Here is a 112,895-nt window from a genome sequence, read left to right as displayed (position 1 = left end):
CGAAAAATTGTAAGAGTTCTTTATGCGCCGCCTGCTCACCGGCTGTTTTGTCACGCTGCTGTTGCTGCTCAACACACTGGTCATGATCGGCCCGCTGCTGGTTTTTGCCCTGCTCAAACTGATCTTTCAGGGGCATATGCGCGATCACATGTCCGCCGCGGTGATGTGGATCGCCGAGACCTGGGCCGAGATCGACAAGCTGATTTTCGCCCTGTGCATACCGACGCGCTGGGAAGTGCGCGGCGATGAAAAGCTGCGTAACGACACGTCGTATCTGGTCATCGGCAACCATCAATCCTGGGTAGATATCCCGGCGTTGATTCAAGCGTTGAACCGCCGTACGCCGTTCTTCAAGTTCTTCCTGAAAAAGGAATTGATCTGGGTGCCGCTGCTGGGCCTGGCCTGGTGGGCGCTGGATTACCCGTTCATGAAGCGCTACAGCAAGGCGTTCGTGGCTAAACACCCGGAACTGAAAGGCCACGATCTGGACATCACGCGGCAGGCCTGCGAGCTGTTCAAGCTTCAGCCGGTCACGGTGGTCAACTATCTGGAAGGTACGCGCTTCACAGCGGCGAAACAGACGCAGCAAAACTCGCCTTATGTGCACTTGCTCAAACCCAAGGCTGGCGGCGTGGCATTCGTCCTTGCCGCCATGGGCGAACAGCTGGACGCGATTCTGGACGTGACCGTGGTTTACCCGAGCGAGCGGATTCCGGGCTTCTGGGATTTACTCTGCGGAGGCGTGCCGCGCGTGATCATCGATATCCAGACCCGGGAACTCGATCCCGCGTTGTGGCAAGGCGATTACGAAAACGATCCGCTGTTTCGCGAAAAAGTGCAGGGCTGGGTCAACCAGCTGTGGCTGGACAAAGATGCGCGCATCGCCCTGTTGCGGGGCGATGCGCTGGCAGACTGAATCAGCTGCCGCTGCCCCACAGGCTGCCCAAGCTTTGCAGCGCAGAGCCACCGGCACCTTGCTGACCGAGGTATTGCAGAATCAGCGGGGCAAACTGGCTGACCATCGAGCTGTCCATGCCCAGCGCGGAGAACGCCTTGTTCACGTCCGCCATGCTTTGCACGTTGCCCAACGCGCTATTCAGGATCGAGCTGCTGGCACTGTTGCCGGAACCGCCCAATACATTGCCCAGCCCATTGAGGCTGCCCAGACTGCTCAAGGCGCTGGTCCCGGCCAGTTGATCCAGGCCCGGCACCGATTTGGTCAGTTGGCTGTAATCGTTGCCGGCGAGTTTGTTCTTGGCCAGACCCAACAGCGCGCCAGTACCGCCGACGGCTTGTTCCGGAGTGACATTCAGATTGCTGCCCAGCAAGTTCAGCAGGCCAGCGGCTTCCGGCGCAGCGGTCGCTTTCTGATTGCCGTTGGTGGCGTTGGAGACAGCATTGGCTGCGTCGTTCAGGTTGAAGGCGAACACCGGACTTGCGGCCAGAGCCATCAACGATGCCAGTGCTACACCGCGTGAAATCTTCATTGAAACAACCCCTCAGACGGAAAAAATCCGGCAAGCCGGTAAAAACACGTGTTTGACAGGGTTGGGCGGGGGAATGTTCCTTGCGTTCGTCTGTTGGGGGGATGCACCGTTGGACGATTCCCCTCGGTCGTAGGACCGGCTTTAGCCGGGAGAGCGTCTTTTATGCTTTAGCCATGCGACGAATCTACAGACCTGCTCCCGGCTAAAGCCGGTCCTACAGCCGTAGGACCGACGTTTGCCGCCTGGACGAGCTACGCCGCGCTGAACAACTTGTGCGGATCAATCACAAACTTCTTCGGCACACCCGCATCGAACTCGCCGTAACCGCGTGGTGCGTCGTCGAGGCTGATGACTTCGACACCCACGATGTCTGCGATCTTGATGCGGTCCCACATGATGGCTTGCATCAGTTGGCGGTTGTACTTCATGACCGGGGTCTGGCCGGTGTGGAAACTGTGGGATTTTGCCCAGCCCAGGCCGAAGCGGATGCTCAGGCTGCCCATTTTTGCTGCGGCGTCCACTGCGCCCGGATCTTCCGTCACGTACAGGCCGGGAATACCGATCTTGCCTGCAACGCGCACCACGCCCATCAACGAGTTGAGGACGGTCGCCGGAGCTTCATGTTGCACGCCTGCGTGGCCATGGCCGCGGGCTTCAAAGCCTACGGCGTCAACCGCGCAATCCACTTCCGGTTCGCCCAGCAGCGCGGCGATCTGTTCGTGCAGCGGGGTGTCCAGCGACAGGTCGGCAATCTCGAAACCCTGAGCTTTGGCGTGGACCAGACGGGCCGGATTCACGTCACCGATGATCACCACTGCGGCGCCCAGCAGGCGCGCCGATGCCGCTGCGGCCAGACCGACCGGGCCTGCCCCCGCGATATACACCGTACTGCCTGGCCCAACGCCCGCAGTCACGGCACCGTGATAACCGGTCGGCAGAATGTCGGACAGGCAAGTCAGGTCACGAATTTTCTCCATGGCCCTGTCACGGTCAGGCAGCTTCAGCAGGTTGAAGTCGGCATACGGCACCAGCACGTATTCCGCCTGGCCACCGGTCCAGTCGCCCATATCGACGTAACCATAAGCGCCGCCGGGACGAGCCGGGTTGACCGACAGGCAGACACCGGTGTGTTGCTCCTTGCATGAACGGCACAGGCCGCACGCCACGTTGAAAGGAACCGACACCAGATCACCGATTTTCAGGTTCTCGACGCCGGTGCCTTTTTCGATCACTTCCCCCGTGATTTCATGCCCCAGCACCAGGCCGGTCTGTGCGGTTGTACGGCCGCGCACCATGTGTTGGTCCGAGCCGCAAATGTTAGTAGAGACCACGCGCAGGATGACGCCATGCTCGATCTTGCGACCGCGCGGATCCTGCATTTTTGGATAGTCAATTTTCTGTACTTCGACCTTGCCAGCGCCGAGATACACCACACCACGATTGCCAGACATGCTTTCACCTCGATTTTGTTGTTATGTCGCGGGGAAATGCGTTGCTTTGTCGGTGTAGCAGCAACGCACTGATTGCTCTGGGGTGCTTGCTTGATATTGATGTTTGCGATCCCGTAGGACCGGCTTTAGCCGGGAGGACGTCCTCCCGGCTAAAGCCGGTCCTACAGGGGATTGCGTTTACAGCACTACCGTTCTGTTGGCATTCAAAAACACGCGCCTTTCAATGTGATACCCCACGGCCCGAGCCAGGGTCAGGCCTTCGATATCCCGGCCCTTGGCGATCAGGTCTTCAGGGTAATGGCTGTGATCAACCGCTTCGACGCCCTGGGCAATGATCGGGCCTTCGTCCAGATCGTTGTTGATGTAATGCGCGGTGGCGCCGACCAGTTTCACGCCCTTGTTGTAGGCCTGATGGTACGGTTTGGCGCCCTTGAAGCCCGGCAGCAGCGAGTGATGAATGTTGATCGCCTTGCCGTCCAGCTTGCGGCACAGGTCCGGCGACAGCACTTGCATGTAGCGGGCGAGAATCACCAGTTCGGCGCCGGACTCTTCGATCACTTGCCAGACTTTGCTCTCCTGCGCCGGCTTGTCGTTCGGGTCCAGGGGGAAATGGTAGTACGGAATTTCGTGCCAGCGCGCCAACGGTTCGAGATCCGGATGGTTGGACACCACTGCGACCACGTCCATGGACAACTGGCCGATGCGTTGGCGGTAGAGCAGGTCGTTCAGGCAGTGGTCGGCCTTGGAGACCATGATCACCACTTTCGGGCGATAGTTCGGCGCGGTCAGCTCGAAGATCATGCCGAAGGCTTGCCCGCGTTCGGCCAGACCGTCGCGAAAGCCCTGCTCGTCAAAACCATCGGGCTGACGGAATTCCACGCGAATGAAGAAGCGGCTGGAGAGCCGGTCATCAAAAGAATGGTGCTCGGTGACGTAGCAGCCCTGCTCGAACAGATAGCGGGTCACCGCGTCCACCGTGCCCAGTACGCTTGGGCAGTCAGCAGTCAGAATCCATGTGTCGGGGGCGCGGCTCATTGGTTAATCCTTGTTGGAAATGTGTCGGCGCTGCTCGCGGCTGAAGCCGCTCCTACGGAGCCTGTATGTCGCCCGTAGGAGCGGCTTTAGCCGCGAGCAATATCAAGCCTGAATGCTCAAGCCATACTCGGCACTGGCATCCTGCAACCACATCCACCAGTAATCGGCGAAGCTGCGGCGGATCAGCAGTTCCCAGGTTTCCTCGCCCGTACGGCGGATGACCAGTTGCGACTTGGCGAACACCGTGCCAACCGCCTTGCCCACCGGGAAGTTGTCCGGGTGCACGTCGTAGCTGGTGGATTTCATCAGCACTTCGCGGACTTTCGAGCCGGTCAGTTCAAGGATCGACTGACCGCCGCTGACGTTGACGATGGCAATGTGCAAACCGGTCAGCGCTGCGCGCAGCTTCTGTTCGGCGGCAAACTCTTCACCGCTGGGCACGATCAGCAGCCATTCATCCGGGCCGAGCCATTGCAGCGAGCTTTCGCCGTTGATGACCACGGTCAAGGCCTTGGGCAGTTCCATGCCGGTGGCGGTCGCCATGCCAGCAGCGAACGCCGGATCGTGGGCATCGCCACGAATCGTCAGATGGCCGAGCAGTTTCTTCTCGCGCAGGAGCACGCCAGGGTTGGCGCGGCCTTTACCGACCAGCTTGTTGAGATCGGCATGAAACAGCGGTGACTCGGCTTTTTCGCCGGTCGTTGGCCGCTGCTGGTAAACGTTGGCTGTGGTCATAGAGCACCTGTTCCTGAATTCTGTTGTTTCATAGGGCTGAACATTTACGGCGCGGCTTTCGCGAGCAAGCTCGCTCCCACAACTGTGGGAGCGAGCTTGCTCGCGAATCGATCAAACGTTCTGCTGCTCGCCCTTCGGATCGAAGAACACCGAAGACACGATTTCGGCTTCGATGAAGCTGCCATCGGCCAACGGTGCGAACACGCGTTCGCCCATGCGCTTCAAGCCGCCTTTGACCACGCCCATGGCGAACGAATAACCCAGCGAAGACACCGCGTAGCTCGACGTCACGTGGCCGACCATCTGCATCGGGATCGCTTGTTTGGTATCGAACACCAGTTGCGCGCCTTCGGGTAGCCATTTGGTCGGATCAACCGGTTTCAGGCCAACCAGCTGCTTGCGTTGCTCACGCACGCAATCTTCGCGATTCATCCCGCGCCAGCCGATCCACGAGAACGGTTTGGTGCGACCGACACACCAGCCCATGTTCAGGTCGTCCGGGGTCATCGAGCCGTCAGTGTCCTGGCCAACGATGATGAAGCCCTTCTCGGCGCGCAGCACGTGCATGGTTTCGGTGCCGTACGGCGTCAGGTTGTACTTCTTGCCGGCTTCGACGATTTTTTCCAGCACGCCCATGGCGTAGTCGGCCTGGACGTTGACTTCGTACGACAGCTCGCCGGTAAACGAGATGCGGAACACCCGCGCCGGAACGCCGCCGACCAAGCCTTCCTTCCAGGTCATGAACGGGAACGCTTCACGGCCCAGATCGATGTCGGTCACTTCGGCGAGCAGCTTGCGGCTGTTCGGCCCGGACAGGGTCATGGTCGCCCAATGGTCGGTCACGGAAGTGAAGTACACCTTCAGGTCAGGCCATTCGGTCTGTTGATAGATTTCCAGCCATTGCAGCACGCGTGCCGCGCCGCCGGTGGTGGTGGTCATGATGAAATGGTTGTCGGCGACACAGGCGGTAACACCGTCGTCGAAAACCATGCCGTCTTCTTTACACATCAGGCCGTAGCGCGCCTTGCCCACGTCGAGCTTGGTCCAGGCGTTGCTGTAGATGCGGTTGAGAAACTCCCGGGCATCCGGGCCTTGAATGTCGATCTTGCCAAGGGTCGAGGCATCCAGCAGGCCGACGCTGTCGCGCACGGCTTTGCATTCGCGGCCAACGGCGGCATGGATGTCTTCACCTTTTTTCGGGAAATACCACGGACGTTTCCACTGGCCGACGTCTTCAAACTCGGCGCCGTTCCTGACGTGCCAGGCGTGCAGCGCGGTGAAGCGCACCGGCTCGAAGATGTGCCCGCAGTGACGACCGGCCACAGCGCCGAACGTCACCGGCGTGTAGTTCGGGCGGAACATGGTGGTGCCCATTTCCGGGATGGTCACGTTCAGCGAACGGGCGGCGATGGCCAGACCGTTGACGTTGCCCAGCTTGCCCTGATCGGTGCCGAAGCCCAGCGCGGTGTAGCGTTTGACGTGCTCGACCGACTCGAAGCCTTCGCGGGTTGCCAGTTCGATGGCGGCAGCGGTGACGTCGTTTTGCAGGTCGACGAATTGCTTCGGCGCGCGAGCGGTGGTTTTGTCGTGCGGCACCTGAAACAGCGCCAGCGTCGGCTCTTCCGCGCGGCTCAAGGCTTTTGGCAACACGCCTTCGACCGCTTTGAACCCGGCTTCGTTGGCGGCGCGTACGCCACCTTCGAAACCATCGGCCAGTGCGTCGCCGAGTGCATAAACGCCGTTCACGCCGCCGACGCAAACGCGTTTCTGCGGCGCTTCACCCGGTATGAAACCGAGGATATCTTCACGCCAGACCGGCTTGCCGCCCAAGTGCGAAGCGAGGTGAACGATTGGGCTGTAGCCGCCGGAGCTGCCGACCAGATCGCAATCGAGCCATTCGCCAGGGCTGGTGACGCGATGGCCTTTGACGTCGATAGCGGCAATGCGCGCTGCGGTCACGTGTTTGCTGCCGCGCGCTTCGATCACGGCGCTGCCGGTCAGGATGCGAATGCCTTTGGCGCGGGCTTCTTCAACCAGCGCGCCACGTGGGTTGTGACGGGCATCGGCAATCGCCACCACTTGCAGGCTGGCGTCGAGCCAGTCCAGCGCGACGCGGTAAGCGTGATCGTTGTTGGTGGACAGCACCAGTTTCTTGCCCGGTGCCACGCCGTAACGGCGAACGTAAGTGGAAACCGCGCCCGCCAGCATGTTGCCCGGCACGTCGTTGTTGCCGTAAACCAGCGGACGTTCGTGAGTACCGGACGCCAACACCACGCGCTTGGCACGCACACGGTGCATGCGCTGACGCACCTGGCCGATTGGCGCGCGGTCGCCGAGGTGATCGGTGAGGCGTTCGTGAATGGTCAGGAAATTATGGTCGTGGTAGCCATTGACCGTGGCGCGTGGCAGCAGCACCACGTTCTTCAGGCCTTTCAGTTCGGCGATAACCGTCGCGACCCATTCAGCGGCAGGCTTGCCGTCGAGGCTTTCGCGAGTGTCCAGCAGGCTGCCGCCGAACTCTTCCTGTTCATCGGCGAGAATCACCCGGGCGCCGCTGCGTGCAGCCGCCAGTGCCGCTGCCAGACCGGCGGGGCCAGCGCCGACGATCAGCACGTCGCAGTGCTGGTTCATCGCGTCGTAGGTGTCCGGATCGTTTTCAGTCGGCGAACGACCGAGGCCGGCGGCCTTACGAATGTACTTCTCGTAAGTCATCCAGAACGATTGCGGGTACATGAAGGTTTTGTAGTAGAAACCCGGCGGCATCAGCTTTCCGCCGACCTTGCCGAGAATCCCCATCACGTCATTGTTGACGCTCGGCCAGCCATTGGTGCTGGTCGCGACGAGGCCCGAATACAGCGCCTGTTGCGTGGCGCGCACGTTGGGGATTTGCGTGGCTTCGGTCGCGCCGATTTGCAGCACCGCGTTCGGCTCCTCGGAACCGGCGGCGAAGATGCCGCGTGGACGGGAATACTTGAAGCTGCGGCCGATGATGTCGACGCCGTTGGCCAGCAATGCAGCGGCCAGGGTGTCGCCTTCAAAGCCTTGGTAGGTCTGGCCGTTGAAGGTGAAATTCAGCACCTTGCTGCGGTCGATGCGGCCGCCGTTGGGCAGTCGATTATTCTGGCTCATACCTTGTCTCCCTCGCCGCTGGCTGCCTGGTTGCCGAATGCCTTGTTAGTGAACTGCGGCTTGGCGCCAATCGGGTAGGTCTCGAGAATTTCGTAAGTCACGGTGTCGCGGGTGGCGTTGAAGTATTGACGGCAACCGGCGGCGTGGATCCACAGTTCGTGATGCAGGCCGCGCGGGTTATCGCGGAAGAACATGTAGTCGCCCCATTGCTCGTCAGTGCAAGCGCCCGGATCCAGCGGACGCGGAATGTGCGCCTGGCCGGATGCGTGGAATTCCTCTTCGGAGCGCAGTTCGCCACAGTGAGGACAGAAGATATGCAACATAGGGATTTCTCCTGTTAGTGGGCGACAGCCGCTGCGCCGTGTTCGTCGATCAACGCACCGTTGTGGAAACGGTCGATGGAGAAAGGTTTTGCCAGCGGGTGCATTTCGCCCTTGGCGAGACTGGCGGCAAACACGTTGCCCGAGCCCGGCGTGGCCTTGAAGCCACCGGTGCCCCAACCGCAGTTGAAGAACATGTTCGGCACTGGCGTCTTGGAAATGATCGGGCAAGCGTCCGGCGTAGTGTCGACGATGCCGCCCCACTGACGGTTCATGCGTACCCGGGACAGCACCGGGAACATCTCGACGATGGCCTGCACGGTGTGTTCGATCACCGGATAAGAGCCGCGCTGGCCATAGCCGTTGTAGCCGTCGATACCGGCACCGATCACCAGGTCGCCCTTGTCGGACTGGCTGATGTAACCGTGTACGGCGTTGGACATGATCACGCTGTCGATAATCGGCTTGATCGGCTCGGACACCAGCGCTTGCAGCGGGTGGGATTCGATCGGCAAACGGAAGCCGGCCAGTTTCGCCATATGCCCGGAGTTACCGGCCGTTACCACGCCGACGCGCTTGGCGCCGATGAAGCCTTTATTGGTTTCCACGCCGACACACACGCCGTTTTCCTTACGGAAGCCGATCACTTCGGTCTGCTGGATCAAGTCCACGCCCAAGGCATCGGCGGCACGGGCAAAGCCCCAGGCCACGGCGTCGTGACGGGCCACGCCGCCGCGCCGCTGCACGGTTGCGCCGATGATCGGGTAACGGGTGTTTTTCGAGCAGTCCAGGTACGGGATTTCGTCCGCGACCTGTTTGCCGTTGAGCAATTCGCCGTCCACGCCATTGAGGCGGTTGGCGCTGACCCGACGCTCGGAATCACGCATGTCCTGCAAGGTGTGGCACAGGTTGTAAACGCCACGCTGGGAAAACATCACGTTGTAGTTCAGGTCCTGAGACAGGCCTTCCCACAGTTTCATCGCGTGTTCGTACAGATGCGCCGATTCGTCCCACAGATAGTTGGAACGCACGATAGTTGTGTTGCGCGCCGTGTTGCCGCCGCCCAGCCAGCCTTTCTCGACCACGGCCACGTTAGTGATGCCGTGCTCTTTAGCCAGGTAATAAGCCGTGGCCAGACCGTGCCCGCCGCCGCCGACGATAACCACGTCGTAGACCTTTTTCGGGGTCGGCGTGCGCCACATGCGCTGCCAGTTTTCGTGGTGGCTGAGGGAGTGTTTCAGAAGGCCGAAGCCTGAGTAATGCTGCATGAGTGACTACTCCTGACTCAGCGATAAACCGGGAAATCGGTGCACAGTGCTGCAACCTGACTGGCCACGTTGGCCTCGACATCGGCGTCGCCGAGGTTGTCTAGGATGTCGCAGATCCAGCCGGCCAGCTCGACGCACTGGGTCACTTTGAAGCCGCGCGTGGTGACCGCTGGCGTGCCGATACGCAGGCCCGAGGTCACAAACGGTGATTGTGGATCGTTAGGCACCGAGTTCTTGTTCACGGTGATGTGTGCACGACCGAGTGCCGCGTCGGCGTCTTTGCCGGTCAGGCCCTGACGAATCAGGCTGACCAGGAACAAATGGTTGTCGGTGCCACCGGAAACCACGTCAAAGCCACGGTCGATGAACACTTGCGCCATCGCCTGAGCGTTGTCGATCACTTGCTGTTGATAAGCCTTGAAACCAGGCTCCATGGCTTCCTTGAAGCACACGGCCTTGGCGGCGATCACGTGCATCAGCGGGCCGCCCTGGCCACCAGGGAAAACGGCGGAATTGAGTTTCTTCTCGATCTCTTCGTTGGCCTTGGCCAGGATCAAGCCGCCACGCGGACCGCGCAGGGTCTTGTGCGTGGTGGTGGTCACGACGTCGGCATACGGCAGCGGATTGGGGTACAGACCGGCAGCAACCAGACCGGCCACGTGGGCCATGTCGACGAACAGGTAAGCGCCCACTTTGTCGGCGATGGCGCGGAAACGCGGGAAATCCAGGGTTTTCGAATAGGCCGAGAAGCCGGCGATGATCATTTTTGGCTGACATTCAACGGCGATGCGCTCGACTTCGTCGTAATCGATCAGGCCGGTGGTGGTGTCGATGCCGTATTGCACCGCGTTATAGAGCTTGCCGGAAAAGCTGACTTTCGCGCCGTGGGTCAAGTGACCGCCGTGAGCCAGGCTCATGCCCAGCACAGTGTCGCCGGCTTGCAGCAGCGCCAGATAAACAGCAGCGTTGGCCGAACTGCCGGAATGCGGCTGGACGTTGGCGTAATCGGCACCGAACAGTTGCTTGGCGCGCTCGATGGCGAGCATTTCGACTTTATCGACGTGCTCGCAGCCACCGTAGTAGCGCTTGCCCGGATAACCTTCGGCGTATTTGTTGGTCAGGCCGCTGCCCTGGGCTTCCATGACGCGCTGGCTGGTGTAGTTCTCCGACGCGATCAGTTCGATGTGATCTTCCTGACGTTGCTCCTCGGCATTGATCGCCGCCAACAGTGCATCGTCATAGCCTTGGATTTGGTCATTCTTGCTGAACATCGCGGTTCTCCCAGCGGCGGCGTGGCGCCTGACTTATGAGGGTAGGGCCGCAGTCTGAAGACAGTGCCCTTTGATGCGATGGTAGGGCCGGACCAAAGACGCCAAATGCCTACGGACGCCACGCAAAGGTGCGTTTACGACATGGGTTGGCGGGGAGGGATAAATAGAGCTTGTAGGACCGGCTTCAGCCGGGAGCGCGCCCTCGCGGCTAAAGCCGCTCCTACGGAAATCGCATTCGCTCAGGCAAAAAAAATCCCCCGGGAACGCCGGGGGATTTTGGTCACATCATGTCGCAATCAGACAGACTTACCCGGCAACTGTCCATCTGCCCGAAACATCCCGCGAATCCCGCGTACCGCCTGGCGGATGCGGTCCTGGTTTTCGATCAGGGCGAAGCGCACGTGATCGTCGCCGTATTCACCAAAACCGACACCCGGCGACACGCAGACCTTGGCCTCGGCCAGCAGCTTCTTGGCGAATTCCAGCGAACCCATGTGGGCGTAAGCCGGAGGAATCTTGGCCCAGACATACATCGAGGCTTTCGGGTTTTCCACCATCCAGCCCAGTTCATGCAGGCCTTTGACCAGCACATTGCGGCGCTGGCGATACTGCTCGGCGATATCAAGCACGCATTGCTGATCGCCTTCCAGCGCAGCGATGGCCGCCACTTGCAGCGGGGTGAAGGTGCCGTAGTCGTGGTAACTCTTGATCCGCGCCAGGGCGTTGACCAGTTCCGGGTTGCCGACCATGAAACCGATCCGCCAGCCCGCCATGTTGTAGCTCTTGGACAGGGTGAAAAACTCCACCGCGATGTCCTTGGCGCCGGGCACCTGCATGATCGACGGGGCTTTCCAGCCGTCGTAGACGATGTCGGCGTAGGCCAGGTCGTGAACCACCAGCACGTCGTACTGCTTGGCCAGCGCCACCACGCGCTCGAAGAAATCCAGCTCGACGCACTGCGCGGTGGGGTTGGACGGGAAGCCGAGAATCATCATTTTCGGCTTGGGGATCGAGCCGCGAATGGCTTTTTCCAGCTCGGCAAAGAAGTCCACGCCCGGAATCAGCGGTACCGAACGGACCTGGGCGCCAGCAATTACGGCGCCGTAGATATGAATCGGATAGCTCGGATTCGGCACCAGCACCGTGTCGCCCTGATCCAGGGTCGCCAGCATCAAATGCGCCAGGCCCTCTTTCGAGCCGATGGTGACGATGGCTTCGTCTTCCGGATCGATATCGACGTCGTAGCGTTTTTTGTACCAGTTGGAAATCGCCCGACGCAGACGCGGAATGCCACGCGAAGTCGAGTAGCCGTGAGTGTCTTCACGTTGGGCAACGGTGACCAGTTTTTCGACGATATGCGGTGGGGTTGGCCCGTCCGGGTTGCCCATGCTCAAGTCGATGATGTCTTCACCACGACGGCGAGCGGCCATTTTCAGCTCGGCGGTGATGTTGAATACGTACGGGGGAAGTCGATCGATGCGCGCAAAACGGCGCGGCGAAGGTAAGTCTGCCATGGAGGCCTCTGAAGACGTAAGCGCCCGGAACCGTCCGAGCGACGTTGGCCACATGCGGTGGCCTGTGCGGAAGATAAAGGCGCTGATGGCGTTTTGTCTAGAGCAGATGCCAAATTCGACGCGAGACCGTAGGAGCGGCTTCAGCCGCGAGCAGCGTTCGCCGTCGAGTTGTGCGCGGGTGCCAATGACGGCCTCCCGGCTAAAGCCGGTCCTACGGGATGGATTCGAATTCAAAGCGCCAGCAATTCTCTCAACCCCAACAACAACAGAAAATGCAGCGGATAAATTGCATAGGCCCAGCGACGCATGGGTTTGACCGGAAAAGGTAATCGCCGACGCAGCAACGCCAGACCCAATAACGGCGCGATCAGACACGCAACCATCGACCCAATGGAAATCGGATCGCCCCAGGCCGCGCCCGCGAACATCTGCGGCCAGGCATTGCCCGCCAGGCAGACCGCGCCGGGCAGTGCCGCGAACCACAGCGGGCGGCGCAGCACCAGCAAAAAAGCCACCGGCAGCAGCACGCCGAAAAAGCCGAACATCAGTTGCTGCTGCAATACGGCCGCGACCAGCAGCGCAGCAATGGCCAGCACCCGGGTGATCGGCAGCGGATGGCGCCAGCCTTGGGCGACCAGCAAGCCGAGTATCAACGTCGGCAGCACGTTTAGCGTGTCGGCATCGTGCATGAACAGGCGATAAGGAATTTCGGAAAGCCCGGCGAACAACAGCAGCCAGCCCAGATAGCGCCACTGCACTTTCGGATCGGGGAACAGCGCAGTCTTGCGCCCCAGATTCACGGCAATCGCCAGGCAGAACCACGGAAAGGCGAAGCGCCCCGGCACGTACAGAACGTTTACCGACCAGCCGACATAGCGCAGGTGATCGAGCACCATGCTCAACATTGCCAGCCACTTGAGCAGGTCCAGCGCCTTGTCGCGTCCAGGCAGGTAAGGCGGGTTCGACAGATCCATAGCGCTCCTGTTTGGTTAAATTTTTCAAGCCCGTTGGAGCGAGGCTTGCCCGCGAATCAGTCGCCGCGGTGGGACAGGTATATCTCGTTATAGTTATTCGCGGGCACGCCTCGCTCCAACCGGTTTTGAAACCTCGCGATCTTCGCTACAGTGCGCACCATAATCAATGACAAGGAACCGGCCATGACCGATAAAAGCCAGCAGTTTGCCAGCGACAACTATTCGGGTATCTGTCCCGAGGCATGGGCTGCCATGGAACAGGCCAACCATGGCCACCAACGCGCGTATGGCGATGACCAATGGACCGCCCGCGCTTCGGATGATTTCCGCAAACTGTTCGAAACCGACTGTGAAGTGTTTTTCGCCTTCAACGGTACGGCGGCCAACTCCCTGGCACTTTCATCGTTGTGCCAGAGCTATCACAGCGTTATCTGTTCGGAAACCGCCCACGTCGAGACTGACGAATGCGGCGCGCCGGAGTTTTTCTCCAACGGCTCCAAGCTGCTGACCGCCCGCAGCGAAAACGGCAAGCTGACGCCGGAATCGATCCGCGAAGTCGCCCTCAAGCGTCAGGATATTCATTACCCCAAACCGCGTGTCGTGACGTTGACCCAGGCCACGGAAGTCGGCAGCGTCTATCAGCCTGAAGAACTCAAGGCGATCAGCGCCACCTGCAAAGAGCTGAACCTGAATCTGCACATGGACGGCGCGCGGTTTTCCAATGCCTGCGCTTTCCTGGATTGTTCGCCAGCCGAGCTGACCTGGAAATCCGGGGTCGACGTGTTGTGCTTTGGCGGCACCAAGAACGGTATGGCGGTGGGCGAGGCGATTCTGTTTTTCAACCATGACCTGGCTGAAGATTTCGACTATCGCTGCAAACAGGCCGGGCAACTGGCGTCGAAAATGCGCTTCCTGTCTGCGCCCTGGGTCGGCTTGCTGGAAAACGACGCCTGGCTCAAACACGCACGGCACGCCAACCACTGCGCGCAGTTGCTGGCTGAACTGGTCAAGGATATTCCCGGCGTGGAGCTGATGTTCCCGGTGCAGGCCAACGGCGTGTTTCTGCAATTGTCGGAACCGGCCATCGCGGCGCTTACCGCCAAGGGCTGGCGCTTCTACACCTTCATCGGCAACGGCGGCGCACGTTTCATGTGTTCGTGGGACACCGAAGAAGACCGCGTGCGCGAGCTGGCGGCAGATATTCGGTTGGTGATGGGGGCTTGAGATTGTTGGCGCGGTGTTGATCTTGTGGGAGCAAGCTTGCTTGCGAAGGCGTTATTCAGATTCCAAAAATGCTCTTTGGATGTACTGGCCTCTTCGCGAGCAAGCTCGCTCCCACACAGTCTGCACAGGTGGTATCGGTTGCTTCAGCTCTGCGCGATGGTCTTGGAAATCACTTCCACCGTCGCGTCGATCTGCTGCTGGCAGCGGTCGAGCTCGACCTGATGCTGCTTTTTCAGTTCGACCTGCTGCGAGCACAGGTTCAGCGCGGCCAGGACCAGCAGGCGGTCGCCGATCAGGCTTGGGTATTTACGCTTGGTGTCGATCAATGAGGCCTTGAGCATGGCCGTTGCCTGCAGCAGGGTTTGTTCTTCCCCGGCCGGCGCCTTGATCGAGTAGTCGTTACCCATGATCGAAACGACCGTCACCCCGTTTCCATGAGTACTCATGCGCTGACGGCGCTGGCGCTGGTGGCGCGGTCAACCAAAGCCTGGATGCGGGCGGCGGTGGCGCCTTGCTTTTCTTCCTGCTCCATCAGACTCAGTTGCAGACTGTCGTTGTCATCCTTGGCTTGAGCCAGTTCGGCGCTGAGCTGCGCGTTCGTGTTTTGCAGTTGCTGGTTCTGTTGCACCAGGTCTCCTACAAGTTGTTCCAATTGGCTCAGGGATGCTTCCAACATTTTGAATTCTCTAGCTGATTTCAACGGGCGCACACGATAAAGAAAAGTCACTGCGCATGCCAGACTTTATCAGGACCGTCGGCCCTTCAAATACCGGTACTTCAGCGCGCGAGCCTCCTCAACGAGGTAAACGCATAAGGACCCTTGTTGACTGCCGTTTGGCGATCTGGTTCCGGCTACTCGTCAGACCGGCACCTTTTGTCAGTCTTCCAGCGTGGTTGTGACCTAACGCCGCAGCTCCTTTTATCCGGGGCGCCTCAAGTCTTCGGCGCCGCGACCGATAGGCATGGCAATCCGCTGCATTTGCTCTTCCGCTCGCAAGGAATGCGCCGCCACTTCTGGAGATATTATGTCCCTACGTAACATGAACATTGCCCCGCGCGCATTCCTCGGGTTTTCTTTCATCGGTGCCTTGATGCTGATCCTCGGTATTTTCGCGCTGACGCAGATGAGCAAGATTCGCGATGCTGGTGATCAGGTCGCGCAAGACAACGTCCCCAGCATCCAGAGCCTGAACGGTCTCACTGTGGCGGGTATCCGCATGCGGGTTCTGTCCTATCGTCTGCTCACCAATCGTGAGGCGGATGTCCAGGAGAAGACCATCGGATTGTTTGCTGAGCGCAACCGTCAGATAAGCGATGCTCAGGTGATTTATGAAAAATTGATCTCGTCTCCTGAAGAGCGGACGGCCTACACCGAGTATGTGCAGCTGCTGGGTGAGTACCGCCAGATTGAAGCACGCATCATTGGCTTGAGCCGCGCGGGCAATGTCGAGGAGATGGCCAGGCTGCTCAATGGCGAATCCGCAGCCAACTCGGACAAGATGAATGTGGTCCTGGGCAAGCTGTCCGACCTCAACAGCAAGCAATTGACCGTCACCAACCATGCTGCTGCCAAGGAATATTCATCGGCGTTCAATCTGGTGGTCGCTCTGCTGATCGCCGCCACGATTCTGACCATGCTGTTCGCCTGGCTGCTGACCAAGAGCATCACTCAGCCAATCGCGGCGGCGCTGGAAGCTGCGGAAACTATCGCTGAAGGCAATCTGACTCGCCCGATCAAGGTCGACGGTACGGACGAAGCCGGTCGCTTGTTGGCGGCGATGCAGAAAATGCAGGAAAAACTGCGCGACACACTGATGCATATTTCCGGCTCGGCGACGCAACTGGCGTCTGCGGCTGAAGAACTCAACGCCGTCACCGATGAAAGCGCGCGCGGCCTGACCCAACAGAACAACGAAATCGAGCAGGCAGCCACTGCGGTCAATGAAATGACCAGCGCCGTGGAAGAAGTTGCGCGCAATGCGATCAGCACCTCTGACGCATCGAAAAGCGCGACCACGTCAGCGGGCGATGGTCGTGATCTGGTCATGGAAACGGTCAGCGCCATCGAGCGCATGAGCGGCGACGTGCAGAGCACTGCGGAGTTGATCGGCAACCTGGCCAATGAATCCCGGGATATTGGCAAGGTGCTGGACGTGATTCGCGGTCTTGCGGATCAGACCAACCTGCTGGCCCTCAACGCTGCCATCGAAGCTGCACGGGCCGGTGAAGCCGGGCGCGGGTTTGCGGTGGTTGCCGATGAAGTGCGGGCGCTTGCCCATCGCACGCAGCAGTCCACCAGCGAAATCGAACGCATGATCGGCAGCATTCAGGGCGGCACCGAACAAGCGGTCAACTCCATGCGCAACAGCACCGAACGGGCCGAGTCGACCTTGAACATCGCCAAAGGCGCTGGCCTGGCGCTGGACACCATCAATACCGCCATCGTCGAGATCAATGAGCGCAACCTGGTGATCGCCAGCGCGGCGGAAGAACAGGCGCAGGTTGCACGGGAAGTGGATCGCAATCTGGTCAACATCCGCGACCTGTCGGCGCAGTCCTCAGACGGCGCCAACCAGACCAGCGCGGCCAGCGGCGAGCTGACGCGCCTGGCGGTTGATCTGAACAGTATGGTTGCGCGGTTTAGTTTGTAGGGATACACCGCAATCCCGTAGGACCGGCTTTAGCCGGGAGATGACCATTCCATACGCCACATGTGCGTTGTTGGAGCGGCTGCCCTCCCGGCTAAAGCCGGTCCTACGAGCCGGTCCTACACCTCAGGCGATTAATACTCGATCCGCACATCACCCTTGGGCACGCTGCAGCACGACAGGATGTAGCCTTCTTCGACATCTTCGTCGGTGATGCCGCCGTTGTGTTCCATTTCCACTTCGCCGCTTAGTTTCATGACCTTGCAGGTGCCGCAGATGCCCATGCCGCAGGCTTTGGGGATCATCAGGCCGAGTTTGGCGGCTGCGGCGTGGACGGTTTCGCCCGGTGCCACGCGGATGCTCTTGCCGGTGTCGGTGAATTCCACCTGATGCAGCTCCGAGGCATCGACTTCTGGTGCGTCGGCGGCGATTTCCGCTTGTTCCACGGCGTCGGCGCGGGCTTCCGGCGGCGTCTGGCCGAAGGATTCCTCGTGGTACTGCGCCATATTGAAGCCGTTGCTCTCCAGCAGACGCTTGATTGCGTTCATGTACGGCGTCGGTCCGCAGCAGAACACTTCGCGCTCGAGGAAGTCCGGGGCCATCAGTTCCAGCATTTTCTGGTTCAGATAGCCGCGATAACCGGCCCAGGGCTCACCCAATCCGTGTTTTTCGCAGACCAGATGCAGGCTGAAGTTATCGATCCGCGACGCCATGTGTTCCAGCTCGCGGTGATAAATGATGTCCTTGGGCGAGCGCGCACTGTGCACGAAGACCATGTCGACGTTGGCGTTGGTGTCGTAGAACCAGCGCGCCATGGACATTACCGGCGTGATGCCGACGCCGCCGCTGAGGTAGAGAATCTTCGGGTTCGGGAAGTCGATGGCGTTGAACAGGCCCACCGGCCCGTGGACGGCCAGTTCCTGGCCTTCATGCAGCGTGTCGTGCAGCCAGTTGGAAACCTTGCCGCCCGGCACGCGCTTGATGGTGATCGAGAAGCTGTACGGCACCGAGGGCGAACTGGAAATGGTGTAAGAGCGCATTACCGGCACGCCGTCGATTTCCAGCTCCAGGGTCACGAACTGGCCGGGCTTGAAGAAGAACAGGATCGGCTGGTCGGCCATGAAGCAGAAGGTGCGCACGTCCCAGGTTTCCTGAATCACTTTGACGACGCGAACCAGGTGACGGCCGTTGGCCCATGTCTGGGTATTTACCGGGCTGAGGAAGCTTTGGGACATGCTGAATCTCCACGGCCGACTGTCGGCCTCATGATGCGAATTCTGCGTAAGGCGCAGACAGCCCACTTACCTATCAGCGACATCGGCGTACTTATCGCGACCAGCCCTTTGCTGCCGGGGTTCGCGCGTCGGGAACGGATTCGGCCATGTCGCCCATGGATAAGGCGAAGTTTGCGCCGAACTTCACACTCGCCACTCAATAGTTACCAAAAAAACTATTCTTGAGCATGAGCGATAAAACAATCGTCGCCTTGCGTGCAAACCGTTGCAAAGAACCGTATCAGCCACATTCGCCGACCGTTAGAAGACACGGTCATGAGGACTTCAACGATGGACGTCACCGCAACCTTGAGCTTGGGCGATCCGCTGGAACCTGCACGTAAGGCCACTGCCGAAATGCTGCAGAATCGCGAGCGCACGTATTCGCTGCCGCAGCCTTTCTACAGTGATGAGCGGCTGCATGAAATCGACATGCAGGAAATCTTTCACAAAGAGTGGCTGATTGCAGGCATGACCTGCGAGATCCCGGCCAAGGGCAACTACCTGACGTTGCAGATCGGCAAGAATCCAGTGCTGATCGTGCGCGGCTCCGATGGTGTGGTGAATGCGTTCCACAACGTCTGCCGCCATCGTGGCTCGCGGCTTTGCACCGGTGAGAAAGGCAAGGTCGCCAAGCTGGTTTGCCATTATCACCAGTGGACCTACGAGCTGGACGGCCGTCTGTTGTTCGCCGGCAGCGAGATGGGCAGCGATTTTGACATGAGCAAATTCGGCCTCAAGCCGATCAACGTCAAGACCGCTGGCGGCTACATCTTCATCTGCCTGGCGGAAAACCCTCCGGCCATCGATGAGTTCCTGCAGACGCTCAAGCACTACATGGAACCCTACGACATGGAAAACACCAAGGTGGCAGTGCAAAGCACCTTGATGGAAAAGGCCAACTGGAAGCTGGTGCTGGAAAACAACCGCGAGTGCTACCACTGCAACGCGTCGCACCCGGAACTGCTGAACACGTTGCTGGAATGGGATGACGTCACCGATCCGCGCGCCACCCAGTCGTTCAAGGACCACGTCGCCGAGTCGGCCGCTGCCTGGGATGCCGAACAGATTCCTTATGCCCACGCCAGCTTCGGCCTGCGTAACCGCATCGTGCGCATGCCGCTGCTCAAGGGCACCGTGTCCATGACCATGGACGGCAAGCAAGGCAGCAAGAAGCTCATGGGCCGGATCAAGAATCCGGATCTGGGTTCGATGCGCATCCTGCACCTGCCCCACGCCTGGAACCACTGCATGGGCGATCACGTCATCGTGTTCACCGTGTGGCCAATCAGCGCCCAGGAAACCATGGTCACCACCAAGTGGCTGGTGCACAAGGACGCCGTGGAAGGCGTTGACTACGACGTCGCGCGGCTGCGGCAAGTCTGGGACGCCACCAACGACCAGGACCGCCGTCTGGCCGAAGAAAACCAGCGCGGGATCAACTCCACCGCCTACCAGCCAGGCCCGTACTCCAAGACCTACGAGTTCGGCGTGGTCAACTTCATCGACTGGTACAGCGCCCGCATGCTGGAAAACCTCGGTGCTGAACCGGCGCCGTATCTGAAGGGTGTAGCGGTTAATCACGAGTGAGGTAAATCTGATAGGCCCAGTGTGGGAGCGAGCTCCCACACGTTATACGTAGATACCAACAACTTATCCACAGAGTCGCCCGCAGTCCTTGTGGGAAACCCGTCTGAAGCCCCAAAAAACCTAATAAAAAACCGTGACTTATCCAGATTGTCACTTCTGGACAGCTATTGCCTATTATTTGATCAATCCCCGAAAGGCCACGGTTTTAAAGGTGTGTAGAGGACCGCAAACACCTTATCCACAGAAGCGCCAACAGAGTTTGGGGGCAACTTTGCGGGGATCGGGTTTCATCTGTGGAAAACTACTGAAATGGCTGTATTTAGCGGTGGACAAACCGGGATGCTGCTTATTCGACAGCGATTGATTGTTTTTTGTACGATTGTCTGGAGGGCAAGTAATTAAAGGCGTGCAGCGGTTAGCGAACAACTTGTCCACAGAAGCGCCAACAGACTTTGTGGGCAACTATTGATGAGTGGCGGATGTTTATCCACAGCAGGAAGCTCGGTAATTCAAGGGTTTACGCTGGTCAGAATTCGATCAGTGGGCTGGAGAGGGCGGATTGTATGGGTTTTGGGGATGAGCGAACATGTTATCCACAGACTGGTTAACAAGGATTGTTAACAACTATGCCCGTTGGAGCGAGGCTCTCGCGCGAAGAACGATAACGCGGCAGGTCTGGTGCACCGAGGCGCCTGGTTCGCGGGCAAGCCTCGCTCCAACGGACCGCTGGACTGCTGGACCTGTGGGAGCCGAGCTTGCTCGCGAAGAGCGATAACGCGGTAGGTCTGGTGCACCGAGGCGCCGGGTTCGCGGGCAAGCCTCGCTCCAATGGACCGCTGGACCTGTGGGAGCCGAGCTTGCTCGCGAAGAGCGATAACGCGGCAGGTTAAAACGAATGACTCCGCTGCCGCCGACGCCACTGGCTCAAGCACTGCTCCAGCTGCGCGGGGCTGTCGATCTGTTGGCGGCGGGCGTGGCTGAAGAGGATCATCGCCAGTTCGGCGGTCACCAGGGCGTCGGCGCTGGCGTTGTGGCGTTCTTCGGCTTGCAGGCCAAAGAAGGCGGTCCAGTCATCCAGTCCGGCCTGGCGCAGATTCGCCTGGGGGAAGAGCATCGGAGCGATTTCCGCCACGTCGAAAAAACGCTGCTCCAGGCGGTAATCGAGGCTTTCCTTCAAGGCCCGGCCAAGCATGTGCTGATCGAATGGCGCGTGAAACGCCAGCAGCGGGCTGTTGCCGACGAACTCCATGAAATCCAGCAGCGCTTGCACCGGTTCACTGCCGGCAGCAATGGCGCTAGGCCCGAGCCCGTGAATCAATACCGCCGGGCTCAGCTTGTGGTCGACGCGCAACAAGGTGCGTTCGAACTGTTGGCTCAGGTCGATGGCGCCGTCTTCGATCACCACGGCACCGATGGATAGCACCTGATCGCGATTCATGTTCAGGCCACTGGTTTCCAGGTCGAACACCACCCAGCGTTGCTTGCGCAGCGAATCTTCGCTGAGCGCCGCGACGGGCGCAAGGTTGGCCAGACGCTGTTTGTCGCGGTGCTCCAGGGTCGGTTTTGGCGGACGCGGCCGCAGCCATTCAAACAGATTCATAGTTGATAGCGCAGGGTCAGGCTGGTTTGCAGACGTTGGGCCTGGCGCAGGGATTCGCGCAGGATGCGGCGGTCCAGATGATTGAGGGTGTCCGGATCGATCCGGTTGGAATACGGCAGGTTCTGGCGACTCTGCAATTGATGCTGCTGCATACGGGTCTGCTGGATGAAGTGGTAAGCCTCTTCGTACGCGGCGCCGTCCAGCCGGTCGATCACCTCGCGCTCCACCAGTTGGCGCAGGCGTTCCAGGGTGTTATTGGCTTCGATGCCATTGGCCAGCGCCAGCAAGCGGGCACCGTCGACAAATGGTGTCAGGCCTTGGGTCTTGAGATCCAGAGTGTCTTTGTCGCTGCCTTTGCGGGCCAGCACGAAATCCTTGAAGCGCCCCACTGGCGGGCGTTGGCGCAGGGCGTTCTCGGCCATCATGCGCTGGAACAACCGATTGTCGCCGACCTGTTCCAGCACGCTACGGCGCAACTGGTCGCAGCCGTGCTCGTCGCCCCAGACCACGCGCAAGTCGAAATAAATACTGGAGGCCAGCAGGTTCTCTGGTGTCGCTTCGCGGATGAATGCGGCGAAGCGCCGGGACCATTCAACGCGTGACAGGCACAGCTCCGGGTTGCCCGCCATGATATTGCCTTTGCACAGCGTGAACCCGCACTGCGCCAGGCTCTGATTGATGCGTTCGGCAATCGGCAGCAGCAGCGCCCGAATCTGCGTCGCTTCGGCAAAGTCCCGGGCTTCGAAAAGAATGCCGTTGTCCTGATCGGTGTGCAGCGTTTGCTCGCGGCGGCCTTCGCTGCCGAAACACAACCAGCTGAACGGAATGCCTGGGTCGCCTTTTTCTTCCAGGGTCAGCTCGATCACACGACACACCGTGTGATCGTTGAGCAGGGTGATGATCTGGGTGATCTGGGTCGAGGACGCGCCGTGGGCGAGCATGCGATCCACCAACTGCACGATGTCGCCGCGCAGGTTGCTCAGGCTTTCGATGCGTGGCGCGTTGCGGATGGTCCGCGCCAGATGCACCAGGTCGACCCGCTGCAAGGAAAACAGATCCCGCTCGGACACCACGCCGCACAGCCGCCCATCCTTGACCAGGCACACGTGGGCGATGTGCCGACCGGTCATGGCGATGGCGGCATCGAACGCGCTGGCGTCCGGGCTGAGGTGGAACGGCGCTTGGGTCATGTGCGACTGGATCGGCTGGCTGAAGTCGGTATCGATCTCGGCCACCGCCTCGCGCAAGTCGCGCAGAGTGAAAATCCCCAGCGGCGCTTGCTGCGCATCGACGATCACGATGCTGCCGACCTGTTGTTCATGCATGAGTTTCACGGCTTCACGCAGCGGCGTTTGCGGGCTGCACATGACCGGATGCCGCATGGCCAGCTCGCCAAGGCGGGTGTTCAGTGAGTACTGGGTGCCAAGGGTTTCCGCCGCGCGCTGCTGGACTTGCTGGTTCACCTGGTCGAGCAGGCTGCTGACGCCACGCAAGGCGAAGTCACGGAAGGTGGTCGACAGCGCGAACAGCTTGATGAACGCCTGTTTGTTCAGTTGCAGGCAGAAGGTGTCTTCGGCCGCCAGATGCTCGGTGCGCGTGGCGCGTTCGCCCAGCAATGCGGCCAGCGGGAAGCATTCGCCGGTGGTGATTTCGAAGGTGGTTTCGGTTCCGCCCTTGGCGGTGTGCGGCCGCTCGCCGACGACACGTCCTTGCTTGACGATATAAAAGTGCTCTACTGGACCATCAGCAGGCTTGATGATGCTTTCGTCCACCGCGTAAAAACGCAGCTGGCATTGTTCGACCAGATACGCGAGATGAGCGCTCTCCATCTGGTTGAATGGCGGGAATTTTTGCAGGAACTGCATGGTGCCGTGGATGTTCTGCAACACCGCTGTTTTGCCCGCCTGGGCGAATGCATCCGCTTTGCTCATGACCTGTACCGCGTCTTCTTATTGATGGTCATGGTCGTCCGCTTGTCGGACAGTGCCCATTGGACGTAAGTCTTACATTGACGAAAAGATTTCTAGCGACCAGCGGCATGGTGTAAAAAGCAGTTACGCGAAGGCTTTGGACAGCAAACAATCGCCGGCAGGACGCCGACCACAGCATGCAGACGTAACCGGCCAGGTGTCCGGTTGGCTGCCAGTCTCAGGGCAAGGGAATCAGGCGCAGATGTTCGATTACGATATTTTGAGCGATGAAGAGCGCGAAGCGCTAAACGAAGTGATGCTCGCCGCATTGCCCGATTCGCCGCAGCGGGTGTTGATCGTCGACGACGATCGCGATGCTCGTGAGTTGTTGGCCGAGATTCTCAGCCTCAATGACATCAGCTGTATGACCGCCGCTGGCGGCACCAGCGCCATGCACTTGATCGAAACGCGGGAGTCCATCGGACTGCTGATCACCGACCTGCGCATGGCCCCATGCAACGGCCTGGACCTGATCCGCAAGGTGCGTGAATCCGAACGCGCTTCGTTGCCGATCATCATCATTTCCGGCGACGCCAACGTGCGCGATGCCATCGATGCGATGCATTTGAGCGTGGTGGATTTCCTGCTCAAGCCGATCAACACCAAGCAGTTGCTGAAGTTGGTCAAGCGGGAGTTGGGGTTGGTGTGAAGGGGGTATACACCCCGGTAGGAGGGGACTTGTCCCCGAAGAGGACGGTGCAAACGCTGAAGATCTTTCTCGGCAGCCCCGACTGATACACGATTCGTAGGACCGGCTTTAGCCGGGAGATTGCCCTCCCGGCTAAAGCCGGTCCTACGGCGCGGTGCGTGTTTACAACCCGTTTTTAGCCTTGAACTCCCGACGCCGACGGTGCAAGACCGGCTCGGTGTAGCCGTTCGGCTGTTTGCTGCCTTCGATGACCAGCTCCACTGCAGCCTGGAATGCGATATTGCTATCGAAGTCCGGTGCCAAAGGGCGATACAGCGGATCATTGGCGTTCTGTCGGTCAACCACGGGCGCCATGCGCTTGAGGCTGTCCATCACCTGAGTCTGATCGACCACGCCGTGACGTAGCCAGTTGGCCATGTGCTGACTGGAGATACGCAGCGTCGCGCGGTCTTCCATCAGGCCGATGTCGTTGATGTCCGGCACCTTCGAGCAACCCACGCCCTGATCGATCCAGCGCACCACATACCCGAGGATGCCCTGGGCGTTGTTGTCCAGTTCGTTCTGGATCTCTTCCGGCGTCCAGTTGGCATTGGTGGCCAGCGGGATGGTCAGGATGTCGTCCACCGATGCGCGGGTTCGCTGCGCCAGTTCCGCCTGACGCGCGAACACGTCAACCTTGTGATAGTGCAACGCGTGCAGCGCAGCAGCGGTTGGCGATGGCACCCAGGCGGTGTTGGCACCGGCCAGCGGGTGAGCGATTTTCTGTTCGAGCATTGCTGCCATCAAGTCCGGCATGGCCCACATGCCCTTGCCAATCTGGGCCCGACCTTGCAGGCCGCAGCTCAGGCCGATATCGACGTTCCAGTTCTCGTAGGCACCGATCCACTTTTCCGCCTTCATCTGCGCCTTGCGCACGACCGGGCCAGCTTCCATGGACGTGTGGATTTCATCGCCCGTGCGGTCGAGGAAACCTGTGTTGATGAACACGACACGCTCGCTCGCTGCCTTGATGCAGGCCTTGAGATTGACCGTGGTGCGGCGCTCTTCGTCCATGATCCCGACCTTCAGCGTGTTGCGCGGCAGGTTGAGGACATCTTCGATGCGACCGAACAGTTCGTTGGTAAAGGCCGCTTCTTCCGGGCCGTGCATCTTTGGTTTGACGATGTAGACCGATCCGCTGCGGCTGTTGCGGCGGGTATTGTTGCCGTTGAGGCTGTGAATCGCGGCGAGGCTGGTCAACAAGCCATCAAGAATGCCCTCGGGGATTTCCTGGCCCTGTTGGTCGAGAATCGCGTCAATGGTCATCAAGTGACCGACGTTACGCACGAACAGCAGCGAGCGACCGTGCAGCGTGACTTGTTCGCCATTCGGTGCGGTGTAGACGCGGTCGGCGTTCATGGTGCGGGTAAAGGTTTCGCCGCCCTTGGCAACCTGTTCGGCGAGATCGCCTTTCATCAGGCCCAGCCAGTTGCGGTAGACCACGACTTTGTCGTCGGCATCGACGGCGGCGATGGAATCTTCGCAGTCCATGATGGTGGTCAGCGCGGCTTCCATCAGCACGTCTTTAACGCCGGCCGGATCAGTCTGACCCACCGGGCTGGTCGCATCGATCTGGATTTCGAAGTGCAGGCCGTTGTGCTTGAGCAGCACGGCGAACGGCGCGGGGGTGTCGCCCTGGAAGCCGATCAGCTGGGTGTCGTCCTTGAGGCCGGTATTGCTGCCGCCCTTGAGGCTGATCACCAGTTTGCCGTCGATCAATTTGTAACCGGTGGAATCCACGTGCGAGCCGGCAGCCAATGGCGCGGCTTCATCAAGAAAGGCCCGAGCAAAGGCGATGACCTTGTCGCCGCGTACCTTGTTGTAGCCTTTGCCTTTCTCGGCGCCGTCGGCTTCGCTGATGGCATCGGTGCCATAGAGTGCGTCATACAGCGAGCCCCAGCGGGCATTCGACGCGTTGAGGGCGAAGCGGGCATTCATCACCGGCACCACCAGTTGCGGGCCAGCCATGCGGGCAATTTCTTCGTCGACGTTTTGCGTCGTGATCTGGAAATCTGCGGCTTCTGGCAGCAGGTAACCGATTTCCTGAAGGAAACTTTTATAGGCCGCGGCGTCGTGAGCCTGTCCGGCATGGGATTGATGCCAGGCGTCGATTTGCGCCTGCAAGTCATCACGTTTGGCGAGCAGGGCTTCGTTCCTGGGTGCCAGCTCGTTGATGAGCTTGTCTGCACCGGCCCAGAACGCTTCAGTATTCAGACCGGTTCCGGGAATCGCTTCGTTGTTCACGAAGTCGAACAGCACCTTGGCGACCTGCAGGCCACCGACTTGAACGTGTTCAGTCATTGCACTTGCCTCACTCTGCTCAGCTTTTTACGCTCGAAGGGGAGCGCTCTTTTATTAGGGATCAACGTTGTGTAGTGCGCGACGCGGCATACTACATGAAGCGCCGTCGGGTGAAAACGAGACTAAATATGTCACCAAGCGACTGGATTTACATGGACGGTCACGATAAAGAGCAGGATGTTCTCAAAATCGTGCGCAGTTGTTCCAGTTAAATCTGGAAATCGTACACAGTCTGGTTATTCAAGCGTCGTGAGGTGCTCTTGTCAGCCTTGCCTATACTTGCTCGACGACTACCCGTCAGCAGAAGGAGTTACCTGTGGATCATTTTGTCGTCACTGTTGTTGCACCGGATAAACCAGGCCAGGTCGAGCGCATCGCCGATTGCATTGCGCAACATGGCGGCAACTGGCTGGAAAGCCGTATGTCGCGAATGGCCGGTCAATTCGCCGGGATCGTGCGTGTGCAGGTGCCGGCGGATAACCGGGAAGAATTGAAGAGCGCATTGCAGGCGCTGGCCGAGCAGGACATTCGTGTGTTGTTTGCTGAAAGCAGCACCGAACCTTTGGTGGGCTGGAAATCCATTGGCATGGAGCTGGTGGGCAATGATCGCCCCGGCATCGTCCGCGACATCACCGGGTTGCTGACCAAACTGGGCGTCAACGTCGAAAAGCTGGTTACCGAAGTCAATCCCGCGCCCATGAGCAGCGAGCCGCTGTTCCACGCTGAAGCGATACTTGGCGTACCGCTGACGCTTTCTCTGGATCTATTGCAGGAACGTCTGGAAACCCTGGCGGATGATTTGATGGTGGATCTGGTGCTGCGCACCGAGCTTTGATCTGTTTGGAGCTTTACCCGTTGGAGCGAGGCTTGCCCGCGAAGAACGATAACGCGGTGGATCTGGTCCAGCGAGGCGCCTGATTCGCGGGCAAGCCTCGCTCCAACGGGGTGTTTGTTTTTTGATCAGTCCCTGCGGCGCATGGTCAGCCAGGCATCAACGCTATAAATCGCCAGCCCGCTCCAGATGAATGCGAAGGTGATCAGCGTGGCGGTGGTCAGCTGTTCGCCGTACACCAGCACGGCCAGCGCCAACACCAGCGTGGGTGCGACGTATTGCAGGAAACCCAGCGTCGTATAAGGCAAGTGACGTGCCGCTGCGTTGAAACACACCAGGGGCACCAACGTCACCGGTCCGGCCGCTGCCAGCCAGATCGCCTGGGAGGTGGTCCAGAATTCCGGTTGCGCGCTGTGCGCCATGGGATTGAGCAGCAACCAGCCCGCCGCCAGCGGCACCAGCAACCAGGTTTCCACCACCAGACCCGGCAACGCCGCGACCGGCGCTTTTTTGCGGATCAGCCCGTAGCAGCCGAAGGTCAGCGCGAGCACCAGCGACACCCACGGCAGGCTGCCAAAATGCCAGACCTGTTGCGCAACGCCGGTTGCAGCCAGAATCACCGCCAGCCATTGCAGACGCCTGAGGCGCTCGCCGAGCAACACCATCCCCAGCAACACGTTAACTATCGGGTTGATGTAGTAGCCGAGGCTGGCTTCCACCATGCGCCCGTTATTCACCGCCCAGACATACACCAGCCAGTTGCCGGCGATCAAAGAGCCGCTGACGGCTAGCACCGCGAAGCGCTGTGGATTCTCGCGTAACTCGCGCCACCAGCCTGGATGCTTCCAGACCATCAGCAATAAAGAGCCGAACAACGCCGACCAAAGCACTCGGTTGACGATGATTTCCACCGATGGCACTTCGGCAATGGCTTTGAAATAAAGAGGGAACAGGCCCCAGATGGTGTAGGCGCTCAGGCCGAGAATATACCCGCGACGCGGGTTGGCAGCTTGCATAAGGGGTCCTGTTGGCAGGTTGTCGTTGTGTGCAAGATTGATTCTGTAAACGCAGTGTCCTTCACAGCGTTGCCGCGCCTTGGCAAGCGCGGCATGCCGGAAATCAGAACAGCTTCAGCGGTTCCTCATTGAGGGCCGACAATTGCTCGCGCAGGGCAAGCACCTGGTCGCCCCAATAACGCTCGGTGCCGAACCACGGGAAACTGTGCGGGAACGCCGGGTCATCCCAGCGCCGCGCCAGCCAGGCGCTGTAATGCATCAGACGCAGCGCACGCAAGGGTTCGATCAACGCCAGTTCGCGCGGATTGAAGTCGTGGAATTCGTTGTAGCCGTCCATCAATTCCGACAACTGCCCCAGACATTCCTGACGATCCCCCGCGAGCATCATCCAGATGTCCTGCACCGCAGGCCCCATCCGACAGTCATCGAGATCGACGATGTGGAACATCTCGTCGCGGGCCATCATGTTGCCAGGGTGGCAATCGCCATGCATGCGGATGTTCTGATGCGGCGTTGCGGCGTAGACATCTTCGACGCGCTTGAGCAGATCCTTGGCCACTGACTCGTAAGCCGGCAAGAGGCTGCGCGGGATGCAGTTGTTTTGCAACAGGAAATCCAGCGAGTCCTGACCGAAGTTTTTCACGCCCAGTGCTTCGCGATGCGCGAAGGGTTTGGTCGCGCCCACTGCATGAATCCGCCCCAGCAATTGGCCGAGACGATACAGCTGGTCAAGATTGCCCGGCTCCGGAGCCCGGCCGCCGCGACGCGGGAACAGGGTGAAGCGAAAGCCCGCGTGTTCAAACAGCGTTTCGCCGTTGTGCACCATGGGCGCGACGACCGGGATGTCCACTTCCGCCAGCTCGAAGGTGAAGCTGTGCTCTTCAAGGATCGCTTCGTTGGTCCAGCGCTGCGGTCGATAGAACTTGGCGATCAGCGGCTGGCCGTCTTCGATGCCAACCTGATAGACGCGGTTCTCGTAGCTGTTGAGCGCGAGAATGCGGGCGTCACTGAGAAACCCGATGCTTTCAACGGCATCAAGGACCAGGTCCGGCGTAAGTGTTGCAAACGGGTGAGCCATGCTTACTCCTGCGCGCAGCAGGCTGCCGCGTCGGGCCCGTGATGGTAGCGCAGACCGGGGTCGCATGGGTCGTCGGCTTTACAGCAAAGTCTTTCGCTGCAACCAAACTGTCATCGTTTGTTCGCCGTAACGCCATGTTGCAGCAGTAGTGTCGTCGCCAATGAGATCGATCTCAAAGGCGTGAACATGAGTGATTTGAAAGAGGTGGCGCGGCTGGCCGGGGTTTCCCGGGCGACTGCCGCGCGCGCCTTTGCTTCCCCCGACGTGGTACGTCCTGCGACACGCGACCAGGTGTTCGCCGCCGCCCGGCAACTGGGTTTCCGACCCAATCGTCTAGGCCGCCAGCTGCGTCTGCAAACCACCAATCTGATCGGCGTGATCGTGCCCAATCTGCTTAACCCGGTGTTCGCCGAGCAGTTCCAGGCGATGGAACGTGCTGCGCGGGCAAAGGGTTACAACTTGCTACTGGCAACCACCGACTACAGCAGCGAACGCGAGAGCGCGGTGGTCGAGGAATTGCTGCGCCAGCGGGTCGATGGCCTGGTGCTGACCGTCACCGATGCCGAGAGCAATCGGGTTCTGGAAAGCCTGGTCAGTGAAGACACGCCGTTCGTGCTGGCTTATCACCAGCCGGGCAATCCGCATTACAGCGCCGTGTCTGTGGATAACCGCGCCGGTATGGCGTTGGCGACACGCTACCTGCTCGATTGCGGCCATCGCCGGATCGGCATGGTGGCCGGTCCCGCGTTGCAGTCAGACCGCGCCCGCCTGCGCTACGCCGGTTATTGCGACGCCATGGCTGAGCGAGATTTGCCGAGCCTGCCGGTGATCGAAATGCCTGCGCATACACAAGCTGATTTCGCCGTGATCGAGGCGTCATTGCGCGGCCCGAACGCGCCGAGCGCCTTGGTCTGTTCCAACGATTTGCTGGCGATCAGCCTGATTGCCGAGCTGCGCCGCAACGGCTGGAGCGTTCCGGGCCAGCTTTCGGTCATCGGCTTTGACGGCATCGCCCTCGGCACTCAAATGCATCCGACGCTGTGCAGCGTCGTGCAACCCATTGCGACATTGGCCAGCACTGTGATCGATCAGTTGCTGGCCCAGATTGCTGGCGCTGCACCGATTTCCCATTGCCTGCCTTGCCATATCCGGCCGGGTGAAAGTACACAGCCCTACGAGGAGACGCTCCATGATCCGCTTCAGTAAAACTCTGGCAGCCCTGTTGTTGTGCGGCGTAGCCGGTCTGGCTCAGGCTGCCGAAACGGCCATTTGTTACAACTGCCCACCGGAATGGGCGGATTGGGGCGCGCAGCTCAAGGCAATCGCCGACACCACAGGTGTGCAGGTGCCGCTGGACAACAAGAATTCCGGCCAGTCGCTGGCACAAATCGTCGCGGAAAAAGCCGCGCCAGTGGCTGACGTGGTGTATTACGGCGTGACCTTCGGCTTGCAGGCGCAGAAGGCCGGCGTGGTCGGTACTTACAAACCCAAGGGCTGGGAGCAGATTCCGGTCGGTTTGAAAGACCCGGCAGGCCACTGGTTTGCCATTCACTCCGGGACCTTGGGCATCATGGTCAACGTCGATGCGCTGGGCGGTTTGCCGGTTCCGCAAAGCTGGGCCGATCTGCTCAAGCCTGAATACAAAGGTATGGTCGGCTACCTCGATCCGTCCAGCGCCTTTGTCGGTTACGTGTCCGCCGTGGCGATCAACCAGGCCATGGGCGGCACACTGGATAACTTCGGGCCGGCCATCAATTACTTCCAGAAACTGGCGAAAAACTCGCCCATCGTTCCCAAGCAGACGGCTTATGCCCGAGTGCTGTCCGGCGAGCTGCCGATTCTGGTGGATTACGATTTCAACGCCTATCGCGCTCGTTACAAGGACAAGGCCAACGTCGCCTTCGTAATCCCTCAGGAAGGCAGCATCAGCGTGCCGTACGTGATGAGCATCGTCGACAACGCGCCACATCGGGCCAATGCCGAGAAAGTGCTGGATTTCACCCTCTCCGATCAAGGTCAGGCGCTGTGGGCCAAGGCTTACCTGCGCCCGGTGCGTGACGTGAAAATCCCTGCCGATGTCGCCGCGCAATTTCTTCCGGACAATGATTACGCCCGCGCCGGAGTGGTGAATTACGAGCACATGGCCGCTGTTCAGGAAGCTTTCGCCGCGCGCTATCTGAGTGAGGTCAAATAAGTGACCGTTTCGGTTCTGAAGGTTCAGGCCGCTGGTTCGGGCAGACGCGCAGTTTTGCGTCTGCGTCCGACTGCGGCCTGGGCGCTGGCTCCGGCAATGGCCGTGCTGTTCGCCTTCTGGCTGCTGCCATTGGCGCATCTGGTTTTGCTGGGCGGCGAAAACCGCGACGGCAGCAGCGGTTACTGGCAAGTGTTGAGCAGCGCGCAATATCTGGGCAGCCTGGTGCAGACCTGCGTGCTCGCCGTGGTGGTGACGCTTGCGGCGTTGCTGGTCGGTGGCATCAGCGGGGTTTTTCTTGCCCGGCAGCGGTTTTTCGGCCGCTCGGCGCTGGTTGCCTTGTTGACCTTTCCCTTGGCATTTCCCGGTGTGGTCGTCGGTTTTCTGGTGATCCTGCTGGCGGGTCGTCAAGGTTTGTTCGCCATGCTGGGCATGGAGCTGGCGGGGGAGCGATGGATATTTGCTTACTCGCTGACCGGCCTGTTCATCGGTTACCTGTACTTCTCGATTCCACGGGTGATCCTCACGGTGATGGCCGCCTGTGAAAGTCTCGACCGCAGCCTGGAAGAAGCTGCCCATTCCCTGGGTGCCGGGCATTGGCGAGTGGTCTGCGATGTGATCGTGCCGGGCCTTGCGCCAGCGTTGGTGTCCTGCGGTGCGATCTGTTTCGCGACCTCCATGGGCGCGTTCGGCACCGCCTTCACGCTGGGCACCCGGCTTAACGTGACGCCGATTGCCATCTACAACGTGTTCACCAATTACGCGAATTTCGCCGTTGCTGCGGCGTTGTCGGTGGTGCTGGGCGCGGTGACCTGGGCCGTGCTGTTGCTGGCTCGACGGCTGGTGAAAAATTCGGGGACTGTTCTGTGAAGCGTTCCACACTGTTTATCGCGCAGCTGCTGTTTACCTTGTTGGTCTGCGCCTTCATGTTGGTGCCGGTGGTTATGTCCTTGCTGGCCGGGCTGACGCGCAATTATTTTCAGGGCTTGTCGAGTGGGCTGACATTCGACTGGCTGATTCAAGTCTGGCAGGCGTACTCGCCCACGGTCTGGTTGTCGCTGCAACTGGCGCTGGCCTGCGCGGTATGCGTTTGCGTGATTGGCGTGCCAGCGGCTTACGCGCTGGTACGCATGAACAATCGCTTCAGCCGCGCCTTCGAAGAGTTGATGGTCTTGCCGGTGGCCATGCCCGGTCTGGCCAGCGCCCTGGCGTTGCTGCTGACTTACGGCCAGTTCGGCGGGTTTCGCAGCAGTTGGTTGTTCATTCTGGTCGGCCACGTGTTGTTCACGCTGCCTTTTCTGGTGCGCCCGGTGATGGCGGTGATGCAGCGCCAGCATTTACCGACGCTGGAGGAGGCTGCCGCCAGTCTGGGTGCGGGGCCGATCAAGCGCTTCTTCAGCGTTGTGGTGCCCAATTGCCGCGCCGGGATTCTCGCCGGGGTGTTGATGGTCGTCACCTTGTCGTTGGGTGAATTCAACCTGACCTGGATGCTGCACACGCCCATGACCAAAACCCTGCCGGTGGGGCTGGCCGACAGCTATGCCTCGGCGCGGCTGGAAGTCGCCAGCGCCTACACCCTCATATTTCTGCTGATGATCGTGCCGCTGTTGATTGCGTTGCAGGCCATCAGCGCCCGTCTTTCCCGTGGAGAGAGTCGATGACCGGAACCACCATTCGCCTGCAGGGCTGCCGCAAGGCATTCGCTGACGGCACCGTCGCCGTGCAGGACCTGAACCTGACCATCGAACCTGGCGAAACCCTCGCGATTCTCGGTCCGTCCGGCTGCGGTAAAACCACCACATTGCGGCTGATCGCCGGGCTGGAAAGTCCGGACGTCGGGCAGGTGTTTTTCGATGACACTGACGTCACTCGCCTGCCCATCGAAAAGCGCGATGTCGGCATGGTGTTCCAGAATTACGCGTTGTTCCCGAATCTGGATGTGACCGGCAACATTGTTTACGGCCTGAAGATTCGCGGCATGTCGCCCGCCGAACGCAACAAGCGCTGTGCCGAATTGTTGGAACTGGTCGGTTTGCAGGCACACGGCAAGCGCAGCATTCATGAGCTGTCCGGCGGCCAGCGCCAGCGGGTTGCCCTGGCTCGCGCCCTGGCGCCACGGCCTCGGGTGCTGCTGCTCGACGAACCGCTGGCGGCCCTCGATGCCCAGTTGCGTGAGCGTTTGCGCAGCGAGCTGGATCAGCTGTTGCGCGGGCTCGGCATCACTGCCGTGTTCGTCACCCACGATCAGGGCGAAGCCATGGCGCTGGGCGACCGCATTCTGGTGATGGAGCAAGGCCGCGTCGCGCAACTGGCGACCCCGCGAGAAATTTATCAGCAACCAGCCAACGCCTTCGTCGCCGGTTTTGTCGGCAATCTCAATGCATTTGCCGTGGACGGTCGCACGGCTGATGGCCTGAAAGTCAGCGGTGGCGAGCTGCCGTGGACGGGCTCGAACCTGCCTTCAACCGTGTATTGCCGCCCGGAGCATCTGCGGGTAATGGACGGCGAAGGTCACGTGCGCGGGCGTCTGGTCGGACAGTTTTTCCAGGGCGCGCAGAGTCGCCTGTTGGTGGATATCGGCGCCGCGCAGCCGTTGCTGGTCGACAGCACCGACAACGTCATTCATTTGCCGGGTGCACTGATTGCCCTGGCGGTCGAGCCGCAGGTGTTGTTTACCTTGTGAAAGATTGACCTATGCAGACTGTGTGGGAGCGAGCTTGCTCGCGAAAGCAATTTGTCAGGTTCTGGAAATTTTCCGGATGCACCGGCCTCTTCGCGAGCAAGCTCGCTCCCACAAGAACCAAATCAGTTCAGCAGCTTTCAGTTATGGAAACCTATTTTGAACCACCCATTCCTCATTGCGCAGATCAGCGATCTGCACCTTAAAGCCGGTCAAAAACTGACCTACGGAATCGTCGACACCTTGGGCGCCTTGCGTCGTGCGGTTGATCATCTGAACGCCAGCGTGCCGCGCCCCGATGTTGTGGTCATCAGCGGCGATCTGGTGGATTTCGGTCGCCCGGACGAATACGCCGTGCTGCATCCGCAACTCAATCGGCTGCACATGCCGTTTTATCTGGTGCCGGGCAATCATGATGATCGCGCGCACCTGCTGGCTGAATTTGCCGATCAGGCTTATCTGCCAATCCGTCACGACCAGCCGCTGGATTGGGTCGTCGAGGAATACCCCGTGCGCCTGATCGGACTGGACACCAGCATTCCCGGCTCCCATGGCGGGCAACTGATGGAGAGTCAGTTGGTCTGGCTGGATGAGCAGTTGGCCCAGCGCCCGAATACGCCGACCGTGTTGATTCTCCATCATCCGCCGTTCATCACCGGCATCGGGCATATGGACCGCGAGCCGTTCATCAATCGGGCTGAGTTTGAAAAAGTGGTTGCTCGGCACCCACACGTCGAGCGTCTACTCTGCGGGCATTTGCACCGGCCGATGCAGCGGCGTTTCGCCGGGAGCTTGAGCTGCATCTGCCCCGGCACTTCACATCAGATCGTGCTCGATCTACAGGAAGACGCCCCGGCACATTTCAATCTGGAGCCAGCGGGTTACTTGTTGCACCGCTGGCATCCCGTGGAGGGCTTGGTCACCCATAACGCGGTGTTCGGCGCGTATCCGGGGCCGTATCCGTTTTATGACGGGAATGGGTTGATTGATTGAGCGGCGATAACCCGTTGGCGCGAGGCTTGCTCGCGAAGAACGATGACGCGTTGGATCTGGACCGCCGAGGCGCCTGATTCGCGGGCAAGCCCCGCTCCAACGATCTGGACCTGTGGGAGCCGAGCTTGCTCGCGAAGAACGATGACGCGGTGAATCTGGGCCACCGAGTCGCCTGATTCGCGGGCAAGCCTCGCTCCAACGATCTGGACCTGTGGGAGCCGAGCTTGCTCGCGAAGAACGATGACGCGGTGGATCTGGGCCACCAAGGCGCCCGCTCGCTCCAACAGCTGCGACTATTTAATCAAGCGCCGATCACGCCGCCATCTTCCCGGGTAATCACCATCACCGACGAACGCGGCTTGCCGTCTGGCAGGTGTTCGGGGAAGGTCGAGCCGCCGTTTTCGCCGGGGTGCTGGATGCCGATGAACAGCGTCTTGTAGTCCGGTGCGAAGCTGATGCCGGTGACTTCGCAGCCAATCGGGCCGACCATGAAACGGCGAATCTCGCCGCTTTGCGGGTCGGCGCAGAGCATCTGGTTGTTGCCCATGCCGGCAAAATCACCTTTGTTGGTGGAGTCGCCGTCGGTCTGGATCCATAGACGACCGGCCTGGTCGAAACTCAGGCCGTCCGGGCTGTTGAACATGTTCTGCGCATTGATATTGCTTGAACCGCCCTGGGGTTTGCCGCTGTGAACTGTCGGGTTGCCCGCGACCACGAACAGATCCCAGTCGAACTCCATGGCCGAGGCATTGCCCTCGTTTTCCGCCCAGCGCAGGATCTGCCCGTACTGGTTTTTCGCGCGCGGGTTCGGCCCGCCAACCGGTTGCCCGTCGTCGCCGCGTTTGGCGTTGTTGGTCAGCGTGCAATAAACCTGGCCATCCTTGGGGCTGACCACGATCCATTCCGGGCGGTCCATGCGCGTGGCATTCACGACGCTGGCAGCCAGACGCGCATGAATCAGCACTTCAGCCTGATTGGCAAAACCTGCGGCAGCGTCCAGGCCGTTCTTGCCGTGGGTCAGTTCGATCCACTCGCCTTTGCCTTTGGGCCGGTCCGGATTGCCGTCGCCGTTATCGAAACGCGCGACATACAGCGTGCCGTGATCGAGCAAGTCTCGGTTGGCTTTCGGGTCGTTGTGATTGATCTTGTCGCGGCTGATGAATTTGTAGATGAACTCACCGCGCTCGTCGTCGCCCATGTACACGACTGCGCGGCCGCCTTTGGTTTCGGCCAGGGCAGCGTTTTCGTGCTTGAAGCGACCCAGCGCCGTGCGTTTGACCGGCGTGGATTTCGGATCGAACGGATCGATCTCCACGACCCAGCCGTGGCGGTTTAGCTCGTTGGGGTTTTTCGCCAGATCGAAGCGCGGATCGTGGTGGTGCCAGTTGATCTCTTTGCTGGCGACAACCGCGCCGTAACGCTTGATGCCGGCATCGAATTTCTGCTCGGCGTCGCTGCTGCCGAAACAGTCAGTGAAGTTTTCTTCGCAGGTCAGGTAAGTGCCCCACGGCGTCTTGCCGTTGGCGCAGTTCTGGAATGTGCCGAGCACTTTTTTGCCGGTGCTGTCAGCGGCGGTTTTCAGCCAGTCGTGCCCGGCAGCCGGGCCGCTCAGGTTGATCGGCGTGTTGCCATGGATGCGGCGGTTGTATTTCGAGTCCTGCACGAACTGCCATTTGCCGTCCTTGTGCTGGACTTCGATCACCGACACGCCTTCGCTGGCCAGCGCCTTGCGCACTTCCTCGGCGGATTGCGGGTCTTTGCCGTGATCGAACAGGTAGCGGTAATTGGTGTATTCGTTGTTGATTGCCATCAACGCGCGGTCTGGCTTGCCCGGCATCGGGAACAGGCTCATGCCATCGTTGTTGTCGCCGAACTGCACTTCCTGCGCCTCGGCGCTGCCTTTGCCGCTGGCATCGAACCCCGGGCCGTCGCTGTGCAGCGGTTGGCCCCAACTGATCAGGACCGATGACTTATAGCCGGGCGGCAAGCTGATGCTGTCGGCAGTGGCGGCGGGAATGCTGTCGAAACCCAGCAAGGTGCCGGAGGCGGCGCTGACACTGGCGGCGATTGTGCTGCGGCTCAGCAGGTTACCGCCGAGGAACATCGCGGCGCCGCACAAGGCGCCCGCGCTGATGAAACCTCGACGAGTGAGGCCGACCATGTTTTCCAGATCGGTGCTTTGGTTTTCTTCTAATAGTTTCATCATCACGGCTCCCAGCAGATGTGGCAGCTACCTTAGTCAGGCTTTATGACGAAAACATTTCGAAAGGGTGACGTGCTGCGGCTACTGCGCGGTGCCCAGCAGAACCAGTGAGGGGGCAAATTGCGCCTGCACCGGGCTACCGACAACCAGCTCCAGCGCGGCAAGCTGCGCGGGCTCGGCCAGCGAGCACAATGTCTGGCCGCTGGGCAGGGCGATGCGGACCTCGCTGGGGCCGTCCTCGGCACCGAGAATGGCGTCGATTGTGCCGTGAAGTGAATTGTGTCCAGTTGTTGCGGGCTGGTCGGGGCCGAGCAAACTCAGCCATCCGGCTTTGATCAGCGCGACGACATCGGTGCCAATTGTCAGGTCCAGGCGCAGCGTGCTGTCGTGGGTGATCTGCGCATTAATGAACAGATCGCCAGCCAGACGCAGGCGCACCAGATCGTTATGACCGTGAGCGGTTATCGCCTCGATGCGGCCGAGCAGTTGATTGCGCGCGCTGGTGCGTAATGACAGGCGACTGAGCAGTTCCAGGTCGGTGCTTTCTTCGGTGGCTTCCAGCACCTGGGCCTGCAAGGCTTGCAGGCGATGATAAAGGCGCAAGACGCGCTCGCCTTCAGCGGAAAGTTTCGCGCCACCGCCGCCACGCCCGCCAACGCTGCGCTCGACCAACGGCTTTTGCGCCAGATTGTTCAGCTCATCGATGGCATCCCACGCCGCCTTGTAACTCAGCCCTGCGCTTTTCGCCGCGCGGGTGATCGAACCCTGCTCGGCAATGTGCTGCAACAACGCAATGCGCTGCGGGCGACGGACCATGTGTTGGGTGAGCAAGGAAGGAAGGGGCATGGGCGCGGCTTTTTGTTTGATGATGAGGGCGAGTGTAAGGAAAAAATAAATGTTGGGGAAAAAACCGGGGCACAGTTTGCGATATCCCAGTGGGAGCGAGCTTGCTCGCGAAGGAGTCGGTACCCTGAATCTTTCGAGCCTGGAATATTGCCTTCGCGAGCAAGCTCACCACCTTGAATATCCTCGTGACTGCTAATCCTCCGGCTTGGGCGTTCGCGCCAGGCAATAGACATCCACCCGCCGCGCCCCGGCCTTTAGCAGCACCTGCGCAATGGCATCGGCGGTGGAGCCGGTGGTCAGTACGTCATCGATCAGCGCCACATGCTGGCCGGTGATTTTCTCAGCTTCGACCAAGGCAAAGGCGCCACGCAGATTACGTTTGCGGGCTTTGGCGTTCAGGCCTTGTTGCGCCGGGGTTTCCCGGGTGCGGATCAGCAAGCGAGGTTGTACCGGCAGCTGTAATTGTTGGCCAAGCTAGTCGGCGAGCATTGCGGCCTGGTTATAGCCGCGCTGACGCAGGCGTTTGCTGGCCAGCGGCACCGGCAGCAGCACGTCTGGCTTCGGTTGACCTTCGTCGAAGCGGTGTTGCAGGAATTGTCCGAGCAGTTCGCTCAGTAGGCGGCCCATGGGCCAATTGCCCTGATGCTTGAAGCGCGTCACCAGGCTGTCCACGGGGAAGTCGTAGAGCCACGGCACCAACACTTCATCAAACGCAGGCGGATGGTTGAAGCATTGCGCGCAGCTCAGATCGGCCATTGCCAGCGGCAGGGCGCAATGCCGACATTGATCGCCCAGCCACGGCAGCTCCGCTTCGCAAGGTACGCAGATGGCAAACAGTGAATCGGTACGTTCATCGCACAGCAAACAGATTTGTTTGTTTTTTAACCAGATGTAAACCGGGTATTGGCTTTGTGGTTGACAGCGCATGGCTCTTCCTTAAATATGCCGAACATCCGTGTCGCGCCTGTGGACTTTAAGCGTTTGCATAATGCTGAGCTGCCGGTCGCCTGCTAAAAGAAAATCCCGAGGAGCCGCCCGATGAGCGCCAGCACTACCGCCACTTTGCGTCATGACTGGAATTTAGCCGAAGTTCGGGCGCTGTTTGTACAGCCCTTCAATGACCTGCTGTTTCAGGCGCAAACCGTGCACCGCGCTCATTTCGACGCCAACCGCGTGCAGGTCTCGACCTTGCTGTCGATCAAGACCGGCGCTTGCCCGGAAGACTGCAAGTACTGTCCGCAGTCCGGCCACTACAACACCGGCCTTGAGAAAGAAAAACTGCTCGAAGTGCAGAAGGTTCTCGAAGAAGCCGCGCGCGCCAAGGCCATCGGTTCGACGCGCTTCTGCATGGGCGCGGCCTGGAAGCATCCTTCGGCCAAAGACATGCCTTACGTGCTGGAGATGGTCAAAGGCGTGAAAGCCCTGGGCCTGGAAACCTGCATGACCCTGGGTCGTCTGGATCAGGATCAGACCGAAGCGCTGGCTTCGGCGGGTCTGGATTACTACAACCACAACCTCGACACCTCGCCAGAGTTCTACTCCAGCATCATCACCACCCGTACTTACGGCGAGCGCCTGCAAACCTTGGCCTACGTGCGTGATTCGGGGATGAAAATCTGCTCCGGCGGCATTCTCGGCATGGGCGAATCCCTCGACGACCGCGCCAATCTGCTGATCCAGCTGGCCAATCTGCCGGAGCATCCGGAATCGGTGCCGATCAACATGCTGGTCAAGGTTGCCGGTACGCCGCTGGAAAACGCCGAAGACATCGACCCGTTCGACTTCATCCGCATGCTCGCCGTGGCCCGCATCCTGATGCCGCAATCCCATGTGCGGCTGTCGGCCGGTCGCGAAGCGATGAACGAGCAGATGCAGGCGCTGGCATTCTTCGCCGGAGCCAACTCGATTTTCTACGGCGACAAACTGCTCACCACCGCCAACCCGCAAGCCGACAAGGACATGCTGTTGTTCTCGCGCCTGGGTATCAAACCCGAAGCCCGCGAAGAACACGCTGACGAAGTGCATCAGGCCGCCATTGAACAGGCGCTGGTCGAACAGAAGAGCAGCGCGCAGTTTTATAACGCTGCGGTTTGACTACCGACCGTAGGACCGGCTTCAGCCGGGAGGGCCTCTTTCCTGACTGGCCCGCTCCCGGCTGAAGCCGGTCCTACGGGAGCTTAAATTTCCCCCGAGGCCTGCATGTCCTTCGATCTTCTCGCACGTCTCGCTGCCCGCCGTGCTGACAATCTCTATCGCCAGCGCCCGCTGCTGCAAAGCCCGCAAGGGCCGGATGTGGTGGTGGATGGTCAGCCGTTGCTGGCGTTCTGCAACAACGATTATCTGGGCCTGGCCAATCATCCCGAAGTCATCTCTGCCTGGCAGGCCGGTGCTGAAAAATGGGGCGTCGGTGGCGGTTCTTCGCATCTGGTGATCGGCCACAGCGGCCCGCATCACGAACTCGAAGTGGCGCTGGCGGAAATGACCGGCCGCCCGCGGGCGCTGCTGTTTTCCAATGGCTACATGGCCAACCTCGGTGCCGTGACGGCGCTGGTCGGGCAGGGCGATACGGTGCTGGAAGACCGGCTCAATCATGCTTCGCTGCTCGATGCCGGTTTGCTCAGCGGCGCACGGTTTTCCCGTTATCTGCACAACGATGGCGAGAGCCTGGCCGCGCGTCTGGAGAAAGCCAGCGGCGATACGCTGGTGGTCACCGATGGCGTGTTCAGCATGGACGGCGATCTGGCCAACCTGCCGGCGCTGGCGCAAGCGGCGAAAGCCAAAGGCGCCTGGCTGATGGTCGATGACGCGCATGGCTTCGGCCCGCTGGGTGCCAATGGCGGCGGTATCGTCGAGCATTTTGGCCTGGGCATGGACGACGTGCCGGTGTTGATCGGCACGCTGGGCAAGGCGTTCGGCACTGCCGGGGCGTTTGTTGCGGGCAGCGAAGAGCTGATCGAAACCCTGATTCAGTTCGCCCGTCCGTACATCTACACCACCAGCCAGCCACCGGGATTGGCCTGCGCAACGCTGAAAAGCCTCGAACTGCTGCGCACCGAGCATTGGCGCCGTGAGCATCTGGCGCGCTTGATCGCCCAGTTTCGCAGCGGTGCCGAACAGATCGGCCTGACCTTGCTGGACAGTTTTACTCCGATCCAGCCGATCCTGATCGGCGACGCCGGCCGCGCCATGCGCCTGTCGCAGATGTTGCGTGATTGCGGCGTGCTGGTGACGGCGATCCGGCCGCCCACCGTGCCTGCGGGCAGCGCGCGTTTGCGGGTCACCTTTTCCGCCGCCCACACGCAGGCGCAAGTGCAGCTATTGTTGAATGCATTGGCGCAGTGTTACCCGCTGCTGGATAAGCGCGATTCGGTGGAGCCACATCATGCGTGATCAGTTGATCCTGCTACCCGGTTGGGGTTTGGGCATTTCGCCGCTGGAGCCATTGGCCGCTGCATTGCGTGGCCTGGACGAGCATTTGCGCGTGGAAATCGAGCCGCTGCCTGAGCTGGAAAGCAGCGACCCGCAGGAATGGCTCGACGAACTGGACGCCAATCTGCCGGACAACGCCTGGCTGGGCGGCTGGTCGTTGGGTGGCATGTTGGCCGCCGAACTGGCGGCGCGGCGCGGCGAGCGTTGCTGCGGGCTGGTGACGCTGGCGAGCAATACCTGTTTCGTGACGCGCGGCGCCTGGCCCAACGCGATGGCGGCCGGGGATTTCGAGGCGTTCCTGGCCGGTTGCATCGACGATCCCGATGGCACGCTCAAGCGTTTCAGCCTGTTGTGCGCCCAGGGTGCAGAAGATCCGCGCGGTATTGCGCGCCTGCTCAAGGCTGGCGCACCGCATGGATCCAGTGCGGCGCTGGTCCACAGCCTGCAATTGCTGGAGCAACTGGATACGCGCAGCGCCTTGCAAACCTATCGCGGGCCGCAGCTGCACCTGTTTGCCGGGCTTGATGCTTTCGTGCCCGCTGAAGCCGCGGGCGATTTGCTGGCGCTGTTGCCGGACGTCGAAGTCGGCGTCATCGAGCAGGCCAGCCACGCCTTCCTCCTGGAAAATCCTCACGGTGTCGCGGCGGCGATCCAGGCGTTTCTACATGAGTCCGGTGATGACTGATTTATCCCATCCGAAGTTGCCAGGCGGTTTGCCTGACAAACGCCAGGTAGCCGCATCGTTTTCCCGCGCGGCGGGCAGTTACGACAGCGTCGCTCAGTTGCAGCGCGACGTGGGCGGCGAGCTGCTGTCGCGTTTGCCGCAAGGTTTGCAAGCGCAACGCTGGCTGGATCTGGGCTGCGGCACCGGTTATTTCAGCCGGGTGCTGGCGGAAAAATTCCCCCGGGGTCACGGCGTGGCGCTGGATATCGCCGAAGGCATGTTGCGGCATGCGCAGCCTTTGGGTGGCGCTGAACATTTTGTCGCCGGTGACGCCGAGCGCTTGCCGTTGCGGGATGCCAGCTGCGAGCTGATTTTCTCCAGCCTGGCGGTGCAGTGGTGCGCGGATTTTGCCGCAGTGCTCAGCGAAGTCAGGCGTGTATTGCAGCCGGGCGGGGTTTTCGCCTTCGCAAGTTTGTGCGTCGGTACGCTGTTTGAGCTGCGTGACAGCTGGCAAACCGTCGACGGTCTGGTGCACGTCAACCGCTTCCGGCAGTTGCAGGATTATCAGCAGTTGTGCGCGGCGAGCGGGTTGCGCCTAAGCTCTCTGCAGGTGCAGCCGCATGTTTTGCATTACCCGGACGTGCGCAGCCTGACCCACGAGCTGAAAGCCTTGGGCGCACACAATCTCAATCCGGGCAGGCCTGGCGGCTTGACCGGGCGGGCGCGGATACTGGCGCTGATCAACGCTTACGAGGGCTTCCGTCAGCCTGAAGGCTTGCCCGCGACGTATCAGGTGGTCTACACCGTGCTGGAAAAAAGCCGGTGAACTTAGGATGCAGCAGAGGAAAGCCGAGATGAGCCGTGCGTACTTCATCGCGGGAACCGACACCGACGTGGGCAAGACCACGGTCGCCGCTGGCCTGTTGTACGCCGCGCGACAGGCAGGTTTGAGCACTGTGGCGGGCAAACCGGTTGCTTCCGGCTGCGCGGTGACTCCCAATGGCTTGCGCAACGACGACGCGCTGGCCCTGCTGGCGCAATGCTCGGTTGCCGTGAGTTACGACGAGGTCAACCCCGTGGCCTTCGAGCCAGCCATCGCCCCGCATCTGGCGGCGCGGGAAGCGGGCGTGGCGCTGACGGTGCAAGGTTTGCTCAAGCCGATGCGGTTGTTGTTGGCGCGCAACGCGGATTTCAGCCTGATCGAAGGCGCTGGCGGCTGGCGTGTGCCATTGGCGGATCAGGCCAACCTGTCCGATCTGGCTGTCGCGCTGCAATTGCCGGTTATTCTCGTGGTTGGTGTGCGCCTGGGTTGCATCAATCACGCGCTGCTGAGCGCCGAGGCCATCGCTCAGGACGGGCTGCAACTGGCGGGTTGGGTTGCCAATATCGTCGACGCCAAGACTTCGCGCCTGGAAGAAAACCTAGCGACCCTCGCCGAGCGCCTGCCCGCGCCCTGCCTGGGCCGCGTACCACGCCTGAAGAAACCCAGCGCCGAAGGGGTGGCGGAGTATCTGCATCTGGAGTTGCTGGATTAGGACTGGGATTATTCCCGCCTATTGCTGAGGATCGGTAGGAGGGGACTTGTCCCCGAATGCAATTGAATTGGCAACGAGATCATCCGAAAAAGCATTGTCGCCTGAACTGGCGCCTTCGGGGACAAGTCCCCTCCTACCGGATCTGCCGTTGCAGGTTCATTTCAAATACCAACCCCAAGGCTCTTCGCCGATGTATTCGGTGACTTGTTTGACCTCCAGGTAATTATCCAGGCCCCATTGGCCCAGTTCGCGGCCGATGCCGCTGTGTTTCATGCCGCCCCAGGGCGCTTCGACGAAGGTCGGTTGTGAGCAGTTGACCCAGATGATCCCGGCGCGCAGCTGGTTGGCGACGCGGGTGGCGCGTTGCGGGTCGGCGCTCATCACGGCGGCGGCGAGGCCGAAGCGGCTGGCGTTGGCCATTTGCAGGGCTTGCTGTTCATCCTTGAAGCGCTTGATGCACAGCACCGGGCCGAAGATTTCTTCGCGCCAGACGATGCTGTTTTCGGCAGGCTCGTCAAAGATTGCCGGCTCCATGAAATAGCCTTGCCCCAGATGCGCCGGGCGTTTGCCGCCGGTCAGCAGCTTGGCGCCGCTGGCCTGGCCCTGATCGATAAAGCCCAGCACCTTGTCGTATTGGCTTTTGCTCACCAGCGGGCCGAGCAATACGCCCGGTTCCATGCCCGGGCCGATGGTGATCTTGCGCGCCTCCTCGACCAGTCTTTCGATGAGCCGCGGCGCAATGCTTTCCTGCACCAGCAAGCGCGACGTGGCGCTGCACACCTGGCCCTGATTCCAGAAAATCCCGAACAGAATCCATTCCACCGCCGCCTCGACATCCGCGTCATCAAACACGATGAACGCCGATTTGCCGCCCAGCTCCAGGCTGATGTTCTTGATGTCGCGGGCCGCTGCCGACATGATTTTCGCGCCGGTCGGCACGCTGCCGGTGAAGGCCAGTTTGTCGACGCCGGGATGCAACGTCAGCGGGCTGCCCGCATCGCTGCCCAACCCGGTCACCACGTTGAGCACGCCAGCGGGCAAGCCGATGCGGTCGGCAGCGGCCGCCAGTTCCAGGGCGGTCAGCGGGGTCAGCTCCGACGGTTTCAACACCACCGCCGCGCCAGCCGCCAGCGCCGGTGCGACTTTCCAGGCGGCCATCAGCAGCGGGTAATTCCACGGAATGATCTGCCCGGCAACGCCGATCGGCTCAAGGCGCGTGCGACACCGAAAACGCGCGTCCGGCAGCGCCAGCGGCTGATCCTGCCGACCGTCCAGCTCCCGCGCGAGGCCTGCGTAATAACGAAAACAGCCAATCGCGTCGGCGATGTCCCATTGCGCTTCGGGCAGCGGCTTGCCGTTATCACTGACCTCCAGCCGGGCGATGCTGTCCTGACTGTTTTGCAGTTCGTCCGCCAGGGTTTCCAGCCACACCGCGCGCGCGGCGCCGCTGCTCTGGCTCCAGCCACTGTCGAATGCCCGACGTGCGGCGCGCACCGCATGATCAATGTCTTCTTCGGTGCCTGCCGCGACCCGTTGCAACGTCTGCTCGGTCGCCGGATCGATGACCTCCAGATAGCCGCCCAGGTCGGGGCTGACCCACTCGCCGTTGATGTACAACTGATCACGCATGTGAGGCTCCTGTGCGGCGATTCTGCAAATAACGGGAGGTGAACAGCAGCGCCAGTGACACGCAGATGATCACCGTGGAAACCGCGTTGATCTCGGGCGTCACGCCCCGGCGGATCGAGGAAAAGATGTAGATCGGCAAGGTGGTTTCCGGCCCCGCGACAAAGAACGCAATGATGAAATCGTCAAAGCTGAAGGTGAACGCCAGCAGGAAGCCGGCCATGATTGCCGGGGTGATTTGCGGCAAGGTCACGCGCCAGAAGGTTTCCAGCGGCGGCGCGTACAAATCGGCAGAGGCTTCCTGCAGGGCTTTATCCAGCGAATCCACCCGGCTGCGGACAATGACCATGACCAGCGCCATGGTGAACAACGAGTGCGCGGCGATGACCGTGAAAAAACCCATGTTCAGACGTGGGAAGCCCGGCATCAGATTGGCGAGCAACGGGTTGAGTACATCGAACAGGCTGATGAAGGCGATCAGCGTCGAGATGCCGATGACGATGCCGGGAATGATGATCGAGCAATAGGTCAGCACGTCGAACAGCAGGCGGATCTTGCGTCCGGCGCGTTGCAGGCCGAACACTGCCAAGGTGCCGAACAGCGTCGCCAGCACGGCCGAACAGGTGGCGATCATCGCGCTGTTGCCCAGCGCCTCCATGATGAACGGGTTGCTGAACGCGCGGCCGAACCACTGCACCGAGCAGCATTCGAACGCCAGCCCGCTGCGCCCGGCGTTGAAGCTGAACAGCATGATCAGCGCAATCGGCGCGTAGAGGAACAGGTACAGCGAGGTTGAATAGCTGCGTAGCCACATGTCACAAGGCTCCATCGCCGGGGGTGCCGCCGTAGCGTTTCACCAGTTTCAGGTAGATGCCGATGATTGCCAGCATGATTGCCACCAGTGTCATGGCCAGCGCACTGCCGAATGGCCAGTTGCGCGATTGCAGGAACAGGTCGACCAGCGCATTGCCGACAAAAAACACTTTGCCGCCACCGAGAATCGCCGGGATCAGAAATTCGCCCATCAACAGGATGAACACCAGCATGACCCCGGTGATGATCCCCGGTGCCGACAACGGCAAGGTGATACGCCGAAAGCTTTCGAACGCGCTGGCGCCCAGATCGGCGGAGGCTTCGAGCAGGCGTTTGTCGAGCTTTTCCAGGCTGACGTAGATCGGGAACACCATCAGCGGCAAGTAGCCGTACACGATGCCGATCAGCACCGCAGTCGGCGTGTTGATCAGGCGCACGCCGTCCAGCCCGAGGCTGGCGAGCATGGCCGGGATGCCTTTGCCGCTGAGGATGAAAATCCACGCGTAGGTGCGAATCAGGAAGCTGGTCCAGAACGGCACGATCACCAGCGTCAGCAGCAGCGAGCGATTTTTGCCAGCGCGCACTGCGAGGAAATAGGCCAGCGGATAAGCTGCCAGCAAACACACCAACGTCCCCAGCGGCGCCAGTATCAGCGTGTTGCTGAACGCGGCGGCGCGGGAACTCAGATTCATGTAGTTGGCCAGCGTCAAGCCGCCGGCATAACCGCCGACGGCGCTGCGCTCACCGAAGCTGAAGACCAGAATGATCAGCAGCGGCATCACCAACAGCAGCAAGAACCACAGCGTCGACGGCAGCAACATCAGCATCGTGATGCGTCGCCGCAGACTGCGGCGCTTGCCTTGGGCCTGGGCAAGTTGCGCAGGCGAGGCGTCGGCTTCATCAAGAAGCGTTTCGGATGAGGCTACGGCGTTCATGGACGGGTCCTTGCTACGCATGGCGATGGGTCAGGCGGATTTGAAACGGGCCATCAGTTCGGCACGCAACGGGCTGGTCAGCGTTGCGGCTGCACCGAACTCCAGCGGGCTCAACTGCTCGGCGGCCGGGTACATGATCGGGTCGCTGAGCATCGCCGTGGGCAGCAGCGCATCAACGCGCTTGTCGCCGCTCGGATAACCGTGGCTCAACACTTCAAGCTTGTTGTGCTGCGGATCGAGCAGGTAATTGATGAAGGCGTAGGCCGCATCGCGATGCTCGGCGCCTTTGGGAATGGCGAAGAAGTCGCTCCACAACTCGCCGCCTTCCTTGCCCAGCGCGTATTGCATGGTCGGGATGTCGCGATGCAGCTGCGAGGCATCGCCGGTCCACGACATGGCCAGAACCGCGTCGCCGCTACGCATCGAGGGCTGAATGTCGGAGTTGATCGCAAACAGATGCGGCTTGACCTCGATGAGCAGTTTTTCCGCGTCGGCCAGCTCCTTCGGGTCAAGGGAATTGAAGCTGTAGCCGAATGATTTCAGCGCGTTGCCGATGGCGGTCAGTTGGTAGTCGTGAATCATGGTGCGGCCGCTGCCTTCACCTTGCGCCAGGGCCCAGAATTCTTTCCATGACGTCGGTTTGGCCTTGAGCTTGGCGCTGTCGTAGGCCATGCCGGTGGTGCCCCAGTTTTTCGGCACGGCGTAGACCTTGCCATCGACGGTGCCCTGAGCCATGAATTTTTCCTGGAAAGCGGCCGGGTCGAAATTGGGGATGCGCGACAGGTCCAGCGGCTCGATCAAACCGAGTTTCACGTAGGTGCTGATGGTGTAATTGGTCGGCACCATTACGTCCCAACCGCTGCCGCCGGCTTGCAGCTTGGCGAGCATTTCTTCGTTGGAGCCGAACACGCTCATGGCCACCCGAGCGCCGGTGGTTTTGGCGAAGGCATCGAGGTTGTCCTGGCTGTGATAGTTCGGCCAGGTCGCCAGGCCGAGACGATCACCAATATTCTTTTCTGCGGCACCCGCGCTCGAATCCTTGGTGCCCATCAACAGGCCGGGCATGTTGGTCGCAACCACGGCGGCGGCAACGCCCAGACCGGTGCGGCCGAGAAATTCGCGACGGCTGATCGAGCCGTTCTGCCAGCTGCGCATCGTCTTGATAAAAGTCTTCTGGTCCATGGCAATCTCCCGGTCTGATGTGTGTTCGAAGTGAGCGGTGTTCGAAGCAGCGTGAAGTGAGTTTTTACAAAGCCATGGCCAGGCCACTGGCGTTATCCCAGCCAACGCGCACTGCGGCGCCGTGTTCAAAACCGCCGAAATCAGTGCCTGGTCCGGCTTGGCCCAGATGGCGCGGCACCCGGACGCAGACGATGCCGAACGGTTCGGTGCGTACGCGGTATTCAGTGAGGTTGCCCAGATAAATCCGGTCCTCGACGCAGCCGTTCAGGGTCACATCGCGGGCCAGCAGACCGTTGGGCGCGGCAATGCTGATCAGTTCCGGACGCACCGCGATGCAGCCCGGTGTGTTGGCGCTCAGCGCCATGCCGGTCGGGGTTTGCGGGCTGGTCAGTTCAAGGCCGTGATCGGTGCGCAATACCACCGAGTTGCCAGTCAAATGCCGGACTGTGCCGTTGAACAGATTGGATTCGCCGATGAAGTCCGCCACGTAACGATTGGCCGGCGCTTCGTAGAGTTGTTCAGGGGTGGCGGTCTGAATGATCGAGCCGCTGTGCATCACGCTGATGCTGTCGCTCATGGACAGCGCTTCTTCCTGATCGTGAGTCACCAGCACAAAAGTGATCCCCACTTCGCGCTGCAAGCGCAGCAGTTCGGACTGCATTTCCTTGCGCAACTTGCGATCCAGCGCGGCCAGCGGTTCGTCCAGCAGCAACACCGTTGGCTTGTTGACCAGCGCGCGGGCCAGCGCCACCCGCTGTTGCTGGCCGCCGGACAATTCGCTGGGCTTGCGATGCCCGAGGCCGTTGAGACGCACCATCTCCAGCGCTTCATCCGCCAGGCGACGTTGTTCTTTCTTGTCCGGGCGTGGGGTTCTGTAGCGCAGGCCGTAGGCAATGTTCTCGGCGACGGTCATGTGCGGGAACAGTGCGTAATGCTGGAACACCATGTTCACCTGCCGCTGAAACGCCGGCACACCCGCGACGTTCTTGCCCGCCAGCAACACTTCCCCGGAGCTGGGCTGATCGAAGCCGGCAATCATCCGCAACGTGGTGGTCTTGCCGCAGCCGGAGCCGCCGAGAAACGAATGGAACGTGCCGCGCCGCACCTGAAAACTCAGGTCGTTGACGGCTTTCAGATTGCCGTAGAGCTTCTCTACGTGACGGAACTCGATATCGTTGGCGTGGCTGTTGTCACTCATCGTCGGCGCTCGCGTGATTTCCAGTGCATCGGTCTCTGCAATGGCGATCAAACTAGCAACCGGGGTTTTGCGCTGTATATATCCCTTGGGGGATAGAGAAGGACGGATTTGTGGGAGCAAGCTTGCTTGCGAAGGCGGTATTTCATATCGATAAATGTGCCGGATGTATCTGCCTTTTCGCGAGCAAGCTCGCTCCCACAATTGAAATGCGGTCATCTCGTAGGACCGGCTTTAGCCGGGAGGGCGAAAAGGCTGACGAAGGATCTGCTGCGGATGTACCGGACTCCTCTCGGCTGAAGCCAGTCCTACGGGAAGTGTGCAAGTTCTAACCAGCATCAAAAGCGTATCTACAGCCGTGCGATCTTAGATGTATTCACCCCGTCGCCGCCATCTCCGGCCCGGCCAGTTCGCGAATGAACAACCCGAGCAGCTCCGACTGGCTGCAGATACCCAGCTTGGCGTAGATATTCTTGCGGTGGATTTTCACCGTGCCGGGGCTGATCGACAGTTGCTCAGCCACCGAGGCGCTGGAGTGGCCGCGCAGCAGCAGGCGGACGATTTCCTGCTCGCGACCGGTCAGGATATGCGCGCCGAAATGATCGAATGCGGCGTGGATCTTGAAGTCCAGATCCTGCGCCGGACGCGGTTTGTCGGCGTGGAACTGGCTCCACGCCTCGCCGATGATCTGCTCGACGATGGGTTGCGTGCAGTCCATCAACTGCAATTCGTCCCGACTGAAGGCGCAGCTGGACGTGGCGCGCATCAACGACAAAACCGCCGTGGTGTCGTCGCCCAGATCGACAAAAAACGCCACTTCTTCGGCCAGACCGGTCTGCTGGTAATACGCCAGGTAATACTCGCTCAGGTAGAAGTGATCAGGCGCAAACTGCCGCAAGCGCCACAGACCGGGCGGTTGGCGGCGGGTGCAGGCCAGATAGAACGGGTCGAGCAGGTACGGTCCGCACTGATAATCATCGACGTAGACCTTGCGCTTGTCCGGCGTGAAGGTATCGAACAAGGCCAGCGGCCGGTGATTGCCCTGATAAACGAACAGCACGAAATGATCGACCGGGCATATCTGCTTCAGCCACTGGCTCAATCCGCTCAGCCGCGCGGCGCCCATCGGCAGATCGAGGAGGTGGGCGATGCCGGTGGTCCAGTGTTTGAGTTCCTTTGGGCGCATGGGAGGGCTTGGGTCGGCTGAATCCACTGAAGGAGGTTGAGGAAAAGATGCAGGATGTGCGCCACTGCACAAATTTTGACCATCACCACCACGAGCGCCTGCGTAGACTAGGTATAGCCTGATTCGAGCGCGCTGGGTCGTGCACCGTTTTCAGGCGAATGAGCACTGAGCTGTCACTCTCTGCCACGCTTGGTAACATTTGCGTGCTTGAGTCAGGGGGTGCCAAGACTCAGTCTATGAGGCGGCGAAGTGCCATTAGTCTAATTGTCAGGCTATTTACCAGTTTTACTGCTTCAATAGCAGGTGTTCGTTATCAGAACAGGAGGATCGACACATGCAAATCAGTATGAACAACACGTTGTATCCAGGCCTTAGCGCGATGGAGGTTGGGCAATCTCGTGTCGATCAAGCGGCCACTCAGATCGCCAGCAGCAATATCGAAGTTTCCGGCAGAAGCCAGTCTTCGGATTTCCAGCTGGAAAATCTGCGTTCCGTCGACCGTTCCCAGCGCAGTGATCTCTCGGCCAACATCGTTGAGCTGGAATCGGCCAAGTCCCAGTTCCAAGCTGGCGCAGCCGTGCAAAAAGCCAGCGACGAAGCGCTCGGTACCTTGATCGACACTTACGCCTGATCGACCCTTCTCGCCGTGCAATCGTGCACGGCGTTGCGTGCTGAATCCCCTGTCATCACGCGCTTCTATCCATCTGCTGCCCAATCCGCTGCGTCCACTCGCTGAACTAGACTCACGCCATCGACGGATTCTTCATCCTGCGCTGCATCCCTTTGCCTGCAAGGTTTGTAGCGAAGTCGACGATGAACGGCGCGTTAGGCACGCTTGACAAGGCCCAGGCGTAAACGTATGTTTCAAACACCTGTTTGACCGCTAGGCATCCGAGTTTGTCCGGTGGTTGGGGAACCTTCCCGCAGCGACCGATCGGTCATACATTCCAGGATTCAACAGCAGAGGTTTATCGCTATGCCTGACTACAAGGCCCCCTTGCGTGATATTCGCTTCGTTCGTGACGAACTGCTCGGCTACGAAGCGCACTATCAAAGTCTGCCGGCTTGCCAGGACGCTACTCCCGACATGGTTGACGCCATTCTTGAAGAAGGCGCCAAGTTTTGTGAGCAGGTTCTGGCGCCGCTGAATCGTGTCGGTGATATCGAAGGCTGTACCTGGAGCGAATCGGGCGTGAAGACGCCAACCGGTTTCAAGGAAGCCTACAAGCAATTCGTCGAAGGCGGCTGGCCAAGCCTGGCCCATGACATCGAGCATGGCGGCCAGGGTTTGCCTGAGTCTCTTGGTCTTGCGGTCAGCGAAATGGTCGGCGAAGCCAACTGGTCGTGGGGCATGTACCCAGGCTTGTCCCATGGCGCGATGAACACCATTTCCGAGCACGGCACCGAAGAGCAGCGTCATGCCTATCTGACCAAGCTGGTGTCCGGCGAATGGACCGGCACCATGTGCCTGACCGAACCGCATTGCGGCACCGACCTGGGCATGCTGCGCACCAAGGCCGAGCCTCAGGCTGATGGTTCTTACCGTGTCAGCGGCACCAAGATCTTTATCTCGGCCGGCGAACACGACATGGCCGATAACATCGTCCACATCGTGCTGGCCCGCCTGCCGGACGCACCGGCTGGCACCAAAGGCATTTCGCTATTCATCGTGCCCAAGTTCATGCCCAACGCTGACGGCAGCGTTGGCGAGCGCAACGCGGTGACCTGCGGTTCCCTGGAACACAAGATGGGTATCCACGGCAACGCGACCTGCGTGATGAACTTCGACGCGGCCACCGGTTTCCTGATCGGCCCGGCGAACAAAGGCCTGAACTGCATGTTCACCTTCATGAACACCGCGCGTCTGGGCACTGCATTGCAAGGTCTGGCCCACGCCGAGATCGGCTTCCAGGGCGGCCTGAAATACGCTCGCGATCGCCTGCAAATGCGCTCGTTGACCGGCCCGAAAGCGCCTGAAAAAGCCGCTGACCCGATCATCGTTCACCCTGACGTGCGCCGCATGCTGTTGACCATGAAAGCGTTCGCCGAAGGCAACCGCGCGATGGTCTACTTCACCGCCAAGCTGGTGGACATCGTCAAGTACGGCCAGGACGAAGAAGCCAAGAAACAAGCCGACGCACTGCTGGCGTTCATGACGCCGATTGCCAAGGCGTTCATGACTGAAGTGGGCTTCGAGTCCGCCAACCATGGCGTGCAAATCTACGGCGGCCACGGCTTCATCGCCGAGTGGGGCATGGAGCAGAACGTTCGCGACAGCCGCATTTCCATGCTGTACGAAGGCACCACCGGCATTCAGGCGCTGGACCTGCTGGGCCGTAAAGTGTTGATGACCCAAGGCGAGGCGCTTAAAGGCTTCACCAGGATCGTCCACAAGTTCTGCCAGAACAACGAAGGCGTCGAAGCCGTTCAGGAATTCGTCACCCCGTTGGCTGCGTTGAACAAAGAGTGGGGCGAGCTGACCATGAAAGTCGGCATGGCCGCCATGAAGGATCGCGAAGAAGTCGGTGCCGCTTCGGTGGATTACCTGATGTATTCCGGTTACGCCTGTCTGGCTTACTTCTGGGCTGACATGGCGCGCATTGCAGCCGAAAAACTGGCTGCGGGCACCACCGAAGAAGCCTTCTACACCGCCAAGCTGCAGACCGCGCGTTTCTACTTCCAGCGCATCCTGCCGCGTACCCGCACCCACGTCGCGACCATGCTGTCGGGCGCCAGCAACCTGATGGACATGAAAGAAGAAGACTTCGGCCTGGCTTACTAAGCACCGCTGGCTTTATCCAAAGCCGCTTCCTCCGTTGGGGGAAGCGGCTTTTTTGTGCACGCTGTGGGTAGGAGTGGACTTGTCCCCGAGGCTATCTTGCAGACGACAACCGACCCGAAACATTAACGCTGCCTGTGCCACCGCATCGGGGACGAGTCCCCTCCTACCGTTTAACCGGGGCGCGCCAATAAACCTTTCCCGTCTCCTGCCGTTAAAGAATGTAGCCTGCTATCGGGTTATGAGGGCACAATGCCATCAACTGAGATCTTTGCCCAATGCCGGGTAGGAGACAATCACCTTGCTGCGTCCTTCATCTGCACGTCTGAGCCATTTCCTGCCATCGCTGGTATTGCTGCTTGCGGGGCTTGCGGCTGCGTACGTGAAAGATTTGAACGTATTTTTTACCTCCCTGTTCAACGTCCTGCCGACCCTGGTGCTGTTGCTCGGCGGTGCGTATTGCGGGGTTTATCGGCGCCAGCGTGAGCTGTTTCTGATGATCACCGTGTACATTGCCTACTTCCTGCTCGACACCCAGACCGATTACTTCCGCGACTTCGGCAAGGTGCGCGAAGACGCCGCAGTGGTCTTTCATCTGGTGTGCCTGCTGCTGCCGTTGATGTTCGGTGTGTACGCCGCCTGGGAAGAACGCACGCATCTTTTCCAGGACATGATTGCCCGGCTCGCGGTGCTGGTTGCGGTGGGTGCTGTTGCGCTGGGGCTGGAGCAAAGTTATCCGGACACCGTTCTTCGCTCGCTCGCCGAGATCCGTTGGCCCGCGCTGCATGGCGCGTGGATGAGCCTGATCCAGCTTTCTTACCTGATGTTCCTGATCACCTTCAGCCTGTTGGTCGTGCAGTACGTGCGCAAACCGAGGCCGCTGCACGCCGCGCAGCTGGTCGGCTTGATCGGGCTGTTCTGGGCGCTGCCAAAAACCTTCATTCTGCCGTTTACCCTGAACATCCTGTGCAGTCAGGTGATGTTGATGATTGCCGCAGCGGTGGCTCACGAAGCCTATCAAATGGCCTTCCGCGACGAACTGACCGGCCTGCCGGGGCGGCGCGCGCTCAACGAGCGGATGCAACGCCTGGGTCGCAACTATGTGCTGGCGATGGGCGACGTCGATCACTTCAAGAAATTCAACGACACCCACGGCCACGACGTAGGCGATCAGGTGCTGCGGCTGGTGGCCAGCAAGCTGTCGAAGATCACCAGCGGCGGCGGCAAGGCTTATCGCTATGGCGGTGAAGAGTTCGCCATCGTGTTCGCGGCCAAGACACTGGAAGAATGCCTGCCGCATCTGGAAGTGATCCGCGAGTCCATCGCCAACTACGACATCCTGTTGCGCAACAATGACAACCGACCTCAAGACGACCATCAAGGTCGTCAGCGCCGGGGTGCCGCCCAGGCTTCCAGCGTGTCAGTGACCATCAGCATTGGCGTCGCCGAACGTCAGCCGGAGCATCGCACGCCGGAAGAAGTGCTCAAGGCCGCCGACCAGGCGCTGTATGCCGCCAAAGGCGCCGGTCGCAACTGCGTCATGTCCAACGGTAACGTCAACAAACGTGGCGCGGTACGCATGGTCGGCGCGGCAGGCTGATCACACTGGAGTTCCCAAGGTACGGAGGCTGGCGAGCGCCGAGTTTTTTTCGTCCACAGGAAACATGTGACTAAAGTATTGATAATAGTCACGAGTTGACCCTATGTGTCGCTCCCGGTGTTCAGTTACACTTCAGCCCAATCGATACCGAGGTCCGCACAGCGTCTGCGGATCACTCTTTCAGGCGTACTGCTCCTGTTCTTGCGAGGTTTGCCATGGCTGACTACAAAGCTCCGCTGCGCGATATGCGCTTCGTCCTCAACGAAGTCTTCGACGTTTCCCGACTCTGGGCGCAGCTCCCGGCGTTGGCTGAAACTGTCGATGCCGAAACCGTCGAAGCGATCCTCGAAGAAGCGGGCAAAGTCATCAGCAAGAGCATTGCGCCGTTGAGCCGCAATGGCGATGAAGAAGGCTGCCACTGGAAGGACACCGTCGTGACCACGCCAGCCGGGTTCGTGCAGGCCTATCAAACCTATGCCGAAGGCGGTTGGGTCGGCGTTGGCGGCAACCCGGAATTCGGCGGCATGGGCATGCCCAAGGCGGTCTCGGCCCAGGTCGAGGAAATGCTCAACTCCGCGACCCTGGCGTTCGGCCTGTATCCGATGCTGACCTCCGGTGCCTGCGTGTCGATCAACGCCCACGCCACTGAAGAGCTGAAAGCCACGTATCTGCCCAACATGTACGCGGGCATCTGGTGTGGTTCGATGTGCCTGACCGAGGCCCACGCCGGCACTGATCTGGGGATTATCCGCACCAAGGCCGAACCGCAAGGCGATGGTTCCTACAAGGTAACCGGCAGCAAAATCTTTATTACCGGCGGCGAACACGACCTCACCGAAAACATCATTCATCTGGTGCTGGCCAAACTTCCGGACGCACCGGCTGGCCCGAAAGGCATCTCGCTGTTCCTGGTGCCCAAGTACATGGTCAACGCCGACGGCAGCCTGGGTGCGCGCAACACCGTGGCCTGCGGTTCCATCGAACACAAGATGGGCATTCAGGCGTCCGCGACCTGCGTGATGAACTTCGACGAGGCGGTTGGCTATCTGATCGGCGAGCCGAACAAAGGCCTGGCGGCGATGTTCACCATGATGAACTACGAGCGTCTCGGCGTTGGCATCCAAGGCCTGGCGTCCGGCGAGCGCTCGTATCAGAACGCTGTCGACTACGCCCGTGATCGCCTGCAAAGCCGTTCGCCAACAGGCGCGCAGCACAAAGACAAGATCGCCGATCCGATCATCGTCCATCCCGACGTGCGTCGCATGTTGCTGACCATGAAAGCCAGCAACGAAGGCGGCCGCGCGTTCTCGACCTACGTCGCCATGCAGCTGGATATCGCCAAGTTCAGTGAAGACGACGCTGCCCGCCAGCGCGCCGACGATCTGGTCGCCCTGCTGACGCCGGTAGCCAAGGCCTTCCTGACTGATCTGGGCCTGGAAACCACGGTTCACGGCCAACAGGTTTTCGGCGGTCACGGCTATATTCGCGAATGGGGCCAGGAGCAACTGGTGCGCGACGTGCGCATCACGCAAATCTACGAAGGCACTAACGGTATTCAGGCGCTGGACCTGATGGGGCGCAAAATCGTCGCTAACGGCGGTGCGTATTACCAGCTGTTCGCCGATGAAATCCGCCAGTTCATTGCCGGCTCCGACGCTTCTCAAAGCGAATTCACGCAGCCATTGAGCGCCGCACTGGATACATTGGACGAACTGACGCATTGGGTCGTGGATCGCGCGCGTACCAACGCCAACGAAATCGGCGCGGCATCGGTGGAATATCTGCATGCATTTGGTTACACCGCCTATGCCTACATGTGGGCGATGATGGCCAAGGCCGCATCGGGCAAGGACGCTCAGGACGACTTCTACGCCAGCAAACTGGGTACCGCGCGCTTCTATTTCGCCCGTCTGCTGCCGCGCATTCATTCACTGAGCGCGTCGGTGAAAGCGGGCAGTGAAACACTGTTCCTTTTGGAAGCGTCGCAATTCTGACGCGGACTACAACGTGTAAGCATTTGCTTACATGCCCTGGTGCCGATTGGCCCTATCGCGTAACTGGATCCAAAGCTAATCTAAATCCATGGACGTAGCGCAGGAAGCGCACCAAGACATAACAGGGACACGTAAGGAAGCCTGCCAGGATGGCGGGAAGAAATGGATGTCAGGGAAACAGTCTGTAAGACCCCGCTTCGGCGGGGTTTTCTTTTTCAGATCATTGAAAACTACTCCGGTCGGCGATACTGCGTTAAAAACAGCCTCGAAATGCTCATTTAGGTTCCCTAAACTCCGCTTTCTCGCCTGTTTTTGCCTTGTCTTGCCTTCGCTCGCTACGTTTTCAAATGTCCTGAATGTCCGCAATTCAGTGCTCGCCGGGCGTTTCGCCACGATTGGTCTGCAGCGCTTCTGCCAATACCCTCTGCAACAACTCCAGCGTGGCCTGTTGCCGCTGTGCATCGCGATACACCAGCCCGACTTTGAGTGGCACGCGTGGTTCGCTCAGGGGTTTCCACAGCAGCTCGGTGTTTTCCTGAAGGTGCTGCGCTCTCCCCGGTAACACCGTCACCAGTCGGGTATGCGCCAGGCTGTCGAGAATCCCCGTCATATTGTTCAACTCGGCCTGCACATGTGCCCGTCGCCCGAGGTTGGCCAGTTGTGTCTGCCAGATCTGTCGCACTTGAAACTCTTCGCCGAGCAGCAACATCGGCAGCTCGGCGGCCTGGGCCAGAGAGACTTTCTTGAATTCGCGCAGTGGATGATCGGCCGGGATCACCAGTTTCAATTCATCCTCATACAGCGGCAGGCCATGCAAACCCGGTTGGCGCGGCGGCAAGTAGCTGATGCCGATGTCCAGCGAGCCATTGAGCAGCCGTCGTTCGACTTCCATCCCGCTCAGCTCATAGATTTGCACCACCAGATGCGGCTGGGCCGTTCGCACGCGTTCGAGCATTTGCGGAACAAGGCCCGAATGCACGGTTTGCAGCACACCAATCGCCAAGGTGCGCAACGACTGCCCCTTGAAATTGCGCAAGGCTTCGCGGGCCTGCTGCAGACCATCGAGCAGTGGCACAGCGTGGTTGTACAGCGTATGGGCCGCGAGAGTGGGCAGCAGACGTTTGCTGCTGCGCTCGAACAGGCTGACGTCCAGGCTCTCTTCCAGATGGCGGATCTGCTGCGACAGCGCAGGTTGCGACAGGGAAAGCCGTTCTGCGGCGCGCCCCACATGGCCCTCTTCGTAGACCGCGACGAAATAGCGCAGTTGGCGAAAATCCATAAGTAAACCTTATTGAAAAAGCTGGAAAATCGAAATGGCTGGGAAGCCAGCGACGGCATAGTCTAGCGCGTATCCAAAGGGCCACAGAGCCGGAAGTCGCGATGAGCAGCGTAAGAATCGATAGCGCTTACATAGGAAAAGCGAAAAACCAGGAACCCGGTGAAAACCGAGGATTTCGCCCATGAACCTGCTCAGGCTACTGCGCAACAATGCCGATGCGCACGAACTGCCCTGCATTCAATCCGTGCCCGTTACCGAACCCGAGGAGCGCCAAGTGTCGCAACCTGACCACAGCGACCCGGTATTCATACGCGGTCAGGGATCATGGATGTGGGATGCGCAAGGTCGCGTGTATCTGGATTTCATGCAGGCTGGCGCGGCCAACAGTCTTGGCCACAGCCCGGCGGTCCTGCTCCAGGCGCTCAACGTTCAGGCGCAAACATTGATCAGCCCCGGCCCCGGCCATTCGCATCGCAGCGGGCTGGAGCTGGCGCGGCGCTTGTGTCTGAGCACTCGCAGCGATCAGGCCTGGTTCTTCAGTAGCGCCAGTCAGGCCTGCGAAGGCGCTATTGACCTGGCCCGCAAGTGGGGCGAAGTGCATCGCGCTGGCGCTGGCGGAGTCATCACGGCCAGCCTCGGCATGCACGCGAGCGCCGCGGCCAATCAGGTGCCGTTCAACGACCTGGGCGCATTGCACGCGGCGGTCGACGCCCAGACGGTCGCGATCATGCTGGAACCGATTCAGAGTCAGGCGGGCGTGATTCCGGCAACTCGTGAATACCTGCAGGGCGTGGAGAAATTGTGTCGTGAACTGGGAATCCTGTTGATTCTCGACGAAACCCAAACCGGTATTGGCCGTTGTGGCAGCTTGCTGTGCGAAGTTACCTATGGCGTGCGCGCCGATATCGTCGTCCTCGGCCAAGGCCTGGGCGGTGGTGTGCCGTTGGCGGCGCTGCTGGCGCGGGGCACGGCATGTCGCATCGAGGCCGGAGCGTTTCCCGGCGCGGCTGACGGCAATGCATTGATGATCGCCGCTGGCCTGACCGTGCTGCACAGCATTCAGGAGCCGCAGTTTCTGCACCAGGTTCGCGATTGCGGCGAGCACATGCGCGAGGGGCTGACGCGCCTTGCCCAACGCTTTCGACTCGGCGAGGTGCGCGGCCAAGGCCTGCTTTGGGGCTTGAGCCTGGAGCAGGACCGAGCGGCGCAAGTGGTGGCGGCTGCGCAGTCCGAGGGCTTGTTGATTGATGCGCCGCAGCCGGATTGCCTGAGGTTTTCCCCGGCGCTGACCGTTAGCCAGGCCAATGTCGACGAGATGCTGCAACGGTTGGCCCGAGCATTGAGTCGAGTCAAAACCGCGCAATTGAAGGCCAGTCGAGGCTTACTGGCCTGAGTCCCGAATTTCCGAACCGTCTCGCGTTATATGCGCGTCGCCCTGTGCCGGATTCGTTTGGCATGGGGCTTTTTTACATGCAGTAATGGCTCGTAGCCAGAGATTAGGGAACCTCCGCCGTTTGTCGCAGGTCGATTAGCTGTGTGGCTTATGAGAGCCGCTTTAATCTGGAGCTACACCATGGACATCATTCGTATTATTTTCGCCATCCTGCTGCCACCTGTCGGTGTGTTCATGCAAGTCGGTTTCGCTGGCGCCTTCTGGCTGAACATCCTGCTGACCCTGCTGGGCTACTTCCCGGGCATCATTCACGCGGTCTACATCATCGCCAGCCGTAAGTAACACCGCCTGTCTTTCGTGGGACCGGATTCATCCGGGAAGGCGCCAGTTCAGTTAGCTCTTCATGGCCTGACACACCGCCTTCGCGAACAAGTTCGCTCCCACAGAATCTTGCAGCGCTACATACGTTCAAGGCGCCGCTGACTCTTGTCTTCGCCAGCGTTACGGCACATCCGTGATCGGGTTTGACGGCCTGGATTTTGAGAGTTTCCAACGCAGCCTCTTTCGTTTCGTTCGTGCACATGTCTGCGCGGGACGGACGTCTATGGCGGCTGTGTGTGGGGCACTTTAGGGTGCGCCGGGTTTCTCTCACCGGTCCGTCAACCTGCACACAGTTGCCACCCAATCGTTTGACGGTGATTGGTGGTGACATGATCTTTGAGAGAGTCTGTAAATGAATAAGGATGCCGACCTGCAGACCGTGCTGTCGGTAGCAAGCATGGGATCCTACCAAATGTTATTCCAGGCGATAACGAGGTCGACTGGAAGCACGATTCGCGGGCAAGCCTCGCTCCAACGGGTTGCCTTTCAATTCGGCATTTGATCGATATGAGCCAGCAATCAACCCTGTCCGTCGATCACCCGCCGATAAAACGCCCATTCTTTTTCCAGCGCGTCCGCCTGGTTGGCGGCTTGGCGGAAGCCGTGGCGTTCGTTTGGGTAGAAGTGCGCTTCGGCGGGGATGCCATTGTCCTGCAGGGCTTTGAGCATGGCGCGGGTTTGTTCCGGGACGACCACAGCGTCAAGTTCGCCCTGGAAGAAAATCACCGGCACGTGGATTTGGTCGGCATGCAGCAGTGGCGTTCTGGCGCGATAGCGTTCGATATCCGTTTGCGGGTCGCCAATCAGCCAGTCCAGGTAATCACTTTCGAACTTGTGCGTCGCCTTGCCCAGCGCCACCGGATCGCTGACGCCATACAGGCTCGCACCGGCGCGGAATACGTCGCGGAAGGCCAACGCGCACAGCGTCGTATAACCGCCGGCGCTGCCGCCACGAATGAAGGCTTGATCCGGGTTGATCAGCCCGCGTTCCGCCAGATGCGCCACCACGGCGCAGGCATCCTCAACGTCCACCACGCCCCAGTTCAGGTACAGGCTTTGCCGATAGGCGCGGCCATAACCGGTGCTGCCGCGATAGTTCAGATCGGCCACGGCAAAGCCGCGCTGGCTCCAGTACTGAATGCGCGGATCAAGCACCGGGTAGCATGCCGAAGTCGGGCCGCCGTGGATGAACACCACCAAAGGCGGTGTTGGCCCGCCGTTCATGGCCGGATAGAAATAGCCGTGCGCTTCGGCGGCGCCGCTGGGGTAACGCAAGGATTGCGGGCGACTGATGCGTTCGGCGGGCAGCAGCGCAACGCCACCGGCGAGTACCTGAATACTGTGATCATCACGACTGATCGCCAGCACTGCGGATGGGCTGACGGCCGAAGCGGCGATGCAATACAGGTATTGATCGTCGACAGCCAGGCTGCGAAAACGGCTGTAAGCGCCGCTGAAATCTTCCAGTGAGCCGTCAGCCGCGCGCAGTCCCAGCACGCCGAAACCGTCCTCGGACCAGCTGGCCAGATAACCGCCATTGCCCAGCGGCAGCCAGGTGCAGCCACCCAATTGCCAAGGCGCGGGCGAATGATCGGCTGCGGCGGCCGGTAACGCTTCAAGGCCTTCAGCGGTTTCCAGCCATGGCTGCCAGAAACCGCCGCGATCTGTCAGGCAATGCAGCCGACCTTGTCGGTCGAAGCGCGGTTGTTGCAGGGATTCTTCCTGGGCATATCCCGCGACACAGCGCGGCGTTGACCAGCCGTTGTTGATGCGCTCGGCACACATCAGCGAGGTCGACGTCCACGGCTGGTGCGGGCGTTGCCATTCGATCCAGGCCAGGCGTTGCCCGTCGAGACTCAAGGTCGGCGCGGCGTAGAAGTCAGCACCTTCGGCCAACAGCTGACGCGTGCCATCGGCGATGTCGATGGCGATCAGTCGATGCGTGGCGCGATCCTCTTCGACCGCCAGAATCTGCCCGCAGGCAAAGCGGACGTCGCCGTAGCGTTTGTCGTCGAAGGTCAGTTGTTGCGGGGCATCGCCGGTCAAAAGCTGGCGATACAGTTGCTGGTCGCTTTCGTTGACGAAGACCAGCGCGTCATCCGCGAGGCAGAACGAACCGCCGCCATATTCGTAAACCCGGCTGCGTACGCTGAAGCCGTCAGGCGTCAGGCAAGTGGTGCGTCCTTCGAACCAGCGCCAGATGCGACTGGCTGCGTCTTGCGGTCGATATTCACTCCAGAACAAGCCCGCCGCGCTGACTTCCAGCTCGGCGAAGTCGATTCCTGCGGCCACCGCATTGGCGGCGCTGAGGGTTTCAGGATTTGGCGATAAGGCGAGAGTTTCGGTCATTGCGGAAGGCCAACTGCTCAATGGTCTTCGTAGCATACTCGGCTTCTTCACGGGCTTTGAGAATCATTCCATGGTTCGGCGACTTGCTGCACACCGGATCGGTATTGGCCGCATCGCCGGTCAGCATGAACGCCTGACAACGACAGCCGCCGAAGTCCTTTTCTTTCTCGTCGCACGAGCGGCACGGCTCGGGCATCCAGTCGTAGCCGCGAAACACGTTGAAGCCGAAAGATTCGTACCAGATGTGCTGCATGCTGTGGTCGCGCACATTGGGGAATTTCACCGGCATTTGCCGCGCGCCGTGGCAGGGCAGGGCCGTGCCGTCCGGCGTGACGGTGAGGAAGATGCTGCCCCAGCCGTTCATGCAGGCTTTCGGGCGTTCTTCGTAGTAATCCGGGGTGACGAAGATCAGCTTGCACGGGTGGTTTTCCGCCGCCAGCTTGTCGCGATATTCATTGGTGACGCGTTCGGCGCGCACCAACTGGTCTTTGGTCGGCAGCAAACCTTCACGGTTCAAGTGCGCCCAGCCGTAGAACTGACAGGTCGCCAGCTCGACAAAATCCGCTTCCAGGGCGATGCACAGCTCGATGATTTGATCAATCTTGTCGATGTTGTGCCGATGGGTGACGAAATTCAGCACCATCGGATAGCCATGCTTTTTCACCGCGCGGGCCATTTCCAGCTTTTGCGCGAAGGCTTTTTTCGAGCCGGCGAGCATGTTGTTCACTTGCTCGTCGCTGGCCTGGAAACTGATCTGGATGTGATCGAGCCCGGCTTTCTTGAAATCGATGATTTTCTGTTCGGTCAGGCCGATGCCGGAAGTGATCAGGTTGGTGTAGTAACCCAACCGGCGCGCTTCGGCGATCAGCTCGGCCAGGTCCTGGCGCACCAGCGGTTCGCCGCCGGAAAAACCGATCTGTGCCGCGCCCATCTGCCGCGCTTCGGCCATCACCTTGAACCACTGTTCGGTGGTCAATTCCTGGCCTTGCTTGGCAAAGTCCAGCGGGTTGGAGCAATACGGGCATTGCAGCGGGCAGCGATAGGTCAGCTCGGCCAGCAGCCACAGCGGCAGGCCGATTTCAGGTTTGGGCGGCATTGCCAGAGACGAAGCGCTGAGCGTCGAATCAGGCAAGTTCGATCCAGTGTTCGCCACGGGCGACCTCCATGAATTGCTCGACATCGGTGCCGAGCTCGGGAAAGCCTGGGAACTGCTGGTCCAGCGCATCAATGATCGCTGAAACACTGCGTTCGCCATCGATCAGGCCACCGATGGCGCTGGCACTTTCATTGAGCTTGATCATGCCTTCCGGGTAAAGCAGCACATGGCCATTTTGCGCGGGCTCGAACTGGAAACGATAGCCCTGGCGCCAGCGCGGGACTTGTTGTCGATCAAAACTCATAGGGCGATTCCCTTATGCCAGACTCGTTGGTCAGTCACGCTGTGATAGGGCGGGCGGTTCAGCTCGTAGGCCATGCTCATGGCGTCCAGCATGCTCCACAAAATGTCGAGTTTGAACTGGAGGATTTCCAGCATGCGCTGCTGGCCTTCGTAGGTCGTGTAATGCTTGAGCGTGATCGCCAGACCGTGCTCCACGTCCCGGCGGGCCTGGCCCAGGCGAGTGCGGAAATATTCGTAACCGGTCGGGTCGATCCACGGGTAATGCTGCGGCCAGCTGTCCAGGCGCGACTGATGGATCTGCGGCGCGAACAGCTCGGTCAGGGAACTGCTCGCCGCTTCCTGCCAGTTGGCCCGGCGCGCGAAATTCACGTAAGCGTCCACGGCAAAGCGCACGCCGGGCAGCACCAGTTCCTGAGAGCGCAGCTGGTCCGGGTCCAGGCCAACAGCCTGTCCCAGACGCAGCCAGGCTTCGATGCCGCCGTCTTCGCCCGGTGCGCCGTCGTGATCCAGCAAACGCTGAATCCACTCGCGACGGATCTCGCGGTCCGGGCAGTTGGCCAGAATCGCGGCGTCCTTGAGCGGGATGTTCACCTGATAGTAGAAGCGGTTGGCAACCCAGCCCTGAATCTGCTCGCGGGTCGCCCGGCCTTCGTACATCGCCACGTGGAACGGGTGATAGATGTGGTAATACGCGCCCTTGGCGCGCAGGGCCTGCTCGAATTCAGCGGGGGACAGCGGCGTTGCTTCGCTCATTGGGGCTCCTATTAATCATCAGAATGGAGTGAACGTTCCGTAGGAGCGGCTTTAGCCGCGAAGAGGCCGGTACATTCCCTGCATTTCTTTCGTCCGGGAAGTAGCCCTCCCGGCTAAACCCAGTCCTACAAAATCTCGCTAGAGCTCGATACTCATCCCATCGAAAGCCACTTCGACGTTGCGGCGCGCCAGTTCGGCGCGTTCGGCGGAATCTTCGTCGAGAATCGGGTTGGTGTTGTTGATGTGGATAAGCACCTTGCGCTGCTTTGGCAGGCGTTCCAGCACTTCGAGCATGCCGCCGGGACCGTTTTGCGCCAGGTGGCCCATTTCGGTGCCGGTCCGGGTGCCCACGCCACGGCGCTGCATTTCGTCGTCGTCCCACATCGTGCCGTCCACCAGCAGGCAATCGGCGCCGGTCATTTTTTCCATCAGCGCGTCATCGACCTTGCCCAGGCCCGGCGCGTAGAACAGCTTGCCGCCGGTCTTCAGGTCTTCAACCAGCAAGCCGATGTTGTCGCCCGGATGCGGGTCGAAACGGTGCGGCGAATACGGCGGCGCGGCGCTGCGCAGCGGGAAGGGCGTGAAGCGCAGATTCGGGCAGGCCGGAATCACAAAACTGCCGTCCAGCTCGATACGGTTCCAGTCCAGGCCGCCGTTCCAGTGCTTGAGCATAGTGAACAGCGGGAAGCCGGTGCTCAAATCTTCATGAACCATGTCGGTACACCAGACTTGATGCGGGCAACCTTCACGCAGGCTCAACAGGCCGGTGGTGTGGTCGATCTGGCTGTCCATCAGGATGATCGCGCTGATCCCGGTATCGCGCAGGGCGCGGCCCGGTTGCATGGGCGCGAAGCCGGCGAGTTGCGCGCGGATGTCCGGCGAAGCGTTGCACAGCACCCAATTGACGCCATCGTCGGACAGCGCGATGGACGATTGGGTGCGCGCCACAGCCCGCAGGCTGCCGTCACGAAAGCCCGCGCAGTTGGCGCAGTTGCAGTTCCATTGAGGGAATCCGCCACCGGCGGCAGATCCTAGAATCTGGATGTACATGTCAGCTCCATGCCGCGAGGTCGTGAAACGCAAAAATAAAAAGGGTCATGCCAATAAAAAAAGCCCCGGCGAACCGAGGCTTTGCACCGCGTCGTAATCAACGGCTTGCGAAGTACATGGTGACTTCGAAACCGATACGCAGATCAGTGTAAGCAGGTTTAGTCCACATAGAAGACTCCTTTTGGGTGATTGCAGCGGTGGATAGGTACATCTTTAGTACACCCCGGAGGGCATATCGTTCGATGCTTAGGGAGCTATGTTACTTAATTTTACAATTCCTGGCTGTCATCATCCTGAACAAAACTTTTGCATTCCCGGTAATGATCAATGTCTGCGGGAGGAAGAATTGCTCAGGATCAGCCAGCCAGCGCTGGCCTCTTCCAGCTGATCCGCAGCGTTGAGCAGCGCGGTTTTCTGCTGATCCATGACCGCTGCGAGCAAGCGTTTCGGGTAATCCGCGCCGTGTCCGGCAAGATGCGCCTGCCAGAGCATTTCGGCTTCGCTGGCGCTCTCCATGCCCGCGCTGTCCAGCTGCGCCGCCAAAGCCTGTTGTTGCTGGGGAAGATCGGCGCTGCCGATCAACTCAGGGACTTGCGCAATGAAATCGGTGATGTGCTGGACCAATGCCTGCACCGAAGCGCTGGGCGATTGCACGCCGAACAGCAATCCGCTTTGCCCGGCGATCTGTCGGAAACCGCTGAATACCGCGTAGCCCAGTTGCAGCTCGACCCGCAAGCGCTGATAAAACGGACCCGAAGCCAAATGCGCCAGCATGCGCCACGCGGCTTCGTCGGCAACGCTCAGGCTGGAAGTCGGGCAAAACAGTAATACAGCGCTCTCGGAAGAGTCCGACGCTTCTGATCGCCAATGCTTGCCGGGTTGCAGGACGATTGCCTGCTGCCCGCTCTGACCCTGCCTGCCGGGCGTCAGCCCAAGCGCTGCGTTGGTCGCCTGCTCGGTTTGCTCCGACAGGCCGGTCGCAAAGCTCATCCAGCGCGCGGACGCCCACAGCGCTTGAACATCCTGAATGATTTCCCCCGGTACGCTGTTCAAATAATGATCAGGCAGGGATTTGAGCAACTGCCGGATCGGGATCAGCGCGGGTTGCTGATCGAGCTGACCGTAGCGCGACAGAACTGCATCGTTCGGCGTGCTGAGCAGCGCTAACGCGTGGTCGAGAATCATCGGCAGCGGCGCATTCAGCCCGACGAGCTTGAGCTGCCAATCATTGCCGTACGCCGTGAAAGCCAGATTCACCCCCGCTTGTTTTGCATCTTCAGCAAGAGCATGAAGGCTTTGCTCAAGCATTTGCCATAACGCCGGTTGTGGTGCGGGCAAGGTCCAGCGTAGGTAAATCGCGCCCTCAGCACCGCTATTCTCGCCTTGAGATGTCAGAAAAGGGTTCGGCTCAGGTAGTTTCCAGTCGACTTTCTCGACGGCGGATTCCGAATGGGCGGTAAGTTGTTCCAATAGTGCAATCAGCGCTTTGCCGCCGCTTTCCGACAAGCCTTGCGGCGCTTTTCGCGCAAAGTGTTGGGCCAGATCCAGCGCGCCGCAGGTATCCAGACGACGCTGTTGAAGAAGGTTGTAGTCGGCGCGGGCGGCTGGCCAACTGGATCTGAGAAACCTGAACCAGTCCAGAATCAACGCGATAGCTGGATGCGACTCACCTGTGGGAGCGAGCTTGCTCGCGATAGCGCTGTCATGCCCGCTCACCATCTCGATATTGATCAACAGTTGCCCGGCAAACTGGTAAAGCACCTCAGCTTTCAACGTTTCCACCAACCCGCGCGCGCGCAACAGCGCAACCAATCCGCCCGGATGCGCTGAGTTCAGGTGATGGCAGAGAAACGTCACGGATTCATCGGCGGCGTCAGGTAAATGTTCGCAGGCAAAAAGCAGATTCATCCCACCCGATTTGTCTACCGATTGCACAACCGTTTCGCTTTGCAACAGCCGTGGCGGTTCGATCTGCCGGAACGCTTCGCCCGCGATGAAATACCCGCCATGGTTCGACGCCAGCGCTTTCAGCTCTGCCAGGGATTGCGGGCCGGTCAGGCATAAGGTCATTTGCCCGGCTTGATAAAAACGTTGGTAGAAATCCCGCAACGCTTGCTGAAACGCCTGACGCGGCACCGGCAAGCTGAAGCGGTTGCCTGCATGAAAGGCTTTCAGTGGATGATTTGCGCAGATGGGGTCGAGCAGCCGGATCTGCTCGCGCGCTTTGGCGTCTCGTGACCAGGCGATGAATTCGGCATGCAGCACTTCCCGTTCCCGCAGTTGATCTTCCAGTGTCATACGTGGGTGGGCGAGCATTTCGCACAGACGATCCAGCCCTTCACCGAACGCCGCCAATGGCAGTTCGAAGAAGAAGTCAGTGGTGCGCTCGCGGGTGCTGGCGTTGAGCTGCCCGCCGTTGCGCTGCACGAAAGTCATCAGCTTCTGGTCGTCGGCGTAACGCTCGGTGCCGAGGAAGAACAAATGCTCAAGGAAGTGCGCCAGCCCCGGCCATGCCAGCGGCACATCATGGCTACCGGCCGCGACCCGCAACGACGCGGCCGCGCGTTTGAGCCTCGGCGCATGACACACCACCACGCGCAGGCCGTTGGCGAGCGTAAAGTGTTCGATGGCGGGCAGGCGTGAGGCAGGCATGGGATTTCCGATGGGGATCAGCGGGTCATGCTAGCGGAATTGTGAATGAACGAGTTCGGATTCTGTGACGCAACCGTCTTGAACCTCAACACAGCCGGTAGGAGGGGACTTGTCCCCGAAGAGGCCAGCGCAAGCGCTGAAAATATTCCTCGGCAGACCCGACGCTTTCCCGGACAAGTCCGGTCCTACCGAGCCATACACGACACGGAATTACGATCTGATTGGATCAACCCTGACCCAACCCCGCATACAACCCCGGGCGTCGATCATTGAAATAGGTATTGATCGCCCTGGAATCGGTCATCAATTGGCGATCCAGCTTGCCGCTGATGAGTTCTTCAACCCGAGCTGCGACTGCCAAACGGCTGCCGTCCGGCGCGCAGATGCTGCTCAGGCCGCAGTACTGGATAGCGCCTTCGCTGCCGCAATAGTTGGCGTAGGCCACGTAACACTGGTTTTCATAGGCGCGGGCGCGGACCGTCACTTCGCAGACAAAGTCATAGGGCGCCATGTTCGCGGTGGGCACCAGAATCACTTCGGCTCCGGCCAGCGCCAGGCGGCGGGTGTTTTCCGGGAATTCGACGTCGTAGCAGATCAGCAATCCGAGTCGCCAACCATTGAGTTCCACCACCGGGAAGCGATCCTCTCCGACAGCAAACATCGACTTATCCAGCTCGCCATACAGATGCGTCTTACGGTAATTGCACAGGCTTTTACCGTAGGCATCGATCAGTTGCACCGAGTTGTAGATCTGGTCGTTGGCGTTGCGTTCGGGATATCCGTAAAGGATGGCGATGTGGTTAGCCTGGGCGATGGCCGCGACTTGCGCGGCCGCGAAGCCATCGCAAGGCTGCGCCAGTGCGCCGGCCGCCTGGGCGCCGATGTTGTAGCCGGTGAGGAACATTTCCGGGCAGACCAGCAAATCGGCGCCCAGACTCGCGGCTTCCCGGGCCTGGAGATCCAGTCGTTGCAGGTTGCCGTTGATATCCAGCGGCAGCGGCGTGCATTGATAGAGCGCGATGTGCATGGCTTCATGCCTCCTGTTCAATCGGCCAGGGCGATAGGGCCTATTTCGTGAAACACATCGCCAGGGCCGGGATTTGCTGCGTGAGTCTTGCCGCCGAAGTGGGTCATGATGCCCCACACCGCATTCAGCGAGGTCTGCACTGCGCCTTCAACCCAGGCCGGCGTCCAGGAAACGTCGTCGCCGGCGATGAACATGCCGCGCTGCTCGCTGGGCATGTCCTGCTGCATAAAGTGCGCGTACATGCGTTGGTTGTAGCGGTAATGTCCCGGCAATGCGCCTTTGAACGCGCCGAGGAAATGCGGATCGGCTTCCCAGGACACAGTAATCGGGTCGCCAATGATCCGCGCCGCGATGTCCACTTTAGGGTAGATCTTCTTCAGCGCATCGAGTGCCAGCTTCACGCGTTTTTCGATGGGCTGCGGCAGCATTTTCAGCGCGTCGCTCATCCACGAATACGACAGGCAGATAACGCCGGGCTTGTCGTCGCCGTTATCAAACAGGTACGTGCCGCGCGTCAGGCGATCCGTCAGCGTCATGCTCATCAGGTCGCGCCCGGTTTCCGGATCTTTGTCTTTCCAGAACGGCCGGTCGACCATGACGAAGGTTTTCGACGATTGCATGTAGCGCGTGCGGTCCAGGGCCATCCACATTTTTTGCGAGAACAGGCTTTCTTCGCACTCGATCTGGGTGGTCAGCAGCCAGCTCTGGCACGTCGTGAGCACCGCGGCGTAGCGGCGAGTATCACCCCAGTTGTCGGTGACCTCCAGCTGGCCGTCATCGGCGCGGGCGATGCGCTTGACCCCGGTACGCGGCGCGCCGTGGTGCAGCGTCGCCAGGCTGGTGCCTTCGGGCCAATGTGCGCAGCGCTCCGGGACGTGCTTCCAGATCCCCAGCGGCACTTGCTCGACACCGCCGACGATCAAATGCTGGTGATCGTCGCAGTTGGTCATCACTACGCGGAAGATTTCCAGCATCGAGTTGGGGAAGTCCGAGTCCCAGCCGCCGGTACCGAAACCGACCTGGCCGAACACTTCACGATGGTAAAACGACAGCTTGGCGAACGCCTTGGAAGTGGCGACAAAATCGTAGAACGTGCGGTCATCCCACAGCGGCACGAGGGTGTTCCACAGTTGTTTGAGGCGTGGCACATCGCGGTCGCGAATGGCTTGCTGGATATCCTTGAAACCAGAACCTTCTTCCAGCGCGTCCGCCCAGGCGTCAGCGACTTCCTGAAACAGCGCGGGCAAATCCGATAGTTTCTGTGCGTAATACGTGGTGCCTTCCAGATCGATAACGGTACTGCCGGACGCAGCCGTCAGCGGGTTCGGGAAGGGTTTTGATTCCAGTCCGAGCTTGTCGACATAGTGATAAAACGCCGTGGACGACACCGGAAAGCGCATGCCGCCCAACTCGGCGATGATCCCCTCGGTGCCTTCGAACGCTTGGGAGCGCAAGCGGCCACCCATCTTCGAGGCTTCGTACACCACCGGCTTGAGGCCCAGCTTCATCAACTCGTAAGCTGCCACCAATCCGGCAATACCCGCGCCCACAATCGCCACTTCGGCTCCGTGATTTTCCACCGGAATGCTGCCCAGCCCGGCCGGATGCTCGATCCAGTCATCAAAGGCAAAGGGGAAATCCGGACCGAAAATCGTGATCGGCTTTTTACCGTCTGCAGGATGGCGATTGTTAATCATGGTTGACCTTGTTTTGCGGGGACGCGAATGCAGACAGTCTAGTTAAGTGTAGAGGCGTTAATAAGACGCAAAGTGTCGTCGTTTTGCAGTGTTTTTGTGCGATATGACGAGCTTGGTGGTCATTCATTGTCCGTAGGACCGGCTTTAGCCGGGAGGGCGTTCTCCCGGCTAAAGCCGGTCCTACGATCATCTGTACGCTTTACAGCGGCTGTCCGCGATCAATCTTGCTGCTGAGGATGATCGAGGTGGTGGTTTTCTCGACGCCATCGACGCTGCCAATCAGGTCGAGCAGCTGGTCCAGTTGTTCCGGCGATTCGGTGCGCAACCAGGCCACGTAGTCGAATTCGCCGCTGACCGCACACAGCTGCTGCACCTGGGCGAGGGTACTGAGGCGGCGCAAGACTTCCTTGCCGGAGCGCGGCTGCACGGTGATCCCGACATAAGCCTGCAAGCCACCATCCACCACCCGCTGACTCAAACGCACGCCGTAACCGGTGATGACCTTCGCACTTTCCAGACGCGCCAGTCGCGAGGTTACGGTGGTGCGGGCGATGCCCAGTTGCCGGGCAAGCATGGCCACGCTTTCCCTGGCATTGAGCTGCAAGGCGGCGATCAACTGGCGGTCGATTTCATCCAGGACAGGCGGGCGTACGGCAGACAAGTTTCTCTCCTAATAAAAGCAGCGGGCGGTTTCGTCAGATCTTCCAGCGCTTGGCCGTCTTGGCCAGTCGCTGTTGCAACCCATCAAGGTTGCTCGCCAGTTGCAGCATCAACAAGTGATAGCCCGTCAATTCAGTGGGCACCGGACTGCTCGGCATCGGCAAGGGCGTGTTGCCGTCGGTTTTGCGATCCAGGCGCTCGGTGGCGCCGGTTTGCAGCGCCCGGGCCATGCCGATCAACTGGCGCCGGGTCTGGCGGTATTCGGCATCCAATCGCGCTTTCCACTCTTCGCCAGCCACTTGGTCAAGGTCCGCAGGGCGAATGTTGGACAGGATTTCAAGGGTGCTCAGGCACATGCGGAAATGGCCCTGGATGGCGTCCAGCTCGACCATGGAAATCCGCACTTCCTTGGATACCGAAGGCATCAATGAGCGCAGTTGCAGCATGGTGGCGTTCAGCCGCGCCATCAGCTTGAGATGCTCATCGGCAGTGATTGGCTGGCCCTGATTGATACGCCCGTAAACCTTGGCGCAGTCGCGCAAACCGCTGGCCAGGTTGTAGCGCCAGGAAAACGTGGCGTACAGCGGCAGCGCGAAGGAAAACGCCAACGCCAGAACGATGCCGATCAGGATATCCACCGTGCGCCACAGGCCGTCGCTCAACGGGTTGTCGCCATGCCCGGCGACGATGAACAGCGTGATGGCCGACAGCAGCGCGGTATAGCCGCCCTTGCCGATGGCGTGATAAGCGAAGAAGCCGCAGGCCAGTGACATCATCAGATACGTCAGCAACGACAGTTCGAAATAGTCCTGCTGCCAGACCACCGCCAGCCCCAGTCCCGCACCGATCAATGTGCCGTAAGCCCGCTCCACGGACTTCTTGCCGATATTGCCGTGATGCTGCAAACCGCCGATCACGATCAGCATGGTCACCGATGCCCACTCGCCATGGGGCAGATTGATCCCGGTGGTCAGCAGAATCGACACCAGCAGGCCGATGACGATGCGTCCGGCATGGATGTAGCGCGCATGGCGGTAGCGACGATAGGGGTCCAGCAAAGGACGTAAAACACGGCGAAGCCAGAAGGGAAGCCAGGAGGCGTTGGAAGTCGTCATGCAGTAAAAGACCGCGCAGGGCGGGAATGAATCCCGGAAATCAATGAGTGAATGGTCGTCAGTAAGCCATATATGGCGGGCATTGTGGATTGTTGAGGAAATTTCTGACGCATTTTGTATCACATGTGAGGTGTTGTGCATCCTGAGAATTGAGCGTAGTGTGCCTCACATGTGATGTAAGCGAGGACGCCGAAATGGCTCGGAAAACTTCAACCGATTACATGCGTGAAATGCGTGCCCGGCTGACGGGGGCCGGCTATGTGAAACGAGAGCTGTACGTTCTCCCGGAAAACGCGGATGTCCTCAGAACCATAGAAAAAGTGTTACGCCAGCCCTATTTGGGCAACCGGATCAAACTGGAGGAATTCATGACTGAAAATACGAACTGGACGATCGATACGCTTCACGCGGCGCTTGTCGAGCTGGATGCCGTGAAGAGTAACGAAATCGAGCTGAACCTGATTCAAGGCACCGAACCAAGCCTTGGGCTGACGATGCACAACTTCGGTGGGCTGCCCATCGCCATCGCCATTTCCGGTGATCAGGTACTGGTGGATTCGGTACTGGTGTACGCCTCGCAAGTCAGGGATGTCGCTACGTTCAACGACACCGTGCTGCGCAGTCGCGACATCTTTCCGTTGTCCTCCATCGGCATCGAAACCATGCCCAATGGCGAAACGGTCTACAGCATGTTCGGCGCACTCAGCGCTGCATCCTCGCTGACCGTGATCGTCCACGAAGTGCTGACGCTGGCGGATAACGTGATTCGCGCCGCTGATGCCTACGAAGATTTTTTAACAGTTGATCCACAGTAATCGGGAGTCAAATCGAATGAGTCTTTGGAAAAAAATGGTTACGGCTCTGCGTGGTGGAGCTTCCGAAGTTGGCGAAGCAATCGTCGACGCTCAGGCCTTGCGCATTCTTGATCAGGAAATCCGCGACGCGGACGCTTCCATGCTTGCCGCGCGCAACCAGCTGATTCAGATCAAAGCCAAGCACAAGCTGTCCGTGCAACGTGTTGAAGAGCACAACAAGAACATCGCCAACTGGGAACAGAAGGCAGTCGCAGCGATGAATCAGGGTCAGGACGGACTGGCTCTGGAGTGCGCGGAAAAGGTTTCCGAACTGACCGCCCTGCGCGATCAGGAAAAGGCCGCTGCTGATCAGTTTGGTGCGCAGGTCACCAAGCTGACCGTTCAAGTCACCAAGGCTGAAAGCCAGATCAAGGGTCTGCGTCAGCAGGCGGACATGGCCAAAGCTCGCGACAGCGTGCAGAAAGCGCAGATCAACGCCGCTGCCGCCACTGGCGGTGCCAACGGTCGTCTGGAAACTGCAGTCGGTTCCCTGGCGCGCATCAAGCAGCGTCAGGACGAACAGGACGCCAAGCTCGAAGCCGCAGAAGAACTGGACGCTGCTGCGAATGGCGGTGATCTGGAGCGTCGTCTGCAGGAAGCCGGCATCGGCGCCAAAACTGGCGGTGCCGCCGACGTACTGGCCCGTCTGAAAGCCCAAAGTCAGGCTGACAAGCCTGCTCAGTAAGCTGTGATCAGGGGGCATGCGGAGTTTCCGTCTGCTCCCTTTTTTTGGCCTGCAGTTTTTACCTGCATTTCAGTGGAGTACACATGGCGATTGGACAAGGCCTGCGGGTAATCCTCGGGTTGGCGGCGGTGATGGTGGTGGTTCAGGTGATCAACACCTTCACCGCCAACAGCCTTGTTTACCACGGCCTGTTTCCACGGACGTTCTCGGGTCTGCAAGGCATCGTGTTCTCGCCGTTCCTGCACGGTTCGGTGCGGCATCTGCTCAGCAATTTGCTGCCGTTCGTGGTGCTGAGCTGGCTGGTGGCAACTGAAGGGCTGCAACGCTATATCCGCGTGGTGCTGCTGATTTCACTGCTGGGCGGTCTGATGGTCTGGGTGATGGGGCGGCCGGTATTGCACGTCGGCGCCAGCGGTCTGATTTTCGGTCTGTGGACGTATGTACTCGCCCGCGCCTGGTATCAGCGCAGCCTGATCAGTTTTGGCATCGCAATCATTGCGCTGCTGGGCTACAGCGGGTTGATTTTTGGTTTCATACCGGTGCCCGGCATTTCAGTTGAATCACACTTTTGCGGGGCGTTAGCCGGTATCTTCGTGGCTTGGCTGATGCACTCCAAACGCTTGGTTGCCAATCAGATCGTATGAAAACAACTGCGTTCGACAATATTGCGATAAAAACAGGAGAAAAAAGCTCTTTAGGGTACCTAGATTGCATTTTTTCGCCTGTTATTTGTCTTTTCTTGTCTCATTTTGCCTTCGCTCGTGACATTTCACGCAGTTTGCGATAGTCCTTGAATGCCCCGCATGAAGATGCCTTCACCTAGGGATGACATGAATGTCGTTGCTGTTGATATTGAGGCTGCAAACCACCGCTTTTTTCGAGCGGTTCGGCTGGGCCGGAATCGGGATATTGCTAGCGGTTCATTTCGCAATGTCCTACATACTGCTGGCTTTCGCAGGCGAGGAGCATCTGCTCAGGCCGTTGGAGTTCGTCTATTTCTACCTCACCACGGCAACTACTGTGGGCTATGGCGATCTTTCGCCGAAGACCGACGTCGGCAAAGTAGTCACAACGTTATGGATCATGCTCGGCGGCATTGCCTTGCTGACCACGGTTATCGGTAAGGCGTCGACTTCGGTAGGCGAATTATGGAGAAGAAAAATGAAAGGATTAGGCGACTATTCACGCCTTGCCGGGCATACGGTACTGATCGGCTGGGACGGGGAGTCCAGCGAGCGAATCGTGGATTTGCTGTATCAGGACGTGGCCTCAAGCGGCGACGGGTTGGTCATCTGCGACACCCTGATCAGCGAAAACCCATTGCCGGGAAAAGCTTCGTTCGTCAAAGGCGACTCGCTGGATTCGCCAGTCCTGCTGACACGGGCAGGCGTCGTCGGCGCGCAACGGGTGCTGGTCCACACTCAATCCGACAGCTTGACCCTGGCAATCGTCCTGACACTGAAACAACTGGGGCCACGCGGTCACGTCGTGGCGCACTTCAATAATTCGGAGCGTGCTTCATTAGCCAAGAGCTACGCGCCGGAACTTGAATGCACCTCAAACATGGCCATCGAAATGCTGGTGCGCTCTTCGCAGGATCCAGGCTCTAGCATTGTTATCAACGAGCTGCTGTGCGTGGGCAGAGGCGCTACCCAGTATCGACATGCCTTGCGGAACGATCTGACCACGACCTGCGGCGAGCTTTATATACGTTTGCGCAAAGAGTTCAGCGCGACCTTGATCGGCTATCGCGCCCCCGGATCGACTGAGTTTGACATCAATCCTGGCAACGATATTGCGGTGCTGGGTGGCGAGATTTTTTACATCGCATCGACGCGACTTGAAGGAAAAGCACTATGAGCTGGATCAAACGAGTTCTGGGTATGGAAGCGCCGAAGCCGGCCCCGGGTTCATCGCTTGGCGTGTCCCCTGATGGGGCTGCGCTTGCGGCAAACCCGTTCGGGCTGGCCTCGGGCCGCATGCTCGATCTGGATGACTCTCTCAAACTCATGCTCGACGGCCATTCCGAGCTGGTCGTGCCCAACGAGGAAGTGGTGTGGTCGGTGGGCCAGGTGGACCTTGGGCAATCCATGCGCATGGTTCGCTTCTATTTTGAAGATGAAGATTACTGGCTACAAGTCGTGATGAACGGTCCTACAGCAGAGGACGTGCTCGACGTCATCCTGTTCGGTTATAACAGCGTGGTGACGATCAGTAGCGAGGCAGAGCTCAAGCGTCTGGTCGGGCCGGACTCGAAAATCGGCCTGCCGATCTACGCCCACGAAGGCTACGAATACGAGCGGCAGTGGGGCACGGAAGAAGGGCAGACCGAATTTACGCCGATGAGCGAAGTGGTGACCAGCCCCGAAGAGTCCTACCGGATTCAACACCTGAGCATGTTGTATGCGCGGGACACGGGCCTGGTTGATCGCCGCGAGTTTCTGCTGCTGTCGGTCGAAGAGGATGAGGAGGGCAACATTTCCCTCACCACGTCGATTGGTGTCACTTTGCAATCCACCGACTTCACGGTCATCTAAAAGGAAGTAAAAACCATGCTTGAAGCGCTTCGCATGTCCCTCAACGCACAGTCAGTGCTCAGCTTCGTCGTCTATATCGTCGTCGCTGCGATCCTGTTCGGGTTGTTCCAGTTCGCCTACACCCGACTGACCCCGCATAAGGAATTTGCCCTGATCCGCGAAGGCAACGTCGCGGCGGCTGTGGCCCTGGGCGGTGCGTTGATCGGCTTCGCCCTGCCGGCGAGCAATATCATTTCCTACAGCGTCAGCGTGCTGGACGCCGTGGTCTGGGCGCTGATTGCCGCCGTCGTGCAATTGCTCACCTTCACCATGACCAGTCTTGTCTTGAAAGGCTTGTCGGTTCGAATCGCCAGAGGCGAAATGGCTGCTGCCATCTATGCCGCCAGCGTTGCAATCAGCGTCGGGTTTCTCAACTCGGCCTGCATGACGCCGTCGACCTGATTGCCAGCTATCGAAAGGAGTATTCGATGAGACGTAGTTCTATAAAGCTGGTCCTGGCCAGTACTTTGCCGTTGGCGCTTGCTGCGTGCAGCAAGTCCGAGGAAACGGTGGAGGTCAACACCCAGCAGACGTTCCCGACCGTCCAGGCCTGCGTGGAGCAGAAAGTCCCGGTGGATATCTGCTCGGATGCCTACATGAATGCCCTGGCGGACCATCGGCGCATTACCCCGACGTACGACAGCGCCGCTGCCTGTGACGCGGACTTCGTGCCGGACTACTGCCAGCAGACTTCAGACGGCAAATTCATGCCCAAGCTGGGCGGTTTTGAACTGTCGTTGTCTGGTGAGGTTCCCAAGTCTCAGGTTGCGGCAGCTCAGGCTCAGGGCGGCGGTGAAGGTGGCGGCGGGGGAGGTGGCTTCAGTGGCACCAGCCTGCTGACCGGTTTGCTGATCGGCAACATGCTCAGCGGTAATATGGGCGGCGGGCGCTACTACTCCCAGCCGATCTACCAGACCCGCGACTCCCGTGGCGCCTATCAAAGCTCCACGCTTTCCAAGCAGATCGAACAAGGCAAGACCTTCGGTCAGTCGACGCAGGCCCGCTCAAGTTCGACCGGTAGTTATTCGCAAAGCACCCTGGGCCGCAACCTGGGCAAAGGCTCGTCGGTATCGTCGTCCATTTCGCGTGGCGGTTTCGGCAGTCAGGCGAGCGCGCGCAGCGGTTGGGGCGGCAAGAGCAGCAGCGGCTCCAGTTTCGGCGGCTGACAGGAACGTTATCCATGAAAAAAATCAGCATCGAAGAGCGCCCGGACTGGCGTGCGACCGCCGAGCGTGAGGGATTCAATTTCCACACTATCGACGGCGAGCGTTACTGGGATGAGCGCGCGTACTACCAGTTCACGGAAGAACAGATCACCCGAGACATCGAAGCGCCTACCCAGGAGCTTCATGCGATGTGTCTGGATGTGGTCGAAAAGGTAGTGGAAAGTGAGGAGCTGCTGACCCGGCTCGCGATTCCTCCGGCGTTCTTCGATCTGGTTCGTACCTCCTGGAAGGAAGGCCATCCACATTTGTATGGCCGTTTCGACTTCAGCTACGACGGCGTCAATCCGGCCAAACTGCTGGAAGGCAACATGGATACACCAACCTCGGCTTATGAAGCCGGGGCGTTTCAGCTGATCTGGCTGGAAGAGCAGATCGCACGCGGCGTGTTACCTGAGCGAGCCACGCAGTTCAACTCAATGGCTGAAGATCTGGTGCGCGCCTTCGCCGCGATCAAGGACGGCGGGCCGTTCTATTTCTCGGCCATGTCCGGCTCCATTGAAGATCGTGGCACCACGGATTTCCTGCGCAAGATGGCCGAACATGTCGGCATCGAGACGCGTCATATCGATATCGAAGACATTGGTCTCACGCCGGACGGTCGCTTCGTCGATCTTGAAGGCCGCTGGATCGAGCGCATTTTCAAGCTGCATGCGTGGGAACACGTATTCCATGAGCCCCACGGCCAGGCCATTCCGGGCTGCGATACGCAATTCATCGAGCCGGCGTGGAAATCCATCATTTCCAACAAAGGCATCCTGCCGCTGCTTTGGGAGTTCAACGAAGGGCATCCCAACCTGCTGCCATCCTTTGTCGACAAAGATCCGCGCGCGCCGGTGCCCAAGGGGTGGGTGCGCAAACCATACTTCTCCCGGGAAGGCGCCAACATCGAAATCCGCACGCCCGGCGATCAGGTGATCTTCGAAGACGGCCCCTACAACGACGCGCCCTACATCCTGCAGAAATTCGCCCCGCTGCCAAAGTTCGGCGACAGCTACACGCTGATCGGCTCATGGGTGGTGGGCGACGCCGCATCCGGCATCGGCATCCGCGAAGACGACAGCCTGATCACCAAGGACAGCAGCCGGTTCCTGCCGCATGTGGTCATTGATTGAGGTTGGGGTTATTTGCAGGAAGTCATGGCGTCTTGCACGAGAGGCAGCAACGCATCGGCAGCAGCCAATAGCTCACCGAGCAAGGCAGCGTCCACATCCATATAGCCTTCATATTCAGCCAGGTTGCGCCGTTCGTGGCATAACGCGAAAAGGCGTACCTGAGTTTTGCTCAGGCCCAGGGTATGTGTGAGGCATTGAAACACCAGGTAGCGACGGTCGGACCGATATCCCTTCAGGCGCATGCCCGTCAGCGCCAGCGCATGAGCTGCGTTATAGGCCAGGTCGAAACGACTGGCAAATGAGAGCGTCGGGCTATGAGCATCCTTCAAGCGGTCTTCTGCTGACGCAAGTAGTCCAGCGCATTCTTTACGGTCTGCAGGCTCGGCTTTGAGGCCACCGCTACGTACTAAATTTTCGAGGTTTTCGTTACTGGTCATTGGCAGTCAGGTCTGGATTGCGACCCAGCAAATCTATCTTGTCTTGCTGCTCCACCCGAACAACAAAACTATTGCTTGCTGTTTTCTTGGCTTTCCAGTCCTCGGGCGTGTACAGCGTCGGATTGATCGTTCGCTGAAGATGTTCTTCCAAGGGCAGCAAGCGCTCCATCACATCGCTGTAGACCAGATTCTCGCCGATCAGCATCAGGTCAATGTCGCTACCCGAATGTTCACTGCCTTTTGCGATTGAGCCGTAGATAAACGCCCAAACCATCTGCCCGGCGATGGGCTCCAGCGCCAAGCGGACCTGCTCGGCGATTCCGAAAGATTTGCGCACGATACCCAGAAGTTCGCTATAGATCGGACAATCCGGGTTGGCCTGATAATGAGTCTGATTGCCTTGACGTCGCATGCTCAGAATGCCCGACCTGTACAGGCGATCCAGCTCACGCATCAGGCTGCCTTTGCCTACCTGTGCCCAGCGAGCAATCTCATTCGCGTAAAAGCTCTGGTCTGGTTTCCCGTACAGCAGGCCCAACACTTTTTGTTGAGTGGCCGTGAACAGGGCGTCGCTTAGCGGAATTGATTGCGTCATCGACTGAAGGGTCCTTAAAAGGGAACGATAAGTCCCTTTTTGGGAACTGTAATCTTGAAAGCAATTTTTCGTCAACCCAACTGATGCCGATACGGGGCCCGGTTTCTGGACTGGAACTGGGCGCTACAGTCGAAACCCTCCGACACGCCCTTCACCTTTTCCGTATGATTACGCGCCCATTCCTGTAAGAAAGAACCCTTCATGCCATTTGTTGTTTACCTTCTGGGCCTTACGATTTTTTCGCTGACCACCGCCGAGTTCATGATTGCCGGCATGATGCCGTCGCTGGCGGCGGCGCTGGATGTCTCGGTCGGGCAGGTCGGGTACCTGATTTCGCTTTACGCGGTCGGCATGGCGATTGGCGGGCCGGTGTTGACTGCTTTGGTGCTGGCGCTGCGTATGCAGAACAAACCGGCGTTGTTCTGGCTGCTGATGCTCAACGTTGTGGGTGGCGTGCTGGCGGCGATGGCGCCGACGTACGAGGTGCTGGCCGTGGCGCGGGTGTTGATGGGCGTGGCCAGTTCCGCCTGCATCGGCGTGTCGCTGACTATCGCCGCACATCTGGTCGAGCCACACGCGCGTGGTCGAGCGGCTTCATTTGTCCTCGGTGGGCTGATGTTTTCGCCGGTGCTGGGCGTTCCGGCAACCGCGCTGATCGAGCAGCATTTCGGCTGGCGCGCCAGTTTCTGGGCGATTGCCATTCTGTCGATGATCTGCACCGCTGTGGTGGCTCTGCTGGTTCCCGCTTCGAAAAGCCGGGCGGTGGTCAGCCTTGCTGCGGAGTTTAAGTCTGTCCTGAACGGCAAGCTGTGGGCGGCCTACGTCACCAGTGGCCTGATCATTGGGGCGACGTTCACTGCATTCACTTATTTCTCGCCGATCTTTACCGAGGTCACCGGCTTCTCGGCGGCCTCGATTCCATGGATGCTGGCCCTTTACGGTGTCGCCAACATTGTCGGCAACATGGTGGTCGGACGCCTGGCGGATCGGCATACCTTGCCCGTTCTCGCCGGTGGTTTGGCCCTGCTCTGTGCCGGGCTCGCGGCGTTTGCACTGTTCGCGGAAAACACTGTGGTCAGCGTCGGCGCTTTCCTGGTCATTGGTTTGACGGGCGTGTCGCTGAATCCGGCAATGGCGGCGCGCGTCATGCGTGCGGCGTCGCCGGGTCCATTGGTCAACACCATGCACACTTCGATTATCACCGCCGGTTTGGCATTGGGTACTTGGGCGGGAGGAGCGGGGATCGACGGCGGTTACGGGTTGCGTTCGCCGCTGTGGGTGGGCACGGCGCTGGCGCTGGCTGGGTTGCTGAGCCTGACGCCGTATCTGGTCAGCCGTCTGAATCGGCCTGTGATGACAGGGTGTCCACAGGCCTGATGGGTTTACATCCTGAAGCGGATGACCAACTGATTGAGGCCAACCGCCAACTGCGACAATTCGTTGCTCGCGGCTGAAGTCTGGTTGGCACCTGCGGCGGTCTGAACCGACAAGTCGCGAATGCTGGTCAGGTTGCGATCCACTTCCCGTGCAACCTGCGCCTGTTCTTCGGTGGCTGAAGCAATGCTGATGTTGCGCTCGTTGATCTGCACGATTGCCGCCGTGATATCAGCCAGCGCGTGACCGGCCGCCTCGGCAACGTCCAGGCTGGCGCGGGCGCGCTCACTGCTATGACTCATCGCGCTCACAGCCTTACTCGCGCCGCCTTGAATTGACGCGATCATTTTCTCGATCTCGGCAGTCGACTGCTGGGTACGATGCGCCAGCGCCCGAACCTCATCGGCAACCACCGCAAAACCACGTCCGGCTTCCCCGGCCCGCGCGGCTTCAATGGCGGCGTTGAGTGCCAGCAGATTGGTCTGGTCGGCGATACCGCGAATTACATCCAGCACGCCGCTGATGCCTTGAACCTGCACCGCCAGCCCATCGATCTCTGTGGCGGTCACACCGACGGCTTGATGCAACTCATGAATCACGCTGACCGTTTCGTCCACGCGCTGACGACCATGGGCCGCCGACTGGCTTGAGTCCTGCGCGGCCGTGGAAGCCAGCACCGCGTTTCGCGCCACTTCTTCAACCGCAGCGCTCATCTGATTGATCGCGGTGGCGGCTTGATTGATTTCATCGTTCTGGCGCTGAACGCCGCGCAAGGCATCTTCCGTGACCGCAGTCATTTCTTCGGAGGTGGCGGCCAGCTGGTTCGAGGAATCCCCCAGTTCGCCCAGCGTGCGGCGCAGATTCTGCTGCATGATCGACAGCGCAGCCAGCAGCCGGCCCGGCTCATCGCGGCCGTCGACATAAATTGGCTTGCTGAGGTCGTTGGTGGCAATCTGCTCGGCAATCGCCAATGCCTTGGCAATCGGCGCCGTCAGGCTGCGAGTGAAAAGGGCAGCCAGCGCCAGTGTGGCAGCCAGCGCCACGAGAATCGCCGCGATAGTGACGTTGCGCGCCTGGTCGTAGGTCTGATCGGCCGCAGCATCGGTTTGCGCCACGCTGACATCGATCAGACGGGAAACCTCGTTGATGTCTTTGGCCAGCAGCTCGGCTGCCTGGGTCATTTCACCGGTTGATTGGGTCAGGGCCGTAATCGTGTCCTCACGTTTCTGGGTCACCGCATCCATATAGCGTGCATGCACGCTCAGATAGCTGGTTATGTTGCGCGTCATGCTAATGAAAGCCTGCTTGCCCTGATCGCTGGTCATCAGGGGCTCCAGTTTGCGAACGTCGGTTTCAAGGCCGCTGCGCGCCTGCATGATTTTTTGACGGGCCGAATCTGCAGTGTCGATGTCCTTGGCCATACGCAAGCTGCCGTTCCATAACCGGATAGTCAGCAGATCGGCCTTGATCTGATCAACCGCCTGGACGGTAGGCAGCACATTGTCTTGCAGGACATCCCTGGACTCTTTCAAGTCCGAAGACTGGTCCAATGAAAACAGGCCGAACGCGGTGACCAGCACGGCAAAAAAGCCGAAGCAGAGCAGCGAGCGGGGTGCGATGTTGAGGTGTCTCAGGTTCATGTCTTGGCCCCGTCGGAGTATAAAAAGCGATGACAGACTATCGACCTGAAACGTTTCAGCTTGAGGAGCAAATCAAACCGATGGATGGAAATCTGCGTCCGGGCAATTGGTGCGAACTTTGCAAAAGTCCCATTCAAGCGTCTTGAACAACGGAAACCTGACGCTTTGCAACTTTCCATATCTACGCACCGACGTGCTCCACGAGAGCAATGTCATGGAGACAGCCTTGAGCACCCTTGAAGAAATTGCAGCAAACCTAATGGCGCTCGAACTGCGGGCGGACCAAACCCAGGCAAAGCTTTTCGCACTGGATGACGCGGGCTGGGAAGAGCTCATGCCGAGGTCCAGAGCCGAAGCCCCGGACTACTTCCCGGCGCAAACATTCGCGCCGGATCTGCTTGTGCAGATGCCGCCACGAAGCAAGATCACGGTATTGCGTCTGATAAAGGGTGGGCTGTCCTGAGGCCATGACTCGGCATTTGCTTAGCGTAGGGTTGTTCAAGTTCGGTTAGATTGAAGCGGTTGTAATGGAGTCAGCTGCTAAGTGACGAACTGAGTGGAATTTATCGTGCTCACGAAACGCCCCCGCCTGCAGGCCGTGCAGGCACGTCCTGGCTTTGTTCTGGTTCTCACATTTGTTGATGGGCAGCGTTTCCACTTGGACATGAGTCAGGATGTCGCCAACTACCCCGGCCTGAAACCCTTGCAGGATCGCAAGGCTTTTGCCGGTGCAAGTCTGGGGGATGACGGTTGGACGGTTGAGTGGCCTCAGCTCGACATTCAAATCGGCGCAGATACGCTTTACCTAAGCCTCAGTCCCTCGACGCTTTTCATGCTTTAAATTTAAGAATCCTCTGACAGACCCCGCCTCCAAACCTTGTTAAAACGGAACATCTCAACCACGTCCAAGCCGACGAGGAAGCGGTCAGGTGTTCTACCTCAAGAATCTTTATTGGAAGCGCTGGATCAGGCGGCACGGCTGCAAGCTGGCTCGTGGGCTGCTGTCGGTGCAGGGCAAAACCGAGCTGTTGATCGAAGTGGGCGTCAGGCTCGGTGACGTGGATATTACAGCCCGCTGCGTCAGGATTGGCGCTCACACCTACATACGTAGCGGTAGCCATCTATCCCTGGTGTCATCTATCGGTCGTTTTTGCTCCATCGGCGGCGATGTTTTCATCGGTCAGGAGAAGCACACTCATCCAATCAATTGGCTGAGTACCCATCCGTTTCAGTACACAAACTCGCCACTGTCTTTTCACGCTCCAACCGAGCTGACTGTCATCGGGCACGACGTGTGGATCGGGCGCAGCGCGACGATCATGGAAGGCGTGACGGTCGGTACCGGGGCCGTCATAGGAACCGGAACGATGGTCACGAAAGACGTGCCGCCTTACGCGGTAGTTGTCGGCGTTCCGGCCAGGGTTATCAAATATCGATACCCGCCAGAGGTCGTCGAGCGATTGCTGGCCTGCAAATGGTGGGAGATGGCTGTTGAGGATCTGCACAAGCTACCGCTAGATGATTCAGTGGCGTGCCTCCAGATGCTGGAAACAGCGCCGCGATTTGCATTGAGCAGGTTTCAGTTAATGAAGGTCACGCGCAAAGGGGGCGTGTTGTTATGCCCGTCGGATTGATCGCCACTAGTGATGGATCGATAGGGCGTACGGCCGCGACGCGCAAGGCTGATGCCTGTATCCGACATATATAAAGGAGAGGTGTTATGCGGACCGTCTCAATTTTCAAAAACGGTAAAAACCAATCGATTCGCTTGCCTGACGATATGGCTTATGAAGGTATTGATGAGCTCGAAATTACCCGCATAGGTGACACGATTACCCTACGGCCAGTGCGTCCGAGCTGGCTGTCACTGGCTGAACTGCCTAAGGCTGATGTGGACTTGTTGCGCGATCGTCCGAGTGTTTTCAGTGATGAAGGACGGTTTGATTTGTAAACGCCGCTACGGAGTCCAGCATGGAAAGCTGACATTTATTTGGTGTGAATGGTGGTCGTGGGCAGTCAGGAAAGCCTGCGGTAGCGCAAATCAGCGTGGCCGCTTTTTGGGGTTTCCGTTTTGAAAACAAAACCCATAGACCAAAAACGACAAAAGCCGCGCAATGCGCGGCTTCGAAGATGGTGGGCCCACACGGACTCGAACCGTGGACCAAGGGATTATGAGTCCCCTGCTCTAACCAACTGAGCTATAGGCCCTCAGTAGGCCGCGGATTATAACGGCGGTTTCGCGGCTGTGCTATCCGAATAGTCTGAAAGACTCATAAGAAGAAACCGCGCGCTGAATTCGTCAGGGTGCAGCGGCGGGCTGATCAGGTAGCCCTGGATCTGTTCGCAGCCTTCGTCGGTGAGGAATTGCCGTTGTTCCACTGTCTCGACGCCTTCGGCAATGACGGTCAGTTGCATGCTGCGGCCCAAGGCGATGATGGCGCGGGCGATGGCGGCGTCGTGGGGGTCGTCAGGCAGGCCGCGGATGAAGGATTGATCGTGATGCGCGGCGCGAAAAATGAAGAGGCTTTGCTGAGATAAATCGTTTTTGGATTTGTTGCATCCACTGCAACAGAATAACGAAAACGGTGGCCAGGTGTGACTCCCGACTCACCAAATGCCTATAGAGTTATCCGCGTCCTCTCACCAACCTCAAATCACCAAGTACTCCTTCTACGGTGCGACTAGCGTTGCAGTGCTTCGTGTACGCCAGGAAGCTACAGACTCGCTGCCTGACGTGCTGCTGGCTGATCAGCCCTGCCTTATATCTCGCCATCAATGCCCGGAACGATGACCGCGCCCGCTTGATGTTCCGCTTGCGGGGCAAGATGTGGGTTGGCCATATGCGATAACCGCAGAAGTCCAAGCCGCGCTGCCAAGGATGAATTGCCGTCTTAGGGTTCAACTCCAAGCTGAGCGCCGCCACTTCCGTTGCCAGCTCGCTCAGAGCCGCTGCGGCGCACTCCTTATTGGGCAGCACTGCGATGAAGTCATCCATGTACCGCACGTAGTGCTTGATACCCATCTGATCCTTGGCAGCATGATCCAGTCGGCTGAGCAGGATGTTGGCTCCTAATTGGCTGGTGAGCGCGCCAACCGGCAAGCCGATGCCGGTCTCATTACCGTAGCCGCTGATGATCTGCCGCCAAAGCCACAGCACGTTCTTATCGGAGATGGTGCGCTCAATTTCCCGCAGCAAGGCGTGATGCCTTATGCTCGCGAAGAATTTACTGATGTCGGCCTTGAGTACATACGCGCTGTCGCCGTGGTTGCGCTTCGCAACCCTAATGAAGTGCTGAACTCGTGCCACAGCCGCCTGGGTGCCCATGCCGACGCGGCAGGCGTAGGAGTCACTGATGAACTTGCGCTCGAAGAGAGGGTTGACCACTCGCACCAGGGCGTGATGGATGACGCGGTCGGCAAACGGTGGAGCCTGGATCAGGCGCAGCTTGGGCTCTTTAACCACGAATTCGCGAGGCTTGCCGGGTGCCCAGCTTTTCCAGATCAGATGGTTCTGCAGGTTGACGAGATTTTCTTCGACATTGGCGGCAAAGCGCATGACAGAGGATCGATCCCGCTTGCCACGACGCGCCTCTAGATAGGCTTGGTACAGGTTATCAAAATCAATTATCTGGCCCCAGAGGCCATTAGTGGTGATCGGCACAACATAAGCCTTAGCCCATATGAGGGCGAAAAATGAGGGCGGGCATCGCCACATTCGCCGAAGCTAGTAGCCGCGATGCCCTGTAAATCTTTGACTACATGGTCTGGAGAGGGGCTCCAAAGGAAGCGCGCTGGACACAGGCCCTTGGGCCTGATGCCTTCTGGCGATAATCGTTTGCGAGGCGGCCGCCGACGTTCGTGTTCGCGCTCGACGAGGCGTTGTTGACGTTCAGATAGAACAGCCCGGCGTTCGAGCCGTTGCCGTAGTTGCCACCGTAATAAGCCTCCCCCCAATGCTCTTTACTTCTTAACTGGTGCTAATCCTTCGTGCTTGATCCACGCACCAACAATCCGGCCCACCTCGTTGACGTGACGCATCCATACGTCCAGTCGGTGCGTGTTGATGTAGGTGAGCCGGTGAGCTTTGCGCACCAGGTGGCGGAATATCTCAATCTCAACATCTAGATCAAACAGTGCCGCCGTCTTCTGGCGGCGCTTCCAAGCCACCACCGTAAGACGCAATAAATGATTGGTTACAGCCCTTAGCTCGGCGCAAAGCAGGTGGCGCTCAAGCTTTGGGAACTGGTGCAATACGGTATGCGTGTATGCGTCCAGCTCTTCAAGCTTGGTCAGCAGGGTCAATTGGGCATCACTCACGCTGACATCTTCCCTTCATCTGCTTCGATATTCTTCTCGCAGTGGTCGGGTTCGAAGCGATTGAGCAGCCCGCACAGCACGCAGCCCCATCGCTTTCCCTGTCGAGCAGCCTTGCCTGCGCGAGAGCTGATCGTCTCATCTTCGCTGCCGCCAAATGCGGTATTGGCCAACTGGTCAAATGAAACGGCCAAGCGCCAGGCCCGCGTGCTGTTACCGAGCACAGCAAAGAACATCCAACAAAGCGCGACCAAGGTGACGAACGCGCAGAGCAACAGCAGGACCAGGCCCAGCGCAATACGCTTCACCATACAATGGCCGCCACTTCTTCAAGCGACTCAGCATTGTCGAGGAGATCCTCGGCAGCCTGGCGCTTGCCGATGATTGCCCCCGAATAGGCGGCGTAGCCCTCGGCCTTGGCCTGTACACGCCCCGCCAGATCCGCGACCGTCAAGCCGCGCACCTCGGCAATGGCCGACAACAGCAGTGTGGGGCCTGGTGGATCGAGCAGAAACGCCGCCGCTTCCTGCACCTGCTGCGGCCAGCTCTGCAATTCACCGGGTGGATAGGTGCTGGTCAGTGATGCTAAGGCCAGATCGCACGCTGCGTTGATCTGCTCCAGCTTGGCGGTCTTGGCGGCGGCCAGCTTGTGCGGGGCAGCAGCTTCGTATGTGATCTCGCCCAGATACTCGGCGGCGTCAAATGAGCAGGCCGGGACTTCGTCCGGCTGGCCCGGCAAGATCACGGCGACAAACAGGCCGTTCGCTCGGTACTCGGACGGTACCAGCCAGACGCGGACCAGCCCGTCAACGCTGATATCGGCCAGAGCAATGGTTTGGCCGTTGACGCTTAATGTTCCATTTTCAATTTTCAAAGCGCTCTCCTAAGAGCAAAGGGCGCCCGCTCGGCGGGCTAGCCCAAAGACATGACTCAGGTCACAGGACCCATTACACCTTTGCGAGGCGGCCGCCGACGTACGTGCTCGCGCTCGACGAGGCGTTGCTGACGACCAGATAGAACAGCCCGGCGGTCGAGCCGCTGCCGAAGTAGCCACCGTGGAACGCCACGCAGTTCGGGTTGGCATAGAAGTAGTCGCCGTATGTTCCATTGCTGGCCGTGGAATCCACCGTTGCGGGCGCAAAGATGTCGCGCAGGTCGTAGTTGGCCCCTGCGTCCTCCGCCATGGTCACCGGGTAACTGCCGCCAGAGGGCGCGGTGCGCGTGGTGGTCAGATACGACTTGTTGCCGTTGCGATCCCAGACCATGAACCTGCTCGACGCATCAGTCTGCAGGCCGTCAACCATCTGGTAGACGTTGCCCCACAGCCCGACGATGCCGCGCCAGGTGGCTTGCGCAACCATGGCACTGTCTACCGCCTGCACGGCGCTGGTACTGACGTTGCCCTGACCGATCAGCGCTTGTGAATCCGACCCGCCCATTTCGATCATGGCCAGCGTCTGAATGGCGGACAGCTGGTAGATCGACCACAGCGCGAAACCACTGACGCCCGCCGTGTTGCGTGCTGCTGCACGGGCCTGCATGGTCGGGAAATCGATACTGGCCAGCGGCATCAGGCCCGGCTTGGAGCCCAGCTTCGCCCCGTCAGTCGTGCCTTGGTATTTGCCGATCCAGAACTGCGCGAGATCCGCACCTGCATTCTTGAATGCCGGGTGCAAGGTGAAGCCTGTCGCTGGCTGGTCGGAAATCCATACCGCCTTCTTGCCGACGTTTGCGCCCGAGGCGATGGTGCCGCGCTTCACATAGAAGGCCGGGATTCTGACCATGTTCTGGCTGTCGACCACCTGATCCTGGATTGCGCCGTACGTGGCGTGCGAGCTGAAAAACGAAGCGTCTGTCACCTTGGTTGCGCCGTTTTCATCAACGCGAGCCCAAGTGCCACCGCCGCCGCCCGTGGCGAGCATCGCAATGCCGATCACGTTGGCGAACTGCGCCTTAGTGGTGATCTTGCTTTCGGTCGACCACTCCGACCAGCCCTTGGCGGTACCCTGATGGCGCACCTGCAGGTAATAGCTCAACTGACCCGGCAGCAACTTGCCAGCAGGCACTACTGCCGTGAGCTTGTTCACCGCATCGGTGCCGCTGTCCCAGACCGGCGCTGTGTAGGTTCCCGCTGCAGCGCGAATCCGCCATTGGCTAGCTGCATGCGTATCCGTGCCGCCCGACACGACAAAGGCTGAACTGGTGAGCGTCGGCTGCTCAGGCACGTCCGTGGCGTTTGCGGCAGGCCCGGTGATGCCTGGCGCGGCTACATACACAAACGAGGCAGCCGTAGCAAAGCTGGAAACAGCCGAATAATCCGACCATAAGCCCGCCACGTCCTGGACGCGGGCACGCCAGTAGTAAGTCGCTCCAGCGACCAGCACCGCAGCGGGCAATGCATACGACAGCCCGGAGCCGAGGACGCCAGAGTCATGCAGGATCGAAACGAAGGCGGCTGTCGTGGACAGCTGGAATTGGACCGCCGCCTGGGTGTTGCCCGATGGCGAGCTGTAGCCCGACAAGGCCAGCGTTGGACGCTCCATGACCCCGGTTGCAGCGGCGGCAGGCGTGCTGATCAGCGGCGTTGCCGGACGCAGATCCGGGTTGATAAAGCCGCCCAGGCCAGTTGGCGTGCCTAAGGCCACCAGGTGGGCAATGCTCATAGCCTCGCCCGAGATGTCCAGTCGCAGCCAGCCATCACCGCGCATTGGCAGAATGTATTCATAGTCGGCATAGCCGGTCGGGATATCGCCATCGGTACGGCGCAACGACCAGCCGGTTTCTTTCCACGTAGGCTGGTAGCCGTCGCGGTAATACAGACGGGCCATGCCCGAGTTGAGCGAGCGGCGAATCACGACCGCGCCACCAGCGGTGTCGGTGCCGATGTTGATCGAGCGCGTCAGGTAGATGTCGCCCGGCATGGCAGCAGCGCGGGAAGCGCCCAGCACCTTGATACTGGAGCGGCGCAGGGTTGCCGATGGGCCCCAATCGCGTGACAGGTTGGCAGCGAGACGAATGCGGGCCGCAGACAGTACGGTTTGCACCTGCACCAGCGCGGATGCCGGGGCCGGGTCACCATTGGCATCGACCGCAGCCGGATCACTGAGGACGTAAAACTCGCCGGGGCGCAGCTGGGACGTGGACGCCAGATCGATAGAGTCATCGCCGTTGACGCCCTGGATAACAGTGACCGGCTCCAGATCGATCAGCGTGTAGCCTGAAACGAACATTTCGAAGCGGACGACGTTGTTGCGGTACAGCCAGTCAAGATCAACGGCCTTTTGAACTGAAACAGCGCTCGACGACTCAACGCCGCCAAGGCGCTCATCCAGCGAGTCGATGGCCAGATCGGCTGCGGCCTTGTTATCGCCAACTGCCTTATTAATAGCTGCGTCATTGTCCAGCAGCGCCTGGTGAATCGGATTCCACGTGTCCGGGTGGGCGACACTGGAGGTTGTCAGCGCCGGCATGCTGGCGGAGAAAATCGGATTTGGACTTGGGGTCAACGGCATGACGGTGTTCCTCAGTATTCAAAATCAAGATCGAGTTCGATCTCGCTGGTGGACTCGAACTCTTTTGGCTTAACGACGCGGCGACCCATCAGCACGCCCGACTCGGTAAACACACCGAACTCGCGCAGGACGTTGTCTGCAGCCAGGATTCCGCCCATGTTGCCCCTGACTGTCAGCACAGCGCCTACCACGATGTTGGTCACTGGAACGCGGGCGAACTCAGCCACGAGGGCCACGTCCTCGTCCGGCGAATACGCCTTGCTACCCGACCCGAAGGCCATCCAGGCGGCTTTGGAAATTGCTGCACCAGTTGCGGCGCTAACCGCGACCTGGTGCCGATAGGCCAGCGTGGTGGGTGTGGCAGTCGGATTGCTCATAGCGGTTCCTGGGTCGTAATGCCGTTGTGTTTAACGCGCAAAGTGGCGCGGAATCTGATGCTTGGTCCGCCCAGTTCGCCGCCCAGCAGCCAGGTGCCGTCGAGGCGATGCAGGCCAACGCGGTCGAGCTGGGCATCGGCAAGGCTTCGGCCTTCATCCATCGGCCAGCCCTGAAGTGTTTGGGTGTCCAGAGCCCAGCGGCCATCCAGCGCAAGAAAGCGATCGCCTAAGAGGACCGGTTCAGAAGCGCGCGGGCCACCCATGGCCATGGCGGCACGCAGGGTGATCTTTTGATGAGTGGTGATGTGGCTGTTGTCCAGGGTCGCGCCGGTCGGTGTGCGCCCATTGAGAGGCCGCCCGTCAAGAGACCAGCCACCGTCAAGCAACACGTCGGCATACCCGCCGCTGAGTTTCCAGCAGCCATCCAGCGTGCGGCGCGCTGCAGGCTGGAAACGCTGGCACCTGGAGTACTTCAAGCGCAGGCGCGCAGCCATCGACTTGATGGTGATTCGTGAATCGAACTTTGCCTGCAGCGCAATGATGATGCCGACCAGCTCGTCGCGAGTGGGCGCATAGGCTTCTGCGACTTGGCGAATGCGTTTCTGTTGGTCGCGAGACCAGTCGCCTTCCGAGGCGTTGAGGCGGATCGCATACTGAGCCCAGTGGCTCATGGCGATGCGCTTCATGACTTGACCGTTGATGCCAGTCGCGGGCGGCGTGAGGCTGACGCTGCCATCGAGCAGCCAGGTGCCATCGAGGGTCTTGCCTCCTGCAGCGATCCATTCGGCCTGGTAAGTCTTCTGCTCGATCAGCTCCAGGACCGGATAACCGATGGTGGCCAGCGCCTGCTTGACTGCCCAGGGCGTGCCCTTGTAGCGGTGCAGCATGATCGCGGTTTTGATCAGCGCTCGCCGGTCATCATCGGATCTTGCCACCGGCCAAGTCGCCTCTTCCAACATGGAAAACTGTTCGGCAAGGATCGGCAGCAGCGAAGACGGCACCAGGTCGACTAGGTAGACGAGCATCGGGTCGAGATCGAGGCGCTGCATGTTCTCGTTGAGCAGCTCATTCAGCCAGACGAAGCGCTCATCACCGGCCAGCGCCGGAGGCAGCTGTTGATCAGCCATTGGACGTACCTGCATCGATCAGCTGGATCGAGGAGCAGACCGCCCATTCGTTGCCCAGCAATTCACGCGGAACCGCTGGCTGCTCGACAAAGGCCCGATACACACCGGCCACTTGAAGCCGTGCGATCAGCTGCTCAGGGACGATATCGACACCTAAACCGACACTCAACTCAAGCGCGTACGCATCGGCAGCAGCTTGTACTCGGGCCATCGTGGTGACGCGATCGGCGCTGTTGAAGAAGACGATGCGAGCGCTGATCGAGTAATCGACCTGCACCGGGGGCAGCGCATGCACGGTGTCACAGAGGGGCCGCACCTTCTCGCCACTCACCAAGGTCAGTACGCGCTGTAGCAGGTCTGCGGTCGGCAATCCGCTGGTGGTCAGCGGGAACAGCGCGACATGGCCGGGTTGCTGGCCTTCAGCCGGACCATGCACCGCCACATCTTTGATCGATTGATGCACGGCCATGGCGTGATAACGATACGCCCCACGGCTGCCAGCATTGGAGTAAGCCTCAGGGGCGAGAATGATGCGTTCACGGTAGCGATCGTCGTCCTCATCCTCCGCGCCGTCATAGCTCACGGTGATGTTGGTGGCCAGCAGACCGGCGAACGGTGGATTGGCGATGACGCTGATCTGCCCGATCGCCCAACCATTACCAGCTGCGCCGACCGTACTGCAGGTCGCAGTGACGGTGACTTGAGCCTGGCCAGCAGGGATCAGCACGTCTTCATCAGTGGCGAATGCCAGCTTGGCGTCCTGGGTGGCCACTCGTGTACCGACAGGGATCAGGATCGGCTGAGTTGCAGGCAGCGCAATGGTGAAGCGCACCGTGCAACGTGCCGCTATCGCCAACAATCGAGGGGTGGCGACCAGCTCACCCAGGTAATCCAGAATCGGGCCGTTGCTGTGCCGCACCAATAGCTGCTCACCAGCATTCTGAATGGACATCTGCAGGCCGGTGGTGGCGTACGCGATTTGGTCGATGAAAAGACGTTCGATCTGCGCCGGATACAGGGTTTTGCCCGACTTCTCTTCATAGCGCGCAATCAGATCCGCTTCGGTGGCGGCAGGATCGATCGTGACGAATATTGGCTTAGGCAGCTCGCGCATACGGCACCTCCGTCAACTGAGGCACACCGTCTGCGACCCGCCATACAACCGTCAGGGTGACCTGGGCGGCTTCAATGGCTGGATTGACCCGCACCACTGTCACCCGAGTTTCCCAAAGGCGTATAGCGTCCACAGCTTCGCGCACCAGGTGCGGCACAACCCGATTAACAGGCCAGTCGATATAGAGGTGGATGTCACTGCCAAAGGTCGGGCGGTGTGGGTCGCTGCCCTTGGGCGTCGTGAGGATGATGCGAATAGCCTGGTCAATATCACGCAGGCCTTCCACGACCGCACCGGCAGTGCCAAGTGCTGGCTGCCAGTGGGCTGCGGTGATGCTGGTATAGGAGATAGGCGTCGTCATGCGCCCATATTGAGGAGGTGCGCGCCTGCTAGCTTTTAATCTGGTTTAAAGCTTCCCGTGCAGGCCGGTCAGCCGAACATCCTTCTATATATAGGGTGCTCAATGACTATGGTGATTCGAGTTGCCGCCACCATCCATCACGGTGCCGCCCGCATTGACGTTACCGCCGACCTCCACATTGCCGCTCACCCTGAGGTTGCCATTCAGATGCACCTCAGGAACATCCAGGGTGGCGGATGGGGCCTTGACCGACACGGGCTCACCGCACCGTATGTCCAGGTTCTTGGCGCATTTCAGCGTCGTGGCACCGACGCAATCCAACGCCATCACATGCGCAGCACGGTCGTAGGTCAGGGTCGTGCCGTCGCTGAACCGCACATAGTCCGTGTCTTCGTCGATGACTGGCGGCGGCTCAGCAGTCGAGTAGATGCCTCCCAGGCAAACACCACCGACGCCATCCGCATCGAGCAGCACCGCCACCTGCTCATTCAGCTCGGGCATCAACGGACGGCGCTGCGTGCCCTGGGTGTTGCGCTGGGGCACATGCAGCCAGAAGCTCTCCACGCCATCCCGGTCATCCAGACGCACGCGGATCCTGCAGGCCTGGTGATCGACCGCGCTCACTTCGCCGTATTCCAATTCAACGCCCATGGCTAAGGCTTCCTGCTGCTTTGAGGTTATGCAAGGGCACCATCCTGCTGAAAGCCATAGGTCGAAAGCGCCAGATCAGGCTTGGAGGCGTCGAATGACAGTGATATCGAGGTCGCGGATACACGGCAGAGGCTCAGCTCAACCGTATAGCCACCACCACGGGTAATCCGGTGCTGCGCGGACAGGATCAGGTAGTTGCCGCCCATTTTGCCCGCTGCGACGAGGGTGACGACGTTGCCACTGACCAGATTGGGCTGACCCATCAATGACCAGCTGCCCGTCGTGCGCTCCCGATTGGCTTTAGCCAGATCGGCCTTGGCCTTGGCCTTGGATTCCTCCTCAGAGGCCGAACGCTTGCGATGTTTCTTGGTGTCAGCACTGGTGGTCGCGCCACTACTGCTGCTGGGGACCGCCACAGTCTCACCGTTCTTAATGTCGTAGGAGATCAGCTTCTTCTTGGCCGGATCCTTGTGTTTGACTGACACCTTCTCCGGCACGGTCCTGATCTGGTCCCGCAAGCGCACGTTACTCAAGTCTTTGAGCATCAACTGAGCGACCGGCTTGCCCTTGGCCAGCTCGCTGATGGCGTGAAACACCAGGCGCGAACCGGTCACTTTAAAGGCGTAGTCATATTCATCTGCCAGGTTGCGCAGGAACTCCAGATCAGACTCCTGCTGCGTCAGGCGATCCAGCTTGATCGGCTCGATACTACCTACCAGAGTCAGCCCCAGGCGACTCGCAACCTCCTGGGCTACGGCGGCAAGCGTGGTGCTCTCGTATGCCTTGTGCTCGGTGGTGCGCAGCGCCGTGTTGATGCCTGTTGCGATCGCCCTGATGCCGACCGTAGCCGGGGCAGAACTGAAGTCCACCTCATCAATCTCCAGGCGGCTCAGCGTGCGCAGCGGCTTGCCGGACCAACCCAGGGACAAAGCCAGTGCGTCGCCATGCCCCGGATACCAAGCATCGAGCCACTTCCCCTCCGCGTCCTCCAGCTCGATATCTAAGGTGTCAGCCTGGCCCGTCAAAAAGTCCGAGTAAGAGATTGAGGTCAGGTTTTTACTGATATCGCGGGTGATATTTCGCTGCTGGTAGGTCAGCACAAAGCGAGCCTCGGGCACTTCTCCTGGTACTAGCGCATCCATGGCGGCAGATCCTCGCTCGATACAACGGGATCGAGCATCGGAATAGCCAGGATCAAGCCTGCGGGCAATGCTCCCGTGATCGGCACATGGGGGTTGGCCTCAACGATCGGCGGGTAACGATGTGCGTCACCGTAGTACTTCCAGGCCAGCTGATCCCAGCGCTCGCCCTCAGTTGTGACATGGGTCAGAAACATCAGGCTCTCCTGGTGATGACTTGAGCGGCAAGGCCGGTCAGGCGCGTTGAAGCCCCGTCGAGCCGGTCGTATGCCTGGGCAATGTAGTTGCCAGAGGTCTCGAACCTGTCGGCCACATTGCCCAGGTCCAGCGGGGTCAGGCTAGAGCGTGCGCCGCTGACGCTGCCATACAGGCTTTGACCCAGCTGGGCGATGTCCTCCCCCTCATGAATAAAGCTCGCAGCCTCAGTCAGGCCAGCGATCGGGCCCAGCGCCCGCTCAGTCAGCGCAGCGAGTTGCGGTGCCTGAGTCAGCAGCGTCATCGGATTGAAGTTCTTGACCGCGTCATAGATGGTCTTTGCCTGTTGGATCATGGTCCCGGCCTGGCGCGCATAACCAACCACTGTCTGAGCAGACGACAACACGGGCGCGAGCTTCGAGATCAATGCTGGGGTCGCGATCTTCGCTGCAGCCGTGGACTGCACCGCCGAATCAATCAGGCCAGCCTTAACGACCTTGGGCGTGAATGGCCCGGCGTATTCGCGCAGAGTGACCTGAACATTCGACGAATAAAGCCGACCGTCAGCCGAGGTCCGACGAGGCGTGTTGCTGATGTCCGTAATCACGAAAGCGCCAACGTATTCCCCACTGCCCAGGACAAACGCCAGCGGCTCGTGTTTGCTCTTTGCCTCGCGCAGGGTGCGCAGGCGTGCCTCGGGGTCGCCCAGCCATGGATGCAGCTGCATGCTGAATTTAAGTTCGTCGAGGCCGTCGCCGACCCACTCCAGGAGCGGCTTGCCCTGGATCAGCGAATGCTCAGCCCAATCGGCAGTGCTGCTCTGCTCCATGCCGGTGATGCCGCTGGCCACTTCGAATTCGATCTTTCCCAATACGGCATACATCAGGTGCGTCCTCCAGCTGGTGGTCCGTAGCTGCGGCGTCCCTGGTCATGCTGGAAGCGCTCCATGAACCTGACGAACTCGGCATAGCTTGTGTTCAATGCTTGGGAAACCTGGTTGCCAACGCCTTCACCGCCCGGCACGTTGATGACCGGAGAGAAAGTCACCTGCAGAGGCTGCGCGCCAGCTCCGCCGCCCATGGAGCCCGCACCTGCGGATCCGTCAGCGCCCGCCATGTTGGCGCTAGTAAGCGCATTCAGATTAGGAAGGCGCATCGCGACGCCCGTCTGGTCGGCCATGCCCAGTGCTGCCTGGCGAACGAGGCCGGACTGCGAGGCAATACCGATGGCGGCACCTTCGCTGATGTTGGCACCGTAGCCCATGAACACCCGGCTCGGCGACTGGATGCCCAGCGTCTCGGTAAACCAGCCCTTGATCGAAGTGCCAATGCCGACCACGGTTTCCTTCGCACTTTCAAGCTTGGCGCTGATGCCGCTGATCAGGCCGCTGATGATATTGCCGCCGAACTCACTGAACTTGCTAGGCAACTCAACTCCGAAGTAACTCATGACTCCGGCGAAGGCCCGATAAAACAGGCCCAACGGGGAAAAGTTAATAATCAGTCCGGCAATTCCCGCAAATCCCCCGTTAAAGGCAGTCTTTATCTCGCTCCAAAGACCTCCGAAGAAGCCTTTGATGGGCTCCCAATATCGGTAAATAAGATAGGCACCCAGCGCAATAGCGGTAATGGCCAAACCGATGGGGTTCATCAACAGTGCGCGGCCAAGCCAAAGAATGGCCTGTCCTGCGAGCTTCAGGCCGAACAGCAATGTCCCTCCCAGTACTTTGCCGAGCATGAGACCGCCGCGAGCAGCCATCATGAGCGGCGCACCAAACGCCATGCCGATACCACGCAGGAATATGCCGCTGTATCTGAGCGTGGTCATCAGTCCGCCACCCAGCATCTTCAGGCCCGAGATCGCCGGAGCAAACTTGCCCATCTGCCACGCGGCCCGCAGCAGCAGCCATTTGGAGGACATCGACGTGACGGCGGTCGTTGCCGCTGCGAAGGGCGACATCACCAGGTTAGCGCCGTAGGCCACGCCGATGAACGCCAGCTTGGCTGTCAGCAAGCCCGCGACCAGACCGACCACACCCTTCACCAGGGCTGGGTTTTCACCTGCCCAAGTGGCGAATGACTGGACGACTGGCAGAGCTGCCTTAGTTATGTCTACAAGTGCAGGCAACAGGACGCTGCCAACAGTGATGCCCAGTTCCGACAGATTTATCGAGAGCGCCTTCATTTGCTCTCGCGGGCTCTCCATCCGCTTATTCCAATCGCCATCACCGCCCTGGTCGGCGGCGCCAAAACTACCTTTCTGAATATCTGCGCCCTCGTTTCGGTTTGCGATAGCGGGACGAATAAAAGCCAGCGTTTCCTGGTCCGCGAACAATTCACCCAACTTGTATGATTCGTTCAGCCGGGCCAGTGCCGTCTCACGCTCTTTATCATCCTTGAGGGCCATCACTTTCTGAAACTCACCAGCTGCCTTTGGCCCCTTCGTGCTCATGTACTTGGTGATGATTTCGAGCATGGCCTGCATCGGCGTCATACCTTGGCTGACCATGTTTTTCATAGCGTCTTTTAGGTCAATACCTGCGTCTTTGAAACTCTTCAAAGTGTCCTTCGCAGTAATTTTCGACAAAAAGTTTTTAAAGTTGTTGGCCGCCTCGTCGTTGCTACCCGCACCCTTACGCGCAATTTGCAACGATGCACCAATCTCAGCAACGGCTCGCTCACCCGTTATGCCCAGGGCGGCAAACTGCGGAGTCAACTGAGGCAGCCATTTAGCCATGTCGGCCAGCTCGAACTGGCCTCGCTTACCGGCGTAGGCCAGCATGTTCATGGAGCGCTCAAGACCCGCAGCGCCGATGCCGAGGTTGTCATTCAGCGCGATGGCCACAGACCCCAAATCATCCATGCTGGCCCGCGTAGCAGTTGCCGTTTTTGCCATCACTGGCGCATAAGCAGCCAGCTCTTTTGCGCTGGATATGCCGCCAGCGATCAGCACTGCAGTACCTTTTGCCACTTCAGTCTGAGTCTGATTCCACCTCAGCGCAGCACCACGCATTACGCCGCCGAGACGCTCTTCCTCAGCAGCATCAAAGCCGCCGGTGATGGCGATGTCGTTGGTTTGATCCTTGAAGTCGATGGCGGTGCGCATGGATTGCACGACTGGAGCGCCAAGCACGGCAGCCGTCCCAATCGTTTCCATAGCTTGGCCGCGCAACTCTCCACGCCGGTTCTTGAGGGTTTCGCCGCGAGCGATGCTGGTATTAAGCTGCTCCTGCTTCACCTTCAACTGGTCGATGGTGCGGCCAACCTGCGTGTATTGATTGCGCAGGCGCTCGATACCCGTGCCGCCGCGTGCGAGCGACGCGGCAAGCTCCGTACCAATGAGTTTTTGTCGGGAGGTCAGGCTGTCAGTTGCTCGCCCGAGCTGCTGGACAGTGGAGCGTGCAGATCCGAATGCTGACTGCAGCGTGCCGGAAACCGCAGCACCGATCCGTAGCCCGACAAGAACTTCATTCGCCATATTGATTACGCCTGGAGCTTGGACCTAGACCGGCCGAGCCAATAGCCCGGCCTCTACGATGACACTCATTGCGAGCGCATCTTTTCTGCAGCTTCGATACGTCGGTCGATTTCTCGACTGCACGCATCAACCCACCGCAGGTACTCCGGCATCTCCAGGTTCGCTATCTCTGATGGCTGCATCTTTAGCACCATCAACAGCGCTTCGTCCCAGGAGTGCAGCCAGGTCTCGTCCATCAGCCATTTCCCGAAACACCTCGGTAACGACTTTGGAGTCGGCGATGTCCAGCTCTGCCAAATCTTCAATCGTCATGCCGGTCATTTTGGCAAAGAGGAAGTCTTCCTGCAGCCCTTCGTCCTTGCTGTAGGCCTGAGCCTTGCCGATGTCCTTGCGCTTGAGGCGGGTGATAGGCAGTGAGGTAAGGCAGACGCCAGCAGCGGTCGTGAAGGGAAATTTAAGAGAGATACTGAGGGAAGCGGCCATCGCTGTTGCTCCAGGTGAAGTGGGAGTGCTCTGAAAGAGTCCAGAGGTTCGCACCTGGTGAGCGATTCGGCTTTTAATACGCTTTAAAGAGAAGCCCCGCACGGTGGCGGGGCTTCAGGGTTGCATCCATGCTGCCCCGTCCATGGGGCTATTCAGATCAGGCGCATCCAGCGCTACCGTTAAGCCTGGCCGATGTTCTTCCTGTATGTCGCCAGCTGATCTTCGCCATTTACCTTGAAAATGTTCGCCAAGTAATCCAGTAACAGGACTTCTTCACCATCGAGCACCTGACGCACATAGGTGGCAGAGAATGGGGATTCGTACTTCGCAGGATCACGAGGCTTGTGGCTCCCCAGTTTGTAATCCTTGAAGGTGATGGTCATCATCGTGACCAGCGGGATTTCGCTCACCAAACCAGTACTGTCAAATACCTGGACATTCGATCGGCACTGGAGCGCAACGCTTTTAAAAGGCGATGCGAGCTTGGTGGCGGCGTCACCGTACAGGCTGTTCCAGTTGATTTTGCCCTCGATCTTGTCGAAGCCATCGGGCAGCTCGATCAGGCCGATCATGCCCAGCCCCTGGAAGTCCGACATCACCGCCTTCACGGAGCCAAGGTCGATCTCTTCGGCCTTGCCGAAGAAGCTGGCCCCGTCCAGGTAGATGTTAGCGTTGGAAATGCGGTGCGCACTGAAGGCCATTATGGTGCTCCCAGGTTGACCAGGTATTCGCTGGTGATTTCGGTTTCGAACGTGCCTCGCTCAAGCGGCAAAGGCACGGTCAACTTGTAGCTGAACAGCGCATGACCGAGCTGCAGCTCTGTCTGTGGGTTGCGAGCGGGGTCATACCAGCACTCACCACCGATCAGCGCTTCATCGCCAATCAACTTGCGAAACAGCAGATTGACGCTTTCGGTGATGCTGTCGATCAGAGAGTCGGTGATCGGCATGTCAACGAACTGCAGCGAGCTGTAGCGGATGGATTCGTCGATGATGTCCTTGGTGCGACGGACGTTTTCGAAGTTGCGCATCTCCGTAACAGTTGGCCAGGCAGCGGTGCGGTTACCCCACAAGCGCAGCCCGGTACCGAAGGAGTTGAACACGGTGGTGATGCCGTTTTCGTTGAGCAAGTTCACTTCGCTGCTTGCGTCGTCAACACGAGCGGTCAATGGCCGTTCCAGCCCGATCACACCAATCAGCTCCTGATTGGAGCTGCTCCACCAGTAACCCTTGTCATTGTCGATCTTTGCCCGAAGAGCAGCGGCGCGGATCGACAAAGGCTCCAGGCGCTCACCGCTGGTGGCGGTGTCGAGTACTTTCACGTGGGGATAGCACAAGCGTACCCGGTCACTGCTGGTGTTGAAGTTGATCGCGCCTGCAGGCCCGCGACCGGCAATGCACTGCTGCACCGTGGTGCCGATCGGCGCATCGATGTAAGCGACCCCGCCAACCTGAGTGGCGGCAGCGATCAGCTCGACGCTGATCGAATTGAGCTGACTGAACCCTGGTGCAATGAAGATTTTCGCGAAGAAGCCCAGGGTGTTGTAGCTGTCCTGGAACGCTTTGAGCCCGCTTCGCTGACCTGCAATGTTGACCGCGCCGACGATATCGGCAGGCGTGACCTTGCTCGGATCTGCATGGGTGTAGTCGGCGAGGACCGAACCGTTTACCGGGATGGCGCCAGCGGCCAATCGGGTGACCTTGCCAGTCAGCATATCGACGGTGTAATCGACGCCGAGTGCGTAGGCAGCGCCATTGCCAGTAGCCGGTTTTAGCTCCAGCAGCTGCAGTGCGCCATGACCCAATCGCAACAGTTCGTTGTCGCCAAAGGAGCGGGCCTGGCCCACAACGTTGGTGCGATGGATCAACGGATCCAGAACATTCACCACCAGCACAGTGCCTGCGCCGAAGTCGTAGATGCTCGACAACGCCTTGGGGATACTGAAGCCGTCCAGATCATCAGGACCAAACTGAGCGCCGTCGGTCTCGTTCAGCGACAGCGTGACCGCATTCACCGCCCCGACCGGTGCGGTACCGAGTAGCGCAATGACTGCCGACTTCACAATGCGGATGGGTCGCGCCCCTCGGGAGATCTCAAGGGTTTCAATACCGTGCAAATAGTTAGCAGCCATCAGGCTTTTGCTCCTTTCTTGTCTTGCGCAGTTGGCGCATCGACCACAGCGCTTTCGGCAGCATCGCCTGGAAGCAACTCCAGGTGTTTGAGGACGAGCAGTACCTGAACATACTCATGATCTTCAGGTAGCTCGACAGGCTTGCCAGGGATCAGCTGTACTTCGAGCAGCTCGGCAGGCTTGCCGGATTCAGCCACTAAGCGAAGCGTCGCCGCGCTCTGGGGGCCTTTGTACAAATAGCGGGTCAGTTTCACTGGTATTCCTCGAAACGGGTCTGTGTCAGTAGAGGCCCGGTTTCGGGCTCCATGATTTGCAACTGAGTTGCACGGGTGGAAATGTCGAGGCTGTACTGCCAGATGCCCTGGACCTGACCGATGAACGCTTCAGCGAGCGGGCGACAGGCAACATCACAGTGCGGAGCCTTCCAGCCAGCCAGCGCGCCACGGGCGCGATCAAGGAAGCTGATCACCCCGTCCTTGCCGTTCAACTGCCGGAACACAAAGGTCAAGCGCAGCACGATCTTGCGGGCCTGGAACATGGCATCCAACGATTCGGAATCGTCGAAGGATGACTTGCCGAAGGCCACCAGCACTGCGCCCCGAGGATGGTTAAGCCGGTACTGGGCCGGGCTTTCCGGGAACAACTCGATCATCAGCTCTTTATCGAAGTGCGCTTTCAGGCGCTCCACGATGGCAAGCATCAGCTGCTCGGTTTGTGTCTTTGGCTGAATCAGGGGCTGACTCATCAGTAGCTCTTCCATAAATCGTTGCCAAACTGCTGGCGACGGGAGCGGACCCGGATCTCACCGGGCTCAGGAGCCGCCTTGCCTGACGGCATGCCCAGGGTGACGACACCATCACGGATGCTTTCCAGCAGCTTGATGGTGTCCTTGCGGCTGTCCTTGACTGGATCCGGCAACGAGCCTTCTGGGCGACGCTGATACAGCCAGTGTCGCGCCAGATAGACCACGGCATCGCGCAGCACCGTGGGGACCGGATCGAGCGGCAAGGTGTAGCGCCCGCGCAGATAACCGTCGACCAGCTCTTCGGCCTGGCGCACGCCATCCTCGATCACGGACTCGTTCGGCTGCATGGCCGAGGGGTCATCGTTGGAGAGCTGAATCAGCGTCATCTCTGGGATGGCGCTGCCGATATCGGCGCGGGTGCAGTAGCGCATGGCCTAGAACGACAGTTCGACGAGGGCTTCAGGGAACAAGCACATGGCCAACGGGTTAGCCTGCGCTTCTACGTCCCAGCCTTTGCCCATCTTGCGTTCTTCACCCTTGCTGTAGAACGGCAAGCCCACGGTGTTGACCGTCTCGTTGTAGTTCGCCGGGGCGTTGAACATCTTGAAGACGCCTTTGCCCACCGGGAATACCTGGGCGACGTTGGACGGAATGAAGCGTTGGCCGCTGACCGTTACGTCGTACTCGACAAACTCGATGCCGCCGAAGGTGAACCCCGAACGCAGATCGCCACCAATACGGTCCTGCGCCTCCTGGTAACCAGCGAACGCAGCCTTGACCTTCTCGTGCTCGGTAAAGGCGTCGAACCAGTCGGGACCGCAGAAGGAGCGGAAGCCGGTGACCATGACACCACCGAGTTTAGATTCGGCGTGACGCTTGGCGTCCAGGCAGGCCTTGCGAACATTGGTGGATGCCGTGCCCAGGGCGACGGTGACCTTCTTCTGTTCAACGCCAAACTCGCTAAACAGATCAAAGAGCACCGAGCCGTCGGCATTAAGCAGCTTGCCTCGCAACGCACCCACGCGCTGGAACTCACGGGTGGACTCGATGCTGTTCTTCAGTTCCTGCAGGTGATCATTGATGATCGTTGCCTGCGGGACGGTCGCAGTCTCTTGGCCGAAGGACGCAATGCCTTGAAGCTGGCTCGGGAGCAAAGGTCGAGAGATTGGCAAGTGCAGCGTTTCGAACGTGCGCCGGGCGCGCTTGCCAGCTTTCACGGCTGCCGGATCGGCATCGCGGGAAGTGTTCGGGACCAACACCAGGCGGCCTTCGTATTCGTCGATCACCACCGACGTGGTGGTGACGCCTTTCTCTTCGAAGATGCCCATCGCACCGACTTTGCTCGGGATGACCGGCAGTTTGTTGATGGATGCGCTAAGGCTTGCAACGGTGAAGAGGTCTTGAAGATTCATGTACAACTCCTATCAGAGCGCCGCACGAGCGACGATGCCCAGGGCGTTAAGTTCGTCCAGGGCGGTGACTTTCTGGACATCGGTGATACCGGCAGGCCAGTGCAGCTCTACCAGCTCGACGACTGCACCCCGAGCGATGACCACGCCAGGCGTATCAGCGGCGGTGGCATCCACGCTCTCACCGAGAACAGCCACGGCCTTTTTGGCTGCGCCCGCGCCCGCCAGATCAAGCGCTTGGCACTTGCCGTTGACCTTGGCCAGAACCGTGCCCAGTGGGTAAGCGGCACCCATCGCGAGCAGCGCTTTTTCTTTGGTCCAGCCGGGAGCGACTTCAACCAGGAGCAAATCACCCAGCGTTTTGGGTGGTGTGTAAGTAGGCATGGAGCCTCCTATCGTTTCGAGCGGGCTTCGGCGTCAGCCACAAGCGGGTTAATGGATTTGTCCAGGACCTTGCCAGCACGTTGCTTGGAGGCCTGCTCGCTGAAGCTGACAGCACCGGTCAGCTCCTTGAACACGGATTTCAAGCCTTCGCTGAGCGGCTGGCGGTCGTCGGCCTCGCCAAACTCCAGAGGCTTATCGCTCTTGTCGCCGGCCTCGGCGTAGTCCAGCGCAGCGACCACAGCGGCCACGTGGGCAGGCTTCATGCCGCTGGCCACCAGCTGCTCGGCGAATTCTGTGTTGCCGGTATGGATCGCTTCCTGGGTCGCGGCTTTGTCGGCCTTGTCGCGGCGGGCGATCTGGGCTTTAAGACGCTCGTTGTCCGCCGTCAATACGGCCTGTTCTTCCTCGGTCACGGGATTTACCTCAGTGGTGGGTTTGGGTTCTGAATAGGAAGGGCCTGCATCCAGGTCATTGCGGCGCGCCTGCTCGGCAAGGCTGTCGATCTCCCAGGACGGAGCCACCTTGTCAGCAGTTTCAGCGCCGAACTGGCCGATCAGGAACTCACGGAATTTGCGCCACAAGCCCGAACTGATCTCGTGCCCGTAGTCGCCGAACTCGACGACACCTTCATCGGTGTCAGCCAGATCGATGGAACGCAGCCCCTTGATCGAAGGCGGCTGGGCTCCGAGAAAGCCGACGTGGCGCAGGTAGTACACGCCAGGCACTGGGTTGCTCGGTGAGTCGGGGTGATAGAACGAGGCGGAGATCTTCTTGTAGCTGCCTTTGCCGATCAGCTCGGCGAACGCCGGGTCGACCTGCTGCGGCACGGCGATCAAGCCTTCAGCTGTTGCCTGAAGAGACTTCACCCAGCCCATTGCCGGGTCATCGTGCTTGGGATGGCCAATCACCAATGGCGCTTCGTGCAATGCCGGTGAGTAAGCACTCACCGTGGCGGCCAGATCACTTTCGCTGAAGTTGAAGCTGGCACCGCTCATGGCGGTATGGGTACCCGGCTTGAAAATATGGAGTGGCTTCATGGCTATTGGCGTGCGCTTGATGGGGTAAGCACACAGCCTGATGCAATGGACTGCCAGAGACTTTTAATCGGCTTTAAAGAGTTATCGCGAGGGAATGTGATGAAGTGTTCGGGATATGCACCCGATCAACAGGGGCAAAGGACGGCAGCGGGGATTTATAAAGCATATACAGCGGACTTCGGGGGTGTGGCGTGATGAACCGGGGCGCTGAACGCCCCTAATCGCCTCCTGCGGCCTTACACGCGGGCCGCTTTTCCCAGGCGCATCATCGCCAGATCAAGGATTGCTTCCTCGGCTTCGGGCTGCACGACACCCTCGGCGTCCATCGGCAGGTAAGGTCGAGCGGGAATATCGCCCCAGAGATGAGGGAACTCCGCCTTGGTACCGCCGAAGTGCATCATGGCCGCATAGGGCTTGTTACTGCCAACCACGGCTGAGCTATCGGTGGCATAGGTGGAGATGGATGCTGCCAAGCCAGCGGAACTGACCTGCAGCATTTGACCTGGCCACGTCCCATCCTTTTCGCGCTGGCCGATACGCACGTCAGACAAATCGGCCCAATCTGGACGGCCTTGCTCCTCCAGATTCTCCTCGGTGATGCTGCCCAGCTCTGCGGCAACTGATCGCATCAAAGGCGCGAGATCTCCTACAGCCCATTCAACCTTGCGCAGCACATCTTGCAAGCGCTGCTGATCCAGCTCGACGGTGAACATGTCATTGCTCCTGCTGGGCGGAGGCTGCCTGTTTGCGCTTGAGCGCCTCGGCCAAACCTGCACCTGGTGCGTGATTGAAACCCGGATCGGTGCTGAAAACCGCGACCCGACCTTCGCTATCGGTGGTGCGCAAGGATGTCACCTGGGCGGTGCGGATCTCGCCGGTACGCTTGTCCGCGCCGATTTCAACCGTTCTTGTTTGCATGCGACCCTCGCTGCTGTCGACCGTAAATCCACGACGCTTCAGGGCGGCCTCAGTCAGCGACGTGATACGGCATCGGCAGTTGAACCCGTTGGGCGGATAGATCGATGACCACACAGGATCATCATGGCGATAGACCTTGCCACTCAGTGCGCGATGGCTGGGCCGCGTCATGCCATCCAGGATGGCGACATAACGCCAGTAAGGGTGCGTATCTGCCGTCTCTTCCATGCTGGCCTTGCGACCAGCCATATAGGCGCTCTGCAGATTGGTCTGGTAGATCGTTTTCAGGCGGCGCGGACTGCCCAGTTGCACCATCTCGGCACCGCCGCTGCTGTCGACGATCACCTGCTTGCCCCACCAGCCCTGCGCCTCCAGGACAGGCTGCAATGCCTTGGTGAACTGCTTGAGGGTCTGACCATCCTGCAACGCCGTTTCCAGTGCGCCGCGAATATCCGACAGCAGATCGAGGCGCATAGCCTTGGCGACGGTGAATGCTTGGTCGTGCGCCTGGTCGAGCATCTCCTGCCAGTTCCAGGTAATCGCATAGCCCTTCGATTTCATGTACTCCACCGCATTCTCCGGCTCCAGGCCAAAGATGGCTTTGAGGTCGGCAGGCGACGGCATTTTGGATGAGGTGGCCATGTCAGTCCTCCCGATCGGCAGCTGCTGTCAATCGGCCCCACATGTCTGCCATGAACATCAACTTGGTGAGTGTCTGCTGCAGCGCCTGATCGTCCATCTGCGGATAGGCTTCAGCCAGCAATCCCAATGCCTCGGTTTCAGTTCGGCCTTGCTGCAAGGCTTCGATCAACGGCGCGATCGCTTTTTCGGCTTGCTCCTGCAGCAGCTGCGCGGGCAACGCATCAATGACCTGATCAAGCGCGACCTGGTCGAGAACCGGCTTGAGCGTGGCCTCGGCAAACTCTGCCGTGGGTGCGGTGGCCACCTCTGGGGCAGCGAGGTCTCCTTCCTGCAGGTTGTAGGTACGCATCCAGTAAGCCTGGGTGAACTTGACGCCTGCGTCGGTGAGGTTCTTATCACGCTCAGCCAGCGTTTTATCGATCTCGTCCTGCTCCCACAAGTCGTACAGGGGAGCGGCCACGGATTCGCCGAAGTTGAGATCCACGATCCGTCGAATAACGCCGTTGATCGCAGCGGCCACGATGCCTGCGTCGCCGTCGCGAATGTCGTTGGTGACTTCGGCACCAGCTGTCGCGCTGGCCCGGTTGCTTTCCTTCTCGGTGGTCTGGTTTTGCCCGAGCATGGCCACGTTGATTTCACTGCGGCAGTACTCCAGCAACTCGCGGTACACGTCGGCGCTGTCGGCCTTGCCTGCTGCCTCAACGATAGACACGCTGGAGTCGTCCGGGATCGCGGCAACCGCGTCCTGGACCATGGCTTCCAGACTATCGAGCAGCAGATCGGTTTCTTCATTGGTCGCGCCGCGTGGGTGCTTACCGATTACCCAAGGGCTGCCGTATTTCTCGGTGAACTGCACCCAGAACTTTAAGCCGCCCTTCATGAACACGGCAGGCCAGAAGCACATGGACAGGTCGGGGAAGCCGTAAGGGTTCGCGTAGGTCGCGTCCTGGCGGGCCACGACGAAGCGCATCGGGTCGCACAGTTCGCCGTCCTGGCCTGCCTCTTTGGAACGAAAGCGTAGCGCGTTGTCCTGGTCGTAGAAAAACCACTCGGCCGGTTTGCCCAGCACATCCTCTGGCACGGTGAACAAACCGACTGGCTGCCACATCAACTCGACAGGCTGGTACCCGAACAGCGGCGCATCGAGCAGCTCGCGAATGATCCGGTCCAGATCCAGGTCGGTGAGCCAGTCACGGATGAAACGGTCGACCTTGGTCGGCGCATTGGCACGTTTCAGGTCGCGCTCCAAGGCCAGCACAGCAGACTTACGTCGACGGACGTTACCGCCGACCAGGGCGGCGCTACGCAGGTCGCGATACACGGTGATGTCTTTGCCCTGGGCCTTGAGGATCGGGTCAGGGTTCGGCAGGTTGACGCCGCCCATGCTGCCCGCATCGATGCGACCGCGTGTGGCGATGTGATTGGTGAGACTGGACGACCGCTTCGCTTCGGAGAAGCGTACAAACTCGGTGGGGCTGACCCACACACCTTGGTTTTTCATGCGTACCCCTGGGTAATTTTCCGGCCCTGACGGGGGCTGCGAGATTTGACGCTCACCGGCCCGGAGGTCACTTCAAGCGTGGCGAAGTTGGCGAGCGAACCAGCACCTGCAAAGTCGCCGTGGCGGTACAAGTCAGGGTCTTTAAGGTCTTGCGAGCGGGCTTTGACGATCATAGGAATGCCGTCCACGGTTTCGATGGAGCGTATGTCCTGGTGCAGTGAGTCGTCCTTGGGCATCGTTATCGTGGCGTCTTCGAACAGCTGCACGAATTTCGGCATCCATGCGCCGTACCAGGCCCGACTGATCTTCACCTGGTGAATTCGGTTACGGCCAAATTCATCAGCGGTATCTTCGGCGAGGGTTTCGCCACTGCCGGTGGCATCCAGTGCGGCACCCACGAACTGGGGAAGACGCCGCAAAATGTAGAACAGGATCTGCTGCTGCTGGCGGGTCGGCACCTTGTGCATCTCGACTACGAAAGGCACGTCGCGGTGGCGTGCGTGATCTACCGACATTGGGCAGATGATCGAAAAGTCACGGTGGCGGGCATAGTCCATGCCCAGAAAATGGCGCAGCGAGCCATTCAGCGTTGTGATCAAAGGAGCCAGATAGCGCTCAATCCAGTCGTCAACGTAGGCTTCGCGACGATAAACAGGCTGCAGCGTGAAGTCGTCATCGAGCGCCAGCCGCAGCACGGTGCGGTCAGGACGCATGGCTTCCTCGATCCAGACACCAGGGATACAGACGCCATTGCCATCACGCGGGATCGCGTCAAGCTCCTCACGCATTTGCGCCTTGCGCGGCCCATAGGCATTGCGGATCTTCTTGTACCAGGCCTCTTTGCCTTCCGGCGTTGGCGCTTCACCCGTCATGAAGCACACGCGCTCATACAACCCATTGGCGACCGCATCGTCGAACGTTGCTCGATAGACCTTGGCGGTGTCGCCATAGCGGTTGTCGCGGATGTCGCTGGCCATCTGGTTGAAGGGGTTTGATTTGCCGTTGTGGGTGCTGATGATGACGATGCAGCCGCCCCAGATCAGCAAGGCGGTTGCGGCATCGAGCACGGCGGAAACGTCCCGGTGAAAGGCCGCTTCGTCGATGATCACCTTGCCTTGTAAGCCACGCAGGCTGGCTGGGTTACTGGACAAAGCGACGATCTTGAAGCCAGAGGCGAAGCGAATCCGGTAGGCGTTGATCTGCCGCGTGCTGCCGCTGATGTCCTGATCTTCGAAGAGAAACTCCTCGATCGCACTGACCCCGGACGCCTGAGCCTCGGCCATCACCCGGCTGAACTTGGCGCAATAGCCAATGAACTCAAGCCCCTTTTCCTTGGTGTCGCCGATGTAAAAGCCATCCATGCCCCCGGCGCTTTTCTGCGACGCGGCGGTGATGACCGTGTCGAGGGCTTCGGCGAAGGTGATGCCGGTGCGGCGGCCTTTCTCGCACAGCTTGATCTGCGCCCGGATACCCAGCCACTCGGCTTGGTGAGCCATCAGAACACCGTCACCCAGCGGGTCGTACCCTTCGGGAATGAGCCGAACGCTTTCTGGCAGCTCGTCCCATTCGATGACGCGCAAAGTGCTGGAGGACGGCTTGATTACTGAGGCGCTCATCGAACCCCCAGAAACTTCTGACGCCAGAACAGTGCCTGCTCTTCGGTCATGCCCTTGGCCTTGACCGTGTTGTCCAGCTCGGCGGCTTGCTCCTGGAGGATCCGCTCACGAGTTGCTTTCTCGATGGTCTGGCGCTCCTTGACGCTCATAGTCCGCGCTTCCATGGTGGCCTTGGCGGCACGCGCCAGGGCCGTCACTTCGGCGATGGTCACGTCATCCTTCTCATGCGCGCCCATGGCCGCCTGATAGGTCAGCGTCGAGATCGCCTCGACCAGCAGCACGCCGGTCTTGTCCGAAGCGTCCTCACCAAAGGCGCCCACGAACGCCTCCGCCATTTCGCGCTGCTGGCGCGCCTTCTGCGTCAGCTCCTCGAACCCCTGCCTGAAACGTCCCAGGGCGCTCCGGCTCGGGGCTTTTTCATTGGGAAAGCGGGCCCGAATATCATCGAGCATGTCATCCAGGGTGAGGCGGTCTTCGCGCAGCAGCTTCTGGATGTAGCTCTTGACCATTGGCTGCAGGCGATCGATTGAGGACTTGCCAGCCATGGGTCAGGCCCCCGGCCGTTTGATGCCTGGAACGCGGGCACGCCCTGCAGCAATGTCCTGGCCGCGCTCAGTCAGGGTTGCCACGACCACCGGACCCACATCGGAAAGCGTCAGTGCTCCCTGTTCGGCCAACCAGTGCAGCTCGGTCTTGACCTGGTCACGACTGAGCGTGTGACCGTAGTCGTCCAGGGCCATGGTCAAGACGGAGCTGTTAGCCCGATAGGCCGTCATTTCGACCAGCAGGCGCAGTACTACCAGACGGATGTCATGGCGAAGAAACTCGGAATAGGCTGTCATTTTTTATCTCGCAGCAGGTAATCGTTAATCCGGTCCAGCGATCGGGACAAAGGGGCCAGAGCATCCTTGACCCCCGTCAGTTCGGATCGCATGGCTTTCATGTCGCCGAGTAGATCGGTCACTGCCGAATGGTCTGGCAAGTGCCGAACGTGCTCCTCAAGAGCGATGATGCGGGTGCGCAAGACCATCATTTCCTGAGCACTGGCGGCCTGGCGGTTGGTGAACCAGGTGTAAACCCCCAGCACGGCCATAACGACCCACTGAACGGTCTTGAGGCTGAAGCTGGCTTCGTCAAAGTTCATCACATGCCTCACTCAACAGTTGCAGGGTGCAAACGCATTCAGCGCAATGCTCGGTGCCAGGCTCTGCCTGACGCCGATCCTCCGGGATCGCATCGCCGCATTCCTCGCAACGATACCCGGAGCTGCCCGATCGGTGCTGCAGCGCATTGCGCCGGACGTGCTGTATCGCCTCAGCTTCGTCGGTGTCATCCGTGACAGGTTCTACAAAATCCATGCAGGGTCAGTCCTTTTGCAGGTCGAGCAGCGAGTTGAGTTGAGCCAGGTTGTCTCGGGCCCAGCGCCCGTAGTCCTGGGCATGAGCAAGAATGTCTGCAGGGGTAACGCCACTTTCCAATAGTTCGGCGTCAGTGCTGGGGGCGGCGCTGGCCGCTTTTGCAGAAGCACTGGTAGCGGTAGTCGAACTGGCGGCGGGCACACCAAGGGCGGCGTTGTAGTCGCGCAGCCAGCCAGCAGTGAAAACGCAATGAGGGATAGGCTGAGCAGCAGCGCCAGGCGTCGGGCGGTAGATGGTCGTGACATTGGGGATGCGCTCCTTGAGCAGTTGCACTTCTTCGGCATGGCGATCAAACGTGGAGAGCAACAAATCCTCAGCTTGGTTGGCGCGAATGACCTGCTGCAGGAGCTGCTGCTGGCTTTCGGCCGTGACCTGCAGCGCCTGCTCTGCGTGCTTCAGTTTCAGTTCAGCCAAGGCCTGGTCGCCTTCGGCCTTGGCCTGGTTGTAACCACCGTTCCACTGCGCATGTCCATGCGCTAACAAGGCGGCTACATACAAGATGACGGCCAGCACCTGCCATTTACCGAACAACCATTTCAGCAAGCCTTCAAGCATCGCCATGGCCTACCCCCTGCCAGTAGCGAGTCTTCCTGGCGCGGCGCTTTGCAGCGGCTATGGAGGTCTTTCCGAGGGGGTATTGCGGGAGCGGTGAGTGGTGGCCCCATCGCCCTGGTGCAGCAATCCCGGTCCCGCTCAACAGGTTGGGCGGTGCTATTGAAAGATGGGGAATGACCCAGCGATGCGCCCTGAATACATGAGTGATGCAAGAGCGCAGCAGTGCGCCGAACGAGGATCCGATCACGAGGATATGCATTATGCCGCCTCCTGATCAGG

The 112,895-nt window shown here is 59.8% G+C and carries 110 protein-coding genes, 1 tRNA gene and 2 pseudogenes (1 of these 113 running past the window's edge); 36 read left to right on the top strand and 77 right to left on the bottom strand.

The features are described from left to right. Window positions 1-22 precede the first annotated feature (22 nt). The gene (locus tag AABC73_RS26880) at window positions 23-916 is read left to right on the top strand and encodes an acyltransferase (RefSeq protein ID WP_341521616.1); all 894 of its coding nucleotides are present in this window, start codon (window positions 23-25) and stop codon (window positions 914-916) included. A gap of 1 nt (window position 917) precedes the next feature. Here AABC73_RS26880 and AABC73_RS26875 read toward each other — a convergent pair whose 3' ends face one another. From AABC73_RS26875 to AABC73_RS26830, 10 genes are all read right to left on the bottom strand, one after another. Beyond that, window positions 918-1,487 (bottom strand): DUF2780 domain-containing protein, encoded by a 570-nt coding sequence (locus tag AABC73_RS26875; RefSeq protein ID WP_341521615.1) that lies wholly within the window; start codon window positions 1,485-1,487, stop codon window positions 918-920. Between the two features lie 251 nt (window positions 1,488-1,738). Beyond that, on the bottom strand, window positions 1,739-2,938 hold the full coding sequence (gene fdhA / locus AABC73_RS26870; RefSeq protein WP_341521614.1) for a formaldehyde dehydrogenase, glutathione-independent: 1,200 nt from the start codon (window positions 2,936-2,938) through the stop codon (window positions 1,739-1,741). A gap of 177 nt (window positions 2,939-3,115) precedes the next feature. Then, window positions 3,116-3,973 (bottom strand): formyltetrahydrofolate deformylase, encoded by an 858-nt coding sequence (gene purU, locus AABC73_RS26865; protein ID WP_341521613.1) that lies wholly within the window; start codon window positions 3,971-3,973, stop codon window positions 3,116-3,118. A gap of 102 nt (window positions 3,974-4,075) precedes the next feature. Next, window positions 4,076-4,708 (bottom strand): sarcosine oxidase subunit gamma family protein, encoded by a 633-nt coding sequence (gene soxG, locus AABC73_RS26860; RefSeq protein ID WP_341521612.1) that lies wholly within the window; start codon window positions 4,706-4,708, stop codon window positions 4,076-4,078. 111 nt (window positions 4,709-4,819) lie between these two features. Beyond that, window positions 4,820-7,837 (bottom strand): sarcosine oxidase subunit alpha, encoded by a 3,018-nt coding sequence (locus AABC73_RS26855; protein WP_341521611.1) that lies wholly within the window; start codon window positions 7,835-7,837, stop codon window positions 4,820-4,822. Then, window positions 7,834-8,160 carry a sarcosine oxidase subunit delta gene (locus AABC73_RS26850; protein WP_065831546.1) on the bottom strand — a complete coding sequence of 109 codons (327 nt, stop codon included), beginning with the start codon at window positions 8,158-8,160 and terminating at the stop codon, window positions 7,834-7,836. Before AABC73_RS26850 ends, AABC73_RS26855 begins: the two co-directional genes overlap by 4 nt. 14 nt (window positions 8,161-8,174) lie before the next feature. Beyond that, window positions 8,175-9,425 (bottom strand): sarcosine oxidase subunit beta family protein, encoded by a 1,251-nt coding sequence (locus AABC73_RS26845; protein WP_065831545.1) that lies wholly within the window; start codon window positions 9,423-9,425, stop codon window positions 8,175-8,177. A 17-nt stretch (window positions 9,426-9,442) separates the two neighbouring features. Beyond that, window positions 9,443-10,696 carry a serine hydroxymethyltransferase gene (glyA, locus tag AABC73_RS26840; protein WP_065831544.1) on the bottom strand — a complete coding sequence of 418 codons (1,254 nt, stop codon included), beginning with the start codon at window positions 10,694-10,696 and terminating at the stop codon, window positions 9,443-9,445. A 296-nt stretch (window positions 10,697-10,992) separates the two neighbouring features. Next, complete coding sequence (gene alaC, locus AABC73_RS26835; RefSeq protein WP_341521610.1) at window positions 10,993-12,210, bottom strand: alanine transaminase; 1,218 nt, start codon at window positions 12,208-12,210, stop codon at window positions 10,993-10,995. A 230-nt stretch (window positions 12,211-12,440) separates the two neighbouring features. Further along, window positions 12,441-13,184: a TraX family protein gene (locus AABC73_RS26830; RefSeq protein ID WP_341521609.1), complete on the bottom strand. Its 744-nt coding sequence runs from the start codon at window positions 13,182-13,184 to the stop codon at window positions 12,441-12,443. Between the two features lie 183 nt (window positions 13,185-13,367). Between AABC73_RS26830 and AABC73_RS26825 the strand changes: the two genes are divergently transcribed. Then, window positions 13,368-14,408, top strand: a complete 1,041-nt coding sequence (locus AABC73_RS26825) for a low specificity L-threonine aldolase (RefSeq protein WP_341521608.1) — start codon at window positions 13,368-13,370, stop codon at window positions 14,406-14,408. Between the two features lie 143 nt (window positions 14,409-14,551). Here the strand turns inward: AABC73_RS26825 and AABC73_RS26820 are convergent, their stop codons facing one another. Both AABC73_RS26820 and AABC73_RS26815 read right to left on the bottom strand, forming a co-directional pair. Then, the gene (locus tag AABC73_RS26820; RefSeq protein ID WP_331151350.1) at window positions 14,552-14,854 is read right to left on the bottom strand and encodes a cell division protein ZapA; all 303 of its coding nucleotides are present in this window, start codon (window positions 14,852-14,854) and stop codon (window positions 14,552-14,554) included. Further along, window positions 14,851-15,084 carry a hypothetical protein gene (locus tag AABC73_RS26815; RefSeq protein WP_065831539.1) on the bottom strand — a complete coding sequence of 78 codons (234 nt, stop codon included), beginning with the start codon at window positions 15,082-15,084 and terminating at the stop codon, window positions 14,851-14,853. The genes AABC73_RS26820 and AABC73_RS26815 overlap by 4 nt, the downstream gene beginning before the upstream one ends. A 349-nt stretch (window positions 15,085-15,433) precedes the next feature. On the opposite strand from AABC73_RS26815, the gene AABC73_RS26810 reads away from it, so the two are divergent. Continuing rightward, window positions 15,434-17,059: a methyl-accepting chemotaxis protein gene (locus AABC73_RS26810; RefSeq protein WP_341521607.1), complete on the top strand. Its 1,626-nt coding sequence runs from the start codon at window positions 15,434-15,436 to the stop codon at window positions 17,057-17,059. A 131-nt stretch (window positions 17,060-17,190) separates the two neighbouring features. Here the strand turns inward: AABC73_RS26810 and gbcB are convergent, their stop codons facing one another. After that, window positions 17,191-18,291 carry a glycine-betaine demethylase subunit GbcB gene (gene gbcB, locus AABC73_RS26805; protein ID WP_341521606.1) on the bottom strand — a complete coding sequence of 367 codons (1,101 nt, stop codon included), beginning with the start codon at window positions 18,289-18,291 and terminating at the stop codon, window positions 17,191-17,193. 330 nt (window positions 18,292-18,621) lie between these two features. Here gbcB and gbcA point away from each other — a divergent pair, with 330 nt between their 5' ends. After that, window positions 18,622-19,920 carry a glycine-betaine demethylase subunit GbcA gene (gene gbcA / locus AABC73_RS26800; RefSeq protein ID WP_341521605.1) on the top strand — a complete coding sequence of 433 codons (1,299 nt, stop codon included), beginning with the start codon at window positions 18,622-18,624 and terminating at the stop codon, window positions 19,918-19,920. 886 nt (window positions 19,921-20,806) lie between these two features. On the opposite strand, the gene AABC73_RS26795 is transcribed toward gbcA, so the two are convergent. Beyond that, a complete protein-coding gene (locus tag AABC73_RS26795) occupies window positions 20,807-21,520 on the bottom strand; it encodes a 3'-5' exonuclease (protein ID WP_341521604.1) in 714 nt (237 codons plus the stop codon). Then, window positions 21,517-23,451, bottom strand: a complete 1,935-nt coding sequence (locus AABC73_RS26790) for a putative nucleotidyltransferase substrate binding domain-containing protein (RefSeq protein ID WP_341521603.1) — start codon at window positions 23,449-23,451, stop codon at window positions 21,517-21,519. Before AABC73_RS26790 ends, AABC73_RS26795 begins: the two co-directional genes overlap by 4 nt. 241 nt (window positions 23,452-23,692) lie before the next feature. On the opposite strand from AABC73_RS26790, the gene AABC73_RS26785 reads away from it, so the two are divergent. After that, window positions 23,693-24,139, top strand: coding sequence for a response regulator (locus tag AABC73_RS26785; protein ID WP_341521602.1), 447 nt, complete (start codon window positions 23,693-23,695; stop codon window positions 24,137-24,139). 162 nt (window positions 24,140-24,301) lie between these two features. On the opposite strand, the gene AABC73_RS26780 is transcribed toward AABC73_RS26785, so the two are convergent. Next, window positions 24,302-26,479: a malate synthase G gene (locus AABC73_RS26780; protein ID WP_341521601.1), complete on the bottom strand. Its 2,178-nt coding sequence runs from the start codon at window positions 26,477-26,479 to the stop codon at window positions 24,302-24,304. A gap of 316 nt (window positions 26,480-26,795) precedes the next feature. Here AABC73_RS26780 and AABC73_RS26775 point away from each other — a divergent pair, with 316 nt between their 5' ends. Beyond that, the gene (locus AABC73_RS26775) at window positions 26,796-27,314 is read left to right on the top strand and encodes an ACT domain-containing protein (RefSeq protein ID WP_341521600.1); all 519 of its coding nucleotides are present in this window, start codon (window positions 26,796-26,798) and stop codon (window positions 27,312-27,314) included. Between the two features lie 125 nt (window positions 27,315-27,439). Here AABC73_RS26775 and rarD read toward each other — a convergent pair whose 3' ends face one another. Both rarD and AABC73_RS26765 read right to left on the bottom strand, forming a co-directional pair. Further along, window positions 27,440-28,327: an EamA family transporter RarD gene (rarD, locus tag AABC73_RS26770; RefSeq protein WP_341521599.1), complete on the bottom strand. Its 888-nt coding sequence runs from the start codon at window positions 28,325-28,327 to the stop codon at window positions 27,440-27,442. Window positions 28,328-28,430: 103 nt separating this feature from the next. Next, window positions 28,431-29,405, bottom strand: coding sequence for a serine/threonine protein kinase (locus AABC73_RS26765; protein ID WP_065831530.1), 975 nt, complete (start codon window positions 29,403-29,405; stop codon window positions 28,431-28,433). Between the two features lie 186 nt (window positions 29,406-29,591). On the opposite strand from AABC73_RS26765, the gene AABC73_RS26760 reads away from it, so the two are divergent. The 6 genes from AABC73_RS26760 to AABC73_RS26735 all read left to right on the top strand — a co-directional run bounded on the left by AABC73_RS26760 (window position 29,592) and on the right by AABC73_RS26735 (window position 35,269). Beyond that, entirely contained in the window at window positions 29,592-30,611 is a 1,020-nt protein-coding gene (locus AABC73_RS26760; RefSeq protein WP_331149689.1) for a LacI family DNA-binding transcriptional regulator, read from the top strand. Continuing rightward, the gene (locus AABC73_RS26755) at window positions 30,595-31,599 is read left to right on the top strand and encodes an ABC transporter substrate-binding protein (protein WP_341521598.1); all 1,005 of its coding nucleotides are present in this window, start codon (window positions 30,595-30,597) and stop codon (window positions 31,597-31,599) included. The genes AABC73_RS26760 and AABC73_RS26755 overlap by 17 nt, the downstream gene beginning before the upstream one ends. Before the next feature lie 96 nt (window positions 31,600-31,695). Further along, complete coding sequence (locus AABC73_RS26750) at window positions 31,696-32,466, top strand: ABC transporter permease (RefSeq protein ID WP_341524342.1); 771 nt, start codon at window positions 31,696-31,698, stop codon at window positions 32,464-32,466. Then, entirely contained in the window at window positions 32,463-33,257 is a 795-nt protein-coding gene (locus tag AABC73_RS26745; protein WP_020290854.1) for an ABC transporter permease subunit, read from the top strand. Before AABC73_RS26750 ends, AABC73_RS26745 begins: the two co-directional genes overlap by 4 nt. Next, window positions 33,254-34,279, top strand: a complete 1,026-nt coding sequence (locus AABC73_RS26740) for an ABC transporter ATP-binding protein (protein WP_341521597.1) — start codon at window positions 33,254-33,256, stop codon at window positions 34,277-34,279. The genes AABC73_RS26745 and AABC73_RS26740 overlap by 4 nt, the downstream gene beginning before the upstream one ends. A 156-nt stretch (window positions 34,280-34,435) precedes the next feature. Continuing rightward, a complete protein-coding gene (locus AABC73_RS26735) occupies window positions 34,436-35,269 on the top strand; it encodes a phosphodiesterase (protein WP_341521596.1) in 834 nt (277 codons plus the stop codon). A 301-nt stretch (window positions 35,270-35,570) separates the two neighbouring features. On the opposite strand, the gene AABC73_RS26730 is transcribed toward AABC73_RS26735, so the two are convergent. From AABC73_RS26730 to AABC73_RS26720, 3 genes and pseudogenes are all read right to left on the bottom strand, one after another. Next, complete coding sequence (locus tag AABC73_RS26730; protein ID WP_341524341.1) at window positions 35,571-37,472, bottom strand: PhoX family phosphatase; 1,902 nt, start codon at window positions 37,470-37,472, stop codon at window positions 35,571-35,573. Between the two features lie 81 nt (window positions 37,473-37,553). Further along, window positions 37,554-38,318 (bottom strand): TOBE domain-containing protein, encoded by a 765-nt coding sequence (locus tag AABC73_RS26725; protein WP_341521595.1) that lies wholly within the window; start codon window positions 38,316-38,318, stop codon window positions 37,554-37,556. Window positions 38,319-38,510: 192 nt separating this feature from the next. Continuing rightward, window positions 38,511-39,245 (bottom strand): annotated as a pseudogene (locus AABC73_RS26720) (ComF family protein). 111 nt (window positions 39,246-39,356) lie between these two features. On the opposite strand from AABC73_RS26720, the gene bioB reads away from it, so the two are divergent. The 5 genes from bioB (at window position 39,357) to bioD (ending at window position 43,946) form a co-directional block, all read left to right on the top strand. After that, window positions 39,357-40,412 carry a biotin synthase BioB gene (gene bioB, locus AABC73_RS26715; RefSeq protein ID WP_020290863.1) on the top strand — a complete coding sequence of 352 codons (1,056 nt, stop codon included), beginning with the start codon at window positions 39,357-39,359 and terminating at the stop codon, window positions 40,410-40,412. Window positions 40,413-40,517: 105 nt separating this feature from the next. Next, window positions 40,518-41,708: an 8-amino-7-oxononanoate synthase gene (bioF, locus tag AABC73_RS26710; protein ID WP_341521594.1), complete on the top strand. Its 1,191-nt coding sequence runs from the start codon at window positions 40,518-40,520 to the stop codon at window positions 41,706-41,708. Then, entirely contained in the window at window positions 41,701-42,432 is a 732-nt protein-coding gene (locus AABC73_RS26705; RefSeq protein WP_341521593.1) for an alpha/beta fold hydrolase, read from the top strand. The genes bioF and AABC73_RS26705 overlap by 8 nt, the downstream gene beginning before the upstream one ends. Next, a complete protein-coding gene (bioC, locus tag AABC73_RS26700; RefSeq protein WP_341521592.1) occupies window positions 42,425-43,237 on the top strand; it encodes a malonyl-ACP O-methyltransferase BioC in 813 nt (270 codons plus the stop codon). Before AABC73_RS26705 ends, bioC begins: the two co-directional genes overlap by 8 nt. 28 nt (window positions 43,238-43,265) lie before the next feature. After that, window positions 43,266-43,946: a dethiobiotin synthase gene (gene bioD, locus AABC73_RS26695; RefSeq protein WP_341521591.1), complete on the top strand. Its 681-nt coding sequence runs from the start codon at window positions 43,266-43,268 to the stop codon at window positions 43,944-43,946. Between the two features lie 156 nt (window positions 43,947-44,102). Here the strand turns inward: bioD and AABC73_RS26690 are convergent, their stop codons facing one another. The 6 genes from AABC73_RS26690 to AABC73_RS26665 all read right to left on the bottom strand — a co-directional run bounded on the left by AABC73_RS26690 (window position 44,103) and on the right by AABC73_RS26665 (window position 50,883). Then, window positions 44,103-45,575 carry an aldehyde dehydrogenase family protein gene (locus tag AABC73_RS26690; protein ID WP_341521590.1) on the bottom strand — a complete coding sequence of 491 codons (1,473 nt, stop codon included), beginning with the start codon at window positions 45,573-45,575 and terminating at the stop codon, window positions 44,103-44,105. Beyond that, on the bottom strand, window positions 45,568-46,386 hold the full coding sequence (locus AABC73_RS26685) for an ABC transporter permease (RefSeq protein ID WP_065831513.1): 819 nt from the start codon (window positions 46,384-46,386) through the stop codon (window positions 45,568-45,570). Before AABC73_RS26685 ends, AABC73_RS26690 begins: the two co-directional genes overlap by 8 nt. Before the next feature lies 1 nt (window position 46,387). After that, window positions 46,388-47,320 (bottom strand): ABC transporter permease, encoded by a 933-nt coding sequence (locus tag AABC73_RS26680; RefSeq protein WP_341521589.1) that lies wholly within the window; start codon window positions 47,318-47,320, stop codon window positions 46,388-46,390. A 30-nt stretch (window positions 47,321-47,350) separates the two neighbouring features. Continuing rightward, on the bottom strand, window positions 47,351-48,502 hold the full coding sequence (locus AABC73_RS26675) for a spermidine/putrescine ABC transporter substrate-binding protein (RefSeq protein WP_341521588.1): 1,152 nt from the start codon (window positions 48,500-48,502) through the stop codon (window positions 47,351-47,353). Between the two features lie 64 nt (window positions 48,503-48,566). Further along, window positions 48,567-49,700, bottom strand: a complete 1,134-nt coding sequence (locus tag AABC73_RS26670; protein ID WP_341521587.1) for an ABC transporter ATP-binding protein — start codon at window positions 49,698-49,700, stop codon at window positions 48,567-48,569. Between the two features lie 373 nt (window positions 49,701-50,073). Beyond that, on the bottom strand, window positions 50,074-50,883 hold the full coding sequence (locus AABC73_RS26665) for a helix-turn-helix transcriptional regulator (protein WP_341521586.1): 810 nt from the start codon (window positions 50,881-50,883) through the stop codon (window positions 50,074-50,076). Between the two features lie 334 nt (window positions 50,884-51,217). Here AABC73_RS26665 and AABC73_RS26660 point away from each other — a divergent pair, with 334 nt between their 5' ends. The 4 genes from AABC73_RS26660 (at window position 51,218) to AABC73_RS26645 (ending at window position 57,256) form a co-directional block, all read left to right on the top strand. After that, on the top strand, window positions 51,218-51,514 hold the full coding sequence (locus tag AABC73_RS26660) for a pyrroloquinoline quinone biosynthesis protein PqqE (RefSeq protein WP_065831508.1): 297 nt from the start codon (window positions 51,218-51,220) through the stop codon (window positions 51,512-51,514). Between the two features lie 345 nt (window positions 51,515-51,859). After that, window positions 51,860-53,665 carry a phenylacyl-CoA dehydrogenase gene (locus tag AABC73_RS26655; protein ID WP_341521585.1) on the top strand — a complete coding sequence of 602 codons (1,806 nt, stop codon included), beginning with the start codon at window positions 51,860-51,862 and terminating at the stop codon, window positions 53,663-53,665. A 298-nt stretch (window positions 53,666-53,963) separates the two neighbouring features. Next, the gene (locus AABC73_RS26650) at window positions 53,964-55,262 is read left to right on the top strand and encodes a GGDEF domain-containing protein (RefSeq protein ID WP_341521584.1); all 1,299 of its coding nucleotides are present in this window, start codon (window positions 53,964-53,966) and stop codon (window positions 55,260-55,262) included. Between the two features lie 215 nt (window positions 55,263-55,477). Beyond that, the gene (locus tag AABC73_RS26645; protein WP_341521583.1) at window positions 55,478-57,256 is read left to right on the top strand and encodes an acyl-CoA dehydrogenase C-terminal domain-containing protein; all 1,779 of its coding nucleotides are present in this window, start codon (window positions 55,478-55,480) and stop codon (window positions 57,254-57,256) included. Window positions 57,257-57,623: 367 nt separating this feature from the next. Here AABC73_RS26645 and AABC73_RS26640 read toward each other — a convergent pair whose 3' ends face one another. Next, entirely contained in the window at window positions 57,624-58,535 is a 912-nt protein-coding gene (locus AABC73_RS26640) for a LysR family transcriptional regulator (RefSeq protein ID WP_331149670.1), read from the bottom strand. A 181-nt stretch (window positions 58,536-58,716) separates the two neighbouring features. Between AABC73_RS26640 and AABC73_RS26635 the strand changes: the two genes are divergently transcribed. After that, the gene (locus AABC73_RS26635) at window positions 58,717-59,928 is read left to right on the top strand and encodes an aminotransferase class III-fold pyridoxal phosphate-dependent enzyme (RefSeq protein WP_341521582.1); all 1,212 of its coding nucleotides are present in this window, start codon (window positions 58,717-58,719) and stop codon (window positions 59,926-59,928) included. A 180-nt stretch (window positions 59,929-60,108) separates the two neighbouring features. Further along, complete coding sequence (locus tag AABC73_RS26630) at window positions 60,109-60,270, top strand: YqaE/Pmp3 family membrane protein (protein ID WP_020290879.1); 162 nt, start codon at window positions 60,109-60,111, stop codon at window positions 60,268-60,270. Between the two features lie 558 nt (window positions 60,271-60,828). Here AABC73_RS26630 and AABC73_RS26625 read toward each other — a convergent pair. The 11 genes from AABC73_RS26625 to AABC73_RS26575 form a co-directional block, all read right to left on the bottom strand. Next, on the bottom strand, window positions 60,829-62,658 hold the full coding sequence (locus AABC73_RS26625; RefSeq protein ID WP_341521581.1) for a S9 family peptidase: 1,830 nt from the start codon (window positions 62,656-62,658) through the stop codon (window positions 60,829-60,831). Further along, a complete protein-coding gene (gene pqqE, locus AABC73_RS26620; protein WP_341521580.1) occupies window positions 62,624-63,811 on the bottom strand; it encodes a pyrroloquinoline quinone biosynthesis protein PqqE in 1,188 nt (395 codons plus the stop codon). Before pqqE ends, AABC73_RS26625 begins: the two co-directional genes overlap by 35 nt. Continuing rightward, on the bottom strand, window positions 63,783-64,058 hold the full coding sequence (gene pqqD / locus AABC73_RS26615; protein WP_065831500.1) for a pyrroloquinoline quinone biosynthesis peptide chaperone PqqD: 276 nt from the start codon (window positions 64,056-64,058) through the stop codon (window positions 63,783-63,785). The genes pqqE and pqqD overlap by 29 nt, the downstream gene beginning before the upstream one ends. Continuing rightward, window positions 64,055-64,810: a pyrroloquinoline-quinone synthase PqqC gene (pqqC, locus tag AABC73_RS26610; protein WP_020290883.1), complete on the bottom strand. Its 756-nt coding sequence runs from the start codon at window positions 64,808-64,810 to the stop codon at window positions 64,055-64,057. Before pqqC ends, pqqD begins: the two co-directional genes overlap by 4 nt. 138 nt (window positions 64,811-64,948) lie before the next feature. After that, entirely contained in the window at window positions 64,949-65,860 is a 912-nt protein-coding gene (pqqB, locus tag AABC73_RS26605) for a pyrroloquinoline quinone biosynthesis protein PqqB (RefSeq protein ID WP_341521579.1), read from the bottom strand. A 97-nt stretch (window positions 65,861-65,957) separates the two neighbouring features. Then, window positions 65,958-66,029: a pyrroloquinoline quinone precursor peptide PqqA gene (gene pqqA / locus AABC73_RS26600; RefSeq protein WP_008365141.1), complete on the bottom strand. Its 72-nt coding sequence runs from the start codon at window positions 66,027-66,029 to the stop codon at window positions 65,958-65,960. Window positions 66,030-66,184: 155 nt separating this feature from the next. Next, the gene (gene pqqF, locus AABC73_RS26595) at window positions 66,185-68,512 is read right to left on the bottom strand and encodes a pyrroloquinoline quinone biosynthesis protein PqqF (protein ID WP_341521578.1); all 2,328 of its coding nucleotides are present in this window, start codon (window positions 68,510-68,512) and stop codon (window positions 66,185-66,187) included. Between the two features lie 226 nt (window positions 68,513-68,738). After that, the gene (locus AABC73_RS26590; protein ID WP_341521577.1) at window positions 68,739-69,539 is read right to left on the bottom strand and encodes a carbon-nitrogen hydrolase family protein; all 801 of its coding nucleotides are present in this window, start codon (window positions 69,537-69,539) and stop codon (window positions 68,739-68,741) included. Between the two features lie 17 nt (window positions 69,540-69,556). After that, on the bottom strand, window positions 69,557-71,236 hold the full coding sequence (locus AABC73_RS26585) for an FAD-dependent oxidoreductase (protein ID WP_341521576.1): 1,680 nt from the start codon (window positions 71,234-71,236) through the stop codon (window positions 69,557-69,559). 199 nt (window positions 71,237-71,435) lie between these two features. Beyond that, a complete protein-coding gene (locus AABC73_RS26580) occupies window positions 71,436-71,897 on the bottom strand; it encodes an Lrp/AsnC family transcriptional regulator (protein ID WP_341521575.1) in 462 nt (153 codons plus the stop codon). A gap of 34 nt (window positions 71,898-71,931) precedes the next feature. Further along, window positions 71,932-73,011, bottom strand: coding sequence for an FUSC family protein (locus AABC73_RS26575; RefSeq protein ID WP_341521574.1), 1,080 nt, complete (start codon window positions 73,009-73,011; stop codon window positions 71,932-71,934). 194 nt (window positions 73,012-73,205) lie between these two features. Here AABC73_RS26575 and AABC73_RS26570 point away from each other — a divergent pair, with 194 nt between their 5' ends. The 8 genes from AABC73_RS26570 to AABC73_RS26535 all read left to right on the top strand — a co-directional run bounded on the left by AABC73_RS26570 (window position 73,206) and on the right by AABC73_RS26535 (window position 79,464). Continuing rightward, complete coding sequence (locus AABC73_RS26570) at window positions 73,206-73,826, top strand: YjfI family protein (RefSeq protein WP_341521573.1); 621 nt, start codon at window positions 73,206-73,208, stop codon at window positions 73,824-73,826. A 16-nt stretch (window positions 73,827-73,842) separates the two neighbouring features. Further along, the gene (locus AABC73_RS26565; RefSeq protein WP_341521572.1) at window positions 73,843-74,550 is read left to right on the top strand and encodes a PspA/IM30 family protein; all 708 of its coding nucleotides are present in this window, start codon (window positions 73,843-73,845) and stop codon (window positions 74,548-74,550) included. Window positions 74,551-74,633: 83 nt separating this feature from the next. Continuing rightward, window positions 74,634-75,194, top strand: coding sequence for a rhomboid family intramembrane serine protease (locus AABC73_RS26560; RefSeq protein WP_341521571.1), 561 nt, complete (start codon window positions 74,634-74,636; stop codon window positions 75,192-75,194). A gap of 190 nt (window positions 75,195-75,384) precedes the next feature. Continuing rightward, entirely contained in the window at window positions 75,385-76,410 is a 1,026-nt protein-coding gene (locus AABC73_RS26555) for an ion channel (RefSeq protein ID WP_341521570.1), read from the top strand. Then, entirely contained in the window at window positions 76,407-77,087 is a 681-nt protein-coding gene (locus AABC73_RS26550) for a DUF2491 family protein (RefSeq protein ID WP_341521569.1), read from the top strand. Before AABC73_RS26555 ends, AABC73_RS26550 begins: the two co-directional genes overlap by 4 nt. Before the next feature lie 15 nt (window positions 77,088-77,102). Then, window positions 77,103-77,528, top strand: coding sequence for a DUF350 domain-containing protein (locus AABC73_RS26545; protein ID WP_065831489.1), 426 nt, complete (start codon window positions 77,103-77,105; stop codon window positions 77,526-77,528). A 26-nt stretch (window positions 77,529-77,554) separates the two neighbouring features. After that, on the top strand, window positions 77,555-78,292 hold the full coding sequence (locus tag AABC73_RS26540; protein ID WP_341521568.1) for a DUF1190 domain-containing protein: 738 nt from the start codon (window positions 77,555-77,557) through the stop codon (window positions 78,290-78,292). A 14-nt stretch (window positions 78,293-78,306) separates the two neighbouring features. After that, window positions 78,307-79,464 carry a glutathionylspermidine synthase family protein gene (locus tag AABC73_RS26535; protein WP_341521567.1) on the top strand — a complete coding sequence of 386 codons (1,158 nt, stop codon included), beginning with the start codon at window positions 78,307-78,309 and terminating at the stop codon, window positions 79,462-79,464. Between the two features lie 8 nt (window positions 79,465-79,472). Here AABC73_RS26535 and AABC73_RS26530 read toward each other — a convergent pair whose 3' ends face one another. Further along, the gene (locus tag AABC73_RS26530; protein WP_341521566.1) at window positions 79,473-79,901 is read right to left on the bottom strand and encodes a hypothetical protein; all 429 of its coding nucleotides are present in this window, start codon (window positions 79,899-79,901) and stop codon (window positions 79,473-79,475) included. Then, entirely contained in the window at window positions 79,891-80,496 is a 606-nt protein-coding gene (locus AABC73_RS26525; protein ID WP_341521565.1) for a nucleotidyltransferase domain-containing protein, read from the bottom strand. The genes AABC73_RS26530 and AABC73_RS26525 overlap by 11 nt, the downstream gene beginning before the upstream one ends. 201 nt (window positions 80,497-80,697) lie before the next feature. Here AABC73_RS26525 and AABC73_RS26520 point away from each other — a divergent pair, with 201 nt between their 5' ends. Continuing rightward, a complete protein-coding gene (locus AABC73_RS26520) occupies window positions 80,698-81,873 on the top strand; it encodes an MFS transporter (protein WP_341521564.1) in 1,176 nt (391 codons plus the stop codon). Between the two features lie 5 nt (window positions 81,874-81,878). Here AABC73_RS26520 and AABC73_RS26515 read toward each other — a convergent pair whose 3' ends face one another. Further along, window positions 81,879-83,510, bottom strand: coding sequence for a methyl-accepting chemotaxis protein (locus tag AABC73_RS26515; protein WP_341521563.1), 1,632 nt, complete (start codon window positions 83,508-83,510; stop codon window positions 81,879-81,881). Window positions 83,511-83,736: 226 nt separating this feature from the next. Between AABC73_RS26515 and AABC73_RS26510 the strand changes: the two genes are divergently transcribed. The 4 genes and pseudogenes from AABC73_RS26510 (at window position 83,737) to vapB (ending at window position 85,461) form a co-directional block, all read left to right on the top strand. Further along, on the top strand, window positions 83,737-83,973 hold the full coding sequence (locus AABC73_RS26510; protein WP_341521562.1) for a hypothetical protein: 237 nt from the start codon (window positions 83,737-83,739) through the stop codon (window positions 83,971-83,973). A gap of 102 nt (window positions 83,974-84,075) precedes the next feature. Continuing rightward, window positions 84,076-84,318 (top strand): annotated as a pseudogene (locus AABC73_RS26505) (DUF2442 domain-containing protein); the annotation flags it as partial. 121 nt (window positions 84,319-84,439) lie between these two features. Next, the gene (locus AABC73_RS26500; protein ID WP_341521561.1) at window positions 84,440-85,144 is read left to right on the top strand and encodes a CatB-related O-acetyltransferase; all 705 of its coding nucleotides are present in this window, start codon (window positions 84,440-84,442) and stop codon (window positions 85,142-85,144) included. An 86-nt stretch (window positions 85,145-85,230) separates the two neighbouring features. Beyond that, the gene (vapB, locus tag AABC73_RS26495) at window positions 85,231-85,461 is read left to right on the top strand and encodes a type II toxin-antitoxin system VapB family antitoxin (RefSeq protein ID WP_341521560.1); all 231 of its coding nucleotides are present in this window, start codon (window positions 85,231-85,233) and stop codon (window positions 85,459-85,461) included. 180 nt (window positions 85,462-85,641) lie between these two features. On the opposite strand, the gene AABC73_RS26490 is transcribed toward vapB, so the two are convergent. The 35 genes from AABC73_RS26490 to AABC73_RS26320 all read right to left on the bottom strand — a co-directional run. Then, window positions 85,642-85,718, bottom strand: a tRNA-Ile gene (locus AABC73_RS26490). 15 nt (window positions 85,719-85,733) lie between these two features. Further along, a complete protein-coding gene (locus AABC73_RS26485) occupies window positions 85,734-86,027 on the bottom strand; it encodes an EAL domain-containing protein (protein ID WP_341524340.1) in 294 nt (97 codons plus the stop codon). Between the two features lie 109 nt (window positions 86,028-86,136). After that, window positions 86,137-87,171, bottom strand: a complete 1,035-nt coding sequence (locus AABC73_RS26480) for a reverse transcriptase/maturase family protein (RefSeq protein ID WP_341521559.1) — start codon at window positions 87,169-87,171, stop codon at window positions 86,137-86,139. A gap of 299 nt (window positions 87,172-87,470) precedes the next feature. Further along, on the bottom strand, window positions 87,471-87,827 hold the full coding sequence (gene avd, locus AABC73_RS26475; protein ID WP_341521558.1) for a diversity-generating retroelement protein Avd: 357 nt from the start codon (window positions 87,825-87,827) through the stop codon (window positions 87,471-87,473). Next, window positions 87,824-88,135, bottom strand: a complete 312-nt coding sequence (locus AABC73_RS26470; RefSeq protein WP_341521557.1) for a hypothetical protein — start codon at window positions 88,133-88,135, stop codon at window positions 87,824-87,826. Before AABC73_RS26470 ends, avd begins: the two co-directional genes overlap by 4 nt. Further along, entirely contained in the window at window positions 88,129-88,698 is a 570-nt protein-coding gene (locus AABC73_RS26465; protein WP_341521556.1) for a hypothetical protein, read from the bottom strand. Before AABC73_RS26465 ends, AABC73_RS26470 begins: the two co-directional genes overlap by 7 nt. Before the next feature lie 73 nt (window positions 88,699-88,771). Beyond that, the gene (locus AABC73_RS26460) at window positions 88,772-91,336 is read right to left on the bottom strand and encodes a hypothetical protein (protein WP_341521555.1); all 2,565 of its coding nucleotides are present in this window, start codon (window positions 91,334-91,336) and stop codon (window positions 88,772-88,774) included. A gap of 11 nt (window positions 91,337-91,347) precedes the next feature. Next, entirely contained in the window at window positions 91,348-91,713 is a 366-nt protein-coding gene (locus AABC73_RS26455; protein WP_341521554.1) for a hypothetical protein, read from the bottom strand. Further along, a complete protein-coding gene (locus AABC73_RS26450; RefSeq protein WP_341521553.1) occupies window positions 91,710-92,840 on the bottom strand; it encodes a phage tail protein in 1,131 nt (376 codons plus the stop codon). The genes AABC73_RS26455 and AABC73_RS26450 overlap by 4 nt, the downstream gene beginning before the upstream one ends. After that, the gene (locus AABC73_RS26445) at window positions 92,833-93,954 is read right to left on the bottom strand and encodes a baseplate J/gp47 family protein (protein WP_341521552.1); all 1,122 of its coding nucleotides are present in this window, start codon (window positions 93,952-93,954) and stop codon (window positions 92,833-92,835) included. The genes AABC73_RS26450 and AABC73_RS26445 overlap by 8 nt, the downstream gene beginning before the upstream one ends. Further along, window positions 93,938-94,315, bottom strand: coding sequence for a GPW/gp25 family protein (locus AABC73_RS26440; RefSeq protein WP_083359100.1), 378 nt, complete (start codon window positions 94,313-94,315; stop codon window positions 93,938-93,940). Before AABC73_RS26440 ends, AABC73_RS26445 begins: the two co-directional genes overlap by 17 nt. Before the next feature lie 99 nt (window positions 94,316-94,414). Continuing rightward, window positions 94,415-94,966 (bottom strand): phage baseplate assembly protein V, encoded by a 552-nt coding sequence (locus tag AABC73_RS26435; protein ID WP_341521551.1) that lies wholly within the window; start codon window positions 94,964-94,966, stop codon window positions 94,415-94,417. Between the two features lie 26 nt (window positions 94,967-94,992). Then, a complete protein-coding gene (locus tag AABC73_RS26430; protein WP_341521550.1) occupies window positions 94,993-96,108 on the bottom strand; it encodes a contractile injection system protein, VgrG/Pvc8 family in 1,116 nt (371 codons plus the stop codon). After that, window positions 96,096-96,302, bottom strand: coding sequence for a tail protein X (locus AABC73_RS26425; protein ID WP_341521549.1), 207 nt, complete (start codon window positions 96,300-96,302; stop codon window positions 96,096-96,098). The genes AABC73_RS26430 and AABC73_RS26425 overlap by 13 nt, the downstream gene beginning before the upstream one ends. Next, window positions 96,302-97,183 (bottom strand): phage tail protein, encoded by an 882-nt coding sequence (locus AABC73_RS26420; RefSeq protein ID WP_341521548.1) that lies wholly within the window; start codon window positions 97,181-97,183, stop codon window positions 96,302-96,304. Before AABC73_RS26420 ends, AABC73_RS26425 begins: the two co-directional genes overlap by 1 nt. Beyond that, window positions 97,183-99,777, bottom strand: a complete 2,595-nt coding sequence (locus AABC73_RS26415; RefSeq protein WP_341521547.1) for a phage tail tape measure protein — start codon at window positions 99,775-99,777, stop codon at window positions 97,183-97,185. The genes AABC73_RS26420 and AABC73_RS26415 overlap by 1 nt, the downstream gene beginning before the upstream one ends. A 126-nt stretch (window positions 99,778-99,903) precedes the next feature. After that, window positions 99,904-100,260 (bottom strand): phage tail assembly protein, encoded by a 357-nt coding sequence (locus tag AABC73_RS26410; RefSeq protein ID WP_341521546.1) that lies wholly within the window; start codon window positions 100,258-100,260, stop codon window positions 99,904-99,906. Between the two features lie 179 nt (window positions 100,261-100,439). Next, window positions 100,440-100,961, bottom strand: coding sequence for a phage major tail tube protein (locus AABC73_RS26405; RefSeq protein WP_341521545.1), 522 nt, complete (start codon window positions 100,959-100,961; stop codon window positions 100,440-100,442). Next, complete coding sequence (locus AABC73_RS26400; RefSeq protein ID WP_341521544.1) at window positions 100,961-102,391, bottom strand: phage tail sheath subtilisin-like domain-containing protein; 1,431 nt, start codon at window positions 102,389-102,391, stop codon at window positions 100,961-100,963. Before AABC73_RS26400 ends, AABC73_RS26405 begins: the two co-directional genes overlap by 1 nt. Then, window positions 102,391-102,645 carry a hypothetical protein gene (locus tag AABC73_RS26395; protein WP_341521543.1) on the bottom strand — a complete coding sequence of 85 codons (255 nt, stop codon included), beginning with the start codon at window positions 102,643-102,645 and terminating at the stop codon, window positions 102,391-102,393. The genes AABC73_RS26400 and AABC73_RS26395 overlap by 1 nt, the downstream gene beginning before the upstream one ends. Further along, window positions 102,642-103,136, bottom strand: a complete 495-nt coding sequence (locus AABC73_RS26390) for a Gp37 family protein (protein ID WP_341521542.1) — start codon at window positions 103,134-103,136, stop codon at window positions 102,642-102,644. The genes AABC73_RS26395 and AABC73_RS26390 overlap by 4 nt, the downstream gene beginning before the upstream one ends. Further along, window positions 103,136-103,567, bottom strand: a complete 432-nt coding sequence (locus tag AABC73_RS26385; protein WP_341521541.1) for a DUF1320 domain-containing protein — start codon at window positions 103,565-103,567, stop codon at window positions 103,136-103,138. The genes AABC73_RS26390 and AABC73_RS26385 overlap by 1 nt, the downstream gene beginning before the upstream one ends. A gap of 3 nt (window positions 103,568-103,570) precedes the next feature. Further along, the gene (locus AABC73_RS26380) at window positions 103,571-104,548 is read right to left on the bottom strand and encodes a major capsid protein (protein WP_341521540.1); all 978 of its coding nucleotides are present in this window, start codon (window positions 104,546-104,548) and stop codon (window positions 103,571-103,573) included. A 12-nt stretch (window positions 104,549-104,560) separates the two neighbouring features. Further along, entirely contained in the window at window positions 104,561-104,929 is a 369-nt protein-coding gene (locus AABC73_RS26375; protein WP_341521539.1) for a head decoration protein, read from the bottom strand. A gap of 8 nt (window positions 104,930-104,937) precedes the next feature. Continuing rightward, a complete protein-coding gene (locus AABC73_RS26370) occupies window positions 104,938-105,966 on the bottom strand; it encodes a peptidase (protein WP_341521538.1) in 1,029 nt (342 codons plus the stop codon). Between the two features lie 236 nt (window positions 105,967-106,202). Next, window positions 106,203-106,679 carry a phage virion morphogenesis protein gene (locus tag AABC73_RS26365; protein ID WP_341521537.1) on the bottom strand — a complete coding sequence of 159 codons (477 nt, stop codon included), beginning with the start codon at window positions 106,677-106,679 and terminating at the stop codon, window positions 106,203-106,205. A 1-nt stretch (window position 106,680) separates the two neighbouring features. Continuing rightward, window positions 106,681-107,526, bottom strand: coding sequence for a phage minor head protein (locus tag AABC73_RS26360; protein WP_341521536.1), 846 nt, complete (start codon window positions 107,524-107,526; stop codon window positions 106,681-106,683). Window position 107,527: 1 nt separating this feature from the next. After that, window positions 107,528-109,027, bottom strand: a complete 1,500-nt coding sequence (locus tag AABC73_RS26355) for a DUF935 family protein (RefSeq protein ID WP_341521535.1) — start codon at window positions 109,025-109,027, stop codon at window positions 107,528-107,530. Continuing rightward, window positions 109,024-110,643: a hypothetical protein gene (locus AABC73_RS26350; protein ID WP_341521534.1), complete on the bottom strand. Its 1,620-nt coding sequence runs from the start codon at window positions 110,641-110,643 to the stop codon at window positions 109,024-109,026. Before AABC73_RS26350 ends, AABC73_RS26355 begins: the two co-directional genes overlap by 4 nt. Beyond that, a complete protein-coding gene (locus AABC73_RS26345; protein WP_083359081.1) occupies window positions 110,640-111,188 on the bottom strand; it encodes a phage protein Gp27 family protein in 549 nt (182 codons plus the stop codon). Before AABC73_RS26345 ends, AABC73_RS26350 begins: the two co-directional genes overlap by 4 nt. A gap of 3 nt (window positions 111,189-111,191) precedes the next feature. After that, a complete protein-coding gene (locus AABC73_RS26340; protein ID WP_083359080.1) occupies window positions 111,192-111,485 on the bottom strand; it encodes a hypothetical protein in 294 nt (97 codons plus the stop codon). Further along, on the bottom strand, window positions 111,482-111,787 hold the full coding sequence (locus tag AABC73_RS26335; protein WP_083359079.1) for a DUF2730 domain-containing protein: 306 nt from the start codon (window positions 111,785-111,787) through the stop codon (window positions 111,482-111,484). Before AABC73_RS26335 ends, AABC73_RS26340 begins: the two co-directional genes overlap by 4 nt. Continuing rightward, window positions 111,777-112,001, bottom strand: a complete 225-nt coding sequence (locus AABC73_RS26330; protein ID WP_083359078.1) for a TraR/DksA C4-type zinc finger protein — start codon at window positions 111,999-112,001, stop codon at window positions 111,777-111,779. Before AABC73_RS26330 ends, AABC73_RS26335 begins: the two co-directional genes overlap by 11 nt. A gap of 6 nt (window positions 112,002-112,007) precedes the next feature. Further along, window positions 112,008-112,622: a lysis protein gene (locus AABC73_RS26325; RefSeq protein WP_341521533.1), complete on the bottom strand. Its 615-nt coding sequence runs from the start codon at window positions 112,620-112,622 to the stop codon at window positions 112,008-112,010. Window positions 112,623-112,874: 252 nt separating this feature from the next. Next, window positions 112,875-112,895: the final stretch of a hypothetical protein gene (locus AABC73_RS26320; RefSeq protein WP_341521532.1), read on the bottom strand. 195 nt of this gene lie beyond the right edge of the window; 21 of the gene's 216 nt are visible here — the last part of the coding sequence; its start codon lies beyond the right edge, outside the window; it ends in the stop codon at window positions 112,875-112,877.

The organism is Pseudomonas sp. G.S.17 (genome assembly GCF_038096165.1).
In the GTDB taxonomy this organism is placed as follows: domain Bacteria; phylum Pseudomonadota; class Gammaproteobacteria; order Pseudomonadales; family Pseudomonadaceae; genus Aquipseudomonas.
This window is presented reverse-complemented; position numbering and strand designations above follow the sequence as displayed.

Bases quoted from the DNA above. Each gene is read 5' to 3' on its own strand.
- AABC73_RS26590 (WP_341521577.1), bottom strand. From the start codon at position 69,539: ATGCACATCGCGCTCTATCAATGCACGCCGCTGCCGCTGGATATCAAC.
- pqqB (WP_341521579.1), bottom strand. From the start codon at position 65,860: ATGTACATCCAGATTCTAGGATCTGCCGCCGGTGGCGGATTCCCTCAA.
- AABC73_RS26795 (WP_341521604.1), bottom strand. From the start codon at position 21,520: ATGAATCTGTTTGAATGGCTGCGGCCGCGTCCGCCAAAACCGACCCTG.
- rarD (WP_341521599.1), bottom strand. From the start codon at position 28,327: ATGCAAGCTGCCAACCCGCGTCGCGGGTATATTCTCGGCCTGAGCGCC.
- AABC73_RS26740 (WP_341521597.1), top strand. From the start codon at position 33,254: ATGACCGGAACCACCATTCGCCTGCAGGGCTGCCGCAAGGCATTCGCT.
- AABC73_RS26830 (WP_341521609.1), bottom strand. From the start codon at position 13,184: ATGGATCTGTCGAACCCGCCTTACCTGCCTGGACGCGACAAGGCGCTG.
- AABC73_RS26560 (WP_341521571.1), top strand. From the start codon at position 74,634: ATGGCGATTGGACAAGGCCTGCGGGTAATCCTCGGGTTGGCGGCGGTG.
- soxG (WP_341521612.1), bottom strand. From the start codon at position 4,708: ATGACCACAGCCAACGTTTACCAGCAGCGGCCAACGACCGGCGAAAAA.
- AABC73_RS26350 (WP_341521534.1), bottom strand. From the start codon at position 110,643: ATGAGCGCCTCAGTAATCAAGCCGTCCTCCAGCACTTTGCGCGTCATC.
- AABC73_RS26810 (WP_341521607.1), top strand. From the start codon at position 15,434: ATGTCCCTACGTAACATGAACATTGCCCCGCGCGCATTCCTCGGGTTT.
- AABC73_RS26630 (WP_020290879.1), top strand. From the start codon at position 60,109: ATGGACATCATTCGTATTATTTTCGCCATCCTGCTGCCACCTGTCGGT.
- AABC73_RS26420 (WP_341521548.1), bottom strand. From the start codon at position 97,183: ATGTATGCCGTATTGGGAAAGATCGAATTCGAAGTGGCCAGCGGCATC.
- AABC73_RS26850 (WP_065831546.1), bottom strand. From the start codon at position 8,160: ATGTTGCATATCTTCTGTCCTCACTGTGGCGAACTGCGCTCCGAAGAG.
- AABC73_RS26460 (WP_341521555.1), bottom strand. From the start codon at position 91,336: ATGCCGTTGACCCCAAGTCCAAATCCGATTTTCTCCGCCAGCATGCCG.
- AABC73_RS26425 (WP_341521549.1), bottom strand. From the start codon at position 96,302: ATGTTTCTGACCCATGTCACAACTGAGGGCGAGCGCTGGGATCAGCTG.
- AABC73_RS26555 (WP_341521570.1), top strand. From the start codon at position 75,385: ATGTCGTTGCTGTTGATATTGAGGCTGCAAACCACCGCTTTTTTCGAG.
- gbcA (WP_341521605.1), top strand. From the start codon at position 18,622: ATGGACGTCACCGCAACCTTGAGCTTGGGCGATCCGCTGGAACCTGCA.
- glyA (WP_065831544.1), bottom strand. From the start codon at position 10,696: ATGTTCAGCAAGAATGACCAAATCCAAGGCTATGACGATGCACTGTTG.
- AABC73_RS26535 (WP_341521567.1), top strand. From the start codon at position 78,307: ATGAAAAAAATCAGCATCGAAGAGCGCCCGGACTGGCGTGCGACCGCC.
- AABC73_RS26585 (WP_341521576.1), bottom strand. From the start codon at position 71,236: ATGATTAACAATCGCCATCCTGCAGACGGTAAAAAGCCGATCACGATT.
- AABC73_RS26545 (WP_065831489.1), top strand. From the start codon at position 77,103: ATGCTTGAAGCGCTTCGCATGTCCCTCAACGCACAGTCAGTGCTCAGC.
- AABC73_RS26765 (WP_065831530.1), bottom strand. From the start codon at position 29,405: ATGGCTCACCCGTTTGCAACACTTACGCCGGACCTGGTCCTTGATGCC.
- AABC73_RS26780 (WP_341521601.1), bottom strand. From the start codon at position 26,479: ATGACTGAACACGTTCAAGTCGGTGGCCTGCAGGTCGCCAAGGTGCTG.
- AABC73_RS26575 (WP_341521574.1), bottom strand. From the start codon at position 73,011: ATGACGACTTCCAACGCCTCCTGGCTTCCCTTCTGGCTTCGCCGTGTT.
- AABC73_RS26750 (WP_341524342.1), top strand. From the start codon at position 31,696: ATGGCCGTGCTGTTCGCCTTCTGGCTGCTGCCATTGGCGCATCTGGTT.
- bioF (WP_341521594.1), top strand. From the start codon at position 40,518: ATGTCCTTCGATCTTCTCGCACGTCTCGCTGCCCGCCGTGCTGACAAT.
- AABC73_RS26430 (WP_341521550.1), bottom strand. From the start codon at position 96,108: ATGGATGCGCTAGTACCAGGAGAAGTGCCCGAGGCTCGCTTTGTGCTG.
- pqqC (WP_020290883.1), bottom strand. From the start codon at position 64,810: ATGAGCGAAGCAACGCCGCTGTCCCCCGCTGAATTCGAGCAGGCCCTG.
- AABC73_RS26515 (WP_341521563.1), bottom strand. From the start codon at position 83,510: ATGAACCTGAGACACCTCAACATCGCACCCCGCTCGCTGCTCTGCTTC.
- bioB (WP_020290863.1), top strand. From the start codon at position 39,357: ATGAGCGCCAGCACTACCGCCACTTTGCGTCATGACTGGAATTTAGCC.
- AABC73_RS26675 (WP_341521588.1), bottom strand. From the start codon at position 48,502: ATGGACCAGAAGACTTTTATCAAGACGATGCGCAGCTGGCAGAACGGC.
- AABC73_RS26670 (WP_341521587.1), bottom strand. From the start codon at position 49,700: ATGAGTGACAACAGCCACGCCAACGATATCGAGTTCCGTCACGTAGAG.
- AABC73_RS26415 (WP_341521547.1), bottom strand. From the start codon at position 99,777: ATGGCGAATGAAGTTCTTGTCGGGCTACGGATCGGTGCTGCGGTTTCC.
- AABC73_RS26335 (WP_083359079.1), bottom strand. From the start codon at position 111,787: ATGAACTTTGACGAAGCCAGCTTCAGCCTCAAGACCGTTCAGTGGGTC.
- AABC73_RS26660 (WP_065831508.1), top strand. From the start codon at position 51,218: ATGCAAATCAGTATGAACAACACGTTGTATCCAGGCCTTAGCGCGATG.
- AABC73_RS26570 (WP_341521573.1), top strand. From the start codon at position 73,206: ATGGCTCGGAAAACTTCAACCGATTACATGCGTGAAATGCGTGCCCGG.
- AABC73_RS26325 (WP_341521533.1), bottom strand. From the start codon at position 112,622: ATGGCGATGCTTGAAGGCTTGCTGAAATGGTTGTTCGGTAAATGGCAG.
- AABC73_RS26815 (WP_065831539.1), bottom strand. From the start codon at position 15,084: ATGTTGGAAGCATCCCTGAGCCAATTGGAACAACTTGTAGGAGACCTG.
- AABC73_RS26365 (WP_341521537.1), bottom strand. From the start codon at position 106,679: ATGTTCACCGTCGAGCTGGATCAGCAGCGCTTGCAAGATGTGCTGCGC.
- AABC73_RS26390 (WP_341521542.1), bottom strand. From the start codon at position 103,136: ATGAGTCAGCCCCTGATTCAGCCAAAGACACAAACCGAGCAGCTGATG.
- AABC73_RS26450 (WP_341521553.1), bottom strand. From the start codon at position 92,840: ATGGCTGATCAACAGCTGCCTCCGGCGCTGGCCGGTGATGAGCGCTTC.
- AABC73_RS26705 (WP_341521593.1), top strand. From the start codon at position 41,701: ATGCGTGATCAGTTGATCCTGCTACCCGGTTGGGGTTTGGGCATTTCG.
- pqqD (WP_065831500.1), bottom strand. From the start codon at position 64,058: ATGAGTTTTGATCGACAACAAGTCCCGCGCTGGCGCCAGGGCTATCGT.
- AABC73_RS26435 (WP_341521551.1), bottom strand. From the start codon at position 94,966: ATGGGCGTTGAATTGGAATACGGCGAAGTGAGCGCGGTCGATCACCAG.
- AABC73_RS26375 (WP_341521539.1), bottom strand. From the start codon at position 104,929: ATGCCTACTTACACACCACCCAAAACGCTGGGTGATTTGCTCCTGGTT.
- AABC73_RS26345 (WP_083359081.1), bottom strand. From the start codon at position 111,188: ATGGCTGGCAAGTCCTCAATCGATCGCCTGCAGCCAATGGTCAAGAGC.
- AABC73_RS26470 (WP_341521557.1), bottom strand. From the start codon at position 88,135: ATGGTGAAGCGTATTGCGCTGGGCCTGGTCCTGCTGTTGCTCTGCGCG.
- AABC73_RS26880 (WP_341521616.1), top strand. From the start codon at position 23: ATGCGCCGCCTGCTCACCGGCTGTTTTGTCACGCTGCTGTTGCTGCTC.
- AABC73_RS26385 (WP_341521541.1), bottom strand. From the start codon at position 103,567: ATGCGCTACTGCACCCGCGCCGATATCGGCAGCGCCATCCCAGAGATG.
- AABC73_RS26445 (WP_341521552.1), bottom strand. From the start codon at position 93,954: ATGCGCGAGCTGCCTAAGCCAATATTCGTCACGATCGATCCTGCCGCC.
- AABC73_RS26640 (WP_331149670.1), bottom strand. From the start codon at position 58,535: ATGGATTTTCGCCAACTGCGCTATTTCGTCGCGGTCTACGAAGAGGGC.
- AABC73_RS26370 (WP_341521538.1), bottom strand. From the start codon at position 105,966: ATGAAGCCACTCCATATTTTCAAGCCGGGTACCCATACCGCCATGAGC.
- AABC73_RS26785 (WP_341521602.1), top strand. From the start codon at position 23,693: ATGTTCGATTACGATATTTTGAGCGATGAAGAGCGCGAAGCGCTAAAC.
- AABC73_RS26340 (WP_083359080.1), bottom strand. From the start codon at position 111,485: ATGACAGCCTATTCCGAGTTTCTTCGCCATGACATCCGTCTGGTAGTA.
- AABC73_RS26360 (WP_341521536.1), bottom strand. From the start codon at position 107,526: ATGGCCACCTCATCCAAAATGCCGTCGCCTGCCGACCTCAAAGCCATC.
- purU (WP_341521613.1), bottom strand. From the start codon at position 3,973: ATGAGCCGCGCCCCCGACACATGGATTCTGACTGCTGACTGCCCAAGC.
- AABC73_RS26380 (WP_341521540.1), bottom strand. From the start codon at position 104,548: ATGAATCTTCAAGACCTCTTCACCGTTGCAAGCCTTAGCGCATCCATC.
- AABC73_RS26565 (WP_341521572.1), top strand. From the start codon at position 73,843: ATGAGTCTTTGGAAAAAAATGGTTACGGCTCTGCGTGGTGGAGCTTCC.
- AABC73_RS26525 (WP_341521565.1), bottom strand. From the start codon at position 80,496: ATGACGCAATCAATTCCGCTAAGCGACGCCCTGTTCACGGCCACTCAA.
- AABC73_RS26355 (WP_341521535.1), bottom strand. From the start codon at position 109,027: ATGAAAAACCAAGGTGTGTGGGTCAGCCCCACCGAGTTTGTACGCTTC.
- AABC73_RS26760 (WP_331149689.1), top strand. From the start codon at position 29,592: ATGAGTGATTTGAAAGAGGTGGCGCGGCTGGCCGGGGTTTCCCGGGCG.
- AABC73_RS26400 (WP_341521544.1), bottom strand. From the start codon at position 102,391: ATGGCTGCTAACTATTTGCACGGTATTGAAACCCTTGAGATCTCCCGA.
- AABC73_RS26455 (WP_341521554.1), bottom strand. From the start codon at position 91,713: ATGAGCAATCCGACTGCCACACCCACCACGCTGGCCTATCGGCACCAG.
- AABC73_RS26730 (WP_341524341.1), bottom strand. From the start codon at position 37,472: ATGAAACTATTAGAAGAAAACCAAAGCACCGATCTGGAAAACATGGTC.
- AABC73_RS26645 (WP_341521583.1), top strand. From the start codon at position 55,478: ATGGCTGACTACAAAGCTCCGCTGCGCGATATGCGCTTCGTCCTCAAC.
- AABC73_RS26540 (WP_341521568.1), top strand. From the start codon at position 77,555: ATGAGACGTAGTTCTATAAAGCTGGTCCTGGCCAGTACTTTGCCGTTG.
- AABC73_RS26875 (WP_341521615.1), bottom strand. From the start codon at position 1,487: ATGAAGATTTCACGCGGTGTAGCACTGGCATCGTTGATGGCTCTGGCC.
- AABC73_RS26755 (WP_341521598.1), top strand. From the start codon at position 30,595: ATGATCCGCTTCAGTAAAACTCTGGCAGCCCTGTTGTTGTGCGGCGTA.
- AABC73_RS26820 (WP_331151350.1), bottom strand. From the start codon at position 14,854: ATGAGTACTCATGGAAACGGGGTGACGGTCGTTTCGATCATGGGTAAC.
- AABC73_RS26655 (WP_341521585.1), top strand. From the start codon at position 51,860: ATGCCTGACTACAAGGCCCCCTTGCGTGATATTCGCTTCGTTCGTGAC.
- AABC73_RS26855 (WP_341521611.1), bottom strand. From the start codon at position 7,837: ATGAGCCAGAATAATCGACTGCCCAACGGCGGCCGCATCGACCGCAGC.
- AABC73_RS26665 (WP_341521586.1), bottom strand. From the start codon at position 50,883: ATGCGCCCAAAGGAACTCAAACACTGGACCACCGGCATCGCCCACCTC.
- AABC73_RS26410 (WP_341521546.1), bottom strand. From the start codon at position 100,260: ATGGCCGCTTCCCTCAGTATCTCTCTTAAATTTCCCTTCACGACCGCT.
- AABC73_RS26680 (WP_341521589.1), bottom strand. From the start codon at position 47,320: ATGAACGCCGTAGCCTCATCCGAAACGCTTCTTGATGAAGCCGACGCC.
- AABC73_RS26725 (WP_341521595.1), bottom strand. From the start codon at position 38,318: ATGCCCCTTCCTTCCTTGCTCACCCAACACATGGTCCGTCGCCCGCAG.
- gbcB (WP_341521606.1), bottom strand. From the start codon at position 18,291: ATGTCCCAAAGCTTCCTCAGCCCGGTAAATACCCAGACATGGGCCAAC.
- AABC73_RS26635 (WP_341521582.1), top strand. From the start codon at position 58,717: ATGAACCTGCTCAGGCTACTGCGCAACAATGCCGATGCGCACGAACTG.
- AABC73_RS26685 (WP_065831513.1), bottom strand. From the start codon at position 46,386: ATGTGGCTACGCAGCTATTCAACCTCGCTGTACCTGTTCCTCTACGCG.
- alaC (WP_341521610.1), bottom strand. From the start codon at position 12,210: ATGGCAGACTTACCTTCGCCGCGCCGTTTTGCGCGCATCGATCGACTT.
- AABC73_RS26790 (WP_341521603.1), bottom strand. From the start codon at position 23,451: ATGAGCAAAGCGGATGCATTCGCCCAGGCGGGCAAAACAGCGGTGTTG.
- AABC73_RS26520 (WP_341521564.1), top strand. From the start codon at position 80,698: ATGCCATTTGTTGTTTACCTTCTGGGCCTTACGATTTTTTCGCTGACC.
- AABC73_RS26530 (WP_341521566.1), bottom strand. From the start codon at position 79,901: ATGACCAGTAACGAAAACCTCGAAAATTTAGTACGTAGCGGTGGCCTC.
- AABC73_RS26405 (WP_341521545.1), bottom strand. From the start codon at position 100,961: ATGGCCTTCAGTGCGCACCGCATTTCCAACGCTAACATCTACCTGGAC.
- AABC73_RS26625 (WP_341521581.1), bottom strand. From the start codon at position 62,658: ATGACCGAAACTCTCGCCTTATCGCCAAATCCTGAAACCCTCAGCGCC.
- vapB (WP_341521560.1), top strand. From the start codon at position 85,231: ATGCGGACCGTCTCAATTTTCAAAAACGGTAAAAACCAATCGATTCGC.
- bioD (WP_341521591.1), top strand. From the start codon at position 43,266: ATGAGCCGTGCGTACTTCATCGCGGGAACCGACACCGACGTGGGCAAG.
- AABC73_RS26690 (WP_341521590.1), bottom strand. From the start codon at position 45,575: ATGCGTGATCAGTTGTACATCAACGGCGAGTGGGTCAGCCCCGACCTG.
- fdhA (WP_341521614.1), bottom strand. From the start codon at position 2,938: ATGTCTGGCAATCGTGGTGTGGTGTATCTCGGCGCTGGCAAGGTCGAA.
- bioC (WP_341521592.1), top strand. From the start codon at position 42,425: ATGACTGATTTATCCCATCCGAAGTTGCCAGGCGGTTTGCCTGACAAA.
- AABC73_RS26845 (WP_065831545.1), bottom strand. From the start codon at position 9,425: ATGCAGCATTACTCAGGCTTCGGCCTTCTGAAACACTCCCTCAGCCAC.
- pqqF (WP_341521578.1), bottom strand. From the start codon at position 68,512: ATGCCTGCCTCACGCCTGCCCGCCATCGAACACTTTACGCTCGCCAAC.
- AABC73_RS26550 (WP_341521569.1), top strand. From the start codon at position 76,407: ATGAGCTGGATCAAACGAGTTCTGGGTATGGAAGCGCCGAAGCCGGCC.
- AABC73_RS26440 (WP_083359100.1), bottom strand. From the start codon at position 94,315: ATGACGACGCCTATCTCCTATACCAGCATCACCGCAGCCCACTGGCAG.
- AABC73_RS26330 (WP_083359078.1), bottom strand. From the start codon at position 112,001: ATGGATTTTGTAGAACCTGTCACGGATGACACCGACGAAGCTGAGGCG.
- AABC73_RS26825 (WP_341521608.1), top strand. From the start codon at position 13,368: ATGACCGATAAAAGCCAGCAGTTTGCCAGCGACAACTATTCGGGTATC.